Origin of the sequence: Hydrogenophaga sp. ZJX-1 (assembly GCF_048590325.1) — a bacterium.
In the GTDB taxonomy this organism is placed as follows: domain Bacteria; phylum Pseudomonadota; class Gammaproteobacteria; order Burkholderiales; family Burkholderiaceae_C; genus Hydrogenophaga.
In genome coordinates this window covers 899,956-1,001,059 of sequence record NZ_JBMBRA010000001.1, presented here as the reverse complement: position 1 = coordinate 1,001,059, position 101,104 = coordinate 899,956, and the positions used below count along the sequence as shown (strand labels likewise).

Here is a 101,104-nt window from a genome sequence, read left to right as displayed (position 1 = left end):
ACGTATTCGAAGTCCACCGGCTGGCGGTTGATGCCCATGACCGGCGGCGCGATCCAGTTGGCGAACTTGCCCGGGTCGACCACGCGGCCCATCAGGCTGGCGACGAAGGCGCGGTCGCCTTCGCTGGGCAGCCAGTTGTCGCGGTTGGCGGCCCATTCGGACTCGGACACCACACGGCCGTCGGGCGCGACCTTCACGCCCTTCAAGAGGCCGATGTTGCGGTGGAAGGCCTTGTGCGGCACGGTGAGGCGGAACGGGATACCGGCCTTCTCGATGACCTTGTTCCAGCGCTCCACGCCACCGATGCTGTCCTTGATGTAGTCGTCGCGCAGCACTTCGTTGAGCGCGTTGAGCATCGGCACTTCTTTTTCGACGAGCTGGCCGTTCTGCACGTTGAGCACTTTGTAGAACTGGCCACGCAGCTGGTGGTCGTCGGTGCGCTTGCCTTCTTCGTAACGGCCTTTGAGGCCGGTGCTGTAGAAGGTGGCGGCGTTGCTGGACTCGTCGGCGCCGAAGAGGTCGATGGTGACCGAGAAGTGGAAGTTCAGGTAGCGCTGGATGGTCGGCAGGTCGATCACGCCGGCCGCGCGCAGCTTGGCCGGGTCGTCGGTCTTGAGCTCGTTCATCACCTGGCAGGTGCGGTTGATCACGCGGCTGACGCCCGACTCGCCCACGAACATGTGGTGCGCTTCTTCGGTGAGCATGAACTTGGTGGTGCGCGCCAGCGGGTCGAAGCTGGATTCGGCCAGGGCGCAGAGCTGGAACTTGCCGTCGCGGTCGGTGAAGTAGGTGAACATGAAGAAGCTCAGCCAGTCGGGCGTCTCTTCGTTGAAGGCTTCGAGGATGCGCGGGTTGTCGGCGTTGCCGCTGTTGCGCTCGAGCAGGGCTTCGCCTTCTTCGCGGCCGTCCTTGCCGAAGTACTTGTGCAGCAGGTAGACCATGGCCCAGAGGTGGCGACCTTCTTCCACGTTGACCTGGAACAGGTTGCGCAGGTCGTACTGGCTCGGGCAGGTCAGGCCCAGGTGGCGCTGCTGTTCGACCGATGCCGGCTCGGTGTCGCCTTGCGTCACGATGATGCGGCGCAGGTTGGCGCGGTATTCGCCGGGGATGTCCTGCCAGGCGGCTTCGCCTTTGTGGTCACCGAAGTGGATCTTGCGGTCGGCCTCGGCGGGGTTGAGGAAGATGCCCCAGCGGTAGTCGGGCATCTTGACGTGGCCGAACTGCGCCCAGCCCTGCGGATCGACGCTGACCGCCGTGCGCAGGTAGACGTCGAAGTTCTGCGAGCCGTCCGGGCCCATGTCGTCCCACCACTTGAGGTAGTTGGGCTGCCACTGCTCCAGCGCGCGCTGCAGCGTGCGGTCTTCGCTCAGGTTGACGTTGTTGGGGATCTTGTCGCTGTAATCGATGGTGGACATGGGGGTCTCCTGGGGGGTGTGCTTCAGACGCGGTTGAAATCAAACTGGGCTTTGTCGCCCTTGCCGTAGACCTTGAGCGCCCCTTTTTCGCCGACGGCGTTGGGGCGCTGGAAGATCCAGTTCTGCCAGGCGGTCAGGCGACCGAAGACGCGGGTGGCCATGTTTTCTTTCTGGGCGAAGCGCAGGTTGGCTTCCAGGCCGGTCAGGGCGTCGGGCGACATGGCCGCGCGCTCTTCCAGCGCCATGCGCACTTCGTCGGCCCAGTCGATGTCGTCGGGCGCCGCGGTCACCAGGCCCAGGGCCAGCGCGGCGTCGGCGTCCAGCGCCTGGCCGATGGCGCCGCGCGCGGCTTCCATCGGGCCGGCTTCTTCGTAGAAGCGGCGCTGCAGGCGCGACTGGTCGTTGACCATGGGCAGCAAGCCGAAGTTGAATTCGCTCAGTTGCAGCCGGGGCGCCTTCTCGGCGTCGTCGGGCAGGGTCAGCATGTAGGCGCGGTCGGCGCAGAAGGCCAGTTCGGCCAGCGTGCCGGCAAAGCAGGAACCCGACTCGATCAGCGCGAACAGGCTGCGCGAGGACACGTCCAGGCGGGCGAAGGTGCGGCGCAGCAGGCCGATGGTCTCGCGCACGAACCAGTGGTCCTTGTGCGCCAGCATCAGCGCGTCGTTGGCCAGCACGGCGGCGGCGTCGCCTTCGGTCTTGAGCACCCAGGTGCCGATGTCGAGTTCGTTGGTGCGCAGGTTGAGGATGGCGTCGTCGAGCTCGCGCGCCATCTGCAGTGGGTACCAGGCGGCACCGGCGGCTTCGATGCCGGCGATGTCGGTCGGCTGGGCGCCGCTCGGGGCTTTCAGGGTGATCGTGGCGTTGCGCCTGGCGCGGTCGATGGCGACGTTGACGTAGGTGTAGGCGATGCCGTCATCGCTGTCGCTGCGTTCGATGCGCGGCAGGCTCACACCCTTCGCACCGGCCGGGCGGTCGCTCTGGGCGGCCAGTTTCGTTGCGCGTTCGCTCACGGCGGCGGCGAACTGCTGGGGCTTGGCCACGGCGTCGACCAGGCGCCAGTCCACGGCCTTGCTGCCGCGCACGCCTTCGCTGGTGGTGCAGAAGATGTCGGCCAGGTCGTGGCGCACATGGCGTTTGTCGGTCACGCGGGTCAGGCCGCCGGTGCCGGGCAAGACGCCGAGCAGCGGCACTTCGGGCAGGCTCACCGCGCTGGAGCGGTCGTCCACCAGCAGGATCTCGTCGCAGGCCAGGGCCAGCTCGTAGCCGCCGCCGGCGCAGGCGCCGTTGAGCGCGGCCAGGAATTTGAGGCCGCTGTGTTTGCTGGTGTCTTCGATGCCGTTGCGGGTTTCGTTGGTGAACTTGCAGAAGTTCACTTTCCAGGCGTGGCTGGAGACACCGAGCATGAAGATGTTGGCGCCGGAGCAGAACACGCGGTCCTTGCCACTGGTCACCACCACGGTGCGCACTTCGGGGTGTTCGAAGCGGATGCGGTTCAGGGCGTCGTGCAGTTCGATGTCCACGCCCAGGTCGTAGCTGTTGAGCTTGAGTTTGTAGCCGGGGCGGATGCCGCCGTCTTCGTCGATGTCGATCGCCAGCGTGGCGGTCGCGCCTTCGCACTTGAGCTTCCAGTGGCGGTACTGGCCGGGATCGGTGCGGTAGTCGACCACCTGAGCCTGGCGAATGACGAAAGGATCGGGAGCATTCATGGGGCCATTCCTTGGTAAATGCAAGATGTTGAAAGCTGATTTTATGCATCATAATGCATGCACTCGCACCAGGTCAAGCATTTTAATGCTTCAATATTCCACCACCATCGACCCGTATGCAAACCAAATCAACTCAGCGTGCAACATGCAGCTTGACAGATCACCCCATTTCGATAGCCTTGCCAAGTTGCACAATAGTGCATACACATTGAACCACCAGGAGAGTCCGGTGAACCGCTGCCCGCAGGAAAAGGAGACGCCATGAACACCACCACCCTTTGCCACGTGGACTGGGCCGGCAGCGCCGTCGACATCGAAGCCCGGTGGGTTCCCGCCAGCGCCGCCGACCGGCCCCTGCTGGTGTTTCTGCACGAGGGGCTGGGCTCGGTCAGCATGTGGCGGGACTACCCCGCCCTGCTCTGCCAGGCGCTGGACTGGCATGGCCTGGTGTATTCACGGCCGGGCTACGGCCGCTCGACCCCCCGGCCCGCCGGGCAGCATTGGCAACCCGACTTTCTGGAGCGCCAGGCGAGCGAGGTGTTGCCAGCCCTGCTGCGCGAACTCGGCGTGCACCAGACGTACCGCGAAGTCTGGTTGCTGGGCCACAGCGATGGCGGGTCGATCGCGCTGATCCACGCTGCGCGCCACCCCGGGTCGGTGCAGGGCCTGATCGTGGTGGCGCCCCATGTGATGGTGGAAGACATTTCCGTCCGCAGCATCGAGCAGGCGCGCGAGGCCTACCTCCAGACCGACCTGAAAGCCCGGCTGGCCCGGCACCACCAGGACCCGGACTCGGCCTTCTGGGGCTGGAACGACGTCTGGCTGTCGCCGGCGTTCCGCGGCTGGTCGATCGAAGACCTGCTGCCGCTCATCCGCTGCCCGGTGCTGGCGGTGCAGGGCAGCGCCGACGAATACGGCACGCTGGCCCAGATCGAGCGCATCGGCGCCCTGACTCCGTTGGCCACGACGCATGTCATGGCGGGCTGCGGCCATTCGCCGCACCGGGACCGACCCGATGAACTGACGCTGGCCATCCGGGACTTTGTGTCACAGGCGCACCGCCCCGTGCAGTGACTCAGGAGCGGCTCCGAGCTGTGGACCTGTCGCGGGTCGGCAGCCGCCCCCTTCTGCGGACCCCGTTCAGATGTACGCGTTCACCGGCTTCGCATGCCGCATGTGCAGCGACAGGCCCAGCGCGGCCATGTGGTTGCTGTTGCGGCCCAGGATCTCTTCGCTCAAGGGAAGGAACTCGGTCTCTTCGAAGGCTGCATGCGCCTTGTATTCGCTCACCAGACGGTGCAACTCGCTCACATCAAGCTTGGTGCTCTGGCCCTTGGCCACCGGCTTCAGGCCCTTCTCAAGTTGTTTCCACAGGACCTCGATGGCTCGGTGCTCGTCGGTCAGGCGCTTGGCCATGGCCTTGACGCGCTCCAGCTCGGCGCCCGGCTGGGCGCTGGCGATCACCGCAGGAAAGAGTTCACGCTCTTCTTCCAGATGGTGTTCGAAGATGGCTTCGCGGAAAAACTCCAGCGACTCTTCGGCGATCTGGCGCGCCCTGGCGGCGGGCTCCAGCAAGGCGGGCAGTTCATCCAGTGCTGTCAGGCGCTTGACGATACCGGCGTGGCAGTCGGAGAAATTGTTCAGGGGCTCGTCGGTATTGACAGGGGTGTTCATGTTGGCTCCTCATGGGCTTTGAGCCGTGAATCCGCCGCGGAAATTCGACAGCATACTCACGGTCCAGAAGCCAGTCTAGAGACTGGCGGTTTCTCGACCTTGACGCATGTCAAGGGCTGCCCCGTCTCAGTGCGCACCGACGGCCGCTTTGCCTCGGATGCGGCTCCAGGCGTTGAACACCATCACCACGACAGCACCAGCGGCAAAACCGGCGAGACCGCCCAGCAGGCTGTTCGTCAGGCTGGCCGCCCAGCCCAGTCCTTCGGCAAACTGTTCGATGCCGTGACCGATGACAGGTATGCCGTGCACCAGGATGCCACCACCCACAAGAAACATGGCAGCGGTGCCGAGCACCGACAAGGCCTTCATGAGCCAGGGCGCGAAGGCCAGCAGGCCGCGACCAAATGCCTGCTTCCAGCTGGCGGCCTGGCGCGCGAGGTACAGGCCTGCATCGTCCAGCTTCACGATACCGGCCACAAGACCGTAAACACCCAGCGTCATCAGGATGGAAATGCCCACCAGCACCGACACGCGCTGCCCGAAACTGGCTGCCGTCACCGTGCCCAGTGTGATGACGATGATTTCGGCCGAGAGGATGAAGTCCGTGCGGATGGCGCCCTTGATTTTTTCCTTCTCGAACGCCACCAGATCCACTTCTTCATCGCTCACGGCCTTCACCAGTTCGGCATGGTGTGCGTCGACTTCCTCTGGCTTGTGAAAGAGCTTGTGCAACAGCTTTTCCGCGCCTTCGAAGCAGAGAAACAGGCCACCGAGCATGAGCAGCGGCGTGATGAGCCAGGGCACGAACGCACTGATGGCCAGCGCCGCCGGCACGAGGATCGCCTTGTTCAGCAAAGACCCTTTGCACACCGCCCACACCACGGGCAGTTCACGGTCGGCTTTGACGCCGGTGACCTGCTGGGCGTTGAGCGCGAGGTCGTCACCCAGCACGCCGGCCGTCTTCTTGGCGGCCATCTGCGTCATGGCGGCCACGTCGTCGGCGGCCGAGATGCCCTGGCGGGCGGCGACCTTGGTCATGACGGCCACGTCATCGAGGATCGTGGCGATGTCGTCGAGCAGCATGAGGAGGCTGGAAGCCATGGTGGATGATTCTCAGAAAAGAACGGCAAAGCGTGACTCTATCAGCGCCGCACCGCGGATGCAGCGCCGCACCTCAGGCGACAGGCCAGACCAGAGGAAAGCTCGGTGCGTCCATGGGGGCTCCCTCGGGCAGGCGCGCTTCCAGTCCCGGGAACGGCGGCGAGGTGCGCCAGGGTCGCGGTGCATGCACCGCATCGTCACCCAGGTAGCGGGCTGAAAACACCCGGCGCCGCGAACCGGGCCCTGTGCCGCTGGAGGCGTGCAGGCTGAGCATGTGGAAGGCCACGCAGTCGCCCGGCTCCAGCGCCCAGGCCAGTTGCTTGTAGCGGTCCGGCTCGGCATCGATGAGTGGCAGTTCGGCCAGCGTGCCGTCCGGGAACCACCTGGCCTGCTGGTCGCGAAAGGTGCGAGGCATGTACCAGGTGCCCGTGTGCGAACCCGCCACGAAGCGCAGCGTGCTGGCCAGCGGCACCGGGTCCACCGGAATCCAGAAGCTGACGTTCTGCAAGCCGCCGACGTTGTAGTACGGCTGGTCCTGGTGCCAGGGCGTGGGCTGGCGCGTGCCCGCTTCCTTGACCAGCAGGTGGTCGTGGTACAGACGCACCGCCCGGCTCTGCATCAGCTGGGCAGCGATGTGTGGCAGTGCGGATTCGCGCAGGATCTGCTGGTAGGCCGGGTTGCTCGGCCAGGTGCAGAAATCCTCAACGAAGCGGCCCGGATCGTCGGGCTCGCTGGCCACCAGGCTCAGCGGGCTCAGGTGCGCGAGGTTGTGCTCGATGCCGGCTTCCAGCTTGCGCAACTCTTCGGCGTTCAACGCGCCGCGCAACACCACCGCACCGTCGCGGGCATAGGCCTGGACGGCATCGGCTGCGATCGGGTGTTGACGCGGCATGCGTTCAGCCAACGAACTTTCTGGCGTTGCGCCAGATGCGCATCCACGGACTGTGGGCGTTGATATCGCCACTGGTCCAGCTCATCTGGATGTTGCGGAACACGCGCTCGGGGTGCGGCATCATGGCCGTGAAGCGGCCGTCGGCGGTGGTTACAGCTGTCAGACCGGCCGGGCTGCCGTTCGGGTTGAACGGGTACTGCTCAGTGGCCGCGCCCGCGTTGTCCACGAAACGCATGGCCGCAATGGCCTGCGCCGGGTTGCCGCGGTGCTTGAAGTTGGCAAAACCTTCGCCATGCGCCACGGCAATCGGCAGGCGGCTGCCGGCCATGCCCTGCAGGAACAGGCTGGGCGAATCCAGCACTTCCACCATGGACAGGCGGGCCTCGAAGCGCTCGCTCTGGTTGGTGGTGAAGCGCGGCCAGGCTTCGGCGCCGGGGATGATGTCGGCCAGCTCGGCGAACATCTGGCAACCGTTGCACACGCCCAGGCCGAAGGTGTCGGCGCGGCCGAAGAAGCCCTGGAACTGCTCGGACAGCAGCGGGTTGAAGGTGATGCTGCGCGCCCAGCCGATGCCGGCGCCCAGCGTGTCGCCGTAGCTGAAGCCGCCGCAGGCGACCACGCCCTGGAAGTCGGCCAGCTTGGCGCGGCCGGTCTGCAGGTCGGTCATGTGCACGTCGTAGGCCTCGAAACCGGCCTGGGTGAAGGCGTAGGCCATTTCCACGTGCGAGTTCACGCCCTGCTCCCGCAGGATCGCGACTTTCGGTTTCGACAGGTTCAGGAACGGCGCGGCCACGTTGTCGACCGGGTCGAACGTCAGGCTGACGTGCATGCCCGGATCGGCGGGCAAGCCGGCGGCGGCGTGCTCGCTGTCGGCGCAGGCCGGGTTGTCGCGCTGCTGGTTGATCTTCCAGCTCACGCTGTCCCAGACCTGGTGCAGGTCGAACAGGTTGGCGCTGAACACGGCCTTGGTGTCGCGCCAGACCTGCAGCTGGCCCTTGCCCACGTCCATGCCGGACGACGCCGGGCGGGTCTTGCCGATGAAATGGCTGTGTTTGGACAGGCCGTGCTCGCGCAGGGTCTGCATCACTGCGTTGCGGTGTTCGGTGGCCACCTGCAGCACCACACCCAGCTCTTCGCTGAACAGGGCCTTGAGCGTGAGTTCCTGGCGGCGGGCACCGACCTGTTGCGCCCAGTTCTTGGCGTCGCCGCTGTCCATTCGGCTGTCGCTGATACCGTCGCCTTCGGTGACGAGCATGTCCACGTTCAGCGCCACGCCCACGTGACCAGCGAAGGCCATTTCGGCCACGGTGGCCAGCAGGCCGCCGTCCGAACGGTCGTGGTAGGCGAGGATGCGGCCCTGGGCGCGCAAGGCGTTGATGGCGTTGACGAGGTTGACCAGGTCTTTGGCGTCGTCCAGATCGGGCACGGTGTCACCGAACTGGCCGAGCACCTGGCCGAGCACGCTGCCGCCCATGCGGTTCTGGCCCTTGCCGAGGTCGATCAGCACCAGCGTGGTGTCGTCGATCTGGTTGTTGAGTTGCGGCGTGAGCGTGCCGCGCACGTCGGCCAGCGTCGCGAAGCCGGTGACGATCAGGCTCACCGGCGAGGTGACCTTTTTCTTGTCCGCACCGTCGCTCCACTGCGTGCGCATGGACAGGCTGTCCTTGCCCACGGGGATGGAAATGCCCAGCGCCGGGCACAGCTCCATGCCCACGGCCTTCACGGTCTCGTACAGCGCGGCGTCTTCGCCCGGCTCGCCGCAGGCGGCCATCCAGTTGGCAGAGAGCTTCACGCGCGGCAGCTCGATGGGCGCGGCCAGCAGGTTGGTGATGGCCTCGGCCACCGCCATGCGGCCCGAGGCTGCGGCGTTGATGCCGGCCAGCGGCGTGCGCTCGCCCATGCTCATGGCTTCGCCCGCGAAGCCCTGGAAATCGGCCAGGGTCACGGCACAGTCGGCCACCGGCACTTGCCAGGGGCCAACCATCTGGTCACGGTGCGACAGGCCGCCCACGGTGCGGTCGCCGATGGTGATGAGGAAGCGCTTGGACGCCACGGTCGGGTGGCTCAGCACGTCGATCACGGCCTTTTCCAGCGACACACCGGTCAGGTCCATCGGCTGGAACTCGCGCTGCACGGTCTTGACGTCGCGGTGCATCTTGGGCGGCTTGCCGAGCAGCACGTCCATGGGCATGTCGACCGGGCTCTCGTTCCCTTCGTCCACCAGCGAGAGATGGCGTTCTTCTGTCGCCACACCCACGACCGAAAACGGGCAGCGCTCGCGTTCGCAGAAGGCCTGGAACTGCGCCAGCGACTCGGGGGCGATGGCCAGCACGTAGCGTTCCTGGCTCTCGTTGCACCAGATTTCCTTGGGTGCCAGGCCGCTCTCTTCCAGCGGCACGGCGCGCAGATCAAAGCGGGCACCCCGGCCAGCGTCGTTCACCAGCTCGGGGAAGGCGTTGGACAAGCCACCCGCGCCCACGTCGTGGATGAACAGCACGGGGTTCTGATCACCCTGCGCCCAGCAGTGGTTGATGACCTCCTGCGCCCGGCGCTCGATCTCGGGGTTGCCGCGCTGCACGGAGTCAAAATCCAGCGAGGCGGCGTTGGTGCCGCTGGCCATGGAACTGGCGGCGCCGCCGCCCATGCCGATCTTCATGCCCGGGCCGCCGAGCTGGATCAGCAGCGTGCCGGCCGGGAAGTCGATCTTCTTCGTCTGCTTCGAGTCGATGACGCCCAGGCCGCCCGCGATCATGATGGGCTTGTGGTAACCCCGGGTCACACCGGCCACGTCCTGCTCGTATTCGCGGAAGTAGCCCAGCAGGTTGGGTCGGCCGAATTCGTTGTTGAACGCGGCGCCACCCAGCGGCCCCTCGGTCATGATCTGCAGCGGGCTGGCGATGTGCTCGGGCTTGCCGCCCGGCTGATCGCTCATGCCGCCCCAGAGCTTGGAGACGGTGAAGCCGGTCAGGCCGGCTTTGGGCTTGGAGCCGCGGCCGGTGGCGCCCTCGTCGCGGATCTCACCGCCCGCGCCGGTGGCGGCGCCGGGGAACGGGGAAATCGCTGTCGGGTGGTTGTGGGTTTCCACCTTCATCAGGATGTGGTTGATGGCGGTCTGGCTCGCGTAGGCGGGCGAGGCACCCTGCACGGCGCGCGCCACGAAACGCTCGACCTCGCTACCTTCCATGATGGAGGCGTTGTCGGAATACGCGACGATGGTGTGCTGCGGCGCCGTCTGGTGCGTGTGGCGGATCATGCCGAACAGGCTCTTGTCCTGCGCCACGCCGTCGATGGTGAACTGCGCGTTGAAGATCTTGTGGCGGCAGTGTTCGCTGTTGGCCTGCGCGAACATCATCAGTTCGACGTCGGTCGGGTTGCGCTTCAAGCCATTGAACGCGGCGACCAGGTAGTCGATCTCGTCATCGGCCAGGGCCAGGCCCCATTCGACGTTGGCTTTTTCCAGCGCCGTGCGACCACCACCCAGCACGTCCACGTGCTCCATCGGTGCCGGGTGCAGTTCGGTGAACAGGGCTTCGGCCTGGCTGCGCTCGGTGGTCACCACCTCGGTCATGCGGTCGTGCAGCACATCGGCCACGGCGCGCAGTTGCTCGGCGCTCAGGCTGGCCTTGCCCAGCAAACCGCTCTTGAGACCAATGCGGAACTCCACCAGCCGCTCGACGCGGTGCAGCGCCAGGCCGCAGTTGTGCGCGATGTCGGTGGCTTTGGAGGCCCAGGGCGAGACGGTGCCCAGGCGCGGCATCACCAGCAGGGCCGGGGCGCCGGCCTTTTCCAGCGCCAGGTGCGCCTCGGTGGCCGGCTCGCCATAGGCCATGAGTTGGCCCACGCGGTCCAGCGTGGCCGTGTCGTGCTCGGCGTCGAACGACGCCAGGTGCACGAAGCGGGCCGAGAGGCCGGTGATCTTGTCGGAAATGCCCGCGAGACGGGGCAGGATTTGCTGGACTTTGAAGTCGCTGACGGCGTTGCCGCCATCGAAGAAGCGCAGGTGCAGGGTCACGGTGGGTGGCCTTGGGGCTGGCGGGCGCAGAGTGGCCCGGGGGATGGGTGGAAACCCGGCATTTTACCCGGGGTGCCCTGCCACCCGCTGCGCCGAGAGTGCAATGAACTCAACTGGCGGAACGCGTGCATCCACCAGCACACGCCGGGGATCCGGCTCCGCCGGTCCAAGGGCGTGGTCCCCCTCGGGGGGAGGCCGCGCAGCGGCGCAGGGGGTTAAAAGTTGTAGCCGACGCTGACCTTGATCACCGGCAGCACCTTCGCGCTGTCCAGATCGTCCTGCACCTTGCGCTCTTCGGCCGCGATGGCGGCGGAGGCGCCCGGCTGCGCCAGCAGGCCGCCGGAGCCGGTCAAAGTGACCTTGGGCTTGCCAATGGACACGCCCAGGTCCAGACCAAAGGTCCAGCCCGGCTGGTTGAAACGTCCATGACCCCAGCCCACGCCCAGGTAAGGCATGGTGTTCGGGTACTTGATGGTGGCCAGCAGCGAGTTGCCGGTGGCGCTGAAGGTCTGGCCATCGATGGTCACCGTGCCGTCGGTGGTCTGGGCCTGCAACGCAGCGGAAGAACCGGTGAACGTGGCGCCCGCGACCAGGCGGAAGGTGCCGAGGAACGGGCGGAAGTCGGCGAACACGCCGTTGCCGCGCAGCTTGAGGTCGCCCTTGTAGGTGATCTGGTCTTCGGTGTAGGTGTCGGAGGTCGTCAGCTGCGCCAGTTCGCCACGCAGACCGAAAGCCGGACCCACCGGCAGGTTGAGCCCCAGGCCGAGGCCACCCGTGCCCGCCACGCCATACACACCGATGCCCTGGGCCATCGCCGAGCCCGACAGCACAACCAAGGCCAGACCCGCTGCGTGCACTTTTTTCATCGAAAACCTCGCTTGATGGATGGAACTGCGCGCGAGTATAGGTGTGCACCTGATCATTCGGGTCCGCATTGACCCTTCGTTTCAAAGCGTTGCAGTCCGCAGGATAATCGCTTCCCATGAGCATCACCTACAAAGACGAAGCCGGCATTGCGGGCATGCGCGTCGCCGGCAAACTGGCCTCCGAACTGCTGGACTACCTCACGCCCCACGTGGTGCCCGGTGTCACCACCGACGCGTTGGACAAGCTGGCGCACGACTACATCGTGAACGTGCAGGGCGCCATTCCGGCCCCGCTGAACTACGCGCCCTCGGGTTACATCCCCTACCCCAAGAGCATCTGCACCTCGATCAACCACCAGGTCTGCCACGGCATCCCGAACGAGAAAGCACTCAAGAAGGGCGACATCCTCAACGTCGACGTGACCGTCATCAAGGATGGGTGGCACGGCGACACCAGCCGCATGTTCATGATCGGCGGCGAACGCGCGGCCTCGATCGCAGCGAAGCGCCTGTGCGCCATCACCTACGACGCGATGTGGAAAGGCATCGTCATGGTCAAACCCGGCGTGCGCCTGGGCGATATCGGCCACGCGATCCAGGTGTTTGCCGAAGGCAGTGGCTTCTCGGTGGTGCGCGAGTTCTGTGGCCACGGCATCGGCCAGAAGTTTCACGAAGAACCGCAGGTGCTGCACTACGGCAAGCCCGGTACGCTCGAAGAACTCAAGGCCGGCATGACCTTCACCATCGAACCCATGATCAACGCCGGCAAGCGCGACATCAAGGAATTGGGCGACGGCTGGACCATCGTCACCAAGGACCGCTCGCTGTCCGCCCAGTGGGAACACACCATCCTGGTCACGGAAACCGGCTACGAAGTGCTCACGCTCTCGGCCGGCAGCCCGCCGCCGCCCGCGTTCGTCACGCCCGCGGTCACCCCCACCGCCGCCTGACCCGTGACGGGCCAAAAGGAAAGCGCCATGGGCGATCTGAGCGCACTGCGTCTGCAGTACCGCAGCGACAAAGCCACCCTGATGAACCGGCTGGGCGTGCAGGGCACCTCCACCCGCGGGGTGCGCAGCGCCCTGCAGAAACTGTCCCGCCTGACCGACCAGACGCTGCGCGAACTCTGGACCCGGTCGGGCTTCGGACCCACGTTTTCGCTCATCGCGGTGGGCGGCTACGGCCGCGGCGAGCTGTTTCCGTATTCGGACGTGGACGTGCTCGTGCTGTTGCCCGACGGCAGCGAACCCGATCAGGACGAGGCGCTCAAGAGCCGGCTGGAAAGTTTCATCGGTGCCTGCTGGGATGTGGGTCTGGAGATCGGCTCCAGTGTGCGCACCACCGCCGACTGTGTGGCCGAGGCGTCCAAAGATGTGACGGTGCAGACCTCGCTGCTCGAATGCCGGCTGATCTGCGGCGGCAAATCGCAGTTCACCACGCTTGTGAACCAGCTCAACGAGGCAATGGACCCCAAGGCCTTCTTCGTCGCCAAGACCCTGGAGATGCGCCAGCGCCACAACAAGTTTGAAAACACGCCCTATTCGCTGGAACCCAACTGCAAGGAATCGCCTGGTGGCCTGCGGGACCTGCAGATCGTGTTGTGGGTGGCCAAGGCTGCGGGCCTGGGCCGCAGCTGGGACGAACTCGCGCGCAAGGGCCTGGCCACGTCGCTCGAAGCGCGCCAGATCAAGGCCAACGAGGCCCTGCTCAACCTGATCCGCGCGCGCCTGCACTTGCTGGCCAACCGGCGCGAAGACCGGCTGGTCTTCGACTTGCAGAACGCCGTGGCCGAATCGTTCGGTTTCAAGCCGCAGGTGCCCGCCGTCATCACCCCCGGCGGCCCCGGCCCGCACGCGGTACCGGTGGCGCGCGGCGCGCGGCGCGCCAGCGAAGTGCTGATGAAGCGCTACTACTGGGCCGCCAAAGCCGTCACCCAGCTCAACCAGATCCTGCTGCTCAACATTGAAGAACGTCTCGCCAGCGACGACGTGGGCGTGGACCGCATGCGCCCGATCAACGAGCGCTTCTTTGACAAGGCGGGCATGCTGGAGGTCGCCAGCGACAACCTCTATGTGCAGCACCCGCACGCGATCCTCGAAACCTTCCACATCTACCAGACCACGGTCGGCATCAAAGGCCTTTCGGCGCGAACGCTGCGCGCGCTGTACAACGCCCGTCCCGTGATGAACGCGCGGTTCCGCAACGACCCGGTCAACCGCGCCGCCTTCATGCAGATCCTGATGGAACCCGAAGGCATTACCCACGCCATGCGCCTGATGAACCAGACCTCGGTGCTCGGGCGCTACCTCTGGGTGTTCCGCCACATCGTGGGCCAGATGCAGCACGACCTGTTTCACGTCTACACCGTGGACCAGCACATCCTGATGGTGCTGCGCAACGTGCGCCGTTTCTTCATCGCCGACCACTCGCACGAATACCCGTTCTGCTCGCAGCTCGCCGCAGGCTGGGACAAACCCTGGATCTTCTACGTCGCAGCGCTGTTCCACGACATCGCCAAGGGCCGCGGTGGTGACCACTCCGAGCTCGGCGCCAAGGACGTGCGCAGCTTCTGCCGCCAGCACGGCATCGAGCGCGAAGACGCCAAGCTGATCGAGTTCCTGGTGGCCGAACACCTGACCATGAGCCGCATGGCGCAGAAGGAAGACCTGAGCGACCCGGACGTGATCAACGCCTTTGCCCAACGCGTGGGCAACGAGCGCTACCTGACGGCGCTCTACCTGCTCACCGTGGCCGACATCCGCGGCACCAGTCCCAAGGTCTGGAACGCCTGGAAGGGCAAGCTGCTGGAAGACCTGTACCGCTACACCCTGCGCTCGCTCGGTGGCCGCGCGCCCGACCCCGACGCCGTGATCGAGGCGCGCAAGCGCGAAGCCCTGTCGATGCTGGCCCTGCACGCCCTGCCCCACCTGGCGCACAAGGCGCTGTGGGACACGCTGGACGTGAGCTACTTCATGCGCCACCAGGCCGACGAAATTGCCTGGCACACGCGGGTGTTGTCCCGCGAACTGGCGGTTCGGGCCGCGGCCCCAAAACCATCCGGCCCTGAAACTGGGGACGGCGAAGCACCGAAACCGGACAACAGCATCGTGCGCGCCCGCCTGTCGCCCGAGGGCGAGGGCCTGCAGGTGCTGGTGTACGCGCCCGACCAGCACGACCTGTTTGCCCGCATCTGCGGCTACTTCGACAACGCCGGCTTCAGCATCCTGGACGCCCGCATCCACACCACGCACACCGGCCACGCGCTCGACACCTTCCAGGTGGTGGCGCCCACGCTGTCCGAGCATTACCGTGCGCTGACCGCCATGGTGGAGAACGATCTGGCCCAGGCCATCGACCAGCGCGGCCCGCTGCCCGCGCCGAGCAAGGGCCGCCTGTCGCGCCGCGTCAAGAGCTTCCCGATCACACCGCGCGTGGACCTGCGCCCCGATGAAAAAGCCCAGCGCTGGCTGTTGAGCGTCTCGGCCAGCGACCGCGCCGGCCTGCTGTACTGCATCACGCGCGTGCTCGCGCGCTACGACGTGAGCGTGCAACTCGCCAAGATCACCACGCTGGGTGAACGCGTGGAGGACACCTTCCTCATCAGCGGCCCGCAACTGCAGGTCAACAAACGGCAGATCGAGATCGAAACCGAGTTGCTGGAAACGCTGGAAGGTTAGAGGAGGTCAGCTCAATCGTCCTCGGCTGCGTCCAGCCCGGGAAACAGCACCTCGGTGAAGCCGAAGCGGCTGAAATCGCGCACCCGCATCGGGTACAGCACGCCCTGCAGGTGATCGCATTCGTGCTGCACCACCCGGGCATGAAAGCCCTCGGCTTCCCGGTCGATCACGTGTCCCGCGAGGTCGACGCCCTGGTAGCGGATGCGCTGCCAGCGCGGCACGATGCCGCGCAGACCGGGCACCGACAGACAGCCCTCCCAGCCTTCTTCTTCCGCGTCACCCAACGGCGTGATCACCGGGTTGAGCAGGACGGTGCGCGGCACCACCGGCGCCTCCGGATAGCGCGGGTTCGCCGCGCCGGTGCCGAAGATCACGAGCTGCAGGTCCACACCGATCTGCGGCGCAGCCAGGCCCGCCCCGTTGGCCGCGGTCATGGTCTCGATCATGTCGGCCACCAGGCGGTGCAGCTCCGGCGTGTCGAACCCGGTCACAGGTTGGGCCACGCTCAGCAACCGTGGATCGCCCATCTTCAGAATCGTATGAATGGTCATGGTGGTGTCATGGATTACCCCGTGGGGTGTTCTTGCCTTCGCACGCTACAGTCAGGTCTGGCCTGTTCAGGAGGATTTTCCATGCAATCGCGTCCGACCACCCTGCCCCTCATTGCCCGTCGGCTGCGCTGGACCGCCAGCGCCTTGCTGCTGGGCGGTTCGCTGGCATTTTTCAGCCAGCCGGCCCGGGCGCAAGGCGCCGACATCTTCAAAGGTGCCGATCTGGCGCTGGGGGAAAAGATGATCACCGAGCACAAGTGCGTGGCCTGCCACGTCAGCAAGGTGGGCGGCGACGGCAGCACCATATACAAGCCCATGGGCAAGATCAACACCGCCGGCCTGCTGCGCGGCATGGTGGAGATGTGCAACACCACCATGAATCTGGGCATGTTCCCGGAGGAAGTCAACGCCGTGGCCGCGGTGCTCAACCGGGACCACTACAAGTTCAAGTGAACCGAAACCAGGCCCCCACGCTCCGCCGCTGACGCGGGTCGCTGCCCCCCGAAGGGGTGCGAATTCAGCTTGGGGCGGCCCGGCGCTGAATTCAAGCCTGCAACAAGGCCAGCATGGCCGCCTCGTCGATCACGGCGACGCCCAGCGATTGCGCTTTCTCCAGCTTGCTGCCGGCTTCCGCGCCAGCGACCACGTAGTCGGTCTTCTTGCTCACCGAGCCGGCCACCTTGGCCCCCGCGGCTTCCAGCAGGTCCTTGGCGGCGTCGCGGCTGAGCGTGGGAAAGGTACCGGTGAGCACGAAAGTCTTGCCCGCCAGCGGTCTGGGCGCCTGCGCCGCAGGCTCGCCCTCTTCCCAGGTGACGCCGCAGGCGCGCAGCTGCTCCACCACCTCACGGTTGTGCGGCTGGTCGAAGAAGGTGCGGATGCTTTGCGCCACCACCGGGCCCACGTCGTTCACCTCCAGCAGCTGCTCCACCGTGGCGTCCATGATGCGGTCCATTTGACCGAAGTGGCGCGCCAGGTCTTTGGCCGTGGCCTCACCCACATGGCGGATGCCCAGGCCGAACAGGAAACGCGGCAAGGTGGTCTGCTTGGACTTCTCCAGCGCGGCCACGATGTTCTGCGCCGACTTGTCGGCCATGCGGTCCAGGCTGGCCAGCGCGGTGAAACCCAGGCGGTACAGGTCGGGCAGGGTCTTCACCACGCCCGAGTCCACCAGCTGTTCCACCAGCTTGTCGCCCAGGCCCTCGACCTCCACCGCACGGCGGTGGGCGAAATGCAGGATCGCCTCCTTGCGCTGGGCGCCACAGAACAGGCCGCCGGTGCAGCGGTAGTCGACCTCGCCCTCTTCGCGCACGGCATCGCTGCCGCACACCGGGCACTGGCGCGGCATGGTGAACACCTCGGCGCCTTCGGGCCGCTTTTCGGGCAGCACGGCCACCACCTCGGGAATCACGTCGCCCGCACGGCGCACGATCACCGTGTCGCCCACGCGCACGTCCTTGCGGCGCGCCTCGTCTTCGTTGTGCAGGGTGGCGTTGGTCACCGTCACGTTGCCCACGAACACCGGCGCGAGCTTGGCCACCGGTGTGAGCTTGCCGGTGCGCCCCACCTGCACGTCGATGGCGAGCACGGTGGTGAGCTGTTCCTGCGCCGGGTATTTGTGCGCCACCGCCCAGCGCGGCTCGCGCGTGACGAAACCGAGCCGGCGCTGCAGCGCGAGCGAGTTGACCTTGTAGACCACGCCGTCGATGTCGTAGGGCAACTGGTCGCGGCTGGCGCCGATGCGCTGGTGGAAGGCGACCAGCTCGTCGGCCCCCGTGGCCACCGTGGTCTGCTCGGCCACCGGGAAGCCCCAGGCCTTGAGTTGCATGAGCAATTCATGGTGGGTATCGAACGCCGGGCCGCCCTGCTCCGGCGGCGTGATCTCGCCCACGCCGTAAGCGAAGAAGCTCAGCGGGCGCTGGGCGGCAATGCCCGAATCGAGCTGGCGCACCGCGCCGGCCGCGGCGTTGCGCGGGTTCACGAAGGTTTTCTCGCCCTTGGCACCGGCAGCGATCTTGGCGCGCTGCTTCTCATTGAGTGCATCAAAATCATCGCGGCGCATGTAGACCTCGCCGCGCACCTCCAGCACCGGAGGAGCGTCGGGCGGCAGGCGCAGGGGAATCTGGCCGATGGTGCGGATGTTGTTCGTCACATCCTCACCGACTTCACCGTCACCGCGCGTGGCGGCCTGGACCAGCACACCGTTTTCATAGCGCAGGTTCATGGCCAGGCCGTCGAACTTGAGTTCGGCCACGTAGTCCACTGGCGGGTCGACTTCGGTCAGCCCCAGCGCGCGGCGCACGCGGGTGTCGAAATTGCGCGCGCCGCTGGGTTCGGTGTCGGTCTCGGTGTTGATCGACAGCATGGGCACGGCGTGGCGCACCGGCGTGAACGCGTCCAGCACCCGACCACCGACCCGCTGCGTCGGTGAATCCGGCGTCAACAGCTCCGGGTGTGTGGCTTCGAGCGCCTGCAGCTCGCGAAACAGCCGGTCGTACTCGGCATCCGGAATCACCGGCGCGTCCAGCGTGTAGTACAGGTGCGCGTGGTGGTTCAGCTGCTCGCGCAACGCGGCCGCTCGCTCGGCCGGCGCGGGCTCAGAGGAAAAAAGATCAGAAGTGCTCATGAGCAGAAGACAAACTGGCGACAGAGGGGGAGCCATTCGAGAACGCCGCGGAACCGGCTTTGCCGGGCCGCCAGCGTTGCCCCCTGAAAGGGGGTGACGCGCTGAAAGCGCGGCGCGGGGGTCAGCTAAATAATCTGCGGGCCTGCGGCGAACCCGCCGACAGATCGTGGCTGTCCAGCGCGTCGTAGAGGCTCTCCAGGTCGGCTCCGATGCCGTCCATGGTGTCGGTGGACAACAACTGCCCACCATCGTCGGTGATCACGCCTTCCATGGCCTCGGCCAGCGCGGCGGCGGCCTGGCGCATGCGCACAAACGGCTGTTCGCTGCGAGGCACGTGGGTCACTTCGAGCGACAGCGCAACCTCGCGCAACGCGCTTTGTTCCGGGTCCTCGGCCATGGCGGCCTGCGAATCAAAGGCGAGGCTCAGGATGGGTGCCTGCCCCGCCGCGCTGGCAGGCAGCACCATGCGCCCGGGCAGCACGCCCGCAACAAAACCGAGCCGTGCCGCGTTCTGGGCCACATAACCGGGGCTCCAGGCACTGCGACGGGCGCGCAGCGTGAAGCCCAACTGGGCATCGTGGCCGCTGGCAAAGGCGTCCAGTTCGCGGGCGCGGGCCACCTCGGCACGCATGTCGGGAAAATCGGGCGCGGCACCCACCGCGTCGGCAAAAGCCTGAGCCTTGACGACAAACTCGGAAAATTCGATGTCGTTCAGCGCGCCGGCACGGTTCGCCAGTTGCACGCCGACCTGCAGCGCGTGGTAGCGCTGCCCCGCTCGTGGGCTTTCCCATTCACCGCTGGTCTCGTTGAGGCCTTCGACGGCAAACGGTTTGCTGCCCACCCGGCGCGTGCCAGGCAGGGCCGCCAGCAAGGCATCACCCGACACCGGACCTTCAATCGCCAGCGGCGTGATGACGTCGATCAGGGCGTCCAGCCCGGGCCGCTTCTCGGGGGGACTGACGACGTTGCTGAGTGTGACGGGCACCACCACCGGCACACGCGCTTCGCCATCCGCCGCCACCTGCGGCTGCGGCTCGCGCGGGGCCTCGAAGGTGTGTCCCATGACCGGTTCAATGCGTTCAGGCACCCCGTCTTGATCCGGTTCAATCACCGGGCCGGTCAGCGGGCTTTCAAAGCTGTGCGGTTCGCCCGCACCGTCCAAACCCGGGCGTTCGCGGGCGGTTCGCGGAGCGCTCTTGCTCGTGACCCAGGCGTTGTAGGCGACCACGCCCGCCAGCACGAGGCCTCCGATGATGGCCAGACTGATTTGCAGAGTGCTCATGTGTGTTCAGCGGTGGGTGGCTTGGTCAGACGGATTCCAGCATGCCGGCGGCGGACTCCATGTCGACCGCAACGATACGCGAAACGCCCTGCTCCTGCATGGTCACGCCGATCAGTTGTTCGGCCATTTCCATGGCGATCTTGTTGTGGCTGATGAACAGGAACTGGGTGCCCTGCTTGCTCATGCTGGTCACCAGGCGGGCGTAACGCTCGGTGTTGGCGTCGTCCAGCGGCGCATCCACCTCGTCGAGCAGACAGAACGGCGCCGGGTTGAGCTGGAAGATCGCGAACACCAGCGCAATCGCGGTGAGCGCCTTCTCGCCGCCCGAGAGCAGGTGGATGGTCTGGTTCTTCTTGCCGGGCGGCTGGGCCAGCACCTGCACACCCGCGTCCAGGATTTCCTCGCCGGTCATCACCAGCCGGGCGTTGCCGCCACCGAAGAGCTCGGGGAACATGCGGCCAAAGTGCTCGTTGACGGTGTTGAAGGTGCTGCCCAACAGGTCACGCGTTTCGGCGTCGATCTTCTTGATCGCGTCTTCCAGCGTGGTCATGGCTTCGACCAGGTCGGCCGACTGCGCGTCGAGGAAGGTCTTGCGCTCGCGCGCGGCGGTGAGTTCGTCCAGCGCCGCGAGGTTCACAGCACCCAGCGCCTGGATCTCGCGGTGCATGCGGTCGATCTCGCCTTGCAGGCCGGTCAGGCGCACATTGCCTTCGGTGATGCTCTGCGCCACCGCGGCCAGATCGGCCTGGGCTTCTTCGAGCTGCTGGCTGTACTGCTCCACACCCAGGCGTGCGGCCTGTTCCTTGAGCTGGAAGTCGGTGATGCGCTGGCGCAGCGGATCAAGTTCGCGCTCGAGCTTCAGGCGGTGCTCGTCGCTGGCGCGCAGCTTCATCGTGAGGTCGTCGTACTGGCTGCGCAGGGCGCCCAGGGTCTGCTCACGTTCGAGCTTGACGGCCAGCACGTTCTGCAGCCCGGCCTGGGCCGCAGCGTCGCTCAGGCGGGCCAGCTCTTCGGCGGCCCGCTGCTCTTCGTCGGCGAGCGACTTTTCCTGCGAGGCCGCGGTTTCCAGCGAACGCTGCAGCTCCCCCTGACGGGCCTGCAGGCTGCGCAAGGTGAAGGTGGCCTCCTGTGCGCTGCGCTCCAGCGAGCGCTGCTGCTCGCGCGCCGCGTTCAAAGCGCGCTCGGCATCGATCACCTTGTCATCGAACTGGGCGTGGCGCTCCTGGCAGTCGGCGAGCTGCATGTCCAGCTCTTCGAAACGGGCCTCGGCCGTCACGCGACGCTCCTGCAGGTCTTCCAGCTGGGCATCCACCTCGGCCAGGTCGGCGGCGATCTGCGCGCTGCGCGCGCGGGTCTGTTCGGCCAGCTGCGTCAGGCGCAGGGCTTCGACCTGCAGCTCGTGGGCCTTGCCGCGTGTTTCGGCGCCTTCGCGGCGTGCACTCACGAGCCGCTGCGAAGCATCGCTGTAGGCCGCTTCGGCGCGCACCAGCGCGGTCCGGGCCTGCTCGGCGATCAGCGCCTGGGCCCGCAGTTCCTTCTCAAGGTGTTCAATTTCCTGCGCACGCGCCAGCAGGCCCGCCTGCTCGCTGTCGGGCGCGTAGAAGCTCACGCTGTGCGCGCTGACCGCGTGGCCGCTGGGCACGTAGATCACTTCGCCGGCCTGCAGCTGGGCGCGCTGCGCCATCGCTTCGTCCAGGCTGGCGGCGGTCAGGCAACCCTGCAGCCAGTCGGCCAGCAGCGCTTTTTGACCGGCGTCGTTCAGGCGCAGCCAGTCGGCCAGCGGCTTGAGCCCGCTGTGGCTGGCGGTGCCCGACGCCATGGCGGGCGGGCTGTAAAACGCGAGCTTGGCGGGCGGGGCATCGTTGCCGAACGAGCGCACCATCTCCAGTCGCGACACCTCGAGCGCACCCAGGCGCTCGCGCAGCGCGGCTTCGAGCGCGTTTTCCCAGCCGGTTTCGATGTGGATGCGGCTCCACAGGCCCTGCAGGCCGTCGAGCCCGTGCTTGGCCAGCCAGGGTTGCAGCTTTCCGTCGGTCTTGACCTTTTCCTGCAACGCCTTGAGCGCTTCCATGCGGGCCGACAAGTCGGCCTGCTTCGCGGACTCCTGGTTCACCGCCTGCTGGGCCGCGCGGCGGTCATCGTCGAGCTGGGGCACGCTGTCCTGCAGCTCGTGCAACACCGCGTCGGCCAGTTCGGCGGCTTCCTGCGCCACCACCAGCTGGCTCTGCGCGTCGAGCAGACGGGCCTCGTCGGGCGCGGCCAGGGCGTTGCGGTCGGCGGCCAGGCGTTCGCGGCGCTGGTTGAGCTGGCGGCTCTGTTCTTCGATGTTGCGCTGCTCGGCGGCCAGCACCTGGATCTGCTGCTGCACCTGGGTGACGCTGCCACGCTGTTCGTTGGCGCGGTTCTGTGCCTGGCGCAGGCCATCTTCGAGCGCTGGCAGGGCCGCGCCCTGCTCTTCGCCCTGGGCGGCGAGCACCACCGACTTTTCTTCGGCCTCGACCATGGCTTCGGCCAGCTGCTCCAGCTCCACGCCAGCGTCCTGGCTGCGCGTGGTCCACGAGGCCATCTGTTCCTTCAACTGCACCAGCCGCTGTTCGACCCGGGTGCGGCCTTCGATCACGAAGCGGATCTCGGCCTCCAGCTTGCCCACCTCGGCACTGGCTTCGTACAGCTTGCCCTGCGCCTGGTTGACCTGGTCGCCCGCGGCGTAGTGCGCCTGGCGGATGGTTTCCAGCTCGGACTCGACCCGGCGCAGGTCGGCGGTGCGCGACTCCAGGTCGTTCAGCGCCTGGGCCGCATCGGTCTTGACCTTGATCTGGTCGGCCTCGGCCTCGCTGCGCTTCAAGAACCAGAGCTGGTGCTGCTTGAGCGTGGCACCGGCCTGCAGGGTGTTGTAGCGCGCGGCGACCTCGGCCTGCTTTTCCAGCTTGTCGAGATTGGCGTTGAGTTCGCGCAGGATGTCTTCGACCCGGGTGAGGTTTTCGCGCGTGTCGGCCAGGCGGTTGGCGGTCTCGCGGCGGCGTTCCTTGTATTTGGAGACCCCGGCGGCTTCTTCGAGGAACAGGCGCAGTTCTTCGGGCTTGCTCTCGATGATGCGGCTGATCGTGCCCTGGCCGATGATGGCGTAGGCGCGCGGGCCGAGACCGGTGCCGAGGAACACGTCCTGCACGTCGCGGCGGCGCACCGGCTGGTTGTTGATGTAGTAGCTGCTGGTGCCGTCGCGCGTGAGCACGCGCTTGACCGCGATCTCCAGGAACTGGCCCCACTGGCCGCCGGCGCGGTGGTCGGCGTTGTCAAACACCAGCTCGACGCTGGAGCGGCTGGCCGGCTTGCGGTTGTTGGTGCCGTTGAAGATCACGTCCTGCATGGACTCGCCACGCAACTCGGACGCCTTGCTCTCGCCCAGCACCCAGCGCACCGCGTCCATGATGTTGGACTTGCCGCAGCCGTTGGGCCCCACCACACCCACCAGTTGCCCGGGCAGCATGAAGTTGGTCGGCTCGGCGAAGGACTTGAAGCCCGATAACTTGATCGAATTGAGGCGCACGGGAATTCGGTCGCGGGAAGCTAACTGTTTGATTTGTAACGATAATCCTCCCCCGAGCGGGGCCGGACCGCAAGCCGCATGATACCGTGTCCGCCCGGCCTTGAGCCTGCCCCGAGGGGGCCTGAAGCGGCCTTGGGATAATCGGTGCCATGAATCCCAAGTTGTCCCTCCTGCAGCCCTACCCCTTCGAGCGGCTGCGCCAGCTGTTTGCGGGCGTCACGCCCAACCCGGTCTACCGCCCGATCAGCCTGGGCATCGGCGAACCCAAACACGCCACACCCCAGATGCTCAAGGACGCGCTGGCCGCCGCACTCGACACCGGCCTGACCGGCTACCCCGCCACAGCCGGCGAACCGGCGCTGCGCGAAGCCTGTGCGGCCTGGCTGCAGCGGCGCTACGGCGTCACCGTGAACCCCGCCAACCAGGTGCTGCCAGTGAACGGTTCGCGCGAGGCGCTGTTTGCCTTCGCCCAGACGGTGCTGGACCCGACACAGCCCGGCGCCACGCTGGTGTTTCCCAATCCGTTCTACCAGATCTACGAAGGCGCGGCCCTGCTGGGTGGCGCCCAGCCGTACTACGTGCCCAGCGTGCCTGAGCGCAATTTCGCGGTGGACTGGGACAGCGTGCCGGAGGACACCTGGGCCCGCACGCAGCTGATCTTCGTCTGCTCGCCCGGCAACCCGACGGGCGCCGTGATGCCGCTGGACGAGTGGGAAAAACTGTTCGCGCTCAGTGACCGCCATGGCTTCGTGATCGCCTCCGATGAGTGCTACTCCGAAATCTACTTCCGCGACGAACCGCCACTGGGCGGACTGGAAGCGGCTGTGAAGCTCGGACGCACCGACTTCAAGAACCTCATGATGTTCACCAGCCTGTCCAAGCGCAGCAACGTGCCCGGGTTGCGCAGCGGTTTTGTGGCTGGGGATGCGGCGCTGATCAAGGCCTTCCTGCTCTACCGCACCTACCACGGTGGCGCCATGAGTCCGGCGGTGCAGGCCGCCAGCGTGGCCGCCTGGGGCGATGAAGACCACGTGATCGACAACCGCCGGCAGTACCGCGAGAAGTTCGCCCAGGTCACCCCGCTGCTGGCCTCGGTGATGGAAGTGGCCTTGCCCGACGCAGCGTTCTACCTCTGGGCCGGCGTTCCTGAGGCCTTCAATCACCGGATTCCGGGCCTGGGCGCCGACGAAGCGTTCGCCCGCGAGTTGCTGGCTCAATACAATGTGACGGTTCTGCCCGGCAGCTACCTGGCTCGCGAGGCCCAGGGTTTCAATCCGGGCCGCGGCCGGGTGCGCATGGCCCTGGTGGCCGAACCCGCCGAATGCCTGGAAGCCGCCGGCCGCATCGTCGAGTTCCTCTCGCCGCGCGCCTGAAACCCCTTTCCGTTCCATCCAACTCTTTCTGACCGTTCGAGACAACATGACCCAACAACTGCAAACCCTGATCGACAACGCCTGGGACCAGCGCGCCGACCTGTCCCCCGCCTCCGCACCCAAAGAAGTGCTGGACGCCGTGGAGCACGTGATCAGCGAACTCAACACCGGCAAGCTGCGCGTGGCCACCCGCGAAGGCGTGGGCCAGTGGACGGTGCACCAGTGGATCAAGAAAGCTGTGCTGCTGTCGTTCCGCCTGAAGGACAACGAGATGATGGGCAGTGGCGACCTGGCCTTCTACGACAAGGTGCCCACCAAATTCGCCCACCTGAGCGAAGCCGAGATGAAGGCCACCGGCGTGCGCGTGGTACCGCCGGCCGTGGCCCGCCGCGGCAGCTTCATCGCCAAGGGCGCGATCCTGATGCCCAGCTACGTGAACATCGGCGCCTACGTCGATGAAAACACCATGGTCGACACCTGGGCCACCGTCGGCTCCTGCGCCCAGATCGGCAAGAACGTGCACCTGTCCGGTGGCGTCGGCATCGGCGGTGTGCTGGAGCCGCTGCAGGCCGGCCCCACCATCATCGAAGACAACTGTTTCATCGGCGCGCGCTCCGAAGTGGTCGAAGGCGTGGTGATCGAAGAAAACTCGGTGATCTCCATGGGCGTCTACATTGGCCAGAGCACCCCGATCTACGACCGGACGACCGACACCGTGAGCTACGGCCGTGTGCCGTCTGGCTCGGTGGTGATCAGCGGCAGCCTGCCCAAAGACGGCGGCAAATACAGCCTGTACGCGGCCATCATCGTCAAGCGCGTGGACGCGCAGACACGATCGAAGACCAGCCTGAACGACTTGTTGAGGGATTAAGTCCCCCTGCGCCGCTTCGCGTCTTCCCCCCCGGGGGGACAACACCTGCGGCCCGGCGAAGCCGGTTCCGCGGTGTTCTGGGTTTGGGCACTGTCGCCGATGAGATTTTCTGTTTTGAGTTCTTGAAAGGTCTGGCATGAGCAGCGGAACGATGGAGCGCATCCTGCGCCTGATGGCCGAGAAGAAAGCTTCGGACGTCTACCTGTCGGCGCACGCGCCGGCCATGATCAAGATCAACGGACAGACGCTGCCGATCAACAGCCAGGTGATGCCGCCGGAGGCGCCGCTGAACCTGCTGTCCGAGATCGTGCCGGCCACGCGCATCGAGGAGCTGCGGGATACCGGAGAACTCAACATGGCCGTGCCGCTGGAAGGCGTGGGCAATTTCCGCGTCAGTGCGCTGCGCCAGCGCAGCACCTACGCGGTGGTTCTGCGCTATATCCCGGGCGATGTGCCTTCGCTGGACTCCCTGAACGTGCCGCCCGTGCTGGCGGATCTGGTGATGGAGAAACGGGGTCTGGTGTTGATGGTCGGTGCCACGGGCGCTGGCAAAACCACCACGCTGGCGGCCATGATCGACCTGCGCAACGAGCTGAACACCGGCCACATCCTCACCATCGAGGACCCGATCGAATACGTCTACCGCAACAAGAAGTCGGTCGTCAACCAGCGTGAAATCGGGCCCGACACCGCGTCGCTGCAGGTCGGCCTGAAAAACGCGCTGCGCCAGGCGCCCGACGTGATCCTGATCGGCGAGATCCGTGACCGCGAAACCATGTCGGCCGCCATCGCCTACGCGCAGTCGGGTCACCTCTGTCTGGCCACCCTGCACGCCAACAACAGCTACCAGGCACTCAACCGCATCCTGAGCTTCTACCCCGTCGAGGTGCGCCCCACCATGCTGGGTGACCTGGCCGCTGCGTTGCGCGCCATCGTCTCGCAGCGCCTGCTGCGCACCCACACGGGCGGCCGTGTGCCCGCCGTCGAGGTGATGCTCAACACCGCCCTGATCGCCGACCTGATCCAGAAAACCGATTTCTCCGGCGTGCGCGAGGCCATGGAAAAGTCGCTCGCCGTGGGCTCGCAGAGTTTCGAGCAGGACCTGGCCCGGCTGGTGCGCGACGGCATCGTCTCGCGCAACGAAGGTCTGGCCCACGCCGACTCGCCCAACAACCTGTTGTGGCGCCTGCAAAACGACTTCAATGCGTCCAAGTCCAACCTGGACGCCAAGCAGTCTGATGAGGACCAGAGCGACAACGCCACCTTCACCGAGTTCACGCTCGACGTCAAATTCTGATGACTGCCACGCTGCGCCTGACCGAAGAACTGATCGCACGCCCCTCGGTCACGCCGCTGGACGAAGGCTGCCAGGCCCTGATCGCCGACCGCCTGCGACCGCTGGGTTTTGTCTGTGAAACCATCGAAAGCGGCCCGGCCGATTTCCGCGTCACCAACCTCTGGGCACGCCTGGGCACAGGCCAGCAGCCCACCCTGGTCTGGGCGGGCCACACCGACGTGGTGCCCACCGGTCCGCTGGAGGCCTGGGGCAGCGACCCGTTTGTGCCCTCGCACCGCGACGGCAAGCTTTTTGGCCGCGGCGCCAGCGACATGAAAACCTCGCTCGCCGCCATGGTGGTGGCCTGTGAAGAGTTCCTGGCTTCAAACCCCAGGCCACCCATCGACATCGCCTTCCTGCTGACCAGCGACGAAGAAGGCCCGGCCAACGACGGCACGGTGATCGTCTGCGACACGCTGCGCCAGCGCAGCGAACGCCTGGACTGGTGCATCGTCGGCGAGCCCACCTCGGTCGAGCGCACGGGCGACATGATCAAGAACGGCCGCCGCGGCACCATGAGCGGCAAGCTCACGGTCAAGGGCATTCAGGGCCACATCGCCTACCCGCAACTGGCGAAGAACCCGATCCACATGGCCGCCCCGGCCCTGGCCGAACTCGCCGCGACGGTCTGGGACATGGGCAACGCCTACTTCCCTCCCACCAGCTGGCAGGTGAGCAACATCCACGGTGGCACGGGTGCGAGCAACGTGATCCCCGGCACCGTGGTGATCGACTTCAACTTCCGCTTCTCCACCGAGTCCACACCCGAAGGCCTGCAGCAGCGCGTGGTCGACATCCTGCAGCGCCACGGCCTGCGGGCGGGCGCCGACCACGACCTTACCTGGACCATCGGCGGGCGCCCGTTTCTGACCCAGCCCGGCACGCTGGTGGACGCCGTGCGCTCCGCCATCCAGACCGAGACCGGCATAGAAACCCAGCTCTCCACCACCGGTGGCACCAGCGACGGCCGCTTCATCGCCCAGATCTGCCCCCAGGTGATCGAACTCGGCCCGCCGAACGCCACCATCCACAAGATCGACGAACACGTGGCCGTGGCCGACATCGATCCCCTGAAGAACATCTACCACCGCGTGCTTCACAACCTCGCCCAACAGCAGGCCTGCGCGGGCTGAACCCATGACCCTGCAAGACCTGCTCGCCGGGGCCACGGCACGCCTCGAAGCCGCCCATCTGGCCTATGGCCACGGCACCACCAACGCCCGCGACGAAGCCGCCTGGCTCGTGCTGTGGCAACTTCACCTGCCGCTGGACGGCGACCTGGAAGAGATGGCCGAAACGCCCGTCTCTGACGAAGATGCGTTGGCCGTGGCCGAGTTGATCACACGCCGCATCGAGACCCGCCAACCGGCCGCCTACCTCACGCACGAAGCCTGGCTGCAAGGCGTGCCGTTTTATGTGGATCAGCGCACCATCGTGCCGCGCAGCTTCATCGCAGAGCTGATCGCCGACGGCGGCTTCGACGCCTGGCTGGGCGAGCACACCACCCGCGTGCTGGACCTGTGCACCGGCAACGGCAGTCTCGCCGTGCTGGCGGCCCTGGCCTGGCCGCAGGTGCAAGTGACCGGCGCCGACCTCTCCACCGATGCGCTGGCCGTGGCCCGCATCAACGTGGACCAGCACGGGCTGCAGGACCGTGTTGCGCTGATCGAGTCCGATGGGCTCAAAGCTTGCCCTGGCCCGTGGGATCTGGTGCTGTGCAACCCGCCCTATGTCAACGCACAGAGCATGGACGCCCTGCCCGCCGAATACCGCGCCGAGCCCGCGCTGGCGCTGGCGGGTGGTGCCGATGGCATGGATTTCATCCGTGTCCTCTTGCACGACCTGCCCTCGCGCCTGTCGCCCCACGGCGTGCTGGTGCTCGAAATCGGCAACGAACGCGAACACTTCGAAGCCGCGTTCCCGCAGCTCGAAGCCGTGTGGCTGTCCACCAGCGCCGGCGACGACCAGGTTCTTCTTCTCACTTCCGATTCCCTTTCGGCACTGGCTTCCCAGTCAACGCCCCTCTCATGATCACACTGAAAAACCTGGTCCTTCGTCGCGGCACGAAGGTCCTGCTCGATGGCGCTTCCGCCACCATCAACCCCGGTGAAAAAGTCGGCCTTGTGGGTCGCAACGGTGCGGGCAAGTCCAGCCTGTTCGGTCTGCTCAACAAGACGCTGCACGAGGACAAAGGCGACTTCTATGTGCCCGCCCAGTGGCGCATGGCGCAGGTCGCGCAGGACATGCCCGAGACCGACATGCCGGCCACGCAGTTCGTCATCGAAGGCGACGTGACCCTGCTCGCCGCGCAGCAGGAAGTGACCGCATCGGAAGAAAGCAACGACGGCGAGCGCATGGCCCATGCCTACATGGCGCTGCACGACGCGGGGGCCCACGATGCACCGGCCCGCGCGCAGGCGCTCATCCTGGGACTGGGCTTCCGCACCGACGAACTCGACAACCCGGTCAACAGCTTCTCCGGCGGCTGGCGCATGCGCCTGCAGCTCGCCAGAGCGCTGATGTGCCCGAGCGACCTGCTGCTGCTCGACGAACCCACCAACCACCTGGATCTGGACGCCCTGGTCTGGCTGGAAGCCTGGCTCAAGCGCTACGAGGGCACCATGCTCGTGATCAGCCACGACCGCGAGTTTCTCGACGCCGTGACCGACGTCACCATCCACATCGAACGCGCCCTGCTCACGCGCTACGGTGGCAACTACAGCAAGTTCGAGGACATGCGCGCCGAACAGATGGCGCTGCAGGCCACGGCGTACTCCAAGCAGCAGGACAAGGTCGCGCACCTGCAGAAATTCATCGCCCGCTTCAAGGCCAAGGCCAGCAAGGCCAAACAGGCGCAAAGCCGGGTCAAGGCGCTGGAGCGCATGGAGAAAATCGGCCCGGTGCTGGCCGACGCCGACTTCACCTTCGAATTCAGCGAGCCGCAGAACCTGCCCAACCCCATGCTGGCCATGAACGAGGTGAGCTTTGGTTATCCGCCACCCGCCGCTGGCGGGGAGCCGATCACCATCGTGCGCAACGTCAGCCGCTCGGTCCTGGCCGGGCAGCGCATCGGCATCCTGGGCGCCAACGGCCAAGGCAAGTCCACCGTGGTCAAGACCATCGCGCGCGACCTGAAGGCCATCAGTGGCGAGATCATCGAAGGCAAGGGCCTGAACATCGGCTACTTCGCCCAGCAGGAACTGGACGTGCTGCGCCCGGCCGACACCCCGCTGGAGCACATGATCCGCCTGGTGCGCGAATGCACGGCGCAAGCCCGCCTGAGCGGCCAGGCCACGCGCGAGCAGGACCTGCGCAGCTTCCTGGGCAGTTTCAACTTCACCGGCGACCAGGTGAAACAGGCGGTCGGCAGCATGAGCGGCGGCGAAAAGGCGCGCCTGGTGCTGTGCATGATCGTCTGGCAGCGCCCCAACCTGTTGCTGCTCGACGAGCCCACCAACCACCTGGACCTTGCCACACGCGAAGCCTTGTCGATGGCACTTAACGAATTCGAAGGCACGGTCATGCTGGTCAGCCACGACCGCGCCCTGCTGCGCGCCGTGTGCGACGAATTCTGGCTGGTTTCCCGCGGTGGCATTGCACCGTTCGACGGCGATCTGGACGACTACCAGCGTTACCTGCTGGACATGGCCAAACAGTCGCGGGAAGCCCAGCGCCAGGAACAGAAGGACCTGCAGCGGGGCAACGCGGCGATGCCCGCCGTGGTGGCCGTGGCCGCGCCGGCCCCCGCAGCCAACCGCAGCCCCGAGCAACGCAAACAGGACTCCCAACGCCGCCAACAGCTCGCCGAGCAGTTGCGCCCGTTGAAGAAAGAACTCGAGCAAAACGAAAAACGCACCGCCGCGTTGAGCCAGCAGAAAATCCAGCTGGAAGCCCGCCTGAGTCAGCCCGCGAGCCCCAAGGACATGGCCGATGCAGGGCGCGAGCTGAAAACGGTGAACGACGAGATCGACGCACTGGAGTTGCGCTGGCTGGACCTCACCGAACAGATCGAAGGCGCCAGCGCCAACGGGTGACAAGCGCTCGTTCTGTCTGCGGAATGCACGGCGCAGTGACGGCGTTCACAGGCAGGCGCGCAGCAAGGGAGCGGTGAGAGCGGAAAAGCGGGCTTGACGCTACAGTGGGACCCTCCCTTGTTCAACCCGACACATCGAAAGGCCGTCCCCACATGTCCATCCTGATCACCCTCTTCATTGGCCTGATCGCGGGCTTCGTCGCCCGCGCCATCAAACCCGGCGACGACAACATGGGCTGGATCATGACCGCCTTGCTGGGCGTGGCAGGCTCATTTCTCGCGAGCTATGGGGGCGCTGCACTGGGCCTCTACGCCCCGGGTCAAGCCGCGGGATTCATCGCCTCGGTGGTAGGCGCCGTGATCCTGCTCGTGGTCGTCGGCCTGATCCGGAAGAAATGAACCGTTGACCGTGCGGCGTTTCGGCGTGGGCCTTTCAGGTCACCTCCGGGCCCGGGCTTCCCCGCGAGGTGCGCATCCGCGAAGCGGCCTGCGAACGCCATGAGAAACGGGGCCGTGAGCACGGCCACGACTTGGACGACTGGCTGGCCGCCCAAGCGGCCCTGGGCGGGAGAGCGCCAGAGGCGCAGTCGTCAGCCGGTCAGGTCGCCCTGCTGTCGGAAAGATCGCGTTGTGGTGCATCCGACGTGGTCGGTCCGGGCGTCGGTCGGGCTGCAACCGGTTCGGCCGCACTTCAAACGAGCTTGAAATCACCTTCTTGTGCCAGTGCACGCACGCCCAGCGCGGCACCAATGGCGTCGTCCACCGTCTCCAGCCACGTGAAGTGCAACGCCTGGCGTGTGCTCTCGGGAACGTCGTGCAGATCCTTGCGATTGCGTGCAGGCAGCATCACCTCGCGCAGCCCGGCCCGTTGTGCGGCCAGCACCTTCTCCTTGATGCCACCCACCGGCAGCACCAGGCCTCGCAGGCTGATTTCGCCCGTCATGGCCAGGTCGTGGCGCACCGGCCGGTCGCTGAACAGAGAGGCCAACGCGATGAACATCGCCACGCCCGCACTGGGTCCGTCTTTGGGAATCGCCCCAGCGGGCACATGAATGTGTACATCGACATGGTCGAACACCGCCGATGGCAGGCCGAGGCCGGACGCGCGCGACTTCACCAGCGTCAGCGCGGCCTGGGCACTTTCCTTCATCACGTCGCCCAACTGCCCGGTGAGGATCAGGCGCCCGCTGCCCGCCACCTGGGTGGCCTCGATGAACAGGATGTCACCGCCCGCTGGCGTCCAGGCCAGTCCGGTGGCGACCCCGGCTAGGCTGCTGCGCAGGGCCACATCGTGCTCCACCGTGGGTGGCCCCAGCAAGGCCTCGAGATCGGCGACATCGACCCGCACATGCGTGGCACTGCCTTCGGCCACGCGCAGCGCGGCAGCGCGCATCACGCGGCCGATCTCGCGTTCGAACTGGCGCACGCCAGCCTCTCGCGTGTAGCCCGTGGCCATCGCGTGCAGTGCGGCCTCGGTCAGTTCACACTGATCGGCACGCAAGCCGCAGGCCTGCAACTGGCGCCCGAGCAGATACCGCTGTGCGATTTGCAGCTTGTCTTCCAGCGTGTAGCCGGGCAGCTCGATCACCTCCATGCGGTCGCGCACGGGTGATGGCAGGTGGTCGATGACGTTGGCGGTGGCAATGAACAAGACCCGGCTCAAGTCAAAAGGCACACCCAGGTAGTTGTCGCGGAAGGTCGAGTTCTGCTCCGGGTCCAGCACCTCCAGCAGGGCGGCGTAGGGATCACCGTGCAGGCTGGCCGACATCTTGTCGATCTCGTCGAGCATCATCACGCCGTCGCGCGCACCCGCCTTGCGCAGACCCTGGACGATGTTGCCGGGCATCGCGCCCACATAGGTGCGGCGGTGGCCGCGCAGTTCGGCTTCGTCGTGCACCCCGCCGAGCGAGACGCGCACGAAAGGCCGTCCGATGGCCCGCGCCACGCTCTGGCCGAGCGAAGTCTTTCCCACCCCCGGCGGCCCCACGAAGCACAGGATCGGCGCACGGCCCTGCGGGTTGAGTTTCTTGACCGCCAGGTACTCGACGATGCGCTGCTTGGCGCGCGCCAGGCCGAAGTGCTCGTCCTCCAGCGTCTGCCGCGCGGCGGCCAGGTCGATCACCCGCTCGCCCGGTTCTGCCCAGGGCATCTCGGTCATCCACTCGATCCAGGTGCGCAGCGTCGAGGCTTCGCCAGCCGCGTCGTGCATGCGTTCCAGCCGCTGCAGTTCTTTTCGCACATGGGCGTCCACCTCGGGCGGCATGTGCGCCGCGGTGATGGCCTCGCCGAGACTGGCCATCTCGCGCGCGCCTTCACCGTTCTCGCCGAGCGCCTTCTTGATGGTGCGCAACTGCTCTTCCAGCAGGATGCGGCGCTGCCGGTCGTCCAGTTGCTCCTTGGTGCGGGCACCGATCTCGCGCGACAGCCGCAACACCTCCAGCCGGTGGCTCACGATCTTCAGCACGGAGCCCAAGCGCTCCTCGATGGACAGTGTTTCCAGCAGGGCCTGTTTTTCCGACAGATCCGAGTCCAGCAGGCTGGCCGCCAGATCGACCAGTTCCGAGGGGGAACGGGTACCCTGCAGCAGGTGCGCCAGTTCGGCGGGCACGCCCGGCAGCAGCGACAGGATCTCCGTGCCGCGTTCCCGCAGCTGGATCGCCATGGCTTCGGCCTCAGTCGAATGTTCACCGGTGTCCACCAGCCGCTCGATGCGCGCGGCGAGGAAGGGATATCCCTCCACCAGCTCGACGATCCGAATGCGCTGCAGCCCCTGGCACACGGCGTGGGCCTGACCGTCGTCGGCCAACTTGTGTTGCAGCACCGTGGCCAGCGTACCCACGCTGCACAGACCCGACAGCCCAGGGTCGTCCTCCTGGGCATCCTTCTGCAGCACCAGCACCACAGGCGCCTCGCAGGCCGCCGCGTGCTGCAGTGCTGCGACCGACTTCGGCCGCCCCAGCGCCACAGGTGCCAGCACGTGGGGAAAGAGCACCAGATTGCGCATGGGCAGCAACGCCACCACATCGGTCGGCAGCGGGTTGTCACAAGACAAGGGGCTGGATTCTTCGCTCATGGGAATTCCCTCCGTCCGCCGCCGGGTTCGTGACGGCGGCTACCGGTGGCTGCTGTCTTGCGTCAGTCGGCCGCGCGCACCGGGATGCGTCGGCCGCGGTCGCGGTCGGTACGCGGCATGTCGATGTGCAACACGCCGTTGCGGTAGCGGGCCTGGATATGCTCGGCATCGACGGCGTGCGGCAGGATCAGCTCGCGCCGGAAGCTGCCGTAGGCGCACTGCCGCAGACGGTAGCTGCCATCGCCACTCTCCTGCTCGAAGTGCTTCTCCCCCGACACGCTGAGCTGGTCGCCGTCGATGTCGATCTGCAGGTCTTCCCGGTTCATGCCGGGCAACTCCATGCGCACGATGATGCGGTCGTCTTCCACGCGCAGATCGGCGGACACCAGACCCCAGCCCGCCTCGTCCTCGCGCCCTGCGGCATCCTTGCGGCGGAAGCGGGTGAGCGCACCGCCGGCGCGCTGGCGCAGGTCGCGCCAACCTTCTGCCAGCGAAGCCCAGGCATGTTGTGCGCCTTGGCGCCAGGGTGCGGTCAGCGTGCCCATGGCGTCACTGGATCGCGATGCGTTTGCTGGAGGTTCCGGCCTTCTTGGGCAGGGTCAGCGCCAGGATACCGTCTTTGTAGCTGGCCTCGACCTTGCCCTCGTCAACCGGACAGGCCAGGGTGAAGCTGCGGCTGGCGTAGCCCTCCTGGCGCTCACGGCGCAGCACGCGGTCTCCATTGCCTTTTTCTTCTTTTTCGGATTTCACCTCGGCGCTGATCGTCACCGTGTTGCCATCGACGCGCACGTCGATGTCTTCCTTCTTCACACCGGGAATCTCGGCCTTGACGGCGTAGCTGCCGTCTTGCTCCGAGAGATCGATCTTGATGCGCGGTGCGGTTTCCTGCATCTCAAAGCGCCATGGGCGCATGAGCGAGCGGAACGTGTCGTCAAAGGGATCGAGGGCAAAAGGGTCCAGGGTGCGAAGTTCGTTCATGGTGATGCTCCTGTGTGACAGTGGAAATGGGGGGCCTGAGTTCGCGAACCCAGGACAGCGGAGGGCAATGCGCCCACCGGGAAACGATGTTGCGACGCTGGCGGCCGGGCGCCATTGAGCGTGCTCAACGAGAGCGCACTGACCGCTTTTCGTCAAGGGATGATGCGCAACTCGTTGTCGACCCGCGTGATGCCTGGTGCCGACCAGGCCGCGCCCTGTGCGGCCACCCGCTCGGCCAGCGAATGCACCGAACCACGCAGCACCACGGTGGAGTCATGGACCTGTATTTCGATGCCCTTGGCCTCGCGCTCGGCCTGCCGGGTCAACGCGTCCCGGATGCGTTTTTCGATGTTGTCCGGTGTGGTTCGGCGCTTGAGCACGATGTTGTTGTGGATGCCCATCACCCCGATCAAGGGCCGCACCAGATTGGCGGCGGCCGCGCGCTGGTATTCCCAGTCGACTTCGCCGGCGAGCGTGACCCAGCCCTTCTCGACCTTCACCTGGATCCGGTTGGCCGGCACCGAGTTGTGCCATGTGAAAGCCGTCTCAACCGCGTGGGCGATTTCCGAATCGCTACGCGCGCTGTCGGCGGTCAGCTTGACGTCGATCTCGACCGCAACGGCGCGCACGCCAGCCACGCGCTGCACCACCTTCTCCACCTCGTGCTTCTGCGCCAAGGTGTCCAGGTGGCCGGAAAGCGTCACCACCCCGTCCTTCACCGCCACACCCACCTCGGCCGCATTGATCGAGGGTTCCCATTCGAGTTCCGCTTCGACGTCCTTCTTGAGCTGCACATCGGATTTCATGTTCGACCTTTCTGCCGGATGGCCAGACGGGTTGAAAAGAAGATGGCCCGCCGTCCTCTCGGATGGCGGGCCATGGTGAAGGCCCCGGCGATATCCTCTCGGGCTCCGCCAGTCTGAGCTTGCCTTCGTCCCTCCATGGTGTGGGAAACACACCATACTGCCTCAGGGGAGTCTCCATTGGGCCGTTGCTCTCGGGTACGCCCCAGGGAAACATCGGCAAAGTCAGTGTGCGCGGGGCCGGTGGTGGCGGCATTGAGCGTGCTCAATCAAACCCCACGACCCTGCGATCTGTTGAGCGGTGTCAATCGGGCGGCCGACCACCGTGAGTAGAGTGGATGCCTGTTGATTGGTCATAGAAACCACGGCGCAGAGATGCCGTCTTTTCAGAAGGACGTACCGATGATGGGTGATGTGGTCCTGGACCCCCTGTTGTGGGAGAGCCTGGAAGCGGGCGACGGTGCCCGCGTCGAGGAATGGCTGGCATCGGAAGGGGATCGTGTGCACGCGGGGCAGCCGATCGCACGGGTGCGGTTGCTGCACCAATCGCTCGAACTGGCTGCTCCGCACGACGGCGTTCTGGAAACCATTCTGGTCCCGGCGGGCGATCGTTTTGCCCACGGCGCCGTGTTGGCGCGGGTGGTCCCTTTCTAGCGACGCGGCTAGCGCACGCCCTGGGCACCAGGCGGCCCTGAGCCCCTCAGGCTGCGGCCTGCGCGTACCACTGCCGGCATTCGATCTCGCGACCACGCACCACCCGCTGTCCCACCAGAGCCCCCCGCCCCGCAGTGACCACGGTGCAGGGGTGTTCGTGGTGCGCCTGGTCCTCGGCAAAGATCACCACCCAGTCGTGGGTGCGGTCCAGTTCGTGGGCGCGCGCCGTGTTGGAGTACAACGCGGTGAAATGCCAGCCGGATCTGTCGGTGTGCAGCACCGGCAGCCAGGCACGGTTCTCCGGATTGAAGCGCCTGGGCGCGATCTTGGGCAATTTGTCGGCCTCGGCGGCAGCGCGGTATTCGCGGTCCACCTGCAGCAGCAGCGCCACCGGCGGTTCCGCTCCAGCCAGTCCCTGACGCCTGTTGCGCACGCGATCCAGCATCTGCGTCAGGGCCGCGCCAATGGCGGCCGCACGGCGTGGGCCGATGCCCTCGACGGCTTCCAGCCGGCCAGCGCGGGCCGCGCCTTCCAGCGCTTCCAGCGTGTCCACGCCGAGTGCCTCGTGCAGGCGCATGGCCAGATCGGGACCGACGCCCGGGATGGTGCGAAACAAGGCCTCCGGGTCCGAACCGCCGCGCAGACGTTCCAGTTGCTGCCAATGGCCCGTCTCCAGCATTTCCACGATCGCGGCAGCGATCCTCTGGCCAACGCCCGGCAGCGCGTCCAGCGCGGCCACACCGCCGCTGCGATGGATTTCCCGCAACGGCGACACCAGCCGGCTCACGGTCTCGCTGGCGTGCCGGTAGGCCGCCACACGAAAGGGGTTGTCGCCCTGGGCTTCGAGCAACGCGGCCATTTCGGCCAGGGCCTGCGCGATGGTGGTATTGCTCACCCCGGGGGGCGCGGCCTGAACATCGGCATGGGCTTCGATGAGGTTGACGTCGGTGGCCATGTGCTGCTCCTGCAAGGGCCCGCGAGCCTGTCCGTCCCGCTCAGCGCGGAGTAGGTCAGACGCCAAAAGGGTAGGTGTCGGCCAAGCCCTCGCGCACCTTGGTCGGCAACGGCGTCACTGCACGGGTTTCATTGAACCAGATGTACTCGTCGAACTGGCGCGGCAACACCGCGTCGAAGTAGTGGCTCTGGCGTTCTGTATCCGGGCGGTAGATCACCCCGATGGCTCGCTCCATCCGGGGAACGGCCAGGCCATCGATCATGGCTTTTGTCCCAGGCTGTTCGCGCAGCGGCAGGAAAAAACGCTCGACACCGCAGGCATGAAACAGGTGTTCGTAGCTGCCTTGCAGTGCCGGGCGAATGGTTTTCACTTCCATGGGCGCGTCCCATTCGGTCGCGGCAGCCACGGTGCCGCCATGGGTGCCGAAACCCACCTGGCAGGCCGATGAGCCCAACGCCTGACGACAGAGGTGACCGAGGTTGTACTCCTCGCGCAGCGACATTTCGGTGGCCGCCGAATCCCCGACATGCGAGTTGTGCGCCCACACCACGGCCTTGCTGTCAGCGCCATGGAAGGACAGCAGGTGCCGCAGCGTCGAGAACATGTGGTTGTCACGCAGATTCCAGGCCACGCGCGAGCCGTAGTACATGGTGCGGTAGTAGCGCTCGGCCTGACTGATGACCCGGGCGTTCTGCAGCGCGTCCAGCAGGCGCTCACCATCCTGCCCGATGTAGACCGGGCTCTTCTGCTGCAAGTCCACCAGCATCTTCACGACGTCTTGTTCGCAGCTTCGGTAGCGTGTGGTCAGTGCCGCCAGCCCGTAGCTGGCGGGATCGGACTGCCAGGGCGTGAGGCATCCGTAGCGCTGCCGGGCCACCTGCGCCGTGGGCGGATCCACGCGGTCCAGGTAGGCCAGCACGGCGTCGATGGAGCTGTACAGGCTGTAGAGATCCAGCCCGTGGAACGCCACCGGCTGCGCCGCCTGTCTGTTGTGCTCGCGCAGCCAATCGACGAAACCACGCACTTCCTCATTGCGCCACATCCAGGCAGGAAACCGGGCAAACCCTGACCAGGCTTCTTCCGACGTCGATTGCCTGCGCACGTGCCGATCAATCTGTACCGCATCGGGCCAGTCGCCCTCGATGGCGACAAACGAAAAGCCTTTTCGAGTGATGAGCTCGCGCGTGATGCGCTCGCGCATGCGGTAGAACTCCGATGTGCCGTGCGTGGCTTCGCCCAGCAACACGACACGCGCATCGCCCATGCGCTGCAGCAGGGGTTCGAGGTCGGCCGAATCCACCGAGTCGAAACCCTCGGCCGCCGCCGCCACCTGGCCCGCCAGCGCCGTGTCGGCGGCAGCGGTTCCCCTGCCCTTCCCTGCCCCGGCCGGCATGCGCCAGATGGCGCCGGCGTGCGCGCCCACGTGCGGCGCTTCACCCAGCACCAGTTCAGTCCCGATGTCGACCATGTCCTCAACGCGGAACTGGTTACCCGGCAAGCGCGTCACCCGAACCAGCTCTCCGACCTCAGGATCGTCGCCCAGGGTCATGACGAGCCTGCCGCCCTCTGCCAGCTGGTTCTTCAACATCTGCGGAACGTGACGGGCACGGGCATGTACCACGATCGCATCGAATGGCGCCTCTTCCGGCCAGCCTTCGGCCCCGCTGTCGTGGCGCACATGCGCGTTGTGGCAACCCAGGCGTGCGAACGTGGACATGGCCGCCAGCGCGGCCGGCCCCTGTGGCTCGACGCTGTACACGCTCGCGCACAGGCGCGACAACAGCGCCGTCACATACCCCACGCCTGTCCCTATCTCCAGCACGCTGTCCTGCGCCTTGAGACCCAGCGCGGCGAGCATCACGCCCACGGCACTCGGACGCTGCAGCACCAGGCCGCCGGTGATAGGCAGCGACAGATCGTCAAACGCGAATTCCAGCAATACCTTGGGCACGAATTCCTCGCGCGGTACCTCGCGCATGGCATCGAGCACGCGCCCGGCACGTATGTTGCGGCCCATCACATGCCGCTCCACCATGACCGCCCTGCGCTGGAGAAGCTCAGCGTGGTTCATTTCCCGGCTTCCTGCTGCGATTCATCGAATGCCTTGCTGCTGCAGCAGCCATGGTTTCACGGTGCCTGGATGCGGCTGATGTATTCAAGGAGGACCAGGATGCGAGCCCTCACCAGTTCGGCTGGGTCGTAGCGGCCTCGCGCCTCGCGCATCTGCTGCGCACCCTCGATCTGATACTCGCGACCCCACACTGGCATATCGCGTGAACCATGGCTGGGTATGCCTGCGCCGTCCACCACCGCGTACAACCGGTTGATGGGCAATACACCTTTGTTCTGCTTCGCCAGCAGCGTCAGGTCGGGAGGGCTCTTGCGCAGCAATTCGCCCATCGGTCCGTTGCCTTTGCCGTCGACACCATGACAACTGGCGCAGTTTTCAGAAAACTCCTGCTTGCCCGGATCGAGAGCAGCGGACTGGGCCATCGCGGCGCCCCCGCAGCAAGCAATGGCAAGTGCAAGAAGCTTTCTCTGAAGTGTGTCCATGGTGTGGCTCCTGTGGTTGTTTGGCGAGGTCTTGCGGTGCGCGCCTGGATTCCGTGCGAACCGGCTTTCATGCTAGGTCCCACGCATCTGCACCCATTGAGGCCGCTCAATCGGAACCCACCTTTTCGCTATGGCAGGCTCGCTGAAGAACCTCGATCGAGATATCCGCGTGCGGGTCAGCACCTGTGGCAACGGTGTTGGAGGCCGCATTCAGGAAGCCGCCCGCGCCTCGATGGCGGACACCCGGGGCGCGCTGTGGTGGCGCCTCACGCCGCGCCTTCGGATCGGCTGGTCAGCTGGCGGCGCCACTCCAGCACGCAGGCGCCCAGGCCGGCGGCCATGGTGGCCGTCGCCAGCAGTGGCCCCACCACCGGCACCGCGCCCAACACGAACAATCCGACCACGGCCGCGGCCATCCAGCCGAACGGGACCGCCGTGCCCACGGCTTCTTCGGGCGAGGCGTGTGTTGCGAGCCAGCGTGCGGCAAACAACGCACCGATCAACCAACCCAGAAGCAGCAGCGGCGGGTACAGGACCAGGACCACCAACCCCAGTGGAATGCCCAGCAGCGTGAAGACAAGCAACACAGCCAGCACCGGCAGAGCCACCAGCAACAGTGCGCCCACGCCCAAAGCACGCCATGGATCGGTCTCTATCTGGTGCGCGGCCCTGCCGGCAAAACCGGAGAACACGAACAGCACTGCGCCAGCGAGCGCCAGCACGCCGAGCAGGCCCGTTGACAACGGCACCAGCCACCACCATCCTCCCATCATGGACCCCCGGTCCTCACGCATGGGGGGCCGTTCATCCCGGCCCCAGCGGGCGTGGTCCTCGAACAGCCGTTCGACCCGCTCCAGCGGTCCGGAGACCACGGCGGCCGCGTCCCGCGTGAAGGTGGACGCGGTGTGGCGCAACCCCCCGCCCACACGGGCCTGCGGCCCCAGTTCGAGCCGCTCGACAGCAGCCTGCACGCCGCCCCCCACCGGGCCGTTGAGCACCAGACGGCGCGCACGAACGGTCAGTGGACCGTCCACCCGGCCTTCAATCACCACATCGCCCCCAGCGAGATCGGCGCGGCCGGCCACATGCGCGGTGCTGGTCAGCTTGAGATTGCCTGCGGCCGCCATCACATCGCCGCCCACCGGACTCTCCACCAGCACATCGCCGCCGGCTGCGCGCAGATCGTCCCCCACCGGGGCGCGCACATCGACATGGCCCCCCAGCAGCAGAGCGTCGTCGGCCACCGGATGCTCCACCGCCACGCGCCCGCCCATTGCCAGGAAATCGCCTTTCACGCTGGCTTCGGACCGCACCGACGAACCGGCAGCGTGCACATTGCCCTCGCCCGCCACAGTCTGGCCGAGTGCGCCAGATACCACCAGACCGAGCAGGACCAGCAGCGCGACTTTCATGGCGCTTCAGGCTGGCGCCTGTTCCTGGATGGGTGGCAGCGGATCGGAGACCGAGCGCACCCGCTTGAGCTCCAGCAGGAAGCGTTGAAACGCCGGGACTTGCTGGCACTGCCCTGTCGCCTGCTCGGTCAGGACCAGCCTGGCCAGCGCGGGATGCCCGCACAGTCGCTCCAAGTCGTCCAGCACCTTGGCGTGGCCAGACCCACCACAGGTGCAGAACACCGCCACTTTGTTCAGGGACCTGTGGTGCCGGTGCAGCCAGGTGCGAACAGGGCTGGACACGGACCAGAACCACACCGGTGTGCCCACGATCACCAGGTCGTAGTCACCGGGGCGGTGGCGCCCGCGTTTGATCGGCGGGTGCAGGCCCAGGATCGCCTCAGCGGCCGAGCGCAGATAGCCAATCACACCTTCGCGGCTGCCTCGTTCCTCGATGCGCTCGATGTCGGCATGGCAGCGGGCAGCAATCCGTCTGGCCACGACGTCGGTGTGGCCGGTTCGGGAGTAGTGGACGACCAGGATGCGGTTCATCGTTGACCTCCTTTCAAAAGGGTCCAGAGGCGGCAGGTGTCCGGTACCGACGAACGTCAGGGTTGGGCGCGCCAGCTGCCATCGGCCTGACGGCAGGCGGTACCCACCATCTGTTCCGTGCGGCCGCCGATCACCGCATTCACCTGGTATTCGCGACAGGGGCCGTCGTCGCTGCCGTAAGTGCGCATGGGCACCACGGTGTAGCGGTGGCCGGTGTCGGGATTGACCCACTGGCTGGAAACGCCGGTGCGCACCGTTTCCAGAGTCTGGGCAGTCAGGTACCTGTCGCGCTCGGCCATCGATCGGCCGACGGCGCCCCCAACCGCCACGCCGGTGAGGGTGCCCAGGATGACGGCCGCTGTGCGGCCACTGCCATGGCCAAACTGAGAGCCGACCACCCCTCCGAGCAGTCCACCGATCACCATGCCGCTTTGCTCCTGTGTCACCGGTGTCTGGCACGCCGTCAGTGCCACGACAGACATCAGAACAGGCAGTGATCGCTTCAGAAAAGGTGTGCCCATGTCTGCTCCAGGAAACAGGCTGCTTGCAGCGAATTCTTCAGTCTGGGCGGGAGATCACCCGGCTGGATTGAGCCTGCTCAATACCCCTTCAGGTTGGCGTACACAGTCCCTTTTCCTTGCCAGGCCTCGCATGTCCGCATTGAGCGAACTCAACGGCTTGCGCCTTCGCCGGCGCTAGATTGGGCGACCTTGAATTGAAAGCAGCCCCCATGAAAAAGCATTGGATTCTGGTCGCGAACGGGTCCATGGCCCGTTTCTTCAGTCGTGCCAGCGTGGGCGATCCGCTGGTGGCAGTGGAGACCTTCGACTTTCCCGAGGGCCGTCTCAAAGGCAGCGAGCTCGAACACGAACGCCAGGGCCATGGGAGCAATGACCACAGCAGCGCAGTCGTTCACTTCGAACCGCACACCAGCACGCACAAGAAGGTGCTGCACCAGTTCGCCAGCGAACTGGCCAAGCGGCTGGAGGAAGGTGCGGTCGACGGCGAATATGTGACTTTCTGGCTGATCGCCCCTGGCCCGCTTCTAAGCGAAATCAAGGCCAGCCTGAACCGGGGCGTGGCCTACCGACTGCAATGGGCCCACGATGCTGACTTCACGGGTCTGGACGTTGGCACGCTTGAGAGCCGTCTGCGCGAGCTGCACCTGCCTGCGCGGTGAGGCCATGACCTCATATGCAGAGTCCGTGCCATTGCCCTTTGCTGCGCTGGCCAATGGGATGACAGCGTCGAGTCGTGGCGGGTCTCGACCTGCTCAAGCAGATCGACTGCGGACCGATCCAGCACGTCGGCACGGATGCAGGAGCGCACGTACCCAGCACGATGCTGCTTGATGAGGGCGGCGTCTGCGCCTGCCTTGAAGAGCCTTTCAATCAAGACAATGCGCCAGGCCGCCAATCTCGGTCCCGCCATTGGCGATCAGGCCTTGTAGCCGCTAAAGTCGCCACCGCTCCGAAGGTTTGCGTGCGTCGCCACCGAGCATTCGGCGGGCAAGGCCTCAAGCGATCAGGCCAGGTCCCGGTAACGACGACTTACGCCGGGGACGAACTGGTGTTCCCGGCCCTTCAGCGACATCCGCTGTCCGAATCTCGTCGCCCCGAAGCTGCCGCCGGGATCGCGAATTCAAAGTCAATCAAGCGAGGTACCGACCGTCCGAGGTCACTTGGGCCTTCGGGGGTTTTGGAGATGAGTTGCGACCTTTAGGTGGCTCACGCGATCAGGAGACACGTCTGCCTCGCCAGCACAGCAGGCTTGAACAGGGTCATCGAACTGCGCTGTCCCAGCCTTCAACTTGGCCTTGCCACGCTCGTCTGTGCCGTGAACTTGGAACCCATCCTGGGCCAGGTCGATGCCAACCGTCGTGATCTTCACGGTGGACGCCCTTTTCGGTTCAAGTGGCTGGAGACAATTCCACTTTGGCACGTTGGTGCCGGTACGGGTGGGGGCCTCGATCCCATTGCTCACGCACCCATCGCCAAACTGGGAATGGACCGGCAACGTGAAAGGGGTGCGGCAGAAATGAAAAAGCCTGCTACCGAATCAGTAGCAGGCTTTTCAACTCCCGCGAGGGGAATCTGGTGGGACGTGCGGGGGTCGAACCCACGACAAACGGATTAAAAGTCCGCTGCTCTACCAACTGAGCTAACGTCCCAACATACAAAAAAACACCAACGACAAACCGAATGCGAGACCCCAGATACCAGCGTCTGGTGGGGCGTGAGTGACTCGAACACTCGACCTACGGATTAAGAGTCCGCTGCTCTACCAACTGAGCTAACGCCCCATCTGGCCCCGCAAAGTTGGCTTTCGCCTCGTCGCCAAGCCTCAGATTATAACGTTATTTTTGAGCTGTTCTCAAGACTGGCAGGACTTTTTGAAACGCTCGCGATCGCGTTCATCAAGGCCCCTGCCGCAGCCATGCCGAAACTGGCGGTCACACTCACTGCCGATCCATAGCCGTGGCAATTCAACGATCCGTCTGGCGCGTCAGCCACTGCACACGATCCATCGGGCGGCAACACAGCCTCACGGCTGAAGACACAGCTCACGCCCATGGAACCGTTGCGTGCGCCGCCATGGTGTTTGCGCAACTGGTAACGCAACTGCGCCAACAAGGGGTCGTGCGTGACAACGGCCAGATCGGCCACTTCCATCGCATGGGCCAGTCGTTTTCCACCCGCTGCTCCGACGGTCACGAACGGCATCTTGTTGCCCACGGCCCAGGCGGCCAGCCTCGTCTTGGCCCGCATCTGGTCACAGGCATCGATGAGCCCCGTGGGCCGCATGTCCGCATCGCCCGGTGCACCATCCAGCAGCATGGGCCAGTTTTCTGGCGTCACAAACTCCTCGATCACGTCCACCACACAGGCCGGGTGGTACATCGCGATGCGCTCGCGCATGGCCAGTGCCTTGCTCTGCCCCAAGGTAACGTCCAGGGCATGAATCTGGCGGTTGATGTTGGATTCGGACACATGGTCCAGATCGATCAGGGTGAGGCGTCGGACACCACTGCGTGCCAGGGCTTCGACAGACCACGATCCGACACCGCCGATGCCAACCACCACCACATGTGCGTCAAAGATGCGTTGGGAGCCTTCCTGGCCATAGAGCCGGCGCAAACCTCCGAAGCGGCGTTCAAAATCGGGGGGCATGACAGGCGCGCTCGTTCCGTTCAGATCACTCACTCACGCTCCAGCAACCAGAGCTGAAAGCGCACACCGCCCATGGCGCCGAGCACGATGCCCGCCACCGCGATGGCGCTGGTGAGGCTCAGGGTGGACAACCCGGAAAGCCCCTGTCCCACGGTGCACCCCAAAGCTGTCACACCCCCAACGCCCATGCAGAACGCGCCACCCATGTGCAGGGCGGTGTCTTGCGTGCTGCGAAAACCTTCCCAGCGAAAACTGCCCCCCAGCCAGGCCTGTGCAAAGGCCCCGACCACCACGCCCGCCACGGTGACCACCCCCAGGGTCAGCACGTTGGACTTGTCGCTGAAAAGAATCAGCCAATCCAGGGTGTAGGCCATGGGTGCGGTGAAGGTCAGGGACTCCATGCGCCCGGTGTTGGTGGCGAGGTACACCGATTCCAGCGTTTCCGGATGTTCGGCCACAAACGCCATGTGACCGCTGACCCACCACATCGCAGCGATCACCAGCCCCAGACCCACACCACCCAGCAGGTTGTTGGCGCTGCGGAAATCTTCACCCATCAAGGCCCAGATGACCAGCGGGCCTCCCAGGATCAATGCGGTCAGCAGACCTGCGGTGCCAGGTTCCAGCCCCAGGGCTGACGCCATCCACATCGGCAGCGTGCCACCCGCCGCTATGTCGAAGGCCACCAGGTCAACGGTGTTGACACGCAGCACCGCGAGCACGCCGCGCAACGTGGCATATGCGGCAAAGCCCATGACAAAAAACACCACCAATGACTTCAGGCTGCCAGCCCCGATGCGCACCAGCGTTTTGCTGCCACACCCCGAAGCCAGCACCATGCCAAAGCCGAACAGGCTGCCACCCACGACAGCGGACAGCCAGATGATGCGGCCAGATCCGTAGATGGTCTGACTGGTGTCGATCCAGCCCAGCCAGCCCATGAAGTAAAAGCCCATCGACGCCACCCCCACCGCCATGCCCCACATGCGCATGCGCGTCCAGGCCCCCATGTTGATGATGTCGCTGATGGCCCCCATGGTGCAAAACTGGGTGCGCTGGGCAATGAAACCAAACACCACCGAAACCGCGAAGGCGGCCCAGAGAACTTGGGTATGCAGTGTTTGAATATCGGCGATGTCCATCATGGCCGACATTGTAGGAGGAGCCCTCCGGTCGCCCGGACCGGAAGGGCATGTGCACGAACCCGCCGCGATCAGCGCAGGCGGGCGAGACGCTCGCGTCCGGCCGCCGCGGCCTCGGATCGGGGATGGACCTTGATCAGGTTTTCCAGCGTGCGACGTGCGGCCTTGCTGTCCTTGAGTTCGATCTGGCTGTTGGCCATGGCCAGCAGAGCCTCGGGCGTGCGGGGATGATCGGGGAACTGGGTCGCCAGACGGCGGTGGCTCTCGATCGACTCCTTGTAGGCGCGGTTGGCGTACTGGGCGTTGCCCAGCCAGTACAGCACGGATGGCGTGTAGCCGCTGTCGGGATAACGGCGCAACAAGCCCGCATACCCCGCAGCGGCCGCACCAAACTCCGAACGGCGAAGCAGCTCCATGGACGCGTCGAAGTCACGCTTCTCCTCGGGCGACGCCGTGAACTCGCGGCCATCCAGAGAAACGGGCACCGGTTCAACCTGACGCAAGCGTGCATCCACGCCGGCCTGCGCATCCTTCTGTTGACGCTGGAGCTCGGAAACTTCACGCGCCAGCTGCTCATTCTGCCCACGCAGCCGCGCGATCTCGCCACTCAACTGTTCGTTCTGGTTGGACAACTCCAGCAGGCTGCGCTGGGTCGTGGCCTGGCTGTCCCTCAGCTCCTGGGCCATGCGAGACAAGCTGGCGGCAGTTGACTGGTTCTGGGTATCGAACTTGTTGCGCAACTCGATAATGGCCTTGCGCGCCTCATCATCGTCAAACAGGGCATGCGCCTGCAAGGGCCACAGGCTGCAGACCAGCAGGGCCGCAGCACTCAGGAGCGAAGGAACAGAACGGTTCATCAGGGACATCGGTTCAACGGTAGGTCAGTTCCACCCGACGGTTCTTGGCGTAGGAGACTTCGTCCATGCCCAGTGCCGCGGGCTTTTCTTCACCGAAACTCACCGGCTCCATCTGCGACTCGCTCACACCCATCAGGGAGAGCGAGCGGCGCACGGCTTCGGCGCGTTTCTGACCGAGAGCGAGGTTGTATTCACGACCACCGCGCTCGTCGGTGTGGCCTTCCAGTGCGATCTTGCGGCTGCTGTTGGCCTTCAGGTAACGGGCATTGGCCTCCAGGGTAGCGGCGTATTCGCCACGGACTTCGAAGCTGTCGTAATCGAAATACACCACGCGGGCCATGGCCTCGGGTTGCTGCGAATCCATGGAAGGCACTTCCACGCCCGACACGCCACGGGGGTCCACGCCGCTTCCGGTTCCGCCTTGACCCGCCTGCCCGGCCGCACCACCGGTGCGGTCTTCAACGGGCACATCGTCGAGCTTGACGCTGGAGCCGCAGGCGGTCAACGAGGCGACGACCAGCAGGCCGGCGAAACGGTTCAGCCACACGCGGTTGCCACGCTGGACGGTGGAGGTAGCTGGTTTGAATTTGTTGTTCATGGGTGTTTCCCTTTCTGGGCAGGTTTGAATGGAGGATGGATGGCAGAACGGGGGACTCTGAGGTCAGCGGGCAAACGGGCCCCATTCGGGCTCGCGAATGTCTCCCCCTGCACTGGCAAGCCGGGTCTTGATGCGCCCATCCACCGTGCTGGTCATGAGGGCCTCCTGCCCGCGGTCACGGGTGGCGTAGATGATCAGTCGGCTGTTGGGCGAAAAGCTGGGGCTTTCGTCGGCACTGGTCTCGCTCAGTGCCGTGACATTGCCCGAGGCCAGCTCCATGACGTGAAGGCGGAACGCACCACCGACACGCGAGATGAAGGCCAGCCAGCGGCCGTCCGGGCTGGGTGCCGGCGAGATGTTGTAGTTGCCCGAGAAGGTCACTCGCTGCGGATTCGTACCCTGCACACCCATGCGGTAAATCTGCGGCGAACCACCCCGGTCACTGACGAAGAAGATGCTGTTGCCGTCGGCGCTGAAAACGGGCTCGGTGTCGATGCTGCCCGACTGGGTCAGGCGGCGCGGTGCGCTGCCGTTGGCGTCCATGGCGTAGATCTGCGCATTGCCGGAGATCGACAGCGTCGCGACCAGTTGACGGCCATCGGGCGACCACGTTGGGGCACTGTTCGATCCACGGAAGTTGGCGAGCAGGCGGCGCTTGCCCGTGGCCACGTCGTGCGAGTAGATCACGGGCTTGCGCGATTCAAACGACACGTAGGCCAGTTGCGCACCACCCGGCGCCCAGCTCGGCGAGATGATGGGTTCGGGACTGGTCAGGGTCGCGCGGGCGTTCTCGCCATCGGCATCGGCCACCAGCAAGGTGTGTCGCTGCCCGGCCTTGGCCACATAGGCAATGCGGGTCGAGAAGACGCCCTTTTCACCGGTGAGTTTTTCGTACACGTAGTCAGCGATCCGGTGCGCAGCAAAACGCAGATCCGCGGTGGACACCGGGTAGCTCAGCCCACCCAGATCCTGGCCACGCACCACATCCCACAGCCGGAATCGCACGTCAAAGCGGCCATCGGCCAGACGCGAAACGCTGCCGGTCAACAGGGCGTCACTGCCCTTGCTGCGCCAGGAAGCAAACTCGGGACGCGAAGTTTCGTCGAGCCTCGCGGGCAAGGGCTCCACAAAGCGGAACTGCCCGCTGCGCTCCAAGTCGGCCCGCACGATCGCGGCCATGTCCTGGTTGACCAGGCCGTTGTCGCGGAAGCTGACCGCCGACACCGGAATCTGGGTCACCCCGGCACCGGAAACCTCAACGCGGAATTGGGCCAGTGCGTCCTGCAGTGGCCAGGTCATCAGGGGGAGTGCGGTGGCGTGCGCCAGAAGGGACCGCCGCGAGGGTTGCCAGTCAGATCGATTCAATGCCTGCATTCTTGATAGGTTGGGTGATGTGGCTGGAAACCGGATTGTGAATCCTGTTTTCCGGTTGCCAGCAGATAATACCGGAAGCACTTTCTGCACCCGTGACAAGTTGTGCTTTTTCTGTACAGGCCGTGCCCACTGGCACACTGTGCCCAGCCCAGCCACCCTACCCCGCCGTCCCAGGCCGCGCAGACTTGACCGATTCCAAAGCCCCCGGCACGCCGCCCGCCCGAACCATCACCCAGCGACTGCGCCAGTTCTGGCCGTACTTCCGCTCCGCCAAGAGCGGTATCGTGTTGGCGGCCATCTGCACCATCGTCGGGGCCTTGACCGAACCCCTGATCCCCGCTTTGCTCAAGACCTTGCTGGACCGGGGCTTTGCCGAGGGGAACATCGACCTGTGGATGGTGCCCGTTGCCCTGCTGGGGCTGTTTGGTGTGCGGGGTCTGGCGGGGTTTCTGGCCCAGTATGCGTTGTCCTACACGGCCAGTCTCGGACTGCTCAACCTGCGGCGGGCCATGTTTGCCCGGCTCAACGATGCCCAAATGACGCTGTTTGCCCGGCAAAGTGCCAGCAAGCTCTCGAACACCCTGGTCTATGAGGTGCAGACAGGGTCGACCATGCTGGTCAACGCCATGCTGAGCCTGACCAAGGACAGTCTGACGCTGTTGGCCCTGCTGGGCTATCTGATGTACCTGAACGGGAAGCTCACGCTGATCGTGCTGCTGCTGTTTCCAGGCCTGATTCTGGTGATGCGTGTGCTCTCGCGCCGGCTTTACCGCCTCACGCGTTCCAGCCAGCAGGCCACCGACGAACTGGCCTATGTGGTGGAAGAAAACGCACTGGCCCACCGCATGGTGCGCCTGCACGGTGCCCAGCAACGCCAGACCCAGCGTTTCGACGGACTCAGCGTTTCCTTGCGACGCCTGGCCCTCAAGTCCACTGTGGCCCACGCCGCCATGACCCCGCTGACACAGATGCTCGCCGCCGCAGCGTTGTCGGCCGTGATTGCTGTGGCACTGTGGCAAAGCGCCAGCAGCGGTGTGACCGTGGGTAACTTTGTGGCCTTTGTCACCGCCATGCTGATGTTGATCGCACCGATCCGGCACCTGGCCGAAATCGCCGGCCCGATCACCCGGGGTCTCGCCGCGCTGGAACGGGGTCTGGAACTCATTGATGAAACCCCTCCACAAGCCTCCGGCACCCACCGGGCGGATCAGGTGAAGGGCGCCATCACCCTGCGCGACGTCTGGGTGCGCTACCCGACGCGCGACGAGCAGCCGGACGACGGCCACATCAGCCGCAGTGCCCTGCGCGGCATCAACCTGAACATCCGCCCCGGTGAAGTGCTGGCCCTGGTGGGCCCCTCGGGTTCGGGGAAGACCACGTTGGCCAATCTGCTGCCACGCTTTGTCGAAGTGGACCGCGGCGAAGTGCTGCTGGACGACGTGCCCCTGCCCAGCTGGGATCTGGCCAGCCTGCGGCGCCAGTTCGCCATGGTCAGCCAGGAAGTGATCATGCTCAACGACAGCCTGGCGGCCAATGTGGCGCTGGGGGCGGCCGACGACCAGATCGACGAAGAGCGCGTGCGCGCAGCGCTGGCCTCGGCCAACCTGCTCGATCTGCTGGAACGCCTGCCCCGGGGCATGCACAGCACGGTGGGACACAACGCGGCCGAACTCTCCGGCGGCCAGCGCCAGCGGCTGGCAATTGCAAGAGCCATCTACAAGAACGCGCCCATCCTCATCCTCGATGAAGCCACCTCAGCACTGGACAACGAGTCCGAGCGGCTGGTGCAGGACGCGCTGTCGCGGCTCATGAAGGGGCGCACCACGATCGTGATCGCCCACCGGCTCTCCACCATCGAACATGCCGACCGCGTGGTCGTGCTGGCCGATGGGCAGATCAGCGAGATGGGCAGCCACGAAGAACTGCTCCGCAGCGACGGCCTGTATGCCCGGCTGCATGTGCAAAAGTTCACCCCCGAAGCCGACACGTAAAAAAGCCGGAAGCACCTCCAGGGTGCTTCCGGCTTCCAGGGCATCCAGAGATGCCATCAACTTCAGAAGTTGTACTGCAGGCCCAGACCGAAGTAGTCGACGTTACCCCAGCGTGGGTTGTTGGATCCGCGAAGCGGGAAGTGGTCTGCGTCGCCACGCACCATCAACTTCTCGGTCAGCGCGTAGGTGAAGCCAACACCCACAGTCGGTCGGGTCTGCGAGCTGGAATGGCTCGGCAGATCCGCAAACTGGCCACTGGTGTGCTTCACACTGGCCACACCCAGCTTGCCAAACAACCTCAGTTTTTCGGTCACGTTGCTGCCAGCCGTCATGCGCGCGCCAAACACCTTGGCCTTCGCGGACAAGTCCACGCCATTCAGCGCGGTGTACTCATGGCTCTTGCCGGTTTGATAAAAGAGTTCTGCGCCCAGAATGCTGTTGAATTGCAGACCGGCACCCATTTGCAGACCGATTTGACGATCGCTGTCGCCAACGAGGATGCTGCCATTCTGACCACGGTGCACCACGCTGTCGTTGACGACACCCAGAGTGCCGAACACGTAGGGTGTCATACCGGGAGCCGGTGGTGCAGGAGCCACCATGGGTGCGGCAACAGGGGCCGCTGCAACCGGCGCTGGTGCGGGCGCAGGCGCTGGAGCGGGAACCACGGCGACCGGAGCGGGCGCAGGAGCAACCACCGGCAGCGGCACGGCGCGCGGCATCGCGTCCGAGAAGCGGTTGTCGCACTTGGCCATGCTGGCTCGCACGGGCATGCCCGACTTGTCGGCATAGAGGTTGATGGGCATGTCGGGGCTGTAGGGCACGTACTTGCCAACCAGCGCCTTGGCCACACCGTTGCGGCCGTCCTTGCGACTCACACCCACGTCACAAGCACCCAGCTTGTACTGCGGCCCGAGGTCGGACAGGCGCGCGGTGCGAACTGTCGCCTCACCCTTGCGGCGCAGGGTGGGCATGGTGGTCGATGGTTCGTAGAAACGGGCCTGGCCCGCCTGCACTGCGGCGTCGCATTCTGCGGCCGTGTCGTATCCCACATTCCCGTGACCGTCATTGACCATACCGGCATGGCCGATCGAGGCTGCCAGCAAACCGCCGGCCAGCAGCACCGAATTCAATGGTGTGAGTTTCATGATTTCTCCAGACAAAAAAAGATAAAAAATACTAACGAAATGAAACATGTTTGATGAAAATGCACCCATCTCTTGTCACAAGCGAATTATCACGGCTTCAGACGCCATTACGGTAACAAAAGCTAAAACACAACGATGTGCGCCATCGCACAGACAGTGGGATGAAAAGCTTGTTTTGCGGGTGTTCCACCCGTTCGACGAAGGCCGCTAAAGCAACACGATGTCGTACTGTTCCTGCGTCATCGAGTTCTCGCTCTGAAGAGAGATGGGCTTGCCGATGAAGTCGGACAGTCCCGCAAGGTGCTGGCTTTCTTCATCCAGGAAAAGCTCGACCACCTTGGCCGACGCCACCACACGGAACTCGCGCGGATTGAAGGCTCTGGCCTCGCGCAGGATCTCACGCAAGATGTCGTAGCAGACACTCCGCGCGGTCTTCACAACGCCCTTCCCGCTGCACGCCGGGCACACTTCACTCAGCATGTGCGCCAGCGATTCGCGTGTGCGCTTGCGCGTCATCTCCACCAGCCCGAGCTGGGAGAAACCGCCCGTCATGGTTTTCACCCGATCGCGCGCGAGTTGCTTGCGAAACTCGGTCAACACCGCGTCCCGGTGGTCTTCGCGCACCATGTCGATGAAGTCGACGATGACAATGCCCCCCAGATTGCGCAGCCGAAGTTGGCGTGCGATCGTCTGCGCGGCTTCCAGGTTGGTGCGGAACACGGTGTCGTCAAAGTTGCGCGCGCCCACGAAGCCACCCGTGTTCACGTCCACGGTGGTCAGCGCTTCGGTCTGGTCGATCACCAGATAACCGCCCGACTTCAAGTCGACCCGACGGCTCAGTGCCCTTGCGATGTCTTCGTCGATGTTGAACAGGTCAAAAATCGGGCGCTCGCCGGTGTAAAGCTGAAGCTTCGCTGCGGTGTCCGGCATGAACTCGGCGGCGAAAGTCTGCAGCAACCCAAACTGCTCGCGCGAATCAATGCGGATGGACTGCGTCTGCGCACTCACCAGATCACGCAAGACGCGCTGCATCAGATTCAGGTCTTCGTGCAGCAGCGTGGCCGCCGGCTGGCGTGTGGCGGCTTCCTTGATGCGCTGCCAGGTCTTGCGCAGGTAGCCAATGTCCTCCCTCAGCTCCTCGTCGCTTGCGTCTTCGGCGTTGGTGCGGAGGATGAAGCCCCCGGTGGCGCTGCCATCCTGCGGCACGGCCAGGCCCAACACACGCTGGCGCAGGGCCTCGCGCTGGGTCGGTGGAATTTTTTGCGACACACCGATGTGATTGTCCTGGGGCAGAAACACGAGCAACCGCCCGGCAATGCTGATCTGTGCCGTGAGGCGAGCACCCTTGGTACCGATCGGGTCCTTGAGCACCTGCACCATGAGCGCCTGGCCCTCAAAGATCTGCCGCTCGATGGGCAACACGGGGTTGGGTGTGAGCACCCTGGTGCTGGATCCGTTTTCGCCATGGGCGCCGCCTTCGGCACGGACGTTGTCTCCCCCTCCTTCCACAGGCACTGGCGCCTGGTTGCGGTCGCGGGGCGCCGCGTGCTTGGCGGCGATGTTGGGCATCAGGTCGGCCACATGCAAAAAGGCCGCCCGGTCCAGGCCAATGTCGATGAAGGCCGACTGCATGCCCGGCAGCACGCGAGAGATCTTGCCCAGGTAGATATTGCCCACCAGGCCACGCTCCAGCGTGCGTTCCAGGTGCACTTCCTGCACCGAGCCCTGCTCCACCACCGCCACCCGGGTCTCCTGGGGCGCCCAATTGATCAAGATGTCCTGGCTCATGGGGATCGTTTGTCTCGAATTCTGGAAGTTCGCGGGGTCAAAGCAGTCGCACCCCGGCCGCACCGAGCACCTGCGCCGTCTCGTGTGCGGGCAGGCCCATGATGCCCGAATAACTGCCACTGATGTGGCTGGTCCACAGCGCCGCGTGGCCCTGGATCGCGTAGGCGCCGGCCTTGCCCATGGGTTCACCGCTGTCGACGTAGCGGCGGATCTGCGCCGCCGTCAGGGGTGCAAAACTGACCCACGAGGTGGACAGCGAGGCCCATTGACGGAGACCACGTCCCGCCGGTTTGCCCACCGCCACGGCGGTCAGCACCCGATGACGACGCCCCGCCAGATCGGCGAGCATGCGGCATGCCTCGTCAGCATCACCCGGCTTGCCCAGGATGCGCCGACCCAGCGCCACGGTGGTGTCGGCACACAGCACGGGCGCGGGCGGCAAGCCCCGGCGCTTGAGCCGGGTGAGCGAGGCCTGGAGCTTGAGCCCGGTCACCCGTTGCACGTAGCTGGCCGGCGCTTCGCCAGGCAACATCGCTTCAAGCGCCTCGACGTCTTCGTCGGCATCGGGCAGCAGCAGTTCACAGCGCACACCCCATTGCTCCAGCAACTGCAGACGGCGCGGGCTCTGGGAGGCGAGGTAAATGAATTCGGACATATGGATCAATAAATAAAGTCGCTCCACCGCCGGGCCGCCCCGACCAGATGCCGTCGATCACTCTCGGTGGTATGGGTGGTTGGCGTTGACCGACCATGCCCGGTACAGCTGCTCGATCAGCAGCACCCGCACCATCGCGTGGGGCAAGGTCAGATCCGACAGACGGATGCGCTGGTGCGCCGCGGCTCGAAACGCTGGCTCCAGACCGTCGGGCCCGCCAATGACCAAGGCCACGTCGTCGCCTTCCAGCTGCCATTGCTGCACCTGTTGGGCCAGGGCTTTGGTCGTGAACGTGGTGCCACGCTCGTCCAGCACCACCACACGGCAACCACGCGGCAAGGCCGCCTGGATGCGCTCGCGTTCGGCAGCCAGCAGCGTTTCCAGGCTCTTGGACCCGCGAGGCTCGGTCTTGACGGTCTTGATCTCCACCCGCAACTCGGGCGGGAAGCGCTTGGCGTAATCGTCGTAGGCGGTCTGAGCCCAGTCGGGCATGCGCTGCCCGACCGCGACGATCAGCAGCTTCATGCCTTTTTCTTGGGTGCCACGTGGGCCACTGGGGCGCGCTTGGCCGCCGGCTTGGTCGCACTCTTGGCTGCGGTTCTGGCTGTCTTGGGCTTGACCACCACGGTCTTCAACGGCGCCTTGGCGGGTGATGCCTTGGCCGCGGTCTTGCGGGCGGCTGGGGGCGCAGTCTTCTTGACAGCGGTCTTTGCGGCTGTTTTGGCCGCGGTCTTGGCCACCGCTTTGACACCAGCCTGTGTGCCGGGTTTGGCGGCGGTTTTGGCTGGCGCAGCAGCAGCCGCAGCGGAAACCGCCTTCGCCGCCTTGCGGGCCACCGACTTCGCGTCGATCGGTTTCACGTCCTTCTGCTCGCCCTTCTTGGTGGTCTTGCTCGTGGCCTTCTTGGCCGCGGTTTTGGCCACAGGCTTGGCTTCCGCGACCTTTTCGGCGCCGTGCTTCAAGCGCACCGGCTTGGCACCCCAGATTTCTTCCAGGCGGTAGTACTGCCGGATGACCGGCTGCATCACATGAGCCACGGCCGCGCCACAGTCCACGATGATCCATTCGCCGTTTTCTTCGCCTTCGATGCGTGGCTTGTCGAAGCCTGCTTCACGCACGGCATCGCGCACGCTGGATGCCAGCGCTTTGGTCTGGCGGTTGGAGGTGCCGCTGGCGATGATCACCCGCTCGAACAGTGGCGAGAGGTGTTCCGTGTTGAAGACCACGATGTCCTGGCCCTTGACGTCCTCAAGCCCCTCCACAATGGCACGTTGGAGTTTCTGGATGTCTTTTTTGGCTGTGATTTCGCTGGTCATGAAGGCTCTTGATAAAGGTGATGGAGTGAAATATAGCTTGCGACGGCTTCGGGCACCAGAACCGACAGCGAGTTGCTGCGGTCCACGGGCTGGCCCACGTGGGCACGCACGGCGGTGGCACTGATGTTCTGGAGTGGCATTTCAAGGCGCCGGAAAGGCAGGTCCACAGAGGAAAGGTCCGCCTCAAGCGCATGCTCGAGCAAGGCATCGGCACCGGTCTCTGCGGCACGGTTCGCAACGGCCAGGGTGGCCAGATCCAGCACTTCGGACCACCGAACCCAACGCTTGAAAGCCAGCAACTGGTCAGCGCCCAGCACCAGAAACAGTTCAGCCCCGGGATATTCAACCGACAGTTCGCGAAGGGTATCGGCGGTGTAGCTCGGGCCGTCGCGCTGGATTTCGCGGCGGTCAATGCGGGTGCGGGGCAAATCGCCGAAGGCCAGCTCACACATCGCCAGGCGGTGCTCGGCCGACGTCAACGAACGCGACTTGTGCCAGGCCTGACCGGTCGGGAGGATGTGCAGCAGGTCGAGATCCAGCTGGCTCAATGCCGTTTCCGCCAGCGTGCGGTGCGCCCGGTGCGGCGGGTCAAACGCGCCGCCGAACATGCCCACGCGCAGGGATGCAGCTGGAGACCGATCCGGTTTCGCCTCGTTGCTGGAATCGCCTGTCAAATCCAGTCCTTGCGCACCAGGAAGTCGGTGTTCAGGCGCGCCTCTGGCGAACCTTTCGGTTCCTGGCGCTGGTAGGACCAGCTCACCAGCGGCGGCATGGACAGCAGGATCGACTCGCTGCGCCCGCCCGACTGCAGACCAAAGTGCGTGCCGCGGTCCCAGACCAGATTGAACTCCACATACCGGCCGCGGCGGTAGAGCTGGAAATCGCGCTCCCGTTCGCCGTAGGGCGTGTCCTGGCGGCGCGCCACGATGGGCAGGTAAGCGTCCAGAAACGCGTCGCCCACCGAGCGCAGCATGGCGAAGCAGCCATCAAAGCCGAACTCGGAAAAATCGTCGAAGAAAACCCCGCCCACACCACGCTGTTCGCCGCGGTGCTTGAGGTAGAAATACTCGTCACACCACCGCTTGAACCGGGGGTACTTGTCGACACCGAAGGGATCGAGAGCGGTTTTGCAGGTGGTGTGGAAATGCACCGCATCTTCTTCAAAACCGTAATAAGGCGTGAGGTCCATGCCGCCGCCAAACCAGCACACCGGCTGTCCATCCTTGGGCATGGCAGCGATCATGCGCACGTTCATGTGCACCGTGGGCACATAGGGGTTGCGCGGGTGGAACACGAGTGAAACGCCCAAGGCTTCGAACGGTGCCCCGGAGAGCTCGGGCCGGTGCTGCGTGGCCGAGGGCGGCAGGCGCGGGCCGGTCACGTGCGAGAAACCGCAGCCAGCGCGCTCGAACACGGCGCCCCCTTCCAGTATCTGGGTGATGCCCTGCCCCTGCAGGGATTCGCCGGCGGGTTTCTTCCAGTGATCGATCACAAAGCGGCCACCATCGACCATGGCCACGGTCGAGGTGATGCGGTCTTGCAGACCCGTCAGGTAGTCGCGCACGCGCTGCGTCTGTTGGCTCATGATGTCTTTTTGAAGTCTGAGGACCCGCAGGCCTCAGACGGCCCTGAAGCCGATGTCACGGCGGCACTGCATGCCGTCGAACCGGATGCCGTCCACCACGCTATAGGCCTTCTTCTGTGCAGCGGCCACGTTGTCGGCCAGCGCTGTGACACACAGCACCCGACCACCCGAAACCTCGACCGAGCCCCCCGGTCCGCTGGTGGTGCCCGCGTGGAACACCATGGCATCGGCCGCGTCGGCAGGCAGTCCGGTGATGGCATCGCCCTTCCGGGGGGTGAGCGGATAGCCCGCCGCGGCCAGCACCACGCCCAGCGCCACGCGCTGGTCCCAGTCCAGCGTCACCTGATCCAGTTCAGCACGGGTGGCCAACAGCAGCACCTGCGCCAGGTTGCTCTTGAGCCGCATCATGATGGGCTGCGTTTCCGGGTCGCCCATGCGGCAGTTGAATTCCAGCGTCTTCACGCGGCCGTCGGGCGTGATCATCAGGCCAGCGTAGAGGAAGCCCGTGTAGGGGATGCCGTCGGCGGCCATGCCGCGCAGCGTGGGCAGGATCACCTCGTCCATCGCGCGCTGGTGCACCGCGGGCGTGACCACCGGCGCCGGCGAATACGCGCCCATGCCACCGGTGTTCGGGCCCTGGTCGGCGTCGAGCAGCCGCTTGTGGTCCTGGCTGGTGGCGAGCGGGAGCGCGTTCACGCCGTCGCACAGCACGATGAAACTGGCTTCTTCGCCTTCGAGGAATTCCTCAATGACGACACGGGCACCGCCCTCGTTGTGCGCCACGCCCAGGGTGTTTTCCAGCAGCATGAAGTCGATCGCTTCGTGCGCCTCGGACAGGCTCATGGCCACGACCACGCCCTTGCCGGCGGCCAGCCCGTCGGCTTTCACCACGATGGGCGCGCCCCTGGCGTCCACGTAGGCGTGCGCCAGAACCGGATCGGTGAAGGTCTGGTACTCGGCCGTGGGGATGCCATGGCGCTGCATGAAGGCCTTGCTGAACGCCTTCGAGCTTTCCAGCTGCGCCGCCTTCTGCGTCGGGCCGAAGATGGCCAGGCCATGGGCCCGGAACTCGTCAACCACACCCGCAGCCAGCGGCGCCTCGGGGCCGACCACCGTCAGACCAATGCCGTTGGCCTGCACCCATTCGCGCAGGGCCACCTTGTCGGTGATGGGCAGGTTGGTCAACTGCGCATCACGCGCTGTGCCGGCGTTGCCGGGCGCCACGAACACCTGCTCCACACCCTCGGACTGCTTGAGCTTCCACGCCAGCGCGTGTTCGCGGCCTCCGCCGCCAATCACCAGGACTTTCATTCGTTGATCTCAGCGTTGTGGAAGACTTCCTGCACATCGTCCAGGTCTTCCAGGACATCGAGCAGCTTTTGCATGCGCGCAGCGTCTTCCCCCGTGAGGGGAATGCTGTTCTCGGCACGCATCGTCACTTCGGCCACTTCGGGCTTCAGTCCGGCCGCTTCCAGCGCGTTCTTCACCGCTTCGAAGTCCGTGTAAGCGGTCAGCACCTCGATGGCGCCGTCGTCATCGGTGATCACGTCCTCGGCACCGGCTTCCAGGGCCACTTCCATGACCTTGTCCTCCGAGGTGCCGGGCGCGAAGATGATCTGGCCACAGTGTTTGAACTGGAACGCCACCGAGCCGTCGGTCCCCAGGTTGCCGCCGAATTTGCTGAACGCGTGGCGCACCTCGGCCACGGTGCGCACCTTGTTGTCGGTCATGGTGTCCACGATGATGGCCGCGCCGCCGATGCCGTAGCCCTCGTAACGGATCTCTTCCAACGCCTGACCTTCGAGGTTGCCCGAGGCTTTGTCCACGTTGTACTTGATGCGGTCCGCCGGCATGTTCGCGGCTTTGGCCTTGTCGATCGCCAGGCGCAAACGTGGGTTCATCGCCGGATCGCCACCACCCGTGCGCGCGGCCACGGTGATCTCACGGATGACGCGTGTCCAGATCTTGCCCCGCTTTTCGTCTTGACGGCCTTTGCGGTGTTGAATATTGGCCCATTTGCTGTGTCCAGCCACGAGTGAGTCCTTCTTTCTGACCAGGATTTGGTCTAATAACCAGCGATTTTACTTTTACCCACTTCTCCCATTCCCCTGCCCACAGGAAGGACGCCGCCATGGCCGAACCGATGCTGATTGCCCAGAACGCAAACACCACCTGCCAGCTGTTGCCCGGGCTGGCCAACCGGCACGGCCTGATCACCGGCGCCACGGGAACCGGCAAGACCGTGAGCTTGCAAACACTGGCGGAACAGTTCTCCAACATCGGCGTGCCGGTCTTCATGGCCGACGTCAAAGGCGATCTCACCGGCATCAGCCAGATGGGCAGCTTCGGCGAAAAGATCAGCGCCGTCCTGAAGGACCGCGGCATCACCCTGCCCGCCTCGCAGGCGTGTCCCACCACGCTGTGGGACGTGTTCGGCGAACAGGGCCACCCGGTGCGCGCCACGGTGAGCGACATGGGGCCGCTGCTGCTGGCGCGCATGCTGAACCTGAACGACACACAGGCCGGCGTGCTCAACCTGGTGTTCAAGATCGCCGACGACAACGGCCTGCTCCTGCTCGACATGAAAGACCTTCGGGCCATGCTGCAGCACATCGGAGACAACGCGAAGCAGTTCACCACCGAATACGGCAACATCAGCGCGGCCAGCGTCGGCGCCATCCAGCGTGGCCTGATGCAGGTCGAACAACAAGGTGGCGACAAGTTCTTTGGCGAGCCCATGCTCGACATCAGTGACTTCATGCAGACGGTCGACGGCAAGGGCGTGGTGAACATCCTGGCGGCCGACAAGCTGATGAACTCGCCCCGACTCTACGCCACCTTCCTGCTGTGGATGCTGTCCGAGCTGTTTGAGCAACTGCCCGAAATCGGCGACCCGGAAAAGCCCAAGCTCGTGTTCTTCTTCGATGAAGCCCACCTGCTGTTCAACGAAGCGCCGAAGGTGCTGATCGAGCGCATCGAGCTGGTGGTGCGCCTCGTGCGGTCCAAGGGCGTGGGCGTCTATTTCGTGACGCAGAACCCGCTGGACATTCCTGACAGCGTGCTCGGTCAGCTCGGCAACCGCATCCAGCACGCGCTGCGCGCCTTCACCCCGCGCGACCAGAAGGCCGTGAGGGCAACGGCTGAGACCATGCGCCCCAAGGCCGGTCTGGACATCGAGGCCGCCATCACCGAACTCGCCGTGGGCGAGGCGCTCGTGAGCCTGCTTGACGCCAAAGGCCGCCCGAGCGAGACCGAGCGCGTGTATGTGGTGCCGCCCGGCAGCCAGCTCGGCCCGATCACCGACGCACAGCGCCAGCAACTGCTGCGTGACTCTCTGGTCGCGGGGGTGTACGAAAAAACGGTGGACCGCGAAAGCGCCCACGAGATCCTGCGGGCCCATGTGGACGCGCGCACGGCCGAGGCCGCGCCTGTTGAAGCTGGCGGCGTGAAGACACCGCGCATTCCCGGCGCTGCCAAAAAAGAAGCCGAGGCCGAGCGCGGTGGCTTCGGCGGCATGGTCAACGAAGCCCTGTTCGGCCGCACCGGCCCACGAGGCGGTCAATACGATGGGCTGGTGCAGACCATGGCCAAGACGGCTGCGCGAAGCGTGGCCAGTGGCATCGGGCGGCAAATCGTGCGGGGGGTCTTGGGGAGCTTGCTGGGCGGCAAGCGCTGAACCTGCGTCCCTTGCCCATTCCCGCATTCTTTTCGGCTCGCCGCGTGGGTCTGCTCAAAGCGCTGCTGTACGGCCTGCTCACCCTGGTCGTTCTGGTCCTGATCGGGGCCCGGTTCGGCGGGCTCGGTGGCCATCGGCCTTCCGATCTCGGGGTGACACAGGGACGCTTGAAACCACCGTCCCTCACGCGCAACAGTGTCTCCAGCCAGGCCGACCTGTATCCGGACCACCCGCAAAAGGTCCACGCGCTCATAGCGCCCCTGCCCCTCAAGCACGGTGACGCCACGACCTCGCTGCGCACGCTGGCCACCGTGCTGCAGACGCAGCCCGGCATCACGCTCATCGAGCAGCGACCGGACTACCTTTACGCACAGGCCCAGACGCGCTGGCTCAGGTTCGTGGACGACCTCGAGTTCTGGTTCAACCCGGCACGGGGCGTGATCGAGGTGCGCAGTGCCAGCCGCCTGGGTCGCGAAGACGCCGGACTGAACCGCCGGCGCATGGAGAACATCCGCGCGGCCTATCTGCGCCAATGAACCACCTGCGAAGCCGATACCCCATCGGCGACCCGATCAACCATTTTTTCTGGATGTTCCATGCCTCGAAAAATGATCCCTTCCCGTGCCGCCCTCCTGGTGCTGACCGCGGGGCTCAGCGCCTGCGGCGGTGGCGACTCTGACGACGGCCCGGGTGACGCCACATCGGCGCTCAAAGTCGCCAGCTGTGGCCGTGAAGGTGGCCCGTTGCGCATCATGCCCTTGGGCGATTCGATCACCCATGCCGAGGCGGGGCACAACAGCTACCGCCGGGTGCTCTGGCAACGCCTGAACGCAGCGGGCTGTTCAGTGGACCTGGTGGGCAGCCGCTCCGGCGTCTCCAGCGGCTACCGCGACAGCCCACAAACCAGCGCCCCCGACCCGGACTTCGATCCCGACCATGAAGGCTACTGGGACTACCGGGCCCACGAGCTGGCGCCCCAGGTGGCCGGCAAGGTCGGCAGCGCCCGCCCCGACGTCGTCCTCCTCCATCTGGGCACCAACGACGTGCTCGATGGCCAAAGCACCGCCGGCATCATCGGGGAACTGGGGAGCGTGATCGACGCCATCCGGGCGGGCAAGGCCGACACCCACATCGTGCTGGCCAAGATCATTCCCGCCGCCCCCGACACGGCGGGAACAGCGGCCCTGAACCGGGGTATCGATGGTCTGGCAGCGTCGCGCAACACCGCGCTCTCGCCCATCGCCGTGGTGAACCAGGCGGCGGGTTACTCGGTGGCAGACAACTACGACGGCGTTCACCCGAACGCCACCGGCGAGGCCAAGCTCGGGAATCAATGGGCCGACACCGTGCTGGCCTGGCGGACGCGCTGACCTGCCGATGACCAAAAAAGAAGGCCCGGATGCCCGGGCCTTCTTTTCTTGCATCTGCCAGGGCTCCCGGCATCAACCCGCCGTGGCTTCCTCGGGCTTGGCCTTGCCTTCCTTCTTGGGCAACGGCTGGATGTCCAGCTTGACTTCCTGGGTCTCCTTGCCGGCTTCGTCGGTTTTGGTCTCCAGGTCCACCGTGAGGCGGCCTCCGTCGGTGAGACGACCAAACAGCAACTCGTCGGCCAGCGCACGGCGGATGGTGTCCTGAATCAGGCGCTGCATCGGTCGCGCGCCCATCAGCGGATCAAAGCCCTTCTTCGCCAGGTGCTTGCGCAGCGCGTCGGTGAAGGTGACCTCGACCTTCTTCTCGGTCAGCTGGCCTTCAAGCTGCAGCAGGAACTTGTCGACCACGCGCATGATGACGTTTTCGTCCAGCGCCTTGAAGCCGACCATGGCATCGAGCCGGTTGCGGAACTCGGGCGTGAACAGGCGCTTGATGTCGGCCATTTCGTCGCCCGCCTCGCGCGGGTTGGTGAAGCCGATGCTCGCCTTGTTCATGGTCTCGGCTCCCGCATTGGTCGTCATGATCACGATGACGTTGCGGAAGTCGGCCTTGCGTCCGTTGTTGTCGGTCAGCGTGCCGTGGTCCATGACCTGCAGCAGCACGTTGAAGATGTCCGGGTGCGCCTTTTCGATTTCGTCGAGCAACAGCACGCAATGGGGCTTCTTGGTGATGGCTTCGGTCAGCAGGCCACCCTGGTCAAAACCCACATAGCCGGGAGGCGCACCGATCAGGCGGCTCACGGCATGGCGCTCCATGTACTCCGACATGTCGAAGCGGATCAGGTCGATGCCCATGATGTAGGCCAGCTGCTTGGCCGCCTCGGTCTTGCCAACGCCGGTGGGGCCGCTGAACAGGAAAGCACCGATCGGCTTGTCGCTCTTGCCCAGGCCCGAACGCGCCATCTTGACGCTGGAGGCCAGCACTTCGAGGGCTTTGTCCTGACCGAACACCACGCTCTTGAGGTCGCGCTCCAGGGTCTGCAGCTTGCCACGGTCGTCGTTGGACACGTTCGCGGGCGGGATGCGCGCGATCTTGGCCACGATCTCTTCGACCTCGGTCTTGCTGATGGTCTTCTTGCGCTTGGACGCGGGCAGGATGCGTTGCGCCGCACCCGCCTCGTCGATCACGTCGATGGCTTTGTCGGGCAGGTGGCGGTCGTTGATGTACTTGGCGCTGAGCTCGGCCGCAGCCTGCAGGGCCGCCAGGGCGTACTTGACGTTGTGGTGCTCTTCAAAGCGCGACTTCAGCCCTTTGAGGATGTCCACGGTCTGCTCCACCGTCGGCTCCACTACGTCGACCTTCTGGAAACGGCGGCTGAGCGCGGCGTCTTTTTCGAAGATGCCGCGGTACTCGGTGAAGGTGGTCGCGCCGATGCACTTCATCTGGCCACTGGACAGCGCGGGCTTCAGCAGGTTGGACGCGTCCAGCGTGCCGCCCGATGCCGCACCGGCGCCGATCAGGGTGTGGATCTCGTCGATGAACAGGATGGCGTTGGGCTTGTCCTTGAGCGACTTGAGAACACCTTTCAGACGCTGCTCGAAGTCGCCACGGTATTTGGTACCCGCCAGCAGTGCGCCCATGTCGAGCGAATACACCTGGGCTTCGGCCAGGATTTCCGGCACGTCGTTCTGGGTGATGCGCCAGGCCAAGCCCTCGGCGATGGCGGTCTTGCCCACGCCGGCTTCGCCGACAAGCAGCGGGTTGTTCTTGCGGCGGCGGCACAGGATCTGGATCACGCGCTCGACTTCGTAGTCGCGCCCGATCAGCGGATCGATCTTGCCGTCTTTGGCGAGCTGATTCAGGTTCTGGGTGAACTGCTCCAGCGGCGACGCCTTTTCATTCTGCTTGGCTTCGCCCGCCTCTTCGTTTTCGGCCGCGCTCTCGCCGGGCTTGCTCGCCTCGGGTGGATCGCTCTTGCGGATGCCGTGGGCGATGAAGTTGACCACGTCCAGCCGGGTCACACCCTGCTGGTGCAGGTAGTACACGGCGTGGGAGTCCTTTTCGCCAAAGATCGCCACCAGCACGTTGGCGCCGGTGACTTCCTTCTTGCCGTTGCCTGTGGACTGCACGTGCATGATGGCGCGCTGGATCACCCGCTGGAAACCCAGCGTGGGCTGCGTGTCCACCTCGTCGGTGCCGGCGACCTGGGGCGTGTTGTCCTTGATGAAATTCGTCAGGGACTTGCGCAGGTCGTCCACGTTGGCCGAGCAGGCGCGCAGCACCTCGGCGGCGCTCGGGTTGTCGAGAAGGGCGAGCAACAGGTGCTCCACCGTGATGAATTCGTGTCGCTGTTGCCGGGCCTCGACGAAGGCCATGTGCAAGCTGACTTCAAGTTCCTGGGCAATCATGGACACATCCTTTGGGCTGGTGGTGGTTTGAAACGCTGGGGTCCGGGTACGTAAGTTGTATCGGGTGGATGGCCATCAAATGGGGCGGATCTGGCTTTATTCAATCGGCTCGCTCAAACACTGCAACGGATGCCCCGCGTTCCGGGCAGCCTGCGACACCTGGTCGACTTTGGTGCTGGCCACATCGCGCGTGTATATCCCGCAAATGCCTTTGCCTTCGAGGTGTATCTTGAGCATGATCTGGGTCGCGGTTTCACGGTCCTTGCTGAAATACTCCTGAATGACGTGCACAACGAACTCCATGGGGGTGAAATCGTCGTTGAGCAGCACCACCTGGAACATCTGGGGGGGTTTGGTGCGCTGCGCACGCCGCTCAAGCACCACCGAATCGTCGTTGCCCACACTGGGAGGCGCGACGGGTGTTTCGGGTTTCTTGGGGTTCTGGGTAGCCATGAAAATCATTCTAGCGGGGTGCACGCGTCCCTATGTGCTGCTCGGGATATGTATTTGCCATGACAACACGGCGTTGCTGCCCACCCAGTCGGTGAAGGGGCGACATTGGCAGGGGCAAAGACGCGGCGCGGCATGTCCCATTGTGTCGTTTCGACGCAAAAGAAAACCGCCGAGGAAGGCTTCTTCCGGGCGGTTTTTCCAAGGGTTCTGCCCGGCACCGGCTTCATTGACCGGCGCTGAGCGGAATTGGCGCGTTACATATTGTCGATCATGACCTGGCCAAAGCCCGAGCAGCTCACCTGGGTGGCGCCGTCCATCAGGCGGGCGAAGTCGTAGGTGACTTTCTTGCTGGCGATGGACTTCTCGATCGAACTGATGATCAGGTCGGCGGCTTCGGTCCAGCCCATGTGGCGCAGCATCATTTCAGCCGAGAGGATTTCGGAACCGGGGTTCACGTAGTCCTTGCCGGCGTACTTCGGCGCCGTGCCGTGCGTGGCTTCAAAGCAGGCCACGGAGTCGGACAGGTTCGCGCCGGGGGCGATACCGATGCCGCCCACCTGGGCCGCCAGCGCGTCGGAGATGTAGTCGCCGTTGAGGTTGAGCGTCGCGACCACCGAGTACTCGGCCGGGCGCAGCAGGATCTGCTGCAGGAAGGCGTCGGCAATGCTGTCCTTGATGACGATGTCTTTGCCGGTCCTGGGGTTCTTGAACTTGCACCACGGGCCGCCGTCGATCAGTTCGGCACCAAACTCCTTCTGCGCCAGCGCGTACGACCAGTCGCGGAAGCCGCCTTCGGTGTACTTCATGATGTTGCCCTTGTGCACGATGGTCACGCTGGGCTTGTCGTTGTCGATCGCGTACTGGATGGCCTTGCGCACCAGGCGCTCGGTGCCTTCGCGCGACACGGGCTTGATGCCGATGCCCGAGGTGTTCGGGAAGCGGATCTTGGTCACGCCCATCTCTTCCATCAGGAACTTGATGAGCTTCTTGGCCTTGTCGGACTCGGCCTCGTATTCGATGCCGGCGTAAATGTCTTCCGAGTTCTCGCGGAAGATGACCATGTTGGTTTTCTCGGGCTCTTTCACGGGCGAAGGCACGCCCTTGAAGTACTGCACCGGGCGCAGGCAGACGTAAAGGTCGAGTTCCTGGCGCAGCGCCACGTTCAGCGATCGGATGCCGCCCCCCACTGGCGTGGTCAACGGGCCCTTGATGGAGACCACGTATTCGCGCAGCGCGGCCAGGGTTTCTTCGGGCAGCCAGACGTCGGGGCCATACACCTGGGTCGACTTCTCACCGGCAAACACCTCCATCCAGTGAATCTTTTTCTTGCCGCCGTAGGCCTTGGCCACGGCTGCATCGACCACCTTGAGCATCACGGGGGTGATGTCCAGACCGGTGCCATCGCCTTCGATGTAAGGGATGATCGGTTCATCCGGCACGTTCAGGGACATGTCGGCGTTGACGGTGATTTTTTCACCCTGGGCTGGAACCTTGATGTGCTGGTACATGGAAACGGGTCTCCGTATGGGATGCATTGTCGAACGCTTCTGAATCCAGTGTTCCCGCGCATGGCGCCGGGGTGGACCTCAATAATTCTAGTCCTGATCGAATGGCCCGGATGCCGGATCTGACCCGGGGAAATCGCCGATCACGGACCTGTGCGCGGCGCTTGACGGACAATGCGTTTTTCACCCGATCACATCGACTGCCCATGAACCGATTGCTCGTTTGCCTGTCCTGCCTGCTGGCCCTGTTGACCGGGCCTGCGTGGTCCCGTGATGCACCCCAGCTCCAACTGCCCCGCGTCACCCTCACGGCTGGCATGCACCTGATCCAGGCCCAGGTGGCAGCCACCCCGGAACAGCGATCCATCGGGCTCATGTTCCGCGAGGACATGCCTGGCGGTGAAGGCATGCTGTTTGTCTTCGAGCAACCCGCGGGCCAGTGTTTCTGGATGAAAAACACCCTGCTGCCCTTGACCGCCGCCTTCGTGGCCGATGACGGCACCATCGTCAACCTGGTCGACATGAAGCCGCAAAGCCTGGACTCACACTGCTCGACACGACCGGTGCGCTATGTGCTGGAGATGCATCAGGGCTGGTTTGCCAAGCGGGGCATCCAGGCCGGCTTCCGGCTGAGCGGCGCACCGTTCGACGGACGCAAGTAGGTCGCGGGCGATCTGCCGGCCCCTGCAGATCCGTCACCCAGGCAAGAAAAAAGCGACCCGGACAGCTCGCGCCGCCTGGATCGCTTCGGGGTGTCGAAGCCTGACGAGATGGATGCTCAGCCTTGAGCAGCGGCCAGCACCGCATTCAACGTCTGGCTGGGACGCATCACCGCCGCCAGCTTCTCGAAGTCCGGCAGGTAATAGCCCCCGATGTCGACCGGTTTGCCCTGCACCGCCGCCAGCTCGGCAACGATGGTTTGCTCGTTGTCGGCCAGTTGCTGGGCCAGCGGCGCAAAACGGGCAGCCAGGGCCGCATCGTCGGTCTGGGCAGCCAGGGCCTGGGCCCAGTACATGGCCAGGTAGAACTGGCTGCCGCGGTTGTCGAGCTGACCCGTCTTGGGCGACGGGTTCTTGTTGTTCTCCAGCAGCTTGCCGGTGGCGGCATCCAGCGTCTTTGCGAGGATCTTGGCCGCGTTGTTGCCGGTCTTCAACCCCAGGTCTTCCAGCGACACGGCGAGCGCGAGGAACTCACCCAGCGAGTCCCAGCGCAGGTGGTTTTCTTCCACCAGTTGCTGCACGTGCTTGGGCGCCGAACCGCCAGCCCCGGTTTCGTACATGCCGCCACCGGCCATGAGCGGCACGATGGACAGCATCTTGGCCGAGGTGCCCAGTTCCATGATGGGGAACAGGTCGGTCAGGTAGTCGCGCAGGATGTTGCCGGTGGCGCTGATGGTGTCCAGACCACGGATCACGCGCTCCAGCGTGTAGCGCATCGCACGCACCTGGCTCATGATCTGGATCTCCAGACCGGCGGTGTTGTGTTCGTGCAGGTACATCTTGACCTTGGTGATCAGCTGGGCCTCGTGCGGGCGGTACTGGTCGAGCCAGAACACGACCGGCATGCCCGAATTGCGGGCGCGGTTCACGGCCAGCTTGACCCAGTCGCGGATGGCGGCGTCCTTGACCTGGCACATGCGCCAGATGTCGCCCTTCTCCACGTTCTGCGACAGCAGCACTTCGCCGGTGGCCAGATCGGTGATGTTGGCCACACCGTCTTCGGTGATCTCGAAGGTCTTGTCGTGCGAGCCGTATTCCTCGGCCTGCTGGGCCATCAGGCCGACGTTGGGTACCGTGCCCATGGTCTTGGGGTCGAAAGCGCCGTGCCATTTGCAGAAGTTGATCATCTCCTGGTAGATGCGGGCGAAGGTCGATTCCGGCATCACGGCCTTGACGTCCTTCAGGCGACCGTTGGCGTCCCACATCTTGCCGCCATTGCGGATCATGGCGGGCATGGAGGCATCCACGATCACGTCGTTGGGCGAATGGAAGTTGGTGATGCCCTTGGCCGAATCCACCATCGCCAACTCCGGGCGGTGTTCGTGACAGGCGTGCAGGTCGCGCTTGATCTCGTCCTGCTTGCTCTGCGGCAGGGAGGCGATCTTGCCGTACAGATCGGCCATGCCGTTGTTGACGTTCACGCCCAGCTCTTCAAACAGCTTGGCGTGCTTCTCGAAAGCTTCCTTGTAAAAGATCTTCACGCAGTGGCCGAACACGATGGGATGCGACACCTTCATCATGGTCGCCTTCACGTGCAGCGAGAACATGACGCCGGTCTTGCGGGCGTCTTCAATCTCTTTTTCGTAGAAAGCCTCCAGGGCCTTCTTGCTCATGAACATGCTGTCGATGACCTCGCGGTCCAGCAGCGACACCTTGGGCTTCAGGACGATCGTCTGGCCACTCTGGGTGATCAGTTCCATCTTGACGTCGCGGGCTTTGTCCAGGGTGATGGACTTTTCACCGTGGTAGAAGTCGCCATGGTGCATGTGCGAGACGTGCGAACGCGAGGCCTGGCTCCACTCGGCCATGCTGTGCGGGTTCTTGCGCGCGTATTCCTTCACAGCGCGCGGCGCGCGGCGGTCGGAGTTGCCTTCGCGCAGCACCGGGTTCACCGAGCTGCCGATGCAACGGGCGTAGCGGGCACGGATGGCTTTCTCTTCCTCGGTTTTCGGCGTTTCGGGGTAGTCGGGCAGCGCATAGCCCTTGGACTGCAGTTCCTTGATCGCGCTGACCAGCTGGCCGACGGAGGCGCTGATGTTGGGCAGTTTGATGATGTTGGCCTCGGGCTTCAGCGTCAGCTTGCCCAGTTCGGACAGGGTGTCGGGCACACGCTGCGCTTCGGTCAGGCATTCAGGAAACGTGGCCAGCACGCGAGCAGCCACCGAAATGTCGCTGGATTCGACGTTGATGCCTGCGGGTGCGGTGAAGGTGCGGATGATGGGCAAAAAGGCGCTGGTCGCCAGCAGCGGGGCTTCGTCGGTCAGCGTGTAGATGATGGTGGGCTGCTGGGTGCTCATGTATTTGCTCCGTAGATCGTTGTAGGAATCCCGCTGATCGGTTGGTGCCAACCGCAGAACCGCCGGATAGTCTGGGATTTTGCTTTCATCGCTCTGACCCAGACACCATTTTTTGAACTCCTATCTTGCAATATGAAAATTGCAGACAAAATTTCTGTCTTTTTTATGTCTGCGAGCCTGCCTCCGACTGTTCTTGCTCGGAACCATCGGCCCCAAGCACTCAACGGCCTGGGTGAAGCGCCACAAAACCGTGGACGCACCAACAAAAAAGGCCCGAAGGCATGGCCTTCGAGCCCTTGTGCGGCGATCAGGAAGACCGCTCAGGCAAAGTTGGCTTCGGCGAACGACCAGTTCACCAGCTTGTCGAGGAAGGTTTCGACGAACTTCGGACGCATGTTGCGGTAGTCGATGTAGTAGGCGTGCTCCCACACGTCGACGGTCAGCAGGGCTTTGTCGCCCGTGGTCAGCGGGGTGCCGGCAGCGCCCATATTGACGATGTCGACCGAACCGTCGGCCTTCTTCACCAGCCAGGTCCAGCCCGAGCCGAAGTTGCCCACGGCGCTCTTGACGAAGGCTTCCTTGAAGGCGGCGTAGCTGCCGAACTTGGCGTTGATGGCTGCGGCCAGCGCGCCGGACGGCTCGCCGCCGCCGTTGGGCTTCATGCAGTTCCAGAAGAAGGTGTGGTTCCAGATCTGGGCCGAGTTGTTGTAGATGCCACCGCTGGACTTCTTGATGATGGACTCCAGGTCCATCGCTTCGAACTCGGTGCCCTTTTGCAGGTTGTTCAGGTTGACCACGTAGGCGTTGTGGTGCTTGCCGTGGTGGAACTCCAGCGTTTCCTGGGAGTAGTGCGGCGCCAGGGCGTCGATCGCGTAGGGCAATGCGGGCAGGGTGTGTTCCATGGGGTTCCTCGTTCGGTTGGCGTTGTGAAAGGCGGGTGGCTGAAGGCGATCGCCGGCAGCCCGAAACCGCGCCATTGTAGGCAGGGACGCTATTGTTTGTGCGTTCAGGGTTTCTTGGCCCACCGCCTCATCTTCTCAGCGGTTGACCGTGAGTTCCAGCTCGCCATCGGCCAGGCGGGCCCGCACCGACTGGCCAGGCTGGGTCTGGCTGCACCGGGTGATGGCGAGACCCTGGGTGTCGGTGAGGTAGGTGTAACCCCGCTCCAGCACGAGCTGGGGGTCCAGATGCCCCAGGGCGCTCTCGCACCGCTGCAGGCGCTGGGCGTGCTGCGCCACCGCGCGCCGCAGCGCCTGGGGCATCAGGCTCTGTAGGCCCTGCAGGCGGCTGTCCGCGCGCTGGGCCGCCAGAAGCAGCGCGCCGCGGAGCCTGTGTTGCAGGCCGGTGAGCTGCTGGCGGCTGTCGTGCACACGAACGGAAGGCCGCCCCAGGCGCTGACCCAGCCGGTCCAGCCGTTGCGCGCGCTGGTCAATGCCGCCCAGAACCGCCTCGCTCAGCCGTTCCTTCAAATAGGCCAGCTCACCCAGCCGCACCTCGCGCGCAGGCGCGCAGAGCTCTGCGGCAGCCGTGGGCGTGGGCGCTCGCAGATCGGCCACAAAATCGGCCAGAGTGAAGTCGGTCTCGTGACCCACCCCGCAAACCACCGGCATCGGCGATTGCGCCACGGTACGCACCAGCGTCTCGTCGTTGAACGACCACAGGTCTTCCAGCGAGCCCCCACCCCGCACCAGCAGCAGCACCTCGCTCTCACCGGTGGCCGAATGGCGTCGGTAGGCGGACTGCAAGGCCGCACACAGCTCGGCCGGCGCCTGGGCGCCCTGCACCGCCGCGGGGTAGATCACCACCGGCACATGGGGCACCCGCCGGCGCAACGCCGTGACTACATCGCGCAAGGCGGCTGCGCCGAGCGAAGTCACCACGCCAATGCTGCGTGGCTGGGCAGGCAACGGGCGTTTGCGCGCCGGGTCGAACAGCCCTTCCCCTTCCAGTCGGGCTTTCAGGCGCAGGAACTGTTCGAACAAGGCCCCTTGGCCAGCCGGCTTGAGGCTGTCGACGATGAGCTGCAGATCACCGCGGGGGCCATAGACGTCGAGCTTGCCCAGCGCTTCGACCACCTGGCCATCGCGCGGGACAAAGTCCAGCTGGTCGGCCGAGCGCCGAAACAGGGCGCAGCGCACCTGGCCGGTATCGTCCTTGAGGGAAAAATAACAATGCCCGCTGGCTGCGCGGGAAAAACCCGAAATCTCGCCCCGGACGGTGACCGGGTTGAAACGCGCGGCCAGGGTGTCAGCAATCGCGCGCATGAGCGGGCCAACCGCCCACACACGCCGCGCCGATGGGGCTTCGGCATCCAGAAATGGCTCAGACACAGGGCTCTCCAGACCCAATCTGTCCACAAGCCGCAGAATTTCTGGGCATGTAGCCAGAAAGGCCCCATCGCACATGGGCTGAACGCCAAGCGCTTGATTTCAATGCGTTTTGCACTGCCTGTTTTCTCATCGAACTGTCGGGAGCCGCGACCACAGCGGGCTGGCGGGCGTTGGGATACCGGTTCTTCACAAAGTTATCCACAGAATCTGTGCATCGGGCCGGACAGGTAGACGGATCCTTGGTGGAGGTTTTCCGGCCGTTCACCACCGGATGGTGAGACATAATCTGGGAGATTGCACTCTGGCCGCCAAGCAGGCGGCTTTTGTCTGGAGCCCTGATTTGTTTTCCATCATACAAGCCGCTGGCTGGCCGATCTGGCCCCTGATCATCTGTTCCGTCCTGGGCATGGCCCTCGTCATCGAGCGGTTCATCAGCCTCAAAGCCGTCAAGATCGCCCCGCCGAAGCTGCTCGACGAAGCCATCATGGTGTCGCGCAACGGGGTGCCCGGTGCCGATGTGGTCAACCAGCTGGAGCAAAACTCGGCACTCGGCGAAGTGCTCGCCAGCGGTTTCCGCGTGCTCAACAGCAACCCCCGGGTCAGCGAAGACGATCTGCGCTCCAGCCTCGAGGGTGCCGGTCGCCAGACCGCCGCCAAACTGCAGCGCTACCTGGGTGCCCTGGCCACCATCGCATCGGCTGCACCCTTGCTGGGTCTGCTGGGCACGGTCATTGGCATGATCGAAATCTTCGGCTCGCAAGCCGGCGATGGCGGCATGGGCACGGTCCCGGGCGGGGGCAATCCCAGCCAGCTGGCACATGGCATCTCGATCGCGCTGTACAACACCGCCTTTGGCCTCATGGTGGCCATCCCGGCCCTGATCTTCTGGCGCTACTTCCGCGCCCGGGTCGATGACTACCTGTTGACCATGGAGATCGCTTCCGAGCGCTTCGCCCGCCACCTGCTGACACTGCGCAAATGACGCTTCACACCCCCGTTCGCGCCCACCCCGCCGCGCGGCCTGCCCGGGAGACTGCATGAACTTCCGGCCCGGCTCCCGCGACGAACCCGAGATCAACCTGATCCCGTTCATCGACATCCTGCTGGTGGTGCTGATCTTCCTGATGCTCACCACGACCTACAGCAAATTCACGCAGCTCCAGGTCAACCTGCCGGTGGCCGACGCCCAAGCGCAGCGCACCGAACCCAAAGAAGTGATCGTTTCCGTCAGCAGCGACGGTCGCTATGCGATCAACAAGGACGTGCTCGAAGGCTCGGGGGTGGAGATGCTCACCCGCGCACTCACCCAGGCATCGCAGGACAGCCGCGAGGTGGTCATCGTCATCAGCGCGGACGCCGCCGCAACCCACCAGTCGGTCATCAACGTGATGGACGCCGCCCGCCGTGCCGGCCTGGTGCAGATCACCTTCGCAACCCAGCAGTCCGGCTCCCAGCGCGCGCGCGGCAAGTCCTGACCGTGCCCGCTGCCCAGCCACAGCGCCTTGACCAAGGGCAGGCCCGCTGGCAAGGCATCTGGCGGACCCGCGGTCCGCTGGCCCATCTGCTCTGGCCCGTTTCGGTCCTGTACGGAGCCTTGACCGGTCTGCGGCGATGGCTGTATGCGGCCGGGGTTTTGAAAATCACCCGGCTGCCGGTGCCGGTCGTCGTGGTGGGCAACGTGGTGGTGGGTGGCGCCGGCAAGACGCCGACCGTGCTGGCCCTGCTGCAACATCTGCAACAACGTGGCTGGCATCCGGGCGTGGTGTCGCGCGGACATGGTCGGCGGGGTACCGCCGCACTGGAGGTGCTACCCGACACACTGGCCACCGACAGCGGCGACGAGCCCGCCCTGATCCGGCGCAGCGGTGGCGTGCCGGTGTTTGTGGCGGCGCGCCGGGCCGAGGCCGCCCAGGCCCTGCTGGCCGCGCATCCCGGGGTGGACCTGATCCTCTGCGACGATGGCCTGCAACACCTGGCGCTGGGCCGCGATCTGTCGGTGGCGGTGTTCGACGACCGCGCCACCGGCAACGGCTGGTTGCTGCCTGCGGGCCTCTTGCGTGAGCCTTGGCCGCCGGGCACAGGCAACCCTTTTCGACCCGATCTGGTTCTGAACCAGCGCAGCGAATCCGCCCCCGTGGTCGCGATGAGCACCCAGCTTGAGCGGCCGTCCGATCTGCCTGTTTTTGAAGCCACGCGGCGCCTGGCCGATCACGCCGTCGGACCCCAAGGACAACGCCGGCCCCTGCGCGAGTTCCAGGGTCAAGCCGTCACGGCGCTGGCCGGCATCGCACGCCCTTTGGTTTTTTTCGACATGCTGCGCGCCCGCGGGCTCACCCTGACCAAGACCCTGGCGCTGCCCGATCACGCGGAGCAAGCGACCTATGCCGCCTTGCTGCAGGGCTGCAAGGGGCCGATCCTGTGTACCGAAAAGGACGCGGTCAAGCTGTTCGCAGACTGCCCTGAGCCGTTCGCAGGCGCTGACCCGCAGGTCTGGGCGGTCCCGCTGGAGCTGCGTGCCGATGCGGCCTTCTTTGAGGCGCTGGATCATCGCCTCGCTTGGATCAGGCGCACCCACTGACAAGCGGCCGACTATCATTCCCGCATGGACACCAAATTGCTTGAACTGCTGGTCTGCCCAGTCACCAAAGGCCCCCTGATCTTTGACCGGGATAAACAGGAACTGATCTCCCGCAGTGCGCGGCTGGCCTACCCGGTGCGCGACGGCATCCCGATCCTGCTGGAGCACGAAGCCCGCCCGATCACGGAAGAGGAAGCGGCCCGCCCGCCCAAGCCGTCGCCAGCCCCATGAACCCGAGCGGGGCCCCGGGTCCGTTCACCGTGCTGATTCCGGCACGGCTCGCGTCGAGCCGCCTGCCCGACAAGCCGCTGGCCGACATCGGCGGTCTGCCGATGGTGGTGCGCGTGGCGCAACGTGCGCAGCGCAGCCAGGCCAGCCGGTGTGTGGTCGCGGCGGACGACGCGCGCATCGTCGCGGCCTGCGAAGCACACGGCATCACCGCCGTGCTCACTCGCACCGACCACGCTTCCGGCAGCGATCGCCTGGCCGAAGCCTGCGAACAACTGGGCCTGACAGACGACGCCGTGGTGGTCAATGTGCAGGGGGATGAGCCGCTGATGGACCCGGCGCTGATCAACGCCGTGGCGCTGGATCTCCAGCGCCGAACCGATTGCGTGATGAGCACCGCGGCGCACGCCATCGACCAGATGGCCGATTTCCTCAACCCGAACGTGGTCAAGGTGGTGCTAGACCGGGCACAGACCGCGCTGTACTTCAGCCGGGCGCCCATTGCGTGGTGGCGTGATGGCATGGCCGATGCATCGGACCGGAACACCCTGCCGTCGCCCGCGCCTTTGCGCCACATCGGCATCTACGCCTACCGCTCGGGATTTCTGCGCCACTTTCCGACGCTGGAGCCCTCTCCCCTGGAACTGACCGAATCGCTGGAGCAGTTGCGTGTGCTGTGGCATGGCGAACGCATCGCGGTCCATGTGAGCGCGCAGGCTCCCGGGCCGGGGGTCGATACCCCCGACGATCTGGCGCGGGTGCGCGCGCTCTTGGCCCTCGGCTGACGGGCTGCTTTCAGCGCCTTTTGGCCTGCCCACGCTGTAAGCCAGAGCCCGGTTAGCGCATGCTATCCTCGACCGGTCGCCCCCGGTCCCCGGGCCGGAAGGGCAGCCGCCAGAGACAAGCGGCCTCTCCATTTGAAACTCTGAAAAAAGGACAGCGATGAGATTGATTCTGTTGGGCGCTCCCGGCGCTGGCAAAGGCACCCAAGCCACGTTCATCTGCCAGAAATACAGCATCCCCCAAATTTCAACCGGTGACATGCTGCGCGCCGCCGTGAAGGCGGGCACCCCATTGGGCATGCAAGCCAAGGCCGTGATGGAATCCGGCGGCTTGGTCAGCGACGATCTCATCATCAACCTGGTCAAGGAACGCATCGCCCAGCCGGACTGCGCCAACGGTTTCCTGTTCGATGGTTTTCCCCGCACCATCCCCCAGGCCGACGCCATGAAGGCCGCCGGCGTGAAGCTCGACTACGTGCTCGAAATCGACGTGCCGTTCGAAGCCATCATCGAACGCATGAGCGGCCGCCGCTCGCACCCGGCGTCGGGCCGCACCTACCACGTCAAGTTCAACCCGCCCAAGGTGGACGGCCAAGACGACGTGACCGGCGAGCCGCTGATCCAGCGCGAAGACGACAAGGAAGAAACGGTCAAGAAGCGCCTGGAGGTGTACAGCGCCCAGACCCGTCCGCTGGTGGACTACTACGGCAGCTGGGCCAAAGCCGACGCCGCTGCCGCACCGAAGTACCGCGCCATCAGCGGCATGGGCTCGGTGGACGACATCACCGCGCGCGCCTTTGAGGCCCTCTCGAAATAATTGCGCACCGCGATCCACAGGAACCCGGCCACGTGCCGGGTTTTTTTGTGCCCGGTCGCGTCAGGCGGGACCCGATCACAAGCCGTACGCCTTGCCATCCAGAAAGATGTATTCAGCCCGCAGGACTGCGGCCCCTTGCTCGTCCTTGAACGTGAACCCGACCATCGAGAGTGCAGCCCTGTTCCTGATTTCAGGCATCTGCCACTGGCCCAGGCGAAACAGCGGTGCCAGTTCGATCTCCCAGCGCCGATCGCGCCGCGTGGGCAACACCGTCTTCGCCAGCAGCGCAGGCCCGTCCACACCGGCGGACTGCGCGGGCAAGGCGCGTTGCGCCAGGTCGGCGGGCAGCGTCAGCTTCTCGGACAGTTGCAGCACCAGTTCGGCGTGGGGGTTGCGCCATTTCACCTCCACCACCCGACCTTCCAGGTAAATGGGACGGTTCTGGTCAAAACTGCTCCAGCCATGGGGCGCCCACGCGGCAGAGCCAAGACCCGAAAACCCAGCACGGTACTGGTCTGGAGAAAGCGTCGTCGACGCACCACGGTCTTCTTCACGTGTGGCCAATCCAGCGCCCACAATTCAAGACCAGCAGCCAGATCACAGTGGATGCCCCCATGAGCGCACGCGCGGTGCCATCGAGCCGCCGCAGCGAACCCCGGACATCGAACCAGGCGGCGTTACAGGTTGCCAACAACAGCATCTTGGCTGCAAACACCCGGTTGGCCAACAGTTCCCCGGCCTGTGTCGAGAACGTCAACAGGCCCGACGCCGCCGCCGGCGCAAAACCCGACCCGACCCCACCAACACCAGGCTCAGGCGAGCCAGCGGCGTCACTGGCAAGGCCGCGCCCCAGCCGAACACGCGCAGTTCCAGCAAGATGGGGTTGCCCAGCAACAGCGCGATGCCCAGGATGTGCGCCACCTCCAGCATGGGATAGGCCCAGGGATGGGCGCCCAGGCTCAGCCCTCCAGCAACTCCAGCGCCAGCGCAATGCGCGCCTTGACCGGCGTGAGACTGTAGGCATCCACCAACAACTGCCCCGGATGCGTCAACAAAGGCCCATGCACACACCGGCTGGTTCGAACCACGCGCACGCCCTTGGCCTGTGCTTTCAGCAAGGCCGCCTCCAGCGCATGGTGCACCGTGCCGTTGCCGGTACCGGCCACCACGATGCCGCGCACGGCAGGGCCCTGCGCCGCGTCGCCACCGGACAGGAGTGCATGCACCAGCGTGCCATCGGCGTCAGCATGGCTGGTCAGCACCACCACGGGCGGCAAAGCCTGAACCGACTGGATGCGCAGCAACGCAACTGCGTCCCAGCCCCCCGCGTCAGAGGCCAATGGCCAGGGGCGGAACTGCCGAACCCGGCCTTCTTCCACGCTACCCAGCGGGCCGGCATCTCCCGAGTCGAACGCATCCACCCGGTACGTGTGCACCTTGCTCACGTCGGCCGCGCTGTGGATCTGCCCTGCGCACACCACCACGACGCCTTGCGCCCCGGGATGGCTGGCCACAGCCAGCGCGTCAACCAGATTCTGTGGGCCGTCCGGCACCAGCGCAGTGGCCGGACGCATTGCGCAGGTCAACACCACCGGCTTGGCAGGTCGCAGCACGGTTTGCAGGAAGAACGCGGTCTCCTCGATGGTGTCGGTACCGTGAGTGATCACCACCGCGTCCACCTCGGGCCGGCTGAGATGAAAGGTCAGCCGGGTGGCCAGCTGCTGCCAGAGTGCAAAGCCCATGTCCTTGCTGTCCACCTGAGCCACTTGCTCCACTTCCAGGGGCAATCCCGCCATGGACGGAATCGATGCCAGCAGGTCCTCAACGCTGACCTGACCCGCCACGTACCCGACACCATCCCCGCACCGGGTTGCCCGGCCGGCGATGGTGCCGCCCGTGCCCAAAATGACGTGACGTTGGATTTCCATTGCATCTGCCACTTGCCAAGTCTCCAAAACTGGTTAAAAATACAGGCACTGGATAAGAAGACAGCTTGTTGTTCTGACCAGTCCCGGTGGCGAGCCTCACCCGAGTGAGCTTCTCCCCACATCTTCACGAGGTCCCCATGATCGAGTCGCCGCTTTACCCGCCCAAGCTCACCGCCCGCCAGCAGCAGATCCTGGAACTGATCCAGAGCGCCATTGCCCGCACCGGTTCGCCACCGACGCGGGCAGAAATTGCCCATGAGCTGGGTTTCAAGTCCGCCAACGCAGCCGAGGAGCATCTGCAAGCCCTGGCACGCAAAGGCGCCATCGAACTGGTGAGCGGCACCTCGCGCGGCATCCGCCTGCGCAACGAAGACCTGCAATCCATCAACGAATCGCGGGGGCGCCAGCTTACACTGCCGCTGCCCAGTCTGTCGCAGCTGATGCTGCCCCTGATCGGGCGTGTGGCCGCTGGCTCGCCCATCCTGGCCCAGGAACACGTGGACCAGACATACCACGTCGAGCGCAGCCTGTTCCAGCGCACACCCGACTACCTGCTCAAGGTGCGCGGCATGTCCATGCGCGACGTCGGCATCATGGACGGGGACCTGCTCGCCGTGCAGTCGACCAAGGAAGCCAAGAACGGCCAGATCGTGGTGGCCCGCCTGGGCGAGGACGTGACCGTCAAGCGTTTCATGCGCCGCCAGCACCGGATCGAACTGCACGCCGAAAACCCGGACTACAAGACCATCGTTGTCGAGCCGGGTGAGCCCTTTGAAATCGAGGGCCTTGCCGTGGGACTCATCCGCAACAGCTTCCAGCTCTGACCCATCGGGTCTGCGTCGCCTCAGCAGGTGGCGGGCGTTTGGTTTGGTGCGTGATCCACACGCGTCAGGCACATCCCTGCGCTGGCGACTTCATTCGCAATCCTGCCTGTGTTCAACCCCTTTTTTGGAGTTTCGCATGGGAATCCGCTTCAACACCAACACTTGGCGTGCGCCGCTGCTGCTCATCGACAGCTGGTTGCCTCCCTCCTTTGAACGGGCAGGCACCGCTCGCACGTTTCCGAAAATCCTGCAACGCTTCGTGCGTGCCGGCTGGCTGGGGCACCCGCCAAAGTGCACTGTGGATAGCAACAAGGTCACTGTCACCGGCCATGCCGTCGTTCGAGCCCGCCATGTGCGGGTGCTGAGAACCGCGGACACTTCTGGCGGCCCACGCTCCGACGGGCGGCTGGTGATCTCTGGTCGCATCAACGATGTCTGCGCGGAGCTCGAGCGGCTGGCGGCCCTGGAGCTCCAGTCGAGCCACCCGCAACTGCGCGCCTGACCCTGCGCGATTGCGCAGCACGGCGGGTTCAAGCCCGTCGTGACAAAAGATCACGATGTTCCTGCGGGCACAATAGGGACCATGAATATCGTGATCCTTGACGACTACCAGGATGTGGTCAGAAAACTGCCATGCGCCAACAAGCTGGCACCCTATCCCGCCAAGGTTTTCACCAACACAGTCAAGGGCGTGGGCCAGCTTTCGGTCCGGCTGCGCGATACCGATGTGCTGGTTCTGATCCGCGAGCGCACCCAGATCACGCGGCAGCTGGTTGAAAAGCTGCCGCGCCTCAAGCTGATCGTGCAGACGGGCCGCGTCGGACCCCACATCGACGTCAATGCCTGCACCGAGCGCGGTATCGCTGTGGCTGAAGGTGTCAGTTCACCGATCGCCGCCGCCGAACTGACCTGGGCGCTGATCATGTCGTCCATGCGCCGAATTCCGCAATACGTGGCCAGCCTCAAACACGGTGCCTGGCAACAATCCGGGCTGAAGGCGGCATCGATGCCAGCCAACTTTGGGCTGGGCATGGTGCTGAGTGGCAAAGTACTGGGCGTCTGGAGCTACGGCCGAATCGGCAAGCTCGTCGCCGCCTATGGCCGAGCCTTCGGGATGCGCGTGATCGTCTGGGGCAGCGAGCCCACCCAGGCACAGGCCGCAGCCGATGGCTACGAGCTGGCCACCAGCCGTGAGGCTCTGTTCGAGATGTCGGATGTGCTGAGCCTGCATTTGCGACTCGGAGAACAAAGCGCCGGCTGTGTCACGCTGGAAGATCTCTCCCGCATGAAGCCCACATCGCTGCTGGTCAACACATCGCGCGCAGAGATTCTGGAGTCTGATGCCTTGCTGGCAGCGCTCAACCGGGGCCGGCCCGGTATGGCCGCCATCGACGTGTTTGAGTCCGAACCCATCCTGCAGGGGCACGCCCTCCTGCGGCTGGAGAACTGCATTTGCACCCCCCACATCGGCTACGTGGAACTCGACAACTACGAGATCCTGTTTTCATCAGCCTTCGACAACGTGGTCAACTTCATCAAGGGCACGCCCACCCACATCCTGAACCCGGGCGCGCTGCAGGTTCGCCGCTGAAACGATCAATCATCAGGCCAACAAAAAAGCGCCCGGAAATTCTTCCGGGCGCTTTTTTGTTGGCGGTCTGGCTGGCTGCTCAGCGGCCCTTCTTGGATTGTGGGTTGTCCTCATCTCCGTCGGGCGGCATGAAATCCAGCACCTCAAAATCGATCAGGTTGCCCTCTTCCTGAACCGAAGCGTTCGGTTGCGGCGCCGGTTTGGCCGTTGGCTCCACCGGCACAGTGACCTCTGGCAACGAGGCTTCGAACTCGGAAATCTCGGAAAGCGCGTCCAGATCGACATCCAGTCCCAGGCGCGGGGAAGCGGGGGGAATGTCATCCAGCGGCTGCGTGACGCGCGCCTCCTCCGATGCCGCAGCCACGGCCGCAGAGAACCCTTTGTTGCCCGCCGCCTTCAGTGGTTTGATCGCCGTGTGCTGGAAGTCGACCTGTGATGCGCTGTCGACCATGTCACGCTTGATCATGTCCTTGGCAATGGCGTGCAGCAACAGCAGTTCCCGATAAGCCTCCAGGTCAAAAACCTCGCCGTCAACTTCGTTCGCCTCGCGAAAGATCGACTGTTCAATGACGTCGAGCACACGGGGCTGCGGCCAGAGGGCCTGAATGCGGCTGAAAGCCGTTTCATAGGCCTCCAGCCCTTGGCTATCGTCCGAATACTGGTCAAAGGGTGGTGCACCAGCGTTGAAGAGGTGGTTGAACTCTACGCGCAGGGCATCGTACTCGGCACGGCGGTTCAGCTGGTGGTACAGCTTGAACAGGTCGAGGTAAGCCAGCGCGCTGGGCTCGTGGCTTTCTATCAGATGATCCTTGAGCACCCCAATGGCCTTGTCGGCTTCCCCGAGTGAAACGAAAAAGTCGGCCTGCTGCTGGACATCGAACAGCTCCTCGGTCGCCACCGACCGCGATACGCCGATCTGGCTGGCCGGGTATTCACGACGGTCGCTGTCGGCCATGGCAGGCAGGCTGTTGACGTCGATGCCGGAGTCGTGCAGGGAGCGGTATCCGTCAAACGAGGACTCGCGCTCGAGATTCAAATCAATGTCCAGCCCCGATGGATCGGCCCGTTCAGCGCTGCCGGCTTTCGCCACCGCGGCGCTTTTCCCCGACTTTTCAGCGCCCGCCCACCAAGCCGCGTTTGCCGGCACATCGTCCTGGCGCCCACGACGACGGCGGGCGAACAGGAAGGCGAACAACAACAGCAACAGCAGCGCGCCCAACAGATAGGCCAGCCAGATCATGTAGCGGGCTTTTTCGAGTTGCGCCTCCATCGCCTGCAAGGCCACCTTGTTGCGGGCCTCCTGCTCGCGCAAGCCCTTGGACTCTGCCTCCAACACCGAGAGCTTCTGGGCATCGCGCAGGATCTCTTCGGGTGAGGCGTTGATGGCCTTCCAGAGCAACCCGGCCGCGGCACGCGTTTCTTCTGACGTGGTGGGCTCGCTCAACAGCGACAGCGAGAGCTTGAGCACCGGATCGCGCTCGATGCTCAAATTCAAATCGACCGGGTCAAGCTGTAGCCGGGGAACCGCTGCCTGAGGCGCCGCGACGGCGGGCTTGCGCACCACGCTGGGCGGTCGGGACCGGGACGCAGCAGCCCCGGGCAAAGGCGCGGCACCGGCCGCTTGCGGTCCCGCAACGGACGCGTTCTCGGCCCCCCTGCCGCCGGCACTTGCTACTGGGCTCCCGGACGGGGCGCCCTCACCGCTTCGGGGTACAGCCGGCAAGGACGAGATCGTGGCTCTTGCGGATCCTCCCGACTCGGCCGATGCCGGGACAGCACCGACGGCCGGCTCACTCAGGGGGTCGGCCAGCAACACATAACGACGAGAAAACGGCATGGTGCAGCCGGCACGAACCAGCACCGTCACGATGGGCTCGTTCACCGGTTGCGTCGTCTGAATGCGCACCGAGGTTTCCGCGTCCGGTGCACTCCGCTGCGTGCTTGTTCGAACCGAAGCGGGCGACACCAAGGCATCTCCGAAGAACACCTCGGCCTGGATACACAAGGTCGACGCGTCCTCATCCGGCCCCACAAGCGCCTGCACCCGAACGTCAAGACCGCGACCAATCACGGCTGCACCACTGTGGCGGCCCAAGGTCACAGCCTGACTGCTCAGGACAGTTGATAGCAAAATAGAGCCAACCAGTATTTGGCGCACGTCAGAATCCCTTCTTTCCTAGGTCGGAACATTTTGTCATAGCTTATCTCCGCCCCTCTATAAATAATACTTTCATATGCAGCCAATTTTTCCAACCATCGGCATCGTGGGCACCGGCGCCATGGGGCGCGGCATCGCCCAGATGGCGGTCCAGGCCGGCAGCCAGGTTCTGCTTTTCGACCTCCTGCCCGGGGCCGCCGAGGCGGCGCGTGCCGCACTGGTGGACACCTGGCAAAAACTGGTGGCCAAAAACAAGCTCTCCCCCGATGTGCAAGCGGCGTACCTGGCACGCGTCTCGCTGGCCGGCGCGGTATCGGATCTGGCACCGTGTGCACTGGTGGTTGAGGCCATTGTGGAAAAACTCGATGTGAAGCAACGGTTGTTCGCAGAACTGGAGGCGGTTGTCTCGCCACAAGCCGTGCTGGCCACCAACACATCGTCGTTGTCGGTCACCGCGATCGGGGCAGCTCTGCAGCGCCCCACCCAACTCGCCGGTTTTCATTTTTTCAATCCTGTGCCTCTGATGCGGGTGGTCGAAGTGATCGCCGGACTGAAAACCAGTCCTGTTGTGTGCCAGCAACTGATGGACTATGCGCGTCAGTTCGGCCACACCCCGGTATCGGCACAGGACACCCCCGGCTTTATCGTGAACCATGCCGGACGGGGTTATGGCACCGAAGCACTGCGCGTGGTTGGCGAGCGCGTGGCCGATTTCGCCACCATCGACCGCATCCTCAAGGACCAGATGGGCTTCAAGCTCGGGCCGTTCGAGTTGATGGACCTGACCGCGCTGGATGTGTCGCATCCAGTCATGGAGTCGATCTACCGCCAGTACTACGAGGAACCGCGCTACCGTCCCAGCGTGATCACCGCGCAGCGCCTGGCCGGTGGCGTGGTGGGCAAAAAAGTGGGGGAGGGTTTCTACGCCTATGACAAGGGTGTGGCACAGGTGCCGGTCGAGCCGCCCGTCCCCAGCGTGGCCGCGATGCCACCGGTCTGGGTGTCGCCCAAGGCGGCGCGTCGCCCCGAGATCTACCAGTTGCTGAAGAACCTGGGCGCCAGCATCGAGACCGGTGCAGCACCCTCTTCTGCCGCGCTGATCCTCGTCGCCCCGCTGGGACTGGATGTCACCACGCTCGCTGCGGTAGAGCGCCTTGACCCTAGCCGCACCGTCGGCATCGACATGATGCTGGACGACGCGACCACCAAGCGGCGCGTGCTCGCCACCAACCCGGCCACACGCCCCGACATGCGCGATGCCGCCCACATTCTGTTCGCCAGCGACGGCAAGGCCGTGAGCGTGGTGCGCGACAGCGGCGGCTTCGTGACACAGCGTGTGGTGGCCACCATTGTGAACATCGCGGCCGACATGTGCCAGCAAGGTATCTGCACGCCGAAAGATCTTGAAGTCGCTGTCACGCTCGGGCTGGGCTATCCCATGGGGCCGCTGGCGATGGGCGACCGCATTGGCCCGACCAATGTGCTGGAGATCCTGTTCAACATGCAGACCGTGTACGGCGACCCGCGTTACCGCCCTTCGCCCTGGCTGCGCCGCCGGGGGGCGCTGGGGCTCAGCCTGTTGCATGAGGAGGCCTGAGCATGACCGCCAGCCTCAAAAGCCACAGCCATGGCCAGACCATGGTGCTGACCATCAGCAACCCCGACCACCGCAACGCATTGGGCCCGGACATCTACGCCGCTGGCGTGGAGGCCCTCGGCGTGGCAGAAAACAACCCGGAAGTGCGCAGCGTGGTCATCACCGGCGAAGGCAGCCATTTCTGTGCCGGCGGCAACCTGCAGCGCTTGCTGACCAACCGGCAACTGCCCCCTGAGGTACAGGCACAAAGCATTGAAGGCCTGCACAACTGGATCGAGAGCATTCGCGTGTTTCCAAAGCCGGTGCTCGCCGCGGTGGAAGGATCGTGCGCGGGCGCGGGCTTCTCGCTCGCCCTGGCCTGCGACCTGATCGTGGCCGCGCACAACAGCGTGTTCGTCATGGCCTACAGCAACGTGGGTCTGTCGCCTGACGGTGGCGCCACCTGGAGCCTCATGCGTGCCCTGCCTCGCGCCACCGCGCTGCAGCTCCTGATGGGCGGCGAGCGCATCGATGCCACACGTCTGCACACCATGGGCGTGATCACGCAAGTGAGTGCCCCAGGCGAGGCACTGGCCGCTGCGCTGGCCGCGGCAGATCGACTCAACAGCCGTGCGCCCAACGCGCTCGCCAGCATCAAGGAACTGGCCAACGATGCGCTGACGGGCTCGTTGCACGCACAGCTGAGCGCCGAGCGCGACCACTTCGTGCGCAACCTGCACCACGCCAACGCGGGCGAAGGCATCGCAGCCTTTCTCGAAAAGCGGCCCGCGAACTACCGCTGATCCGTGGGCCCTGGCCAGCTGTACCCAGAGTCGTACAGCTATAGGACGCCTGCGGGACAGGTGTCACGCAAACCCTGATGCGAGCGCAGGGTCCCAGTGGCGACAATGCCAGTCAATTCAGTCACTCATAAGACAGCCGATGGACGAACCGATTCTGACAATGGAAGAACGCGAGGCGATCAACAGTGGTCGCTGGTTCAGCAGCCTTTCACCTTCCCTGCGTCACGACATACTCCGATGCGCCTACGTCAAGCGATTCAAGGACGGCGACCTCATCGTCGCGCGTGGCGATCCACCGTCCGAATGGACGGCGGTCGCCAAGGGTGCGGTGCGTGTGAGTTCGACCTCGCTCTCGGGCAAGCAGATCACGCTGACCTATGTGGAGCCGGGCGTGTGGTTTGGCGATGTGGCCATGTTCGACGGCGACCAGCGCACGCACGATGCCTATGCCCACGGACCGACCACGCTGCTCTGCGTGGCCCGCAACGATTTCCAGAAGATCCTCAGCGTGCATGTGGAGTTGTACGAAGCGCTGATGCGGCTGCAGGCGCGGCGCATCCGCACGCTGTTCGGTCTGGTGGAAGACCTCAACACCCTGCCCTTGCGTGCCCGGCTGGCCAAACAGTTGCTGCACCTGGTGCGCAGCTACGGCGTGCCCTGCCTGTCGGACGGCAACGAGATGCGCATCGGCCTGCAACTGGCGCAGGAAGAACTGGCCCAACTGTTGGGCGCTTCGCGCCAGCGCGTCAACCAGGAACTCAAGTCGATGGAGCGCGAGGAAGCGATCCGCATCGAACAAGGTGGCCTGGTGGTGCGCAACCGCGACATGCTGATGCGCATCGCCGAAGCCGAAACCTGAACCAGCGGGTTCAGTTGAAGGGCGTACCGCGCCCCACCGCGCAGGGTCGCGCCATACCCCAACGAGTGAGACCCCTCGCATGAGCGATACCCAGAACTTCACCGGCACCCGCCCGGTGTCCGAACAGCACGCTTTCGACGTGCCTGCCCTGCAGGATTGGCTCGCGACCCACGTCGACGGCTTCACCGGTCCGCTCACGGTGGAGATGTTCAAGGGCGGCCAGTCCAACCCGACCTACAAGCTGATCACGCCGAAGCGTGCGTACGTCATGCGCGCCAAACCCGGCCCGGTGGCGAAGCTGCTGCCCTCGGCCCACGCGATCGAGCGTGAGTTCCGCGTCATGAGCGCGCTGCACGGCAGCGGCGTGCCGGTGGCGCAGATGCACGCGCTGTGCGAAGACGAATCGGTGATCGGTCGCGCTTTCTACGTGATGGAGTGCGTCGAAGGCCGGGTGATGTGGGACCAGTCCCTGCCCGGCATGAGCCGCGATCAGCGAGGCGCCATCTACAACGAGATGAACCGCGTCATGGCCGCGTTGCACACGGTGGATCCGATGGCCATCGGCCTGGAAGGCTACGGCAAGCCCGGCAACTACTTCGAGCGTCAGATCGGCCGCTGGAGCAAACAGTACGTGGCCTCCATCACCCAGCCGATCCCCGAAATGGACCGGCTCATGGCCTGGCTGCCACAGAACATCCCCGCCATGGCGCGCGACGAATCCATGGTGTCGGTGGTGCACGGTGACTACCGGCTCGACAACCTGATGTTCCACCCCAGCGAGCCGCGCGTGCTGGCCGTGCTGGACTGGGAGCTCTCCACCCTGGGCCATCCGCTGGCCGACTTCAGCTACCACTGCATGGCCTGGCACATCCCACCCGGCGCGTTCCGCGGCATCGGTGGGCTGGATGTGCAGGCCCTGGGCATCCCCACCGAAGACGACTACATCGCGCTCTACTGCGAGCGCACCGGTTTTGCCACGCCAGCACAACTCAAGACCGACTGGAACTTCTACCTCGCCTACAACCTGTTCCGCCTCGCGGCCATCCTGCAGGGCATCGCCAAGCGCGTGGAGACCGGCACCGCCTCCAGCGCACAGGCCGTTTCATCCGCAGCCGGTGCCCGTCCGCTGGCCGAGATGGCCTGGCGCTTTGCGCAGCAGGCCTGACAACGGCGTTCCCCGACCCCATTCAACCCACCAGATTCGCCCGCACCCAAGGATCACCCCATGAATTTCGATTACACCGACAAAGTCAAAGACATGCGCGAACGCCTGCTGGCGTTCATGGACGAGCACATTTACCCGAACGAGGGCCGCTTCTTCGCCGAGATCGCCGCCAACCGCGCCAAGGGCAACGCCTGGATTCCGACCACGATCATTGAAGAGCTCAAGCCCAAGGCCCGCGCTGCAGGTCTGTGGAATCTGTTCCTGCCGAGCAGCCCGCGTGCGCCCGAGGGCCTGACCAACCTGGAATACGCGCCCTTGTGCGAGATCATGGGCCGTGTCCCGTTCGCCGCCGAAGTGTTCAACTGCTCGGCGCCCGACACCGGCAACATGGAAACACTGGAACGCTACGCCAGCGAAGCGCTGAAGGACCAATGGCTCGAACCCCTGCTCAAGGGCGAGTTCCGCTCCGCCTTCCTGATGACCGAGCCGATGGTGGCCTCATCGGACGCCACCAACATCCAATGCAGCATCGTGCGCGACGGTGACGAGTACGTGATCAACGGGCTGAAGTGGTGGTCGTCCGGCGCGGGCGACCCGCGCTGCGCGGTTTACATCGTCATGGGCAAGACCAACCCCGATGCACCGCGCCACTCGCAGCAATCCATGATCGTGGTGCCGTCCGACGCACCTGGCATCACCGTGGTGCGCCCCTTGTCCGTGTTTGGCTACGACGACGCGCCGCACGGTCACATGGAAGTGCGCCTCAAGGACGTGCGCGTCCCGGTGGGCAACCTGCTGCTGGGCGAAGGCCGCGGCTTCGAAATCGCGCAAGGTCGCCTTGGCCCGGGCCGCATCCACCACTGCATGCGCTCCATCGGCGCTGCCGAACGCGCGCTCGAACTCATGTGCAAAAGGCTCAACAACCGCGTGGCGTTTGGCAAGCCGGTGTCGGCCCAGTCGGTCTGGCACGAGCGCATTGCCGATGCGCGTTGCCGCATCGAAATGGCCCGCCTGCTCACGCTCAAGGCCGCCTACATGATGGACACTGTGGGCAACAAGGTGGCCAAGGCCGAGATCGCGATGATCAAGGTGGTGGCGCCCAACATGGCCTGCGACATCATCGACATGGCCATCCAGGCCCATGGCGGCGGTGGCGTGAGCGACGATTTCCCCCTCGCCTACAGCTACGCCAACCAGCGCACGCTGCGCCTGGCCGATGGCCCGGACGAGGTGCACCGCCAGTCGATCGCCAAGCTGGAGCTGGCCAAACACATGGTCGTCAAGACCGACGTGGAGATGCCCGTCACGCGCGGCTGCTGAACGCTCGCGCCAACACCTCAGCGTGCAAACAGGCGCAGCGCGCGGGCGCTGAGGTGTTCAAAAACGTCCAGCGCGTAGAGTGCGGTGGTGTTGTCACCCGGCTGGTCCAGCTGCATGCGCAGATAGGCTTTGCCCCGGGTCAGCCAGAAAAGACGCGGCGTGTCCGCATGCAGCTGGTCTGGCGTGTCTCGCAGCAAGGCGATGCTCTCCTCGTCCAGCCACTGGCGCGCCGCCTCCGGTGCATCGGTCAGCACCGCATGCTGTGCCCAGAAATCTGCCGGCGGGCCGGGCCAGCCTGCGTCGCGGTAGGCAGACATCCAGCCGACTTCCTCAGGCAGCGGTTTGTCGGTGGTCTGCAGGGCGTCGGTGACTTCCGCGTACACCGTATGGGCCAGCGCTTCGAGCGAACGTTTGAGCGCACGGTTCATCACGATGACATGCACATCGGGCCGCAACCCCAGTTCCACCCGGGCCATCAGTTCCATCCCGCGGATGTACGACCGGGAGGACGCCGCGCAACCCGCCCGGAACGGACGATCCAGCACGCGCCCCTCCAGCACGCACCCGCCTCCGCCCAAGGCCCGGTAGGCCAGCATGCGTTCGGTGGCCCATTGGGCCAACGCTTCGTCGGCTTCCACCCTGGTCGAACCGACACCCAAGGCATTCTTCAGACGATCAAACATGGTGCAGCGAACTCCCGTAAAGTGCAGAAATTGCCAGTTTCACTCCAAAAGAAAGCACCTGAAATGATCGATGTCTATTCATGGCCCACACCCAACGGTCACAAGGTCCACATCATGCTGGAGGAATGCGGGCTCCGTCTGGGTCGCGACTGGCGTGTCCACCCCGTCAATATCGGGCAGGGCGACCAGTTTCAGCCCGAGTTCCTGAAAATCAGCCCCAACAACAAGATCCCCGCCCTGGTGGACCCCGTGGGCCCTGATGGCAAACCCATCAGCCTGTTCGAATCGGGCGCCATCCTGCTGTACCTGGCGGCCAAGACCGGCAAGCTGCTCCCGCGAACAGACCGGCAGAAGTTTGAAGTGCTGCAGTGGCTGATGTTCCAGATGGGTGGCGTGGGTCCCATGCTCGGGCAGGCGCACCACTTCCGCATCTACGCGCCCGAGAAGATCGACTACGCCGTGGACCGTTACACCAACGAGGCCAGGCGTCTGTATGGCGTGATGGACAAACAGCTGAGCGGCCGAAAGTTCATCGCTGGCAACCAGTACACCGTGGCCGACATCGCCATCTTCCCCTGGCTGCGCAGCTGGCAGAACCAGGGCATCGACTGGGCCGACTATCCCCGGCTCAAGGACTGGTTTGACCGCATCGCTGCGCGGCCCGCCGTCCAGCGCGGTGTCGCCGTGCTGGCCGATGCCCGCAAACCCCTCACCGACGACCGCTCGCGCGAGGCGCTGTTTGGAAAAGATCAGTACAAAAAACGCTGAATCCGGGCCGCATCGACCGGGGCACCTCATTTCACAGGTTATACTTGACAGCTTAGTCGGAGCGTAGCGCAGCCTGGTAGCGCATCTGCTTTGGGAGCAGAGGGTCGCGAGTTCGAATCCCGCCGCTCCGACCATTCATCGAAGAACAAAAAGGCCCACTCTGTGGGCCTTTTTTGTATCAGCAGACCGGCACCATCTGCCCGTAGCTCAACCGGATAGAGCAGCTGCCTTCTAAGCAGCAGGTCGGGGGTTCGAGTCCCTCCGGGCAGGCCAGACCCCTACACAATCTTGCAGCAGAAGGCATTTGTCTTCATGCAAAAAAGCACAAGCCACCCTTGGGTGGCTTGTGCTTTTTTTGACCAGCCAGCCCCGGAGAAGGGACTGACTGGTATCAAGAGACCTTTCGCCGGATCAGCGGATCACGGCCAGGGTGGTGCGAGCACCCGCCTTGTAGGTCATCAGCGTCAGGGCACCGTTCTTGATGTCGCCCTTTTCGTCAAAAGCGATGTTGCCGGTCACGCCCTTGTAGGTGGTGGCCTTCAGCGCAGGCAGGTACTTGGCCGGATCAGACGAGTTGGCGGTGACCATGGCGTTGGCCATCACCTTCACAGCGTCGTACACGTAGGGGGCATACACCTGCACGTCGGAACCGAACTTGGTCTTGAAGTCGGCGCGGAATTTGTCCATGCCTTCCTTCTGCTCACCCTCGACGCCACCGGCTTCCGCGCAGTAGACCTGGTCGTCGGCCATGCCGTCACCGGCCAGCTTAGGCAGCTCGCTGGAGCAGATGCCGTCGCCGCCCATGAACTTGGCGTTGATGCCCAGCTGCTTCATCTGCTTGAGCATCGGGCCGGCCACGGCGTCCATGCCACCGAAGAACACGACGTCGGGCTTCTTGGCCTTCAGCGTGGTCAGGATGGCGTTGAAGTCGGTCGCCTTGTCGTTGGTGAACTCACGTCCGACAACGGTACCGCCGGCAGCGGCCACGCCTTTTTCGAACTCGTCGGCCACGCCCTGGCCATAAGCGGTGCGGTCGTCGATCACGGCCACGTTCTTGGCCTTGAGGGTTTCCACAGCGTACTTGCCGAGCGTGCCACCGAGGTGCACGTCATCAGCCACCATGCGGAACACGCCTGCGTAGCCCTGACGGGTGTACTTGGGGTTGGTGGCCGAGGGGGAGATCTGGGGAATGCCGGCGTCGTTGTAGATCTGCGAAGCGGGAATGGTGGTACCGGAGTTCAGGTGACCGATCACGCCAGAAACCTTGGCGTCAACCAGCTTCTGGGCAGCGGCCGTACCCTGCTTTGGATCGGCTGCGTCGTCTTCAGCCAGCAACTCGAACTTGGCCGGCGCGCCATTGATGGTCAACCCTGCTGCGTTGAGCTCTTCGATGGCCATCTTGGCGCCGTTTTCGTTGTCCTTGCCGAGGTGAGCAATGGCACCACTGGTAGGACCAACGTGACCGATCTTGATGACCTGGGCTTCAGCAGCTGCAGGGGCAGCGGCTGGAGCGGCTGCAGGTGCTGCCTCTTCTTTTTTGCCGCAAGCGGCCAGGGCGACAGCCGCAGCGATGACGGCCAGTTTCATGTTCAGTTGCATAGTTATCCTCAGGAAGGAACAAAGATTGGAATGCGGAGGGAACTTTTTTCTCCACATCCGTAAAGATACTCCAAAAATCCCGGTTGTTACATGCGAGCCAGAAGAACAGGGGCCGCTTCGAGGGTTTGCCCGACCCGCATCACGCCAACGAATGTGGCATTAGCCAAGCAGCCGGGTGGCGGCGTGGATCAGCTGGCGCTGCCAGCGATCTTCAAATCGTGCCGCAGGGGTTCACACCCTGCGGCTTTGTAGTGCTTCCAGCGTTCGCGTGCGAGCTGGCGATCCACCTCGTTGAACGTGACCACTTCGATCAGCCGTTCAAACCGCTCAAAGCCGACAGGACATTCGTCGCTCAGGTTGAGGAGAACGTCGGCTGGGAAATCAGTGGGCGGCACATGGCCACTGGCGATGAGGATGGGAGAAGCCTTGAACAGCAAGGCCGCATCGCTCTCGCGACAGTGCGGCACAAACTCCCCCGCCGCCATGGTCCAGAGCGCCTGGTCCAGCGATGCGCAGTCCCTGGACGAACCCAGCACCACCACACGCGCGCCCTTGAGGTAGGCCTTTCGCAGAAGGCGGCAGGCATAACCCAGTTTGTCCGGTGCGTTGAAGTGGAAGGCCACTTCGGTCATGCCGGACACCTCGACGGTTTGGCCTCGGTTGCAGGTGCATCCATACCGTCTGGCTATTTCTGGCGCGCAGCCTTGACCGCCGCCTTGGCTGCCCGTGCCGGCACCTTGGTCGCCGCGCCCGCTTCGTTGATCAGGTACTGCAGCAACAGGGGCACGGGCCGACCGGTTGCGCCCTTGGCGGTACCGCTTTTCCAGGCGGTCCCGGCGATGTCCAGGTGAGCCCAAGGCAGGTCGGCCGTGAACTTCTGCAGAAACTTCGCTGCGGTGATGGCTCCGCCGGCCCGACCAGCCACGTTGCCCATGTCGGCAAAATTCGACTTCAGGCCTTCGGCGTACTCGTCGTCCAGTGGCATGCGCCAGCACAGGTCCAGCGACTGGTCCCCGGCCTGGCCAAGTGCTTGCGCGAGTTCGTTGCGCGCTGAAAAGAGACCCGAGCGCACGGCGCCCAGGGCGATCACACAGGCACCGGTAAGCGTGGCTATGTCGATCACGCAGCGTGGCTTGAACCGCGCGGCGTAGGTCAACGCATCGCACAGGATGAGGCGTCCTTCGGCATCGGTGTTGAGCACTTCAATGGTCTGACCACTCATGCTGGTGACCACATCACCGGGCTTGACCGCCAGGCCATCCGGCATGTTCTCGCAGCTCGGAATCAGACCCACCACGTTGATGGCGGGCTGCAGCTCGGCCAACGCGGCAAAGGTGCCCAGCACGCTGGCGGCGCCACCCATGTCGAACTTCATTTCATCCATTTCAGCCGCAGGCTTGATGGAAATGCCACCGGTGTCGAAAGTGATGCCCTTGCCCACCAGCACCACCGGCGCGCTGGTCTTGGCCGCGCCGCTGTAATGCATGACGATGAAGCGCAAAGGCTCTGCCGAGCCCTGGGCGACCGCGAGGAACGCCCCCATGCCGAGCGCTGCAACTTCTTTCGGACCCAGCACCTCGGTCCGGATCCCTGGCTTGCGCCCCAGCTTGCGCGCGGCGTCCGCCAGCATGCTGGGCGTGGCGTGGTTGGCGGGACGGTTGGCCCATTCCTTGGCCAGCTCTACCCCGGTCACCTGGGCTTTGCCGGCGGCAAATTCGGTGCGCGCTGCGCCGGCATCGCCCACACCCAGCACGACCTGGCTGATCGTCCGCGCCTTGGCCGAAGGCTTGGTGGTGGTGAAACAGTAGGTGGCGTCGGCGCAGGCCATCATGGCCACGCGGACGGCCAACGCATCCTGATCCAGCAAGCTCAACAGCAAGCCCAGCTTTTTCACACCAGGCTGCTTGAGCAGGGCCATGCCCGCCAGCACCGCCTTGCGCACCGCAGACGCCGATCCGTCGCCTGAGCGGACCAGCACCACCCACGACGCCTTGATATCCTGCGGGCGGTAGCAACTCAAGGCCTTGCCGACACCCGGCTCCAGATCACCCCGGCGGTTGGCTTCGCGGATCAGGCTGACCAGCGCGGCGTCGGCCGTGCCGGACACATCGGCGCCGTCGGGCACCAGAACCAGCAGGGCGTCGACGGGCAGCCGGGCGGCTTGCTGATGCGAAAGGGATTTGAGTTCAAAGTCCATAATTGAGGTTTCCTGGGTATCTTTTCGATGTTATTCCATTCTTCCCTACGCACCGAGCTGGCACGCAGCTTCGGGGCCACGCTGGTGGTCCTGCTCACCATCGTGCTGACGATGCTGCTGATCCGCACGCTGGGTCTGGCCTCCAAGGGCAGCGTCAACCCGGAAGAAATCATGCTCGTGCTGGGCTACACGGTGCTGGGCTACACGCAGACCATCCTGACGCTGGCCTTGTTCATTGCCATCGTGTCCACGCTCGCCCGCATGTACCGCGACAGCGAGATGATCATCTGGTTTTCCAGCGGTCGCTCGCTCGCCGGGTTCCTGGGCCCGGTGATGCGTTTCTCCTGGCCGGTGTTGCTGGTGATCAGTGTGATGGTCTTTTTCGTCTGGCCCTGGGCCAATCAGCAAACCGCCGATCTGCGTGACCGGTTTGCCAGCCGCGGCGATCTGCAGCGCATTGCACCAGGGCAGTTCCAGGAGTCTTCCAGCGGACGCCGCGTGTTCTTCATCGACAAGGACACCGCCGATGGCACCGAAGGCCGCAATGTGTTCATTTCCAGCATCGAGAAAAACGGCACCGAAACCGTGACAACGGCCAACTCGGGCCGCATCGAGCAGATCGGTGACCAGTCGTATCTTATGCTCCGCAACGGCCAGCGACTGGAAGCGGAAGTGCAGACCCCCGCAAAACCCGGCCGCATCAAGGTCAGCGAGTTCGAGGAATATGGTGCGCTGATTGGTGCCACGACACCCCGGACCCGCAGCAGTCAGGCCCTCAAGGCCCGCAGCACCTGGGCCCTGATGACCGATCCCAGCGCCGGCAATCAGGGTGAGTTGGGGTGGCGCATCGGCATTGTCCTGACCGCGCTCAACCTGGTTCTGCTGGCTGTGGCCACCACCGTCAGCAATCCTCGCGCCGGACGCAGTGGCAACCTGATGTTCACTCTGTTCGCCTTCATCCTGTACTTCAACTTTCTCAACATCGGCCAGCGCTGGGTGGGATCGGGCCAGCTGTCGCTGTCCTCACTGTTGCTGATGTTGCACGGCAGTGTTTTCGTGATTTGCACGGTGTGGCTGATCAAGCGCCAGCGCAACGTCAGTCTGAGAGGCTGGTTGCAGCGGCGCCTGCGCTCCGAACACGTTGAAAAGATCAGGCAAACGGCATGAAAACCATCCGTCGCCTCATCTACTGGGAAATCCTGCTCGCCACCGGCTTTGTACTGCTGGCGTTTCTTTCGTTGTTCTTTTTCTTCGATTTCGTCGAAGAGCTTTCGTCCCTGGGCAAACCATCGCGGCTGGAGCCTGATGTGATTTACGAGGTACGGCACGCGCTGCTCTATGTCGGGCTGCTGATGCCCAGCCGGGTGTACGAGCTGCTGCCCATCTCGGTGCTCATAGGCACGATCGCGGTGCTGGCCCGGCTGGCGCAGACCTCGGAATACACGATCCTGCGCACCAGTGGCCTGGGCCCCTGGAAGGCGCTGCGCACCTTGCTGGGCCTGGGGCTGATCTTTGTCCTGGTGACGTTTGCCGTGGGTGACTACGTGGCGCCTCTGGCCGACAAGACCGCCCAGTTGCTCAAGGCCCGGTACCAGGGCCGCATCAGCCTGGGACAAACCGGCGCCTGGCTCAAGGAGCGCCAGCTCTACAGCAACTTCTCGGTGAACGTGGGCTCGCTGTCGCCCAAGGGAGAGCTGGGCGAGGTGCGTATTTTCGAGTTTGACAACCAGGGTCTGCTGGTGTCGACGCTGGAAGCCGCGCAAGGTCAGATTGAAACCGATGAGTCCTGGACGCTGCGCAAAGTCCTGCGCCGCGAGTTCGACACCGCGGGCCAGATGTCGGCGCGCATCCTGCGCAGCGATCTGGAGACCTTCCGCTGGCCCAGCACCATCACCGCCGAAATGGTGTCGGTCGCACTGCTCAAGCCCGAGCGCATGCGCACCACCGACCTGTACGCCTACATCCAGCACCTGGAGAGCAACGGGCAGACCGCGCAGCGCTACGAGATCGAGTTTTGGCGCAAGGTGTTCTACCCCTTGAGCTGCCTGGTGATGGTGGTGCTGGCACTGCCCTTTGCCTACCTGCATTTCCGCTCCGGCGGGATCACCGGCTATGTTTTTGGCGGGGTCATGATCGGCATCAGCTTCTTCCTGCTCAACAACGTGTTTGGCTACATTGGCAACCTCAACCAGTGGCAGCCCTGGTTCGCTGCGGCTTCCCCGTCGATCATTTATTCACTGGTGTCGCTCGGTGCGTTTGGCTGGCTGGTTTTAAGGCGTTGACGTTATGCGTGGTGTGATTGTCTTTGCCCACGGCTCGCGCGACCCCTTGTGGCGCTTGCCGGTGGAGGCGGTTGCGGCGCAGATCGCCCGAACCGATCCGTCCGCCCCCGTGGCCTGCGCCTATCTCGAGCTCTCCGAGCCCGACCTGCCCAGAGCCGCCGAACGCCTGATTGCGGCGGGAGCCACCCACATCCGTGTGCTCCCGCTGTTCTTCGGCATGGGCAAACACGCGCGGGAAGATCTGCCGCAGCTGATGCTTGACCTGGCCACCCTACACCCTGACGTGCGGTTCGAACAGTTGGCCGCGGCGGGGGAAGACCCGCGCCTCACCGCCTTGCTGGCCGAAATCGCACTGGAAAAACAAGCATGAACCTGCACCAGTTCCGGTTTGTCCAGGAGGCGGTGCGCCGCAACCTGAACCTGACCGAGGCCGCCAAAGCGCTGCACACGTCGCAACCCGGTGTCTCCAAGGCCATCATCGAACTGGAAGACGAACTCGGCATCGAGATTTTTGCCCGCCACGGCAAACGCATCAAACGCGTCACCGAACCCGGCGTGCAGGTGCTCAAGAGCATCGAGATCATCCTGCGCGAGGTCAACAACCTCAAGCGCATCGGTGAACAGTATTCGGCCCAGGACAGCGGCACCCTGTCGATCGCCACCACACACACCCAGGCGCGCTATGTGCTGCCCGATTCGGTGGCCAAACTGCGCAAGGCCTACCCCAAGGTCGGCATCAGCCTGCACCAGGGCTCACCCGACCAGGTGGCCAAGATGCTGCTGGAAGAAGTGGCCGAGATTGGCGTGGCGACCGAGTCGCTCGTGAACTACCCCGAGCTGGTCACCCTCCCCTGCTACGAGTGGCAGCACGTGCTGGTGTTCCCGTTCGACCACCCGCTGGCGACGCAGGAACGCATCACGCTCGAAGACCTGGCGCATTTGCCACTGATCACCTACCACCCCAGCTTCACCGGGCGCACCCGCATTGACCAGGCGTTTGCACTGCGCCATCTGCAGCCCGATATCGTGCTTGAAGCGATCGACTCGGACGTGATCAAGACCTACGTCAAGCTCGGCATGGGCGTAGGGATCGTGGCCGAAATGGCCGTGCAGGGTGAAAACCAGACACCCGATCTGTCATCCCGACCCGCGGGGCAGCTGTTCGGCCACAACCTGGCGCGCGTGGCGTTCAAACGTGGCACCTACCTGCGTCACTTCGTGCTGCGTTTTGCCGAACTGCTCAGCGACCGGCTCTCGCGCGACCTGATCCTGCGGGCCATGAGTGGCACGCCGGACGACTATGAGTTGTGACTCCCCCCGCGCCGGCCTGTCGGCCGTCACCCCCCAGGGGGCAACACCTGCGGCCTGGCAAAGCCAGTTCCGCGGTGTTCTGGCCAAAGACCCTTCTCTCCCGCATTCCTCGCGTTGACCGACATGACCTCGATCACCCCTCACACCCCCGCCCTCACATCCCGCCTGCCCCACGTCGGCACGACCATCTTCACCGTCATGTCGGCGCTGGCGGCCGAGACCGGCGCGGTCAACCTCGGCCAGGGGTTCCCGGACTTCGACTGCGACCCGGAACTGGTCAACGCCGTCACGCGCGCCATGCAGGCGGGCCACAACCAGTACCCGCCCATGCCCGGCGTGCCGGCGCTGCGCCAGGCCATGGCGGCCAAGATGTTGGCCCTGTATGGCCTGGCCTGCGATCCGAACACCGAGATCACCGTCACCGCAGGCGCCACGCAGGCGATCCTCACCGCCATCCTCGCCGTGGTGCACCCGGGCGACGAGGTGATCGTGCTCGAACCCTGCTACGACAGCTACGTGCCCAACATCGAGCTGGCCGGCGGTGTGGCGGTGCGTGTGCCGCTCATGCCCGGCAGCTTCCGCCCCGACTTTGGTGCCATCGCCGCGGCCATCACGCCACGCACCCGCGCGCTCATCGTCAACAGCCCGCACAACCCCAGCGGCCAGGTCTGGAGCCAGGCCGACATGCTGCAGTTGCAGGACATGCTCGCCCCCACCAACGTGCTGCTGATCAGTGACGAGGTCTACGAGCACATGGTGTTCGACGGTCAACAGCACCAGAGTGCGGCACGTTTCCCGGGCCTGGCAGCGCGCGCCTTCATCATCAGCAGCTTCGGCAAGACCTACCACGTCACGGGCTGGAAAGTCGGCACGGTGGTGGCTCCCGCCGCCATGACGGCCGAGTTCCGCAAGGTGCACCAGTTCAACGTGTTCACCGTCAACACCCCCATGCAGCACGCGCTGGCGGCCTACATGGCCAACCCGGCGCCGTACCTGGAGCTGTCGGCCTTCTACCAGCGCAAGCGCGACCTGTTCCGCGAGGGCCTGGCCGGCACCCGGTTCACCCTGCTGCCCGGACAGGGCACCTACTTCCAGTGCGTGGGCATCGGCGACCTGGCGGTGCCCGAGCGCGACCTGCCCGAAGGCGACTTCTGCCAATGGCTCACGCGCGAGATCGGCGTCGCGGCCATTCCGCTCTCGGCTTTCTACGGCAACGGCTTCGACCAGAAGGTGGTGCGCTTCTGTTTTGCGAAAAAGGACGACACCTTGCGCGAAGCGCTCAAACGCCTGGCGCGGCTCTGATCTGTAACGCGGCGATCCCGACGCCTGCCACACCGCTCAGCAGCGCACCGCGTTGCGACAGAAGCGGTCCAGTTCCCGCACCGTGCTGCGGGCAGCGACGGCCTGGCGGGCCTTGGGGCCCACCTCCAGACGGAGCTTCATGTCGTATTTCCTGAAGAAATCGTCGAACAACTCGCCGCCCAGCGTGCCGGTGGCCGTGAGTGTGTCGGCCTTGGCGTCGTGCTCCAGCAGTACCGCGCACAGCGGCTGCTCTGCCGGCCCACCCAACACCTGTGCGCCCCGCGCCGGGTCGTACTGGCTGTGTTCGGCGCAGCAATGGATCAGGTCGCTGCCCTTGCTCGGTGTCTGTGGGTTGAGTGCGGCGCCCTTGCGGAAGCTGATGAAACTCAGGTCCCGGGTGGGATAGACCAGCTTGTGGGCGCAAATGGCGGAAAACGCCACCAGGCTGCGCGCCGGGCCGACACCGCCGGGCCACTGGTAGGTCTGCTGCCCGCGCGTGCGCAAGCTCGTCGGCATGGCCGGTTTGCCCAGGTCCAGCAGGAACACCGGCGTGGCCTCGAACGGGTAGTGAAACACGTAGTTGGTCTGCGCCTTCAGTTCGGAGGCCTTGAGCGGGTCGCCCAGCTCGTCCACCAGCAGCACCCTTCCGTAAGCCCGGGGTTCGGCGCTTGCCGCCCAGGCACCGCTGGCCAAGGAGGCCGAAAGCGCTGCAGTCCCCAGCGCACAGCTTTCCACGAATTCGCGTCGATCCATGAATGAGCCCCTGAAACGCCTGGTCCCTGCCCGGGTCCGGCACGCCTCGCAGTGAAACGCATTCGGGAATGCGCTGTCAAGCTTGCCCCTGTCACGGCATGGGCCAGGACTTCAGGCGCTGAAAACCTGTCGGCGCCGATTCCGTCGCATCGACTCAGGTGTTCAGTTGGGCCCAGGCCTTGTCCAGCCGCTTCACGCTCACCGGCTGTGGCGTTCGCAGTTCCTGCGCGAAGAAGCTCACGCGCAGTTCTTCGAGCAACCAGCGCAACTCCTGCAGGCGCGCATCCTGCACGCCCTTTCGCTCGGCCACCATGCGCCAGAAGCGCTGGTCCTGCGGGCGCAGTTCAGCGAACTTGGCGGCGTCGCGAGCCGGGTCGGCACGGTGCTTGTCCAGCCGCAGCTGCACGGCCTTCAGGTAACGCGGAAAGTGCTGCAGCTGCGCGTAAGGCGTGCTCAGCAGAAAGCGCTTGGGCACCAGGCGCTGCAGCTGCTGTGCGATGTCGGTCGCCACGTCGGCGGGCGGGCGGCTGTCTTTCAGCTTGCGCGCGGCGACCGCGTATTCGGTGAGGATCAGTCCCGCGTTGCGGGCGATCTCGGAAGAGATCAGCGTGAGCCGGCCCCTGCCCTCTTCCACCCGTTTCTTGAACGCCGTTTCATCGGTGGGCAGCGGATCGGCCAGGAAAGCGCGGTCCAGAGCGAGTTCGATGATCTGGTTGCGCAGCTCTTCCAGCGTGCCACCGCCCGATCCGCCCTCGGTCTTGCCGACCTGCATGTAGGCCGTGGCCATGCTCATCAGGCCGGGCAGGTTTTTTTCCAGGTACTTCAGCGCGTCCTTGATCTGCAGCGCGAACAGGCGGCGCAGGCCCTCGCGGTGGCGTGCCATCGCGACCTCGGGTTCGTCGAACACTTCGATGCCGACCGCGTCACCCAGGTCCATGAGTGCCGGGAAGCCGATCAGTGTCTGCCCGCCTTTGCGGATTTCCATCAGCTCGGGCAGCTCACCGAAATCCCAGCTGGTGTGGCGCTGGGTGGCGCTGGCGGCGGGTGCTGCGGGCGCTTCCGCCGAGACGCGGCGCGCGCCACCCGCGCTGGCCGATGCCGGCGCGGCCTTGGGCTCAGGAGATGCAGGGCGCAGGCTTTCCAGCTTGAGCGAGGCCAAGGCCTGAAAGGCCCCGCGCGCCTGACCGCCCAGCTCGGCCTTGAGCGCCGCCAGGCTGCGGCCCTGGCCGAGCTGTCGACCGTGTTCGTCCACCACGCGCAGGTGCATGAAGTGGTGCGG

General features: G+C 64.9%; 90 protein-coding genes, 4 tRNA genes and 1 pseudogene (1 of these 95 cut by a window edge). 41 read left to right on the top strand and 54 right to left on the bottom strand.

Going from position 1 to position 101,104, the window contains the following annotated elements; all coding sequences use genetic code 11:
• Positions 1–1,415: benzoyl-CoA 2,3-epoxidase subunit BoxB (boxB, locus tag ACN5W5_RS04855; RefSeq protein WP_420047410.1), on the bottom strand; the 1,415-nt coding region annotated here is incomplete at its 3' end.
• Positions 1,416–1,438: 23 nt separating this feature from the next.
• The gene (gene boxC, locus ACN5W5_RS04850) at positions 1,439–3,121 is read right to left on the bottom strand and encodes a 2,3-epoxybenzoyl-CoA dihydrolase (protein ID WP_420047409.1); all 1,683 of its coding nucleotides are present in this window, start codon (positions 3,119–3,121) and stop codon (positions 1,439–1,441) included.
• A gap of 261 nt (positions 3,122–3,382) precedes the next feature.
• Here boxC and ACN5W5_RS04845 point away from each other — a divergent pair, with 261 nt between their 5' ends.
• Complete coding sequence (locus ACN5W5_RS04845) at positions 3,383–4,195, top strand: alpha/beta fold hydrolase (RefSeq protein ID WP_420047408.1); 813 nt, start codon at positions 3,383–3,385, stop codon at positions 4,193–4,195.
• A 66-nt stretch (positions 4,196–4,261) separates the two neighbouring features.
• Here the strand turns inward: ACN5W5_RS04845 and ACN5W5_RS04840 are convergent, their stop codons facing one another.
• The 5 genes from ACN5W5_RS04840 to ACN5W5_RS04820 form a co-directional block, all read right to left on the bottom strand.
• Positions 4,262–4,795 carry a hemerythrin domain-containing protein gene (locus ACN5W5_RS04840; protein WP_420047407.1) on the bottom strand — a complete coding sequence of 178 codons (534 nt, stop codon included), beginning with the start codon at positions 4,793–4,795 and terminating at the stop codon, positions 4,262–4,264.
• A gap of 126 nt (positions 4,796–4,921) precedes the next feature.
• The gene (locus tag ACN5W5_RS04835) at positions 4,922–5,896 is read right to left on the bottom strand and encodes a DUF808 domain-containing protein (protein ID WP_420047406.1); all 975 of its coding nucleotides are present in this window, start codon (positions 5,894–5,896) and stop codon (positions 4,922–4,924) included.
• Between the two features lie 73 nt (positions 5,897–5,969).
• Positions 5,970–6,788 carry a phytanoyl-CoA dioxygenase family protein gene (locus ACN5W5_RS04830; RefSeq protein ID WP_420047405.1) on the bottom strand — a complete coding sequence of 273 codons (819 nt, stop codon included), beginning with the start codon at positions 6,786–6,788 and terminating at the stop codon, positions 5,970–5,972.
• A 4-nt stretch (positions 6,789–6,792) separates the two neighbouring features.
• Complete coding sequence (gene purL / locus ACN5W5_RS04825; RefSeq protein WP_420047404.1) at positions 6,793–10,800, bottom strand: phosphoribosylformylglycinamidine synthase; 4,008 nt, start codon at positions 10,798–10,800, stop codon at positions 6,793–6,795.
• A gap of 215 nt (positions 10,801–11,015) precedes the next feature.
• A complete protein-coding gene (locus tag ACN5W5_RS04820; RefSeq protein ID WP_420047403.1) occupies positions 11,016–11,666 on the bottom strand; it encodes a hypothetical protein in 651 nt (216 codons plus the stop codon).
• Between the two features lie 116 nt (positions 11,667–11,782).
• Between ACN5W5_RS04820 and map the strand changes: the two genes are divergently transcribed.
• Together map and ACN5W5_RS04810 are read left to right on the top strand one after the other, a co-directional pair.
• Positions 11,783–12,616, top strand: a complete 834-nt coding sequence (gene map, locus ACN5W5_RS04815; RefSeq protein WP_420047402.1) for a type I methionyl aminopeptidase — start codon at positions 11,783–11,785, stop codon at positions 12,614–12,616.
• 27 nt (positions 12,617–12,643) lie between these two features.
• Positions 12,644–15,343, top strand: a complete 2,700-nt coding sequence (locus tag ACN5W5_RS04810) for a [protein-PII] uridylyltransferase (protein WP_420047401.1) — start codon at positions 12,644–12,646, stop codon at positions 15,341–15,343.
• Between the two features lie 11 nt (positions 15,344–15,354).
• On the opposite strand, the gene def is transcribed toward ACN5W5_RS04810, so the two are convergent.
• Positions 15,355–15,894, bottom strand: a complete 540-nt coding sequence (gene def, locus ACN5W5_RS04805; RefSeq protein ID WP_420047400.1) for a peptide deformylase — start codon at positions 15,892–15,894, stop codon at positions 15,355–15,357.
• Between the two features lie 81 nt (positions 15,895–15,975).
• Here def and ACN5W5_RS04800 point away from each other — a divergent pair, with 81 nt between their 5' ends.
• Complete coding sequence (locus ACN5W5_RS04800; protein WP_420047399.1) at positions 15,976–16,347, top strand: hypothetical protein; 372 nt, start codon at positions 15,976–15,978, stop codon at positions 16,345–16,347.
• A gap of 91 nt (positions 16,348–16,438) precedes the next feature.
• Here ACN5W5_RS04800 and ligA read toward each other — a convergent pair whose 3' ends face one another.
• From ligA to smc, 3 genes are all read right to left on the bottom strand, one after another.
• Positions 16,439–18,517 (bottom strand): NAD-dependent DNA ligase LigA, encoded by a 2,079-nt coding sequence (ligA, locus tag ACN5W5_RS04795; protein ID WP_420047398.1) that lies wholly within the window; start codon positions 18,515–18,517, stop codon positions 16,439–16,441.
• Positions 18,518–18,638: 121 nt separating this feature from the next.
• On the bottom strand, positions 18,639–19,799 hold the full coding sequence (locus ACN5W5_RS04790) for a cell division protein FtsZ (protein WP_420047397.1): 1,161 nt from the start codon (positions 19,797–19,799) through the stop codon (positions 18,639–18,641).
• Positions 19,800–19,824: 25 nt separating this feature from the next.
• Positions 19,825–23,346 carry a chromosome segregation protein SMC gene (gene smc, locus ACN5W5_RS04785; RefSeq protein ID WP_420047396.1) on the bottom strand — a complete coding sequence of 1,174 codons (3,522 nt, stop codon included), beginning with the start codon at positions 23,344–23,346 and terminating at the stop codon, positions 19,825–19,827.
• Between the two features lie 149 nt (positions 23,347–23,495).
• Between smc and dapC the strand changes: the two genes are divergently transcribed.
• The 8 genes and pseudogenes from dapC to ACN5W5_RS04745 form a co-directional block, all read left to right on the top strand.
• Positions 23,496–24,719, top strand: coding sequence for a succinyldiaminopimelate transaminase (gene dapC, locus ACN5W5_RS04780; protein ID WP_420047395.1), 1,224 nt, complete (start codon positions 23,496–23,498; stop codon positions 24,717–24,719).
• A gap of 46 nt (positions 24,720–24,765) precedes the next feature.
• Positions 24,766–25,590 (top strand): 2,3,4,5-tetrahydropyridine-2,6-dicarboxylate N-succinyltransferase, encoded by an 825-nt coding sequence (gene dapD / locus ACN5W5_RS04775; protein ID WP_177134303.1) that lies wholly within the window; start codon positions 24,766–24,768, stop codon positions 25,588–25,590.
• A gap of 136 nt (positions 25,591–25,726) precedes the next feature.
• The gene (locus ACN5W5_RS04770) at positions 25,727–26,887 is read left to right on the top strand and encodes a PilT/PilU family type 4a pilus ATPase (RefSeq protein ID WP_420047394.1); all 1,161 of its coding nucleotides are present in this window, start codon (positions 25,727–25,729) and stop codon (positions 26,885–26,887) included.
• Complete coding sequence (gene dapE, locus ACN5W5_RS04765; protein WP_420047393.1) at positions 26,887–28,059, top strand: succinyl-diaminopimelate desuccinylase; 1,173 nt, start codon at positions 26,887–26,889, stop codon at positions 28,057–28,059. The genes ACN5W5_RS04770 and dapE overlap by 1 nt, the downstream gene beginning before the upstream one ends.
• A 4-nt stretch (positions 28,060–28,063) precedes the next feature.
• Positions 28,064–28,957: a 50S ribosomal protein L3 N(5)-glutamine methyltransferase gene (gene prmB / locus ACN5W5_RS04760; protein WP_420047392.1), complete on the top strand. Its 894-nt coding sequence runs from the start codon at positions 28,064–28,066 to the stop codon at positions 28,955–28,957.
• A complete protein-coding gene (locus ACN5W5_RS04755; RefSeq protein ID WP_420047391.1) occupies positions 28,954–30,960 on the top strand; it encodes an ABC-F family ATP-binding cassette domain-containing protein in 2,007 nt (668 codons plus the stop codon). The genes prmB and ACN5W5_RS04755 overlap by 4 nt, the downstream gene beginning before the upstream one ends.
• Positions 30,961–31,112: 152 nt before the next feature.
• Entirely contained in the window at positions 31,113–31,358 is a 246-nt protein-coding gene (locus ACN5W5_RS04750; RefSeq protein WP_177134316.1) for a GlsB/YeaQ/YmgE family stress response membrane protein, read from the top strand.
• 68 nt (positions 31,359–31,426) lie between these two features.
• Positions 31,427–31,510, top strand: a pseudogene (locus tag ACN5W5_RS04745) (DUF2934 domain-containing protein); the annotation flags it as partial.
• A 140-nt stretch (positions 31,511–31,650) separates the two neighbouring features.
• Here ACN5W5_RS04745 and lon read toward each other — a convergent pair.
• The 4 genes from lon to ACN5W5_RS04725 form a co-directional block, all read right to left on the bottom strand.
• Entirely contained in the window at positions 31,651–34,032 is a 2,382-nt protein-coding gene (lon, locus tag ACN5W5_RS04740) for an endopeptidase La (RefSeq protein WP_420047390.1), read from the bottom strand.
• Positions 34,033–34,094: 62 nt separating this feature from the next.
• Positions 34,095–34,577 carry an Hsp20/alpha crystallin family protein gene (locus tag ACN5W5_RS04735; protein ID WP_420047389.1) on the bottom strand — a complete coding sequence of 161 codons (483 nt, stop codon included), beginning with the start codon at positions 34,575–34,577 and terminating at the stop codon, positions 34,095–34,097.
• 4 nt (positions 34,578–34,581) lie between these two features.
• Entirely contained in the window at positions 34,582–35,010 is a 429-nt protein-coding gene (locus ACN5W5_RS04730; RefSeq protein ID WP_420047388.1) for an Hsp20/alpha crystallin family protein, read from the bottom strand.
• 152 nt (positions 35,011–35,162) lie between these two features.
• Complete coding sequence (locus ACN5W5_RS04725) at positions 35,163–35,816, bottom strand: BON domain-containing protein (RefSeq protein ID WP_420047387.1); 654 nt, start codon at positions 35,814–35,816, stop codon at positions 35,163–35,165.
• Between the two features lie 372 nt (positions 35,817–36,188).
• Here ACN5W5_RS04725 and ACN5W5_RS04720 point away from each other — a divergent pair, with 372 nt between their 5' ends.
• On the top strand, positions 36,189–36,467 hold the full coding sequence (locus tag ACN5W5_RS04720; protein WP_420047386.1) for a biotin/lipoyl-containing protein: 279 nt from the start codon (positions 36,189–36,191) through the stop codon (positions 36,465–36,467).
• A gap of 46 nt (positions 36,468–36,513) precedes the next feature.
• On the opposite strand, the gene ACN5W5_RS04715 is transcribed toward ACN5W5_RS04720, so the two are convergent.
• The 6 genes from ACN5W5_RS04715 to ACN5W5_RS04690 form a co-directional block, all read right to left on the bottom strand.
• On the bottom strand, positions 36,514–37,422 hold the full coding sequence (locus ACN5W5_RS04715; protein ID WP_420047385.1) for a helix-hairpin-helix domain-containing protein: 909 nt from the start codon (positions 37,420–37,422) through the stop codon (positions 36,514–36,516).
• A 55-nt stretch (positions 37,423–37,477) separates the two neighbouring features.
• A complete protein-coding gene (locus ACN5W5_RS04710; RefSeq protein ID WP_420047384.1) occupies positions 37,478–39,493 on the bottom strand; it encodes an erythromycin esterase family protein in 2,016 nt (671 codons plus the stop codon).
• Between the two features lie 56 nt (positions 39,494–39,549).
• Positions 39,550–39,975, bottom strand: coding sequence for a c-type cytochrome (locus ACN5W5_RS04705; RefSeq protein ID WP_420047383.1), 426 nt, complete (start codon positions 39,973–39,975; stop codon positions 39,550–39,552).
• A gap of 266 nt (positions 39,976–40,241) precedes the next feature.
• On the bottom strand, positions 40,242–41,387 hold the full coding sequence (locus ACN5W5_RS04700; RefSeq protein ID WP_420047382.1) for a hypothetical protein: 1,146 nt from the start codon (positions 41,385–41,387) through the stop codon (positions 40,242–40,244).
• A 6-nt stretch (positions 41,388–41,393) separates the two neighbouring features.
• Positions 41,394–41,918 carry a flavodoxin family protein gene (locus tag ACN5W5_RS04695; protein ID WP_420047381.1) on the bottom strand — a complete coding sequence of 175 codons (525 nt, stop codon included), beginning with the start codon at positions 41,916–41,918 and terminating at the stop codon, positions 41,394–41,396.
• Positions 41,919–41,974: 56 nt separating this feature from the next.
• Complete coding sequence (locus ACN5W5_RS04690; RefSeq protein WP_420047380.1) at positions 41,975–42,439, bottom strand: RT0821/Lpp0805 family surface protein; 465 nt, start codon at positions 42,437–42,439, stop codon at positions 41,975–41,977.
• 209 nt (positions 42,440–42,648) lie between these two features.
• Between ACN5W5_RS04690 and ACN5W5_RS04685 the strand changes: the two genes are divergently transcribed.
• Positions 42,649–43,098, top strand: a complete 450-nt coding sequence (locus ACN5W5_RS04685; RefSeq protein WP_420047379.1) for a host attachment protein — start codon at positions 42,649–42,651, stop codon at positions 43,096–43,098.
• Positions 43,099–44,012: 914 nt separating this feature from the next.
• On the opposite strand, the gene ACN5W5_RS04680 is transcribed toward ACN5W5_RS04685, so the two are convergent.
• The 7 genes from ACN5W5_RS04680 to tolB form a co-directional block, all read right to left on the bottom strand.
• Positions 44,013–44,088: transfer RNA gene (locus ACN5W5_RS04680), tRNA-Lys, on the bottom strand.
• Positions 44,089–44,144: 56 nt separating this feature from the next.
• Positions 44,145–44,220: transfer RNA gene (locus ACN5W5_RS04675), tRNA-Lys, on the bottom strand.
• Between the two features lie 46 nt (positions 44,221–44,266).
• Positions 44,267–45,088, bottom strand: a complete 822-nt coding sequence (locus tag ACN5W5_RS04670) for a tRNA threonylcarbamoyladenosine dehydratase (RefSeq protein ID WP_420047378.1) — start codon at positions 45,086–45,088, stop codon at positions 44,267–44,269.
• A gap of 29 nt (positions 45,089–45,117) precedes the next feature.
• Positions 45,118–46,233, bottom strand: a complete 1,116-nt coding sequence (locus ACN5W5_RS04665; RefSeq protein ID WP_420047377.1) for a YeeE/YedE family protein — start codon at positions 46,231–46,233, stop codon at positions 45,118–45,120.
• Between the two features lie 68 nt (positions 46,234–46,301).
• Positions 46,302–47,087 carry a tol-pal system protein YbgF gene (gene ybgF / locus ACN5W5_RS04660; RefSeq protein ID WP_420047376.1) on the bottom strand — a complete coding sequence of 262 codons (786 nt, stop codon included), beginning with the start codon at positions 47,085–47,087 and terminating at the stop codon, positions 46,302–46,304.
• Positions 47,088–47,100: 13 nt separating this feature from the next.
• The gene (pal, locus tag ACN5W5_RS04655) at positions 47,101–47,685 is read right to left on the bottom strand and encodes a peptidoglycan-associated lipoprotein Pal (RefSeq protein WP_420047375.1); all 585 of its coding nucleotides are present in this window, start codon (positions 47,683–47,685) and stop codon (positions 47,101–47,103) included.
• A gap of 63 nt (positions 47,686–47,748) precedes the next feature.
• Complete coding sequence (gene tolB, locus ACN5W5_RS04650; protein WP_420047374.1) at positions 47,749–48,984, bottom strand: Tol-Pal system beta propeller repeat protein TolB; 1,236 nt, start codon at positions 48,982–48,984, stop codon at positions 47,749–47,751.
• A 260-nt stretch (positions 48,985–49,244) separates the two neighbouring features.
• On the opposite strand from tolB, the gene msbA reads away from it, so the two are divergent.
• Positions 49,245–51,050 (top strand): lipid A export permease/ATP-binding protein MsbA, encoded by a 1,806-nt coding sequence (gene msbA / locus ACN5W5_RS04645; RefSeq protein WP_420047373.1) that lies wholly within the window; start codon positions 49,245–49,247, stop codon positions 51,048–51,050.
• A 62-nt stretch (positions 51,051–51,112) separates the two neighbouring features.
• Here msbA and ACN5W5_RS04640 read toward each other — a convergent pair whose 3' ends face one another.
• From ACN5W5_RS04640 to ACN5W5_RS04600, 9 genes are all read right to left on the bottom strand, one after another.
• Positions 51,113–52,198 carry an outer membrane beta-barrel protein gene (locus tag ACN5W5_RS04640; RefSeq protein WP_420047372.1) on the bottom strand — a complete coding sequence of 362 codons (1,086 nt, stop codon included), beginning with the start codon at positions 52,196–52,198 and terminating at the stop codon, positions 51,113–51,115.
• Positions 52,199–52,405: 207 nt separating this feature from the next.
• Positions 52,406–53,986, bottom strand: coding sequence for an Rne/Rng family ribonuclease (locus tag ACN5W5_RS04635; RefSeq protein WP_420047371.1), 1,581 nt, complete (start codon positions 53,984–53,986; stop codon positions 52,406–52,408).
• A gap of 37 nt (positions 53,987–54,023) precedes the next feature.
• Positions 54,024–54,641, bottom strand: coding sequence for a Maf family protein (locus tag ACN5W5_RS04630; protein ID WP_420047370.1), 618 nt, complete (start codon positions 54,639–54,641; stop codon positions 54,024–54,026).
• Positions 54,642–54,698: 57 nt separating this feature from the next.
• Positions 54,699–55,166 carry a 23S rRNA (pseudouridine(1915)-N(3))-methyltransferase RlmH gene (rlmH, locus tag ACN5W5_RS04625; protein ID WP_420047369.1) on the bottom strand — a complete coding sequence of 156 codons (468 nt, stop codon included), beginning with the start codon at positions 55,164–55,166 and terminating at the stop codon, positions 54,699–54,701.
• Positions 55,163–55,957, bottom strand: coding sequence for a ribosome silencing factor (rsfS, locus tag ACN5W5_RS04620; RefSeq protein WP_420047368.1), 795 nt, complete (start codon positions 55,955–55,957; stop codon positions 55,163–55,165). Before rsfS ends, rlmH begins: the two co-directional genes overlap by 4 nt.
• Positions 55,954–56,631, bottom strand: coding sequence for a nicotinate (nicotinamide) nucleotide adenylyltransferase (gene nadD / locus ACN5W5_RS04615; protein ID WP_420047367.1), 678 nt, complete (start codon positions 56,629–56,631; stop codon positions 55,954–55,956). The genes rsfS and nadD overlap by 4 nt, the downstream gene beginning before the upstream one ends.
• Positions 56,628–57,542 (bottom strand): oxygen-dependent coproporphyrinogen oxidase, encoded by a 915-nt coding sequence (hemF, locus tag ACN5W5_RS04610; protein WP_420047366.1) that lies wholly within the window; start codon positions 57,540–57,542, stop codon positions 56,628–56,630. The genes nadD and hemF overlap by 4 nt, the downstream gene beginning before the upstream one ends.
• Positions 57,543–57,575: 33 nt before the next feature.
• Positions 57,576–58,853 (bottom strand): phosphoribosylamine--glycine ligase, encoded by a 1,278-nt coding sequence (gene purD / locus ACN5W5_RS04605; RefSeq protein WP_420047365.1) that lies wholly within the window; start codon positions 58,851–58,853, stop codon positions 57,576–57,578.
• Positions 58,850–59,575: a YebC/PmpR family DNA-binding transcriptional regulator gene (locus ACN5W5_RS04600; protein ID WP_420047364.1), complete on the bottom strand. Its 726-nt coding sequence runs from the start codon at positions 59,573–59,575 to the stop codon at positions 58,850–58,852. The genes purD and ACN5W5_RS04600 overlap by 4 nt, the downstream gene beginning before the upstream one ends.
• Positions 59,576–59,673: 98 nt before the next feature.
• On the opposite strand from ACN5W5_RS04600, the gene ACN5W5_RS04595 reads away from it, so the two are divergent.
• Genes ACN5W5_RS04595 through ACN5W5_RS04585 form a run of 3 tightly spaced genes read left to right on the top strand, consistent with a single transcriptional unit; the run spans position 59,674 to position 62,588 of the window.
• Positions 59,674–61,218 (top strand): helicase HerA-like C-terminal domain-containing protein, encoded by a 1,545-nt coding sequence (locus ACN5W5_RS04595; protein ID WP_420047363.1) that lies wholly within the window; start codon positions 59,674–59,676, stop codon positions 61,216–61,218.
• Between the two features lie 11 nt (positions 61,219–61,229).
• Complete coding sequence (locus tag ACN5W5_RS04590) at positions 61,230–61,754, top strand: DUF1499 domain-containing protein (RefSeq protein WP_420047362.1); 525 nt, start codon at positions 61,230–61,232, stop codon at positions 61,752–61,754.
• A gap of 60 nt (positions 61,755–61,814) precedes the next feature.
• On the top strand, positions 61,815–62,588 hold the full coding sequence (locus tag ACN5W5_RS04585) for an SGNH/GDSL hydrolase family protein (protein ID WP_420047361.1): 774 nt from the start codon (positions 61,815–61,817) through the stop codon (positions 62,586–62,588).
• Positions 62,589–62,660: 72 nt separating this feature from the next.
• On the opposite strand, the gene clpA is transcribed toward ACN5W5_RS04585, so the two are convergent.
• The 3 genes from clpA to icd all read right to left on the bottom strand — a co-directional run bounded on the left by clpA (position 62,661) and on the right by icd (position 66,958).
• A complete protein-coding gene (gene clpA / locus ACN5W5_RS04580) occupies positions 62,661–64,997 on the bottom strand; it encodes an ATP-dependent Clp protease ATP-binding subunit ClpA (protein WP_177134359.1) in 2,337 nt (778 codons plus the stop codon).
• Positions 64,998–65,093: 96 nt separating this feature from the next.
• Positions 65,094–65,450 carry an ATP-dependent Clp protease adapter ClpS gene (gene clpS / locus ACN5W5_RS04575; RefSeq protein WP_177134361.1) on the bottom strand — a complete coding sequence of 119 codons (357 nt, stop codon included), beginning with the start codon at positions 65,448–65,450 and terminating at the stop codon, positions 65,094–65,096.
• Positions 65,451–65,704: 254 nt separating this feature from the next.
• Entirely contained in the window at positions 65,705–66,958 is a 1,254-nt protein-coding gene (gene icd, locus ACN5W5_RS04570) for an NADP-dependent isocitrate dehydrogenase (RefSeq protein ID WP_177134363.1), read from the bottom strand.
• 203 nt (positions 66,959–67,161) lie between these two features.
• On the opposite strand from icd, the gene ACN5W5_RS04565 reads away from it, so the two are divergent.
• Positions 67,162–67,617, top strand: coding sequence for a DUF192 domain-containing protein (locus tag ACN5W5_RS04565; RefSeq protein WP_420047360.1), 456 nt, complete (start codon positions 67,162–67,164; stop codon positions 67,615–67,617).
• 116 nt (positions 67,618–67,733) lie between these two features.
• On the opposite strand, the gene ACN5W5_RS04560 is transcribed toward ACN5W5_RS04565, so the two are convergent.
• The 3 genes from ACN5W5_RS04560 to xseA form a co-directional block, all read right to left on the bottom strand.
• Positions 67,734–69,971 (bottom strand): NADP-dependent isocitrate dehydrogenase, encoded by a 2,238-nt coding sequence (locus ACN5W5_RS04560; RefSeq protein WP_420047359.1) that lies wholly within the window; start codon positions 69,969–69,971, stop codon positions 67,734–67,736.
• A 320-nt stretch (positions 69,972–70,291) separates the two neighbouring features.
• The gene (locus tag ACN5W5_RS04555; protein ID WP_177134370.1) at positions 70,292–70,873 is read right to left on the bottom strand and encodes a superoxide dismutase; all 582 of its coding nucleotides are present in this window, start codon (positions 70,871–70,873) and stop codon (positions 70,292–70,294) included.
• Between the two features lie 135 nt (positions 70,874–71,008).
• Positions 71,009–72,235 (bottom strand): exodeoxyribonuclease VII large subunit, encoded by a 1,227-nt coding sequence (gene xseA, locus ACN5W5_RS04550; protein WP_420047437.1) that lies wholly within the window; start codon positions 72,233–72,235, stop codon positions 71,009–71,011.
• Between the two features lie 406 nt (positions 72,236–72,641).
• Here xseA and ACN5W5_RS04545 point away from each other — a divergent pair, with 406 nt between their 5' ends.
• The 6 genes from ACN5W5_RS04545 to adk all read left to right on the top strand — a co-directional run bounded on the left by ACN5W5_RS04545 (position 72,642) and on the right by adk (position 76,706).
• A complete protein-coding gene (locus ACN5W5_RS04545) occupies positions 72,642–73,283 on the top strand; it encodes a MotA/TolQ/ExbB proton channel family protein (protein WP_420047358.1) in 642 nt (213 codons plus the stop codon).
• Between the two features lie 55 nt (positions 73,284–73,338).
• Positions 73,339–73,776 carry an ExbD/TolR family protein gene (locus ACN5W5_RS04540; protein ID WP_177134374.1) on the top strand — a complete coding sequence of 146 codons (438 nt, stop codon included), beginning with the start codon at positions 73,339–73,341 and terminating at the stop codon, positions 73,774–73,776.
• Between the two features lie 2 nt (positions 73,777–73,778).
• Positions 73,779–74,879 (top strand): tetraacyldisaccharide 4'-kinase, encoded by a 1,101-nt coding sequence (gene lpxK / locus ACN5W5_RS04535; RefSeq protein WP_420047357.1) that lies wholly within the window; start codon positions 73,779–73,781, stop codon positions 74,877–74,879.
• Between the two features lie 24 nt (positions 74,880–74,903).
• A complete protein-coding gene (locus tag ACN5W5_RS04530) occupies positions 74,904–75,110 on the top strand; it encodes a Trm112 family protein (protein WP_420047356.1) in 207 nt (68 codons plus the stop codon).
• Positions 75,107–75,892 carry a 3-deoxy-manno-octulosonate cytidylyltransferase gene (gene kdsB / locus ACN5W5_RS04525; protein WP_420047355.1) on the top strand — a complete coding sequence of 262 codons (786 nt, stop codon included), beginning with the start codon at positions 75,107–75,109 and terminating at the stop codon, positions 75,890–75,892. Before ACN5W5_RS04530 ends, kdsB begins: the two co-directional genes overlap by 4 nt.
• Before the next feature lie 157 nt (positions 75,893–76,049).
• Complete coding sequence (gene adk, locus ACN5W5_RS04520; RefSeq protein WP_420047354.1) at positions 76,050–76,706, top strand: adenylate kinase; 657 nt, start codon at positions 76,050–76,052, stop codon at positions 76,704–76,706.
• Positions 76,707–76,781: 75 nt separating this feature from the next.
• Here adk and ACN5W5_RS04515 read toward each other — a convergent pair whose 3' ends face one another.
• From ACN5W5_RS04515 to ACN5W5_RS04500, 4 genes are read right to left on the bottom strand one after another with little or no spacing between them, the layout of a single operon-like run.
• Complete coding sequence (locus tag ACN5W5_RS04515) at positions 76,782–77,282, bottom strand: DUF6152 family protein (protein WP_420047353.1); 501 nt, start codon at positions 77,280–77,282, stop codon at positions 76,782–76,784.
• Positions 77,257–77,463 (bottom strand): hypothetical protein, encoded by a 207-nt coding sequence (locus tag ACN5W5_RS04510; RefSeq protein ID WP_420047438.1) that lies wholly within the window; start codon positions 77,461–77,463, stop codon positions 77,257–77,259. The genes ACN5W5_RS04515 and ACN5W5_RS04510 overlap by 26 nt, the downstream gene beginning before the upstream one ends.
• The gene (locus ACN5W5_RS04505) at positions 77,460–77,636 is read right to left on the bottom strand and encodes a hypothetical protein (protein WP_420047352.1); all 177 of its coding nucleotides are present in this window, start codon (positions 77,634–77,636) and stop codon (positions 77,460–77,462) included. Before ACN5W5_RS04505 ends, ACN5W5_RS04510 begins: the two co-directional genes overlap by 4 nt.
• A 29-nt stretch (positions 77,637–77,665) precedes the next feature.
• Positions 77,666–78,634 (bottom strand): asparaginase, encoded by a 969-nt coding sequence (locus ACN5W5_RS04500; protein WP_420047351.1) that lies wholly within the window; start codon positions 78,632–78,634, stop codon positions 77,666–77,668.
• Between the two features lie 137 nt (positions 78,635–78,771).
• On the opposite strand from ACN5W5_RS04500, the gene lexA reads away from it, so the two are divergent.
• From lexA to ACN5W5_RS04485, 3 genes are all read left to right on the top strand, one after another.
• The gene (lexA, locus tag ACN5W5_RS04495; protein ID WP_420047350.1) at positions 78,772–79,458 is read left to right on the top strand and encodes a transcriptional repressor LexA; all 687 of its coding nucleotides are present in this window, start codon (positions 78,772–78,774) and stop codon (positions 79,456–79,458) included.
• 136 nt (positions 79,459–79,594) lie between these two features.
• The gene (locus tag ACN5W5_RS04490) at positions 79,595–79,960 is read left to right on the top strand and encodes a hypothetical protein (RefSeq protein WP_420047349.1); all 366 of its coding nucleotides are present in this window, start codon (positions 79,595–79,597) and stop codon (positions 79,958–79,960) included.
• A gap of 81 nt (positions 79,961–80,041) precedes the next feature.
• A complete protein-coding gene (locus tag ACN5W5_RS04485) occupies positions 80,042–81,049 on the top strand; it encodes a D-2-hydroxyacid dehydrogenase family protein (protein WP_420047348.1) in 1,008 nt (335 codons plus the stop codon).
• A gap of 79 nt (positions 81,050–81,128) precedes the next feature.
• Here ACN5W5_RS04485 and ACN5W5_RS04480 read toward each other — a convergent pair whose 3' ends face one another.
• Positions 81,129–83,207, bottom strand: a complete 2,079-nt coding sequence (locus ACN5W5_RS04480) for a FimV family protein (protein ID WP_420047347.1) — start codon at positions 83,205–83,207, stop codon at positions 81,129–81,131.
• A gap of 76 nt (positions 83,208–83,283) precedes the next feature.
• Between ACN5W5_RS04480 and ACN5W5_RS04475 the strand changes: the two genes are divergently transcribed.
• From ACN5W5_RS04475 to ACN5W5_RS04455, 5 genes are all read left to right on the top strand, one after another.
• Positions 83,284–84,804 (top strand): 3-hydroxyacyl-CoA dehydrogenase, encoded by a 1,521-nt coding sequence (locus ACN5W5_RS04475; RefSeq protein ID WP_420047346.1) that lies wholly within the window; start codon positions 83,284–83,286, stop codon positions 84,802–84,804.
• Positions 84,805–84,806: 2 nt separating this feature from the next.
• A complete protein-coding gene (locus ACN5W5_RS04470) occupies positions 84,807–85,586 on the top strand; it encodes an oxepin-CoA hydrolase, alternative type (RefSeq protein WP_420047345.1) in 780 nt (259 codons plus the stop codon).
• A 139-nt stretch (positions 85,587–85,725) separates the two neighbouring features.
• Positions 85,726–86,445: a Crp/Fnr family transcriptional regulator gene (locus ACN5W5_RS04465; protein ID WP_177134404.1), complete on the top strand. Its 720-nt coding sequence runs from the start codon at positions 85,726–85,728 to the stop codon at positions 86,443–86,445.
• A 79-nt stretch (positions 86,446–86,524) separates the two neighbouring features.
• Positions 86,525–87,610, top strand: coding sequence for a phosphotransferase family protein (locus ACN5W5_RS04460; RefSeq protein WP_420047344.1), 1,086 nt, complete (start codon positions 86,525–86,527; stop codon positions 87,608–87,610).
• A 60-nt stretch (positions 87,611–87,670) separates the two neighbouring features.
• Positions 87,671–88,930 carry an acyl-CoA dehydrogenase family protein gene (locus ACN5W5_RS04455; RefSeq protein WP_420047343.1) on the top strand — a complete coding sequence of 420 codons (1,260 nt, stop codon included), beginning with the start codon at positions 87,671–87,673 and terminating at the stop codon, positions 88,928–88,930.
• A gap of 17 nt (positions 88,931–88,947) precedes the next feature.
• Here ACN5W5_RS04455 and ACN5W5_RS04450 read toward each other — a convergent pair whose 3' ends face one another.
• A complete protein-coding gene (locus ACN5W5_RS04450) occupies positions 88,948–89,613 on the bottom strand; it encodes a hypothetical protein (protein WP_420047342.1) in 666 nt (221 codons plus the stop codon).
• Between the two features lie 63 nt (positions 89,614–89,676).
• Between ACN5W5_RS04450 and ACN5W5_RS04445 the strand changes: the two genes are divergently transcribed.
• The 3 genes from ACN5W5_RS04445 to ACN5W5_RS04435 all read left to right on the top strand — a co-directional run bounded on the left by ACN5W5_RS04445 (position 89,677) and on the right by ACN5W5_RS04435 (position 90,654).
• Positions 89,677–90,381, top strand: coding sequence for a glutathione S-transferase family protein (locus ACN5W5_RS04445; protein ID WP_420047341.1), 705 nt, complete (start codon positions 89,677–89,679; stop codon positions 90,379–90,381).
• Between the two features lie 57 nt (positions 90,382–90,438).
• Positions 90,439–90,515 (top strand) — tRNA-Pro (locus ACN5W5_RS04440).
• Positions 90,516–90,577: 62 nt separating this feature from the next.
• Positions 90,578–90,654: transfer RNA gene (locus ACN5W5_RS04435), tRNA-Arg, on the top strand.
• Between the two features lie 138 nt (positions 90,655–90,792).
• Here ACN5W5_RS04435 and ACN5W5_RS04430 read toward each other — a convergent pair.
• From ACN5W5_RS04430 to ACN5W5_RS04420, 3 genes are all read right to left on the bottom strand, one after another.
• A complete protein-coding gene (locus ACN5W5_RS04430; RefSeq protein ID WP_420047340.1) occupies positions 90,793–91,980 on the bottom strand; it encodes a branched-chain amino acid ABC transporter substrate-binding protein in 1,188 nt (395 codons plus the stop codon).
• A gap of 188 nt (positions 91,981–92,168) precedes the next feature.
• The gene (locus ACN5W5_RS04425; RefSeq protein WP_420047339.1) at positions 92,169–92,612 is read right to left on the bottom strand and encodes a DNA polymerase III subunit chi; all 444 of its coding nucleotides are present in this window, start codon (positions 92,610–92,612) and stop codon (positions 92,169–92,171) included.
• 53 nt (positions 92,613–92,665) lie between these two features.
• Positions 92,666–94,177, bottom strand: a complete 1,512-nt coding sequence (locus ACN5W5_RS04420; RefSeq protein ID WP_420047338.1) for a leucyl aminopeptidase — start codon at positions 94,175–94,177, stop codon at positions 92,666–92,668.
• A gap of 27 nt (positions 94,178–94,204) precedes the next feature.
• On the opposite strand from ACN5W5_RS04420, the gene lptF reads away from it, so the two are divergent.
• The 5 genes from lptF (at position 94,205) to ACN5W5_RS04395 (ending at position 99,072) form a co-directional block, all read left to right on the top strand.
• A complete protein-coding gene (lptF, locus tag ACN5W5_RS04415) occupies positions 94,205–95,344 on the top strand; it encodes an LPS export ABC transporter permease LptF (protein ID WP_420047337.1) in 1,140 nt (379 codons plus the stop codon).
• A complete protein-coding gene (lptG, locus tag ACN5W5_RS04410; RefSeq protein WP_420047336.1) occupies positions 95,341–96,459 on the top strand; it encodes an LPS export ABC transporter permease LptG in 1,119 nt (372 codons plus the stop codon). The genes lptF and lptG overlap by 4 nt, the downstream gene beginning before the upstream one ends.
• A 4-nt stretch (positions 96,460–96,463) precedes the next feature.
• Positions 96,464–96,829 (top strand): sirohydrochlorin chelatase, encoded by a 366-nt coding sequence (locus ACN5W5_RS04405; RefSeq protein WP_420047335.1) that lies wholly within the window; start codon positions 96,464–96,466, stop codon positions 96,827–96,829.
• Positions 96,826–97,770: a CysB family HTH-type transcriptional regulator gene (locus tag ACN5W5_RS04400; protein ID WP_420047334.1), complete on the top strand. Its 945-nt coding sequence runs from the start codon at positions 96,826–96,828 to the stop codon at positions 97,768–97,770. The genes ACN5W5_RS04405 and ACN5W5_RS04400 overlap by 4 nt, the downstream gene beginning before the upstream one ends.
• A 123-nt stretch (positions 97,771–97,893) precedes the next feature.
• Complete coding sequence (locus tag ACN5W5_RS04395; protein WP_420047333.1) at positions 97,894–99,072, top strand: pyridoxal phosphate-dependent aminotransferase; 1,179 nt, start codon at positions 97,894–97,896, stop codon at positions 99,070–99,072.
• Between the two features lie 36 nt (positions 99,073–99,108).
• Here ACN5W5_RS04395 and ACN5W5_RS04390 read toward each other — a convergent pair whose 3' ends face one another.
• The gene (locus ACN5W5_RS04390) at positions 99,109–99,825 is read right to left on the bottom strand and encodes a (2Fe-2S)-binding protein (protein ID WP_420047332.1); all 717 of its coding nucleotides are present in this window, start codon (positions 99,823–99,825) and stop codon (positions 99,109–99,111) included.
• Positions 99,826–99,979: 154 nt separating this feature from the next.
• Positions 99,980–101,104, bottom strand: the end of a protein-coding gene (gene hrpA / locus ACN5W5_RS04385) for an ATP-dependent RNA helicase HrpA (RefSeq protein WP_420047331.1). Its footprint extends 2,769 nt past the window's final position; the window shows 1,125 of its 3,894 coding nt (coding positions 2,770–3,894); its start codon lies off the right edge, out of view — the gene reads right to left on this strand; the stop codon is at positions 99,980–99,982.

Bases quoted from the DNA above. Each gene is read 5' to 3' on its own strand.
- lptG (WP_420047336.1), top strand. From the start codon at position 95,341: ATGAAAACCATCCGTCGCCTCATCTACTGGGAAATCCTGCTCGCCACC.
- xseA (WP_420047437.1), bottom strand. From the start codon at position 72,235: ATGCGCGCGATTGCTGACACCCTGGCCGCGCGTTTCAACCCGGTCACC.
- ACN5W5_RS04555 (WP_177134370.1), bottom strand. From the start codon at position 70,873: ATGGAACACACCCTGCCCGCATTGCCCTACGCGATCGACGCCCTGGCG.
- ACN5W5_RS04835 (WP_420047406.1), bottom strand. From the start codon at position 5,896: ATGGCTTCCAGCCTCCTCATGCTGCTCGACGACATCGCCACGATCCTC.
- ACN5W5_RS04565 (WP_420047360.1), top strand. From the start codon at position 67,162: ATGAACCGATTGCTCGTTTGCCTGTCCTGCCTGCTGGCCCTGTTGACC.
- hemF (WP_420047366.1), bottom strand. From the start codon at position 57,542: ATGAGCCAACAGACGCAGCGCGTGCGCGACTACCTGACGGGTCTGCAA.
- ACN5W5_RS04560 (WP_420047359.1), bottom strand. From the start codon at position 69,971: ATGAGCACCCAGCAGCCCACCATCATCTACACGCTGACCGACGAAGCC.
- ybgF (WP_420047376.1), bottom strand. From the start codon at position 47,087: ATGAACCGTTCTGTTCCTTCGCTCCTGAGTGCTGCGGCCCTGCTGGTC.
- ACN5W5_RS04475 (WP_420047346.1), top strand. From the start codon at position 83,284: ATGCAGCCAATTTTTCCAACCATCGGCATCGTGGGCACCGGCGCCATG.
- boxC (WP_420047409.1), bottom strand. From the start codon at position 3,121: ATGAATGCTCCCGATCCTTTCGTCATTCGCCAGGCTCAGGTGGTCGAC.
- ligA (WP_420047398.1), bottom strand. From the start codon at position 18,517: ATGAGCACTTCTGATCTTTTTTCCTCTGAGCCCGCGCCGGCCGAGCGA.
- ACN5W5_RS04730 (WP_420047388.1), bottom strand. From the start codon at position 35,010: ATGAACGAACTTCGCACCCTGGACCCTTTTGCCCTCGATCCCTTTGAC.
- ACN5W5_RS04505 (WP_420047352.1), bottom strand. From the start codon at position 77,636: ATGCTGGAGGTGGCGCACATCCTGGGCATCGCGCTGTTGCTGGGCAAC.
- ACN5W5_RS04420 (WP_420047338.1), bottom strand. From the start codon at position 94,177: ATGGACTTTGAACTCAAATCCCTTTCGCATCAGCAAGCCGCCCGGCTG.
- ACN5W5_RS04400 (WP_420047334.1), top strand. From the start codon at position 96,826: ATGAACCTGCACCAGTTCCGGTTTGTCCAGGAGGCGGTGCGCCGCAAC.
- ACN5W5_RS04635 (WP_420047371.1), bottom strand. From the start codon at position 53,986: ATGAGCCAGGACATCTTGATCAATTGGGCGCCCCAGGAGACCCGGGTG.
- ACN5W5_RS04430 (WP_420047340.1), bottom strand. From the start codon at position 91,980: ATGCAACTGAACATGAAACTGGCCGTCATCGCTGCGGCTGTCGCCCTG.
- ACN5W5_RS04530 (WP_420047356.1), top strand. From the start codon at position 74,904: ATGGACACCAAATTGCTTGAACTGCTGGTCTGCCCAGTCACCAAAGGC.
- dapD (WP_177134303.1), top strand. From the start codon at position 24,766: ATGACCCAACAACTGCAAACCCTGATCGACAACGCCTGGGACCAGCGC.
- ACN5W5_RS04630 (WP_420047370.1), bottom strand. From the start codon at position 54,641: ATGTCCGAATTCATTTACCTCGCCTCCCAGAGCCCGCGCCGTCTGCAG.
- ACN5W5_RS04425 (WP_420047339.1), bottom strand. From the start codon at position 92,612: ATGACCGAAGTGGCCTTCCACTTCAACGCACCGGACAAACTGGGTTAT.
- ACN5W5_RS04725 (WP_420047387.1), bottom strand. From the start codon at position 35,816: ATGAAATCCGATGTGCAGCTCAAGAAGGACGTCGAAGCGGAACTCGAA.
- ACN5W5_RS04685 (WP_420047379.1), top strand. From the start codon at position 42,649: ATGAAAAAGCATTGGATTCTGGTCGCGAACGGGTCCATGGCCCGTTTC.
- lexA (WP_420047350.1), top strand. From the start codon at position 78,772: ATGATCGAGTCGCCGCTTTACCCGCCCAAGCTCACCGCCCGCCAGCAG.
- ACN5W5_RS04540 (WP_177134374.1), top strand. From the start codon at position 73,339: ATGAACTTCCGGCCCGGCTCCCGCGACGAACCCGAGATCAACCTGATC.
- ACN5W5_RS04700 (WP_420047382.1), bottom strand. From the start codon at position 41,387: ATGAAAGTCGCGCTGCTGGTCCTGCTCGGTCTGGTGGTATCTGGCGCA.
- ACN5W5_RS04690 (WP_420047380.1), bottom strand. From the start codon at position 42,439: ATGGGCACACCTTTTCTGAAGCGATCACTGCCTGTTCTGATGTCTGTC.
- ACN5W5_RS04465 (WP_177134404.1), top strand. From the start codon at position 85,726: ATGGACGAACCGATTCTGACAATGGAAGAACGCGAGGCGATCAACAGT.
- ACN5W5_RS04705 (WP_420047383.1), bottom strand. From the start codon at position 39,975: ATGGACACACTTCAGAGAAAGCTTCTTGCACTTGCCATTGCTTGCTGC.
- ACN5W5_RS04395 (WP_420047333.1), top strand. From the start codon at position 97,894: ATGACCTCGATCACCCCTCACACCCCCGCCCTCACATCCCGCCTGCCC.
- lptF (WP_420047337.1), top strand. From the start codon at position 94,205: ATGTTATTCCATTCTTCCCTACGCACCGAGCTGGCACGCAGCTTCGGG.
- ACN5W5_RS04720 (WP_420047386.1), top strand. From the start codon at position 36,189: ATGCCGTCTTTTCAGAAGGACGTACCGATGATGGGTGATGTGGTCCTG.
- ACN5W5_RS04585 (WP_420047361.1), top strand. From the start codon at position 61,815: ATGCCTCGAAAAATGATCCCTTCCCGTGCCGCCCTCCTGGTGCTGACC.
- dapE (WP_420047393.1), top strand. From the start codon at position 26,887: ATGACTGCCACGCTGCGCCTGACCGAAGAACTGATCGCACGCCCCTCG.
- ACN5W5_RS04810 (WP_420047401.1), top strand. From the start codon at position 12,644: ATGGGCGATCTGAGCGCACTGCGTCTGCAGTACCGCAGCGACAAAGCC.
- tolB (WP_420047374.1), bottom strand. From the start codon at position 48,984: ATGACCTGGCCACTGCAGGACGCACTGGCCCAATTCCGCGTTGAGGTT.
- ACN5W5_RS04800 (WP_420047399.1), top strand. From the start codon at position 15,976: ATGCAATCGCGTCCGACCACCCTGCCCCTCATTGCCCGTCGGCTGCGC.
- def (WP_420047400.1), bottom strand. From the start codon at position 15,894: ATGACCATTCATACGATTCTGAAGATGGGCGATCCACGGTTGCTGAGC.
- map (WP_420047402.1), top strand. From the start codon at position 11,783: ATGAGCATCACCTACAAAGACGAAGCCGGCATTGCGGGCATGCGCGTC.
- lon (WP_420047390.1), bottom strand. From the start codon at position 34,032: ATGAGCGAAGAATCCAGCCCCTTGTCTTGTGACAACCCGCTGCCGACC.
- ACN5W5_RS04820 (WP_420047403.1), bottom strand. From the start codon at position 11,666: ATGAAAAAAGTGCACGCAGCGGGTCTGGCCTTGGTTGTGCTGTCGGGC.
- ACN5W5_RS04770 (WP_420047394.1), top strand. From the start codon at position 25,727: ATGAGCAGCGGAACGATGGAGCGCATCCTGCGCCTGATGGCCGAGAAG.
- ACN5W5_RS04405 (WP_420047335.1), top strand. From the start codon at position 96,464: ATGCGTGGTGTGATTGTCTTTGCCCACGGCTCGCGCGACCCCTTGTGG.
- ACN5W5_RS04710 (WP_420047384.1), bottom strand. From the start codon at position 39,493: ATGAACCACGCTGAGCTTCTCCAGCGCAGGGCGGTCATGGTGGAGCGG.
- prmB (WP_420047392.1), top strand. From the start codon at position 28,064: ATGACCCTGCAAGACCTGCTCGCCGGGGCCACGGCACGCCTCGAAGCC.
- ACN5W5_RS04790 (WP_420047397.1), bottom strand. From the start codon at position 19,799: ATGAGCACTCTGCAAATCAGTCTGGCCATCATCGGAGGCCTCGTGCTG.
- ACN5W5_RS04845 (WP_420047408.1), top strand. From the start codon at position 3,383: ATGAACACCACCACCCTTTGCCACGTGGACTGGGCCGGCAGCGCCGTC.
- ACN5W5_RS04455 (WP_420047343.1), top strand. From the start codon at position 87,671: ATGAATTTCGATTACACCGACAAAGTCAAAGACATGCGCGAACGCCTG.
- ACN5W5_RS04490 (WP_420047349.1), top strand. From the start codon at position 79,595: ATGGGAATCCGCTTCAACACCAACACTTGGCGTGCGCCGCTGCTGCTC.
- ACN5W5_RS04470 (WP_420047345.1), top strand. From the start codon at position 84,807: ATGACCGCCAGCCTCAAAAGCCACAGCCATGGCCAGACCATGGTGCTG.
- clpS (WP_177134361.1), bottom strand. From the start codon at position 65,450: ATGGCTACCCAGAACCCCAAGAAACCCGAAACACCCGTCGCGCCTCCC.
- rlmH (WP_420047369.1), bottom strand. From the start codon at position 55,166: ATGAAGCTGCTGATCGTCGCGGTCGGGCAGCGCATGCCCGACTGGGCT.
- ACN5W5_RS04670 (WP_420047378.1), bottom strand. From the start codon at position 45,088: ATGCCCCCCGATTTTGAACGCCGCTTCGGAGGTTTGCGCCGGCTCTAT.
- ACN5W5_RS04750 (WP_177134316.1), top strand. From the start codon at position 31,113: ATGTCCATCCTGATCACCCTCTTCATTGGCCTGATCGCGGGCTTCGTC.
- purD (WP_420047365.1), bottom strand. From the start codon at position 58,853: ATGAAAGTCCTGGTGATTGGCGGCGGAGGCCGCGAACACGCGCTGGCG.
- ACN5W5_RS04485 (WP_420047348.1), top strand. From the start codon at position 80,042: ATGAATATCGTGATCCTTGACGACTACCAGGATGTGGTCAGAAAACTG.
- dapC (WP_420047395.1), top strand. From the start codon at position 23,496: ATGAATCCCAAGTTGTCCCTCCTGCAGCCCTACCCCTTCGAGCGGCTG.
- ACN5W5_RS04640 (WP_420047372.1), bottom strand. From the start codon at position 52,198: ATGAAACTCACACCATTGAATTCGGTGCTGCTGGCCGGCGGTTTGCTG.
- ACN5W5_RS04460 (WP_420047344.1), top strand. From the start codon at position 86,525: ATGAGCGATACCCAGAACTTCACCGGCACCCGCCCGGTGTCCGAACAG.
- icd (WP_177134363.1), bottom strand. From the start codon at position 66,958: ATGTACCAGCACATCAAGGTTCCAGCCCAGGGTGAAAAAATCACCGTC.
- ACN5W5_RS04595 (WP_420047363.1), top strand. From the start codon at position 59,674: ATGGCCGAACCGATGCTGATTGCCCAGAACGCAAACACCACCTGCCAG.
- rsfS (WP_420047368.1), bottom strand. From the start codon at position 55,957: ATGACCAGCGAAATCACAGCCAAAAAAGACATCCAGAAACTCCAACGT.
- ACN5W5_RS04500 (WP_420047351.1), bottom strand. From the start codon at position 78,634: ATGGAAATCCAACGTCACGTCATTTTGGGCACGGGCGGCACCATCGCC.
- kdsB (WP_420047355.1), top strand. From the start codon at position 75,107: ATGAACCCGAGCGGGGCCCCGGGTCCGTTCACCGTGCTGATTCCGGCA.
- ACN5W5_RS04445 (WP_420047341.1), top strand. From the start codon at position 89,677: ATGATCGATGTCTATTCATGGCCCACACCCAACGGTCACAAGGTCCAC.
- pal (WP_420047375.1), bottom strand. From the start codon at position 47,685: ATGAACAACAAATTCAAACCAGCTACCTCCACCGTCCAGCGTGGCAAC.
- adk (WP_420047354.1), top strand. From the start codon at position 76,050: ATGAGATTGATTCTGTTGGGCGCTCCCGGCGCTGGCAAAGGCACCCAA.
- ACN5W5_RS04830 (WP_420047405.1), bottom strand. From the start codon at position 6,788: ATGCCGCGTCAACACCCGATCGCAGCCGATGCCGTCCAGGCCTATGCC.
- ACN5W5_RS04390 (WP_420047332.1), bottom strand. From the start codon at position 99,825: ATGGATCGACGCGAATTCGTGGAAAGCTGTGCGCTGGGGACTGCAGCG.
- ACN5W5_RS04695 (WP_420047381.1), bottom strand. From the start codon at position 41,918: ATGAACCGCATCCTGGTCGTCCACTACTCCCGAACCGGCCACACCGAC.
- ACN5W5_RS04755 (WP_420047391.1), top strand. From the start codon at position 28,954: ATGATCACACTGAAAAACCTGGTCCTTCGTCGCGGCACGAAGGTCCTG.
- ACN5W5_RS04840 (WP_420047407.1), bottom strand. From the start codon at position 4,795: ATGAACACCCCTGTCAATACCGACGAGCCCCTGAACAATTTCTCCGAC.
- ACN5W5_RS04715 (WP_420047385.1), bottom strand. From the start codon at position 37,422: ATGGCCACCGACGTCAACCTCATCGAAGCCCATGCCGATGTTCAGGCC.
- ACN5W5_RS04665 (WP_420047377.1), bottom strand. From the start codon at position 46,233: ATGATGGACATCGCCGATATTCAAACACTGCATACCCAAGTTCTCTGG.
- clpA (WP_177134359.1), bottom strand. From the start codon at position 64,997: ATGATTGCCCAGGAACTTGAAGTCAGCTTGCACATGGCCTTCGTCGAG.
- ACN5W5_RS04735 (WP_420047389.1), bottom strand. From the start codon at position 34,577: ATGGGCACGCTGACCGCACCCTGGCGCCAAGGCGCACAACATGCCTGG.
- ACN5W5_RS04450 (WP_420047342.1), bottom strand. From the start codon at position 89,613: ATGTTTGATCGTCTGAAGAATGCCTTGGGTGTCGGTTCGACCAGGGTG.